Annotated in this window: 93 protein-coding genes, 4 tRNA genes, 2 pseudogenes and 1 riboswitch; of the genes and pseudogenes, 44 read left to right on the forward strand and 55 right to left on the reverse strand. The window is 54.2% G+C overall.

Annotated elements, in window-relative coordinates; all coding sequences use genetic code 11:
- The first annotated feature begins 106 nt into the window (after nt 1-106).
- Both QQ91_RS00155 and QQ91_RS00160 read left to right on the forward strand, forming a co-directional pair.
- Nucleotides 107-310 carry a hypothetical protein gene (locus QQ91_RS00155; RefSeq protein ID WP_166278432.1) on the forward strand — a complete coding sequence of 68 codons (204 nt, stop codon included), beginning with the start codon at nt 107-109 and terminating at the stop codon, nt 308-310.
- A 135-nt stretch (nt 311-445) separates the two neighbouring features.
- The gene (locus tag QQ91_RS00160; protein WP_166278435.1) at nt 446-772 is read left to right on the forward strand and encodes a hypothetical protein; all 327 of its coding nucleotides are present in this window, start codon (nt 446-448) and stop codon (nt 770-772) included.
- Between the two features lie 75 nt (nt 773-847).
- On the opposite strand, the gene QQ91_RS00165 is transcribed toward QQ91_RS00160, so the two are convergent.
- On the reverse strand, nt 848-1,039 hold the full coding sequence (locus QQ91_RS00165) for a hypothetical protein (RefSeq protein ID WP_166278438.1): 192 nt from the start codon (nt 1,037-1,039) through the stop codon (nt 848-850).
- A gap of 199 nt (nt 1,040-1,238) precedes the next feature.
- Between QQ91_RS00165 and QQ91_RS00170 the strand changes: the two genes are divergently transcribed.
- Nucleotides 1,239-1,724 (forward strand): hypothetical protein, encoded by a 486-nt coding sequence (locus QQ91_RS00170; protein WP_201277243.1) that lies wholly within the window; start codon nt 1,239-1,241, stop codon nt 1,722-1,724.
- Nucleotides 1,725-1,950: 226 nt separating this feature from the next.
- Here the strand turns inward: QQ91_RS00170 and QQ91_RS00175 are convergent, their stop codons facing one another.
- Nucleotides 1,951-3,060, reverse strand: a complete 1,110-nt coding sequence (locus QQ91_RS00175) for an RRXRR domain-containing protein (RefSeq protein WP_166278444.1) — start codon at nt 3,058-3,060, stop codon at nt 1,951-1,953.
- 350 nt (nt 3,061-3,410) lie between these two features.
- On the opposite strand from QQ91_RS00175, the gene QQ91_RS00180 reads away from it, so the two are divergent.
- A complete protein-coding gene (locus QQ91_RS00180) occupies nt 3,411-6,050 on the forward strand; it encodes a TIGR03960 family B12-binding radical SAM protein (protein WP_166278447.1) in 2,640 nt (879 codons plus the stop codon).
- 118 nt (nt 6,051-6,168) lie between these two features.
- On the forward strand, nt 6,169-6,576 hold the full coding sequence (locus QQ91_RS00185) for a hypothetical protein (protein ID WP_166278450.1): 408 nt from the start codon (nt 6,169-6,171) through the stop codon (nt 6,574-6,576).
- Between the two features lie 117 nt (nt 6,577-6,693).
- Here QQ91_RS00185 and QQ91_RS00190 read toward each other — a convergent pair whose 3' ends face one another.
- From QQ91_RS00190 to QQ91_RS00205, 4 genes are all read right to left on the reverse strand, one after another.
- On the reverse strand, nt 6,694-7,638 hold the full coding sequence (locus QQ91_RS00190; RefSeq protein WP_166278453.1) for a serine hydrolase: 945 nt from the start codon (nt 7,636-7,638) through the stop codon (nt 6,694-6,696).
- Nucleotides 7,639-7,713: 75 nt separating this feature from the next.
- The gene (locus QQ91_RS00195) at nt 7,714-8,964 is read right to left on the reverse strand and encodes an RNA-guided endonuclease InsQ/TnpB family protein (protein ID WP_166278456.1); all 1,251 of its coding nucleotides are present in this window, start codon (nt 8,962-8,964) and stop codon (nt 7,714-7,716) included.
- 193 nt (nt 8,965-9,157) lie between these two features.
- Nucleotides 9,158-10,429 carry a phosphoribosylamine--glycine ligase gene (gene purD, locus QQ91_RS00200; protein WP_166278459.1) on the reverse strand — a complete coding sequence of 424 codons (1,272 nt, stop codon included), beginning with the start codon at nt 10,427-10,429 and terminating at the stop codon, nt 9,158-9,160.
- A gap of 40 nt (nt 10,430-10,469) precedes the next feature.
- Complete coding sequence (locus QQ91_RS00205; protein ID WP_166278462.1) at nt 10,470-10,856, reverse strand: hypothetical protein; 387 nt, start codon at nt 10,854-10,856, stop codon at nt 10,470-10,472.
- 139 nt (nt 10,857-10,995) lie between these two features.
- Between QQ91_RS00205 and queA the strand changes: the two genes are divergently transcribed.
- Nucleotides 10,996-12,162 carry a tRNA preQ1(34) S-adenosylmethionine ribosyltransferase-isomerase QueA gene (gene queA, locus QQ91_RS00210; protein WP_166278465.1) on the forward strand — a complete coding sequence of 389 codons (1,167 nt, stop codon included), beginning with the start codon at nt 10,996-10,998 and terminating at the stop codon, nt 12,160-12,162.
- Here queA and QQ91_RS00215 read toward each other — a convergent pair.
- From QQ91_RS00215 to QQ91_RS00225, 3 genes are all read right to left on the reverse strand, one after another.
- A complete protein-coding gene (locus tag QQ91_RS00215; protein ID WP_166278468.1) occupies nt 12,131-12,673 on the reverse strand; it encodes an NYN domain-containing protein in 543 nt (180 codons plus the stop codon). The genes queA and QQ91_RS00215 overlap by 32 nt on opposite strands.
- A 125-nt stretch (nt 12,674-12,798) precedes the next feature.
- Nucleotides 12,799-13,425 (reverse strand): M23 family metallopeptidase, encoded by a 627-nt coding sequence (locus QQ91_RS00220; protein WP_166278471.1) that lies wholly within the window; start codon nt 13,423-13,425, stop codon nt 12,799-12,801.
- 366 nt (nt 13,426-13,791) lie between these two features.
- A tRNA-Val gene (locus QQ91_RS00225) sits at nt 13,792-13,865 on the reverse strand.
- A 468-nt stretch (nt 13,866-14,333) separates the two neighbouring features.
- Between QQ91_RS00225 and QQ91_RS00230 the strand changes: the two genes are divergently transcribed.
- The 6 genes from QQ91_RS00230 (at nt 14,334) to polA (ending at nt 21,249) form a co-directional block, all read left to right on the forward strand.
- Nucleotides 14,334-15,791, forward strand: a complete 1,458-nt coding sequence (locus tag QQ91_RS00230; protein ID WP_166278474.1) for a WecB/TagA/CpsF family glycosyltransferase — start codon at nt 14,334-14,336, stop codon at nt 15,789-15,791.
- Nucleotides 15,792-16,622, forward strand: coding sequence for a cyanoexosortase A (gene crtA, locus QQ91_RS00235; protein WP_166278477.1), 831 nt, complete (start codon nt 15,792-15,794; stop codon nt 16,620-16,622).
- A 39-nt stretch (nt 16,623-16,661) separates the two neighbouring features.
- Nucleotides 16,662-17,402, forward strand: coding sequence for an HpsJ-like protein, cyanoexosortase A-associated (gene hpsJ-A, locus QQ91_RS00240; protein ID WP_166278480.1), 741 nt, complete (start codon nt 16,662-16,664; stop codon nt 17,400-17,402).
- Nucleotides 17,403-17,555: 153 nt separating this feature from the next.
- Nucleotides 17,556-17,861: a PqqD family protein gene (locus tag QQ91_RS00245; protein WP_166278483.1), complete on the forward strand. Its 306-nt coding sequence runs from the start codon at nt 17,556-17,558 to the stop codon at nt 17,859-17,861.
- Between the two features lie 13 nt (nt 17,862-17,874).
- Nucleotides 17,875-18,303, forward strand: coding sequence for a lasso peptide biosynthesis B2 protein (locus QQ91_RS00250; protein ID WP_166278486.1), 429 nt, complete (start codon nt 17,875-17,877; stop codon nt 18,301-18,303).
- Between the two features lie 51 nt (nt 18,304-18,354).
- Nucleotides 18,355-21,249 carry a DNA polymerase I gene (polA, locus tag QQ91_RS00255; RefSeq protein WP_166278489.1) on the forward strand — a complete coding sequence of 965 codons (2,895 nt, stop codon included), beginning with the start codon at nt 18,355-18,357 and terminating at the stop codon, nt 21,247-21,249.
- A 35-nt stretch (nt 21,250-21,284) separates the two neighbouring features.
- Here polA and QQ91_RS00260 read toward each other — a convergent pair whose 3' ends face one another.
- Entirely contained in the window at nt 21,285-21,797 is a 513-nt protein-coding gene (locus tag QQ91_RS00260; RefSeq protein WP_166278492.1) for a hypothetical protein, read from the reverse strand.
- 393 nt (nt 21,798-22,190) lie between these two features.
- Nucleotides 22,191-22,379 (reverse strand): hypothetical protein, encoded by a 189-nt coding sequence (locus tag QQ91_RS00265; RefSeq protein WP_166278495.1) that lies wholly within the window; start codon nt 22,377-22,379, stop codon nt 22,191-22,193.
- A gap of 278 nt (nt 22,380-22,657) precedes the next feature.
- On the opposite strand from QQ91_RS00265, the gene thrC reads away from it, so the two are divergent.
- Nucleotides 22,658-23,737: a threonine synthase gene (thrC, locus tag QQ91_RS00270; protein ID WP_166278686.1), complete on the forward strand. Its 1,080-nt coding sequence runs from the start codon at nt 22,658-22,660 to the stop codon at nt 23,735-23,737.
- 107 nt (nt 23,738-23,844) lie between these two features.
- A riboswitch (cyclic di-GMP riboswitch) is annotated at nt 23,845-23,942 on the forward strand.
- 176 nt (nt 23,943-24,118) lie between these two features.
- Here the strand turns inward: thrC and mutS are convergent.
- On the reverse strand, nt 24,119-26,749 hold the full coding sequence (mutS, locus tag QQ91_RS00275) for a DNA mismatch repair protein MutS (protein ID WP_166278498.1): 2,631 nt from the start codon (nt 26,747-26,749) through the stop codon (nt 24,119-24,121).
- A 491-nt stretch (nt 26,750-27,240) separates the two neighbouring features.
- Here mutS and QQ91_RS00280 point away from each other — a divergent pair, with 491 nt between their 5' ends.
- A complete protein-coding gene (locus tag QQ91_RS00280; protein ID WP_166278501.1) occupies nt 27,241-27,540 on the forward strand; it encodes a ferredoxin in 300 nt (99 codons plus the stop codon).
- Nucleotides 27,541-27,713: 173 nt separating this feature from the next.
- Nucleotides 27,714-28,700, forward strand: a complete 987-nt coding sequence (gene moaA / locus QQ91_RS00285) for a GTP 3',8-cyclase MoaA (protein WP_166278504.1) — start codon at nt 27,714-27,716, stop codon at nt 28,698-28,700.
- Between the two features lie 47 nt (nt 28,701-28,747).
- On the opposite strand, the gene QQ91_RS00290 is transcribed toward moaA, so the two are convergent.
- The 11 genes from QQ91_RS00290 to pilM form a co-directional block, all read right to left on the reverse strand.
- Nucleotides 28,748-29,287 carry a hypothetical protein gene (locus QQ91_RS00290; RefSeq protein ID WP_166278507.1) on the reverse strand — a complete coding sequence of 180 codons (540 nt, stop codon included), beginning with the start codon at nt 29,285-29,287 and terminating at the stop codon, nt 28,748-28,750.
- 77 nt (nt 29,288-29,364) lie between these two features.
- Nucleotides 29,365-30,426 carry a hypothetical protein gene (locus QQ91_RS00295; protein WP_166278510.1) on the reverse strand — a complete coding sequence of 354 codons (1,062 nt, stop codon included), beginning with the start codon at nt 30,424-30,426 and terminating at the stop codon, nt 29,365-29,367.
- Nucleotides 30,427-30,438: 12 nt separating this feature from the next.
- Complete coding sequence (locus QQ91_RS00300; RefSeq protein ID WP_166278513.1) at nt 30,439-31,035, reverse strand: DUF8166 family protein; 597 nt, start codon at nt 31,033-31,035, stop codon at nt 30,439-30,441.
- Between the two features lie 215 nt (nt 31,036-31,250).
- Nucleotides 31,251-31,736 carry an allophycocyanin subunit alpha-B gene (apcD, locus tag QQ91_RS00305; protein ID WP_166278516.1) on the reverse strand — a complete coding sequence of 162 codons (486 nt, stop codon included), beginning with the start codon at nt 31,734-31,736 and terminating at the stop codon, nt 31,251-31,253.
- Between the two features lie 364 nt (nt 31,737-32,100).
- On the reverse strand, nt 32,101-32,217 hold the full coding sequence (locus QQ91_RS00310) for a photosystem II protein Y (RefSeq protein ID WP_166278519.1): 117 nt from the start codon (nt 32,215-32,217) through the stop codon (nt 32,101-32,103).
- Nucleotides 32,218-32,454: 237 nt separating this feature from the next.
- The gene (locus QQ91_RS00315) at nt 32,455-33,993 is read right to left on the reverse strand and encodes a phytoene desaturase family protein (protein WP_166278522.1); all 1,539 of its coding nucleotides are present in this window, start codon (nt 33,991-33,993) and stop codon (nt 32,455-32,457) included.
- 176 nt (nt 33,994-34,169) lie between these two features.
- Nucleotides 34,170-34,505, reverse strand: coding sequence for a septal ring lytic transglycosylase RlpA family protein (locus QQ91_RS00320; RefSeq protein WP_166278525.1), 336 nt, complete (start codon nt 34,503-34,505; stop codon nt 34,170-34,172).
- Nucleotides 34,506-35,071: 566 nt separating this feature from the next.
- A complete protein-coding gene (locus QQ91_RS00325) occupies nt 35,072-37,093 on the reverse strand; it encodes a secretin GspD/PilQ domain-containing protein (protein WP_166278528.1) in 2,022 nt (673 codons plus the stop codon).
- Between the two features lie 151 nt (nt 37,094-37,244).
- Nucleotides 37,245-37,964, reverse strand: coding sequence for a pilus assembly protein PilO (locus QQ91_RS00330; protein ID WP_166278531.1), 720 nt, complete (start codon nt 37,962-37,964; stop codon nt 37,245-37,247).
- Nucleotides 37,961-38,701, reverse strand: a complete 741-nt coding sequence (locus QQ91_RS00335) for a PilN domain-containing protein (protein ID WP_166278534.1) — start codon at nt 38,699-38,701, stop codon at nt 37,961-37,963. Before QQ91_RS00335 ends, QQ91_RS00330 begins: the two co-directional genes overlap by 4 nt.
- Before the next feature lie 3 nt (nt 38,702-38,704).
- On the reverse strand, nt 38,705-39,799 hold the full coding sequence (pilM, locus tag QQ91_RS00340; RefSeq protein WP_250833211.1) for a type IV pilus assembly protein PilM: 1,095 nt from the start codon (nt 39,797-39,799) through the stop codon (nt 38,705-38,707).
- Between the two features lie 483 nt (nt 39,800-40,282).
- Here pilM and QQ91_RS00345 point away from each other — a divergent pair, with 483 nt between their 5' ends.
- The 4 genes from QQ91_RS00345 to QQ91_RS00360 all read left to right on the forward strand — a co-directional run bounded on the left by QQ91_RS00345 (nt 40,283) and on the right by QQ91_RS00360 (nt 45,227).
- Entirely contained in the window at nt 40,283-41,743 is a 1,461-nt protein-coding gene (locus QQ91_RS00345) for a hypothetical protein (RefSeq protein ID WP_166278539.1), read from the forward strand.
- Between the two features lie 169 nt (nt 41,744-41,912).
- Nucleotides 41,913-42,503, forward strand: a complete 591-nt coding sequence (locus QQ91_RS00350) for a hypothetical protein (protein WP_166278542.1) — start codon at nt 41,913-41,915, stop codon at nt 42,501-42,503.
- Nucleotides 42,504-42,596: 93 nt separating this feature from the next.
- Nucleotides 42,597-43,151 (forward strand): pilus assembly FimT family protein, encoded by a 555-nt coding sequence (locus QQ91_RS00355; RefSeq protein ID WP_166278545.1) that lies wholly within the window; start codon nt 42,597-42,599, stop codon nt 43,149-43,151.
- A gap of 408 nt (nt 43,152-43,559) precedes the next feature.
- Entirely contained in the window at nt 43,560-45,227 is a 1,668-nt protein-coding gene (locus QQ91_RS00360) for a PulJ/GspJ family protein (RefSeq protein WP_166278548.1), read from the forward strand.
- Between the two features lie 687 nt (nt 45,228-45,914).
- On the opposite strand, the gene QQ91_RS00365 is transcribed toward QQ91_RS00360, so the two are convergent.
- The 5 genes from QQ91_RS00365 to QQ91_RS00385 all read right to left on the reverse strand — a co-directional run bounded on the left by QQ91_RS00365 (nt 45,915) and on the right by QQ91_RS00385 (nt 50,904).
- Nucleotides 45,915-48,323, reverse strand: coding sequence for a hypothetical protein (locus QQ91_RS00365; protein ID WP_166278551.1), 2,409 nt, complete (start codon nt 48,321-48,323; stop codon nt 45,915-45,917).
- Between the two features lie 17 nt (nt 48,324-48,340).
- Nucleotides 48,341-49,300, reverse strand: a complete 960-nt coding sequence (locus QQ91_RS00370) for a hypothetical protein (protein WP_250833212.1) — start codon at nt 49,298-49,300, stop codon at nt 48,341-48,343.
- A 64-nt stretch (nt 49,301-49,364) separates the two neighbouring features.
- On the reverse strand, nt 49,365-49,829 hold the full coding sequence (locus QQ91_RS00375) for a type IV pilus modification PilV family protein (RefSeq protein WP_166278557.1): 465 nt from the start codon (nt 49,827-49,829) through the stop codon (nt 49,365-49,367).
- Nucleotides 49,830-49,931: 102 nt separating this feature from the next.
- Nucleotides 49,932-50,522: a pilus assembly FimT family protein gene (locus QQ91_RS00380; protein WP_349306847.1), complete on the reverse strand. Its 591-nt coding sequence runs from the start codon at nt 50,520-50,522 to the stop codon at nt 49,932-49,934.
- 172 nt (nt 50,523-50,694) lie between these two features.
- Nucleotides 50,695-50,904: a hypothetical protein gene (locus QQ91_RS00385; protein ID WP_166278563.1), complete on the reverse strand. Its 210-nt coding sequence runs from the start codon at nt 50,902-50,904 to the stop codon at nt 50,695-50,697.
- 112 nt (nt 50,905-51,016) lie between these two features.
- Between QQ91_RS00385 and QQ91_RS00390 the strand changes: the two genes are divergently transcribed.
- From QQ91_RS00390 to QQ91_RS00410, 5 genes and pseudogenes are all read left to right on the forward strand, one after another.
- A complete protein-coding gene (locus QQ91_RS00390) occupies nt 51,017-51,487 on the forward strand; it encodes a hypothetical protein (RefSeq protein WP_166278566.1) in 471 nt (156 codons plus the stop codon).
- Nucleotides 51,488-51,567: 80 nt separating this feature from the next.
- Complete coding sequence (locus QQ91_RS00395) at nt 51,568-52,272, forward strand: hypothetical protein (RefSeq protein ID WP_201277245.1); 705 nt, start codon at nt 51,568-51,570, stop codon at nt 52,270-52,272.
- A pseudogene (locus QQ91_RS00400) lies at nt 52,268-53,014 on the forward strand (Uma2 family endonuclease). The gene QQ91_RS00395 and the pseudogene QQ91_RS00400 overlap by 5 nt, the downstream one beginning before the upstream one ends.
- Nucleotides 53,015-53,225: 211 nt before the next feature.
- The gene (fumC, locus tag QQ91_RS00405) at nt 53,226-54,632 is read left to right on the forward strand and encodes a class II fumarate hydratase (protein ID WP_166278572.1); all 1,407 of its coding nucleotides are present in this window, start codon (nt 53,226-53,228) and stop codon (nt 54,630-54,632) included.
- 24 nt (nt 54,633-54,656) lie between these two features.
- Nucleotides 54,657-55,265 (forward strand): hypothetical protein, encoded by a 609-nt coding sequence (locus tag QQ91_RS00410; protein ID WP_166278575.1) that lies wholly within the window; start codon nt 54,657-54,659, stop codon nt 55,263-55,265.
- Here QQ91_RS00410 and QQ91_RS00415 read toward each other — a convergent pair.
- Nucleotides 55,262-56,179, reverse strand: coding sequence for an NAD(P)-dependent oxidoreductase (locus QQ91_RS00415; protein ID WP_166278578.1), 918 nt, complete (start codon nt 56,177-56,179; stop codon nt 55,262-55,264). The genes QQ91_RS00410 and QQ91_RS00415 overlap by 4 nt on opposite strands.
- A 103-nt stretch (nt 56,180-56,282) precedes the next feature.
- Here QQ91_RS00415 and QQ91_RS00420 point away from each other — a divergent pair, with 103 nt between their 5' ends.
- Nucleotides 56,283-56,774 carry an ureidoglycolate lyase gene (locus tag QQ91_RS00420; RefSeq protein WP_166278581.1) on the forward strand — a complete coding sequence of 164 codons (492 nt, stop codon included), beginning with the start codon at nt 56,283-56,285 and terminating at the stop codon, nt 56,772-56,774.
- 12 nt (nt 56,775-56,786) lie between these two features.
- Here QQ91_RS00420 and QQ91_RS00425 read toward each other — a convergent pair whose 3' ends face one another.
- Complete coding sequence (locus QQ91_RS00425) at nt 56,787-57,656, reverse strand: sigma-70 family RNA polymerase sigma factor (protein ID WP_166278689.1); 870 nt, start codon at nt 57,654-57,656, stop codon at nt 56,787-56,789.
- A 188-nt stretch (nt 57,657-57,844) separates the two neighbouring features.
- Here QQ91_RS00425 and QQ91_RS00430 point away from each other — a divergent pair, with 188 nt between their 5' ends.
- Nucleotides 57,845-58,384, forward strand: coding sequence for a flavin reductase family protein (locus QQ91_RS00430; protein ID WP_166278584.1), 540 nt, complete (start codon nt 57,845-57,847; stop codon nt 58,382-58,384).
- Here QQ91_RS00430 and QQ91_RS00435 read toward each other — a convergent pair.
- Nucleotides 58,373-59,071 (reverse strand): RibD family protein, encoded by a 699-nt coding sequence (locus QQ91_RS00435; protein ID WP_166278587.1) that lies wholly within the window; start codon nt 59,069-59,071, stop codon nt 58,373-58,375. The genes QQ91_RS00430 and QQ91_RS00435 overlap by 12 nt on opposite strands.
- Before the next feature lie 159 nt (nt 59,072-59,230).
- Here QQ91_RS00435 and QQ91_RS00440 point away from each other — a divergent pair, with 159 nt between their 5' ends.
- The gene (locus tag QQ91_RS00440) at nt 59,231-60,673 is read left to right on the forward strand and encodes a 1-acyl-sn-glycerol-3-phosphate acyltransferase (protein ID WP_236096011.1); all 1,443 of its coding nucleotides are present in this window, start codon (nt 59,231-59,233) and stop codon (nt 60,671-60,673) included.
- A 4-nt stretch (nt 60,674-60,677) separates the two neighbouring features.
- Complete coding sequence (locus QQ91_RS00445; RefSeq protein WP_250833214.1) at nt 60,678-61,319, forward strand: class I SAM-dependent methyltransferase; 642 nt, start codon at nt 60,678-60,680, stop codon at nt 61,317-61,319.
- A 33-nt stretch (nt 61,320-61,352) separates the two neighbouring features.
- Here QQ91_RS00445 and accB read toward each other — a convergent pair whose 3' ends face one another.
- The 4 genes from accB to QQ91_RS00465 all read right to left on the reverse strand — a co-directional run bounded on the left by accB (nt 61,353) and on the right by QQ91_RS00465 (nt 63,911).
- Entirely contained in the window at nt 61,353-61,823 is a 471-nt protein-coding gene (accB, locus tag QQ91_RS00450; protein WP_166278593.1) for an acetyl-CoA carboxylase biotin carboxyl carrier protein, read from the reverse strand.
- A gap of 75 nt (nt 61,824-61,898) precedes the next feature.
- Nucleotides 61,899-62,456, reverse strand: a complete 558-nt coding sequence (gene efp, locus QQ91_RS00455) for an elongation factor P (RefSeq protein WP_166278596.1) — start codon at nt 62,454-62,456, stop codon at nt 61,899-61,901.
- A gap of 114 nt (nt 62,457-62,570) precedes the next feature.
- Nucleotides 62,571-63,218: an ExbD/TolR family protein gene (locus QQ91_RS00460; protein WP_166278599.1), complete on the reverse strand. Its 648-nt coding sequence runs from the start codon at nt 63,216-63,218 to the stop codon at nt 62,571-62,573.
- A gap of 6 nt (nt 63,219-63,224) precedes the next feature.
- Nucleotides 63,225-63,911, reverse strand: coding sequence for a MotA/TolQ/ExbB proton channel family protein (locus QQ91_RS00465; protein WP_166278602.1), 687 nt, complete (start codon nt 63,909-63,911; stop codon nt 63,225-63,227).
- A gap of 345 nt (nt 63,912-64,256) precedes the next feature.
- On the opposite strand from QQ91_RS00465, the gene QQ91_RS00470 reads away from it, so the two are divergent.
- Together QQ91_RS00470 and psb34 are read left to right on the forward strand one after the other, a co-directional pair.
- A complete protein-coding gene (locus QQ91_RS00470; RefSeq protein ID WP_166278605.1) occupies nt 64,257-64,541 on the forward strand; it encodes a YkvA family protein in 285 nt (94 codons plus the stop codon).
- A 345-nt stretch (nt 64,542-64,886) separates the two neighbouring features.
- The gene (gene psb34 / locus QQ91_RS00475) at nt 64,887-65,057 is read left to right on the forward strand and encodes a photosystem II assembly protein Psb34 (RefSeq protein WP_166278608.1); all 171 of its coding nucleotides are present in this window, start codon (nt 64,887-64,889) and stop codon (nt 65,055-65,057) included.
- Between the two features lie 491 nt (nt 65,058-65,548).
- On the opposite strand, the gene QQ91_RS00480 is transcribed toward psb34, so the two are convergent.
- The gene (locus tag QQ91_RS00480) at nt 65,549-66,835 is read right to left on the reverse strand and encodes a DUF4912 domain-containing protein (RefSeq protein ID WP_166278611.1); all 1,287 of its coding nucleotides are present in this window, start codon (nt 66,833-66,835) and stop codon (nt 65,549-65,551) included.
- 443 nt (nt 66,836-67,278) lie between these two features.
- Between QQ91_RS00480 and QQ91_RS00485 the strand changes: the two genes are divergently transcribed.
- Both QQ91_RS00485 and QQ91_RS00490 read left to right on the forward strand, forming a co-directional pair.
- Complete coding sequence (locus tag QQ91_RS00485; protein ID WP_166278613.1) at nt 67,279-68,268, forward strand: phosphotransferase; 990 nt, start codon at nt 67,279-67,281, stop codon at nt 68,266-68,268.
- Between the two features lie 120 nt (nt 68,269-68,388).
- Nucleotides 68,389-69,441: a glycosyltransferase family 4 protein gene (locus QQ91_RS00490; RefSeq protein WP_236096012.1), complete on the forward strand. Its 1,053-nt coding sequence runs from the start codon at nt 68,389-68,391 to the stop codon at nt 69,439-69,441.
- Nucleotides 69,442-69,452: 11 nt separating this feature from the next.
- Here the strand turns inward: QQ91_RS00490 and QQ91_RS00495 are convergent, their stop codons facing one another.
- The 3 genes from QQ91_RS00495 to QQ91_RS00505 all read right to left on the reverse strand — a co-directional run bounded on the left by QQ91_RS00495 (nt 69,453) and on the right by QQ91_RS00505 (nt 74,307).
- On the reverse strand, nt 69,453-69,830 hold the full coding sequence (locus tag QQ91_RS00495) for a hypothetical protein (RefSeq protein ID WP_236096013.1): 378 nt from the start codon (nt 69,828-69,830) through the stop codon (nt 69,453-69,455).
- Between the two features lie 157 nt (nt 69,831-69,987).
- Nucleotides 69,988-70,575: a Crp/Fnr family transcriptional regulator gene (locus QQ91_RS00500; protein WP_166278616.1), complete on the reverse strand. Its 588-nt coding sequence runs from the start codon at nt 70,573-70,575 to the stop codon at nt 69,988-69,990.
- 93 nt (nt 70,576-70,668) lie between these two features.
- Nucleotides 70,669-74,307, reverse strand: a complete 3,639-nt coding sequence (locus QQ91_RS00505) for a helix-turn-helix domain-containing protein (RefSeq protein ID WP_166278619.1) — start codon at nt 74,305-74,307, stop codon at nt 70,669-70,671.
- Between the two features lie 292 nt (nt 74,308-74,599).
- Between QQ91_RS00505 and typA the strand changes: the two genes are divergently transcribed.
- Nucleotides 74,600-76,393, forward strand: coding sequence for a translational GTPase TypA (typA, locus tag QQ91_RS00510; RefSeq protein WP_166278622.1), 1,794 nt, complete (start codon nt 74,600-74,602; stop codon nt 76,391-76,393).
- A 293-nt stretch (nt 76,394-76,686) separates the two neighbouring features.
- Nucleotides 76,687-77,880 carry a sensor histidine kinase gene (locus QQ91_RS00515; protein WP_166278625.1) on the forward strand — a complete coding sequence of 398 codons (1,194 nt, stop codon included), beginning with the start codon at nt 76,687-76,689 and terminating at the stop codon, nt 77,878-77,880.
- A gap of 435 nt (nt 77,881-78,315) precedes the next feature.
- Here the strand turns inward: QQ91_RS00515 and QQ91_RS00520 are convergent, their stop codons facing one another.
- Entirely contained in the window at nt 78,316-79,782 is a 1,467-nt protein-coding gene (locus QQ91_RS00520; protein ID WP_375340930.1) for a GTP-binding protein, read from the reverse strand.
- A 260-nt stretch (nt 79,783-80,042) separates the two neighbouring features.
- Between QQ91_RS00520 and QQ91_RS00525 the strand changes: the two genes are divergently transcribed.
- Nucleotides 80,043-80,999: a 3'(2'),5'-bisphosphate nucleotidase gene (locus QQ91_RS00525; protein WP_166278628.1), complete on the forward strand. Its 957-nt coding sequence runs from the start codon at nt 80,043-80,045 to the stop codon at nt 80,997-80,999.
- 15 nt (nt 81,000-81,014) lie between these two features.
- Here the strand turns inward: QQ91_RS00525 and QQ91_RS00530 are convergent, their stop codons facing one another.
- Together QQ91_RS00530 and hisF are read right to left on the reverse strand one after the other, a co-directional pair.
- On the reverse strand, nt 81,015-81,323 hold the full coding sequence (locus tag QQ91_RS00530) for a hypothetical protein (protein WP_166278631.1): 309 nt from the start codon (nt 81,321-81,323) through the stop codon (nt 81,015-81,017).
- Nucleotides 81,324-81,409: 86 nt separating this feature from the next.
- On the reverse strand, nt 81,410-82,180 hold the full coding sequence (hisF, locus tag QQ91_RS00535) for an imidazole glycerol phosphate synthase subunit HisF (RefSeq protein WP_166278634.1): 771 nt from the start codon (nt 82,178-82,180) through the stop codon (nt 81,410-81,412).
- A 78-nt stretch (nt 82,181-82,258) separates the two neighbouring features.
- Here hisF and QQ91_RS00540 point away from each other — a divergent pair, with 78 nt between their 5' ends.
- On the forward strand, nt 82,259-83,476 hold the full coding sequence (locus QQ91_RS00540) for a BaiN/RdsA family NAD(P)/FAD-dependent oxidoreductase (RefSeq protein WP_166278637.1): 1,218 nt from the start codon (nt 82,259-82,261) through the stop codon (nt 83,474-83,476).
- A gap of 28 nt (nt 83,477-83,504) precedes the next feature.
- Here QQ91_RS00540 and QQ91_RS00545 read toward each other — a convergent pair whose 3' ends face one another.
- Complete coding sequence (locus tag QQ91_RS00545) at nt 83,505-83,951, reverse strand: SRPBCC family protein (protein ID WP_166278640.1); 447 nt, start codon at nt 83,949-83,951, stop codon at nt 83,505-83,507.
- A gap of 56 nt (nt 83,952-84,007) precedes the next feature.
- Here QQ91_RS00545 and QQ91_RS00550 point away from each other — a divergent pair.
- Nucleotides 84,008-84,080 (forward strand) — tRNA-Arg (locus QQ91_RS00550).
- A 196-nt stretch (nt 84,081-84,276) separates the two neighbouring features.
- Here QQ91_RS00550 and pgsA read toward each other — a convergent pair.
- The 4 genes from pgsA to QQ91_RS00570 form a co-directional block, all read right to left on the reverse strand.
- Entirely contained in the window at nt 84,277-84,792 is a 516-nt protein-coding gene (pgsA, locus tag QQ91_RS00555; RefSeq protein WP_166278643.1) for a CDP-diacylglycerol--glycerol-3-phosphate 3-phosphatidyltransferase, read from the reverse strand.
- A 3-nt stretch (nt 84,793-84,795) separates the two neighbouring features.
- Nucleotides 84,796-85,803: a methionyl-tRNA formyltransferase gene (gene fmt / locus QQ91_RS00560; RefSeq protein WP_166278646.1), complete on the reverse strand. Its 1,008-nt coding sequence runs from the start codon at nt 85,801-85,803 to the stop codon at nt 84,796-84,798.
- A 57-nt stretch (nt 85,804-85,860) separates the two neighbouring features.
- Nucleotides 85,861-86,667, reverse strand: coding sequence for an RNA polymerase sigma factor SigF (locus tag QQ91_RS00565; RefSeq protein WP_166278649.1), 807 nt, complete (start codon nt 86,665-86,667; stop codon nt 85,861-85,863).
- A gap of 305 nt (nt 86,668-86,972) precedes the next feature.
- Nucleotides 86,973-87,803 (reverse strand): photosystem II manganese-stabilizing polypeptide, encoded by an 831-nt coding sequence (locus tag QQ91_RS00570; protein ID WP_166278652.1) that lies wholly within the window; start codon nt 87,801-87,803, stop codon nt 86,973-86,975.
- Nucleotides 87,804-88,040: 237 nt separating this feature from the next.
- Here QQ91_RS00570 and yidD point away from each other — a divergent pair, with 237 nt between their 5' ends.
- The 3 genes and pseudogenes from yidD to QQ91_RS00585 all read left to right on the forward strand — a co-directional run bounded on the left by yidD (nt 88,041) and on the right by QQ91_RS00585 (nt 91,042).
- Nucleotides 88,041-88,292: a membrane protein insertion efficiency factor YidD gene (gene yidD, locus QQ91_RS00575; protein ID WP_166278655.1), complete on the forward strand. Its 252-nt coding sequence runs from the start codon at nt 88,041-88,043 to the stop codon at nt 88,290-88,292.
- Nucleotides 88,293-88,309: 17 nt separating this feature from the next.
- Nucleotides 88,310-88,732, forward strand: a pseudogene (locus QQ91_RS00580) (RNA-guided endonuclease InsQ/TnpB family protein); the annotation flags it as partial.
- A 27-nt stretch (nt 88,733-88,759) separates the two neighbouring features.
- A complete protein-coding gene (locus tag QQ91_RS00585; RefSeq protein WP_166278658.1) occupies nt 88,760-91,042 on the forward strand; it encodes a slr1591 family oxidoreductase in 2,283 nt (760 codons plus the stop codon).
- Nucleotides 91,043-91,109: 67 nt separating this feature from the next.
- Here QQ91_RS00585 and ald read toward each other — a convergent pair whose 3' ends face one another.
- The 6 genes from ald to QQ91_RS00615 all read right to left on the reverse strand — a co-directional run bounded on the left by ald (nt 91,110) and on the right by QQ91_RS00615 (nt 95,210).
- Nucleotides 91,110-92,204 (reverse strand): alanine dehydrogenase, encoded by a 1,095-nt coding sequence (gene ald / locus QQ91_RS00590; protein ID WP_166278661.1) that lies wholly within the window; start codon nt 92,202-92,204, stop codon nt 91,110-91,112.
- 108 nt (nt 92,205-92,312) lie between these two features.
- Complete coding sequence (locus tag QQ91_RS00595) at nt 92,313-92,714, reverse strand: C6orf136 family protein (protein ID WP_166278664.1); 402 nt, start codon at nt 92,712-92,714, stop codon at nt 92,313-92,315.
- Nucleotides 92,715-92,810: 96 nt separating this feature from the next.
- Nucleotides 92,811-93,746 (reverse strand): peptide chain release factor N(5)-glutamine methyltransferase, encoded by a 936-nt coding sequence (gene prmC, locus QQ91_RS00600; protein ID WP_166278667.1) that lies wholly within the window; start codon nt 93,744-93,746, stop codon nt 92,811-92,813.
- A 101-nt stretch (nt 93,747-93,847) separates the two neighbouring features.
- Complete coding sequence (locus tag QQ91_RS00605; protein WP_166278670.1) at nt 93,848-94,681, reverse strand: Tic22 family protein; 834 nt, start codon at nt 94,679-94,681, stop codon at nt 93,848-93,850.
- Between the two features lie 233 nt (nt 94,682-94,914).
- A tRNA-Pro gene (locus QQ91_RS00610) sits at nt 94,915-94,988 on the reverse strand.
- A gap of 72 nt (nt 94,989-95,060) precedes the next feature.
- A complete protein-coding gene (locus QQ91_RS00615) occupies nt 95,061-95,210 on the reverse strand; it encodes a hypothetical protein (protein ID WP_166278673.1) in 150 nt (49 codons plus the stop codon).
- Between the two features lie 194 nt (nt 95,211-95,404).
- Between QQ91_RS00615 and QQ91_RS00620 the strand changes: the two genes are divergently transcribed.
- The 4 genes from QQ91_RS00620 (at nt 95,405) to QQ91_RS00635 (ending at nt 97,716) form a co-directional block, all read left to right on the forward strand.
- On the forward strand, nt 95,405-96,163 hold the full coding sequence (locus tag QQ91_RS00620) for a 4'-phosphopantetheinyl transferase family protein (protein ID WP_166278676.1): 759 nt from the start codon (nt 95,405-95,407) through the stop codon (nt 96,161-96,163).
- A gap of 62 nt (nt 96,164-96,225) precedes the next feature.
- Nucleotides 96,226-96,309 (forward strand) — tRNA-Leu (locus QQ91_RS00625).
- 103 nt (nt 96,310-96,412) lie between these two features.
- Nucleotides 96,413-97,231 carry a TrmH family RNA methyltransferase gene (locus tag QQ91_RS00630; protein WP_166278678.1) on the forward strand — a complete coding sequence of 273 codons (819 nt, stop codon included), beginning with the start codon at nt 96,413-96,415 and terminating at the stop codon, nt 97,229-97,231.
- Nucleotides 97,228-97,716, forward strand: a complete 489-nt coding sequence (locus tag QQ91_RS00635) for a Tab2 family RNA-binding protein (RefSeq protein ID WP_166278681.1) — start codon at nt 97,228-97,230, stop codon at nt 97,714-97,716. Before QQ91_RS00630 ends, QQ91_RS00635 begins: the two co-directional genes overlap by 4 nt.
- Here QQ91_RS00635 and QQ91_RS00640 read toward each other — a convergent pair.
- The gene (locus tag QQ91_RS00640; protein ID WP_166278683.1) at nt 97,627-99,111 is read right to left on the reverse strand and encodes a TIGR03032 family protein; all 1,485 of its coding nucleotides are present in this window, start codon (nt 99,109-99,111) and stop codon (nt 97,627-97,629) included. The two genes, QQ91_RS00635 and QQ91_RS00640, sit on opposite strands and share 90 nt — an antisense overlap.
- A gap of 87 nt (nt 99,112-99,198) precedes the next feature.
- Nucleotides 99,199-99,348 (reverse strand): M48 metallopeptidase family protein, encoded by a 150-nt coding sequence (locus tag QQ91_RS21770; RefSeq protein ID WP_166278704.1) that lies wholly within the window; start codon nt 99,346-99,348, stop codon nt 99,199-99,201.
- Nucleotides 99,349-99,650 lie beyond the last annotated feature (302 nt).

Below are 99,650 nucleotides of genomic sequence, written 5' to 3' on the forward strand. Positions count from 1 at the left end.
ATATCTCCTTGACAAGTTATACAATTAACCGCTGATACAGACTATTCAGGTCAGAAAGCCAATTTTTCGAGGTGCCCTGGAGTATTTACCAATTACAACAACAGCTATGCGCCAAGCCGCAAAATTCTGGGCGCAAGCACGCCAACAAGGACAACCAACAGCAGGTGACAAAACGATTGACGGTGATATGATTTTGGTTGCTCAAGCAGTGACTCTAGCAGTTCCAAATCTAGTGATTGCAACGACCAACGTAGGGCACTTGGCAAAGTTTGTAGCAGCCGAGTTGTGGCAAAATATCACTCCAAGGTGATCGCCATCTAACACTTCATTGCTGCGGACGGTACAGAGGTTAACGGTGAGAGTTCAAGCTTGTCTGTCGCCGCACAACTTCACCGTTAGGCGGCATAGCTTGCCCCGTTCAAACTTCCATCACGATGAGATAGGTATGACGTTCGTTCTTTCTCTCGATGACCGGGGTCTTGAAGTATTCGAATCGGACTCAGCCGCTATTGCTGCCTGCGAAGGTATCGACGTCGAAGACGGGAACTTTCTCTTCTGGGATTCTGCTGGGCAGCCGCTTGCGGCAGAATTCATCCGCCCGAACACGCGGGGATCGTTTACTGTCGGCTCAAGCCAATATCGACTGGTTCCTACGGCAGAAGCGCCTGTGCTCCTAGACTGCCTTGACCAAGCCGCGTACTTCGAGGGCGGCTTGGGATTAAGTTCACTGCAAGACGTTGAGCATTACCTGCGCAACCAAGTGCCACAGTAGAGGACCTCTACGTGCACGTTCGAAAACAGAGTTCGTCAGGGCTTCACCAGAGATGCCGCTGATCGCCGGCGTTAGTTATTCTCCACCGTCGCAGATGCTCCACTCCCCCAAAAACCAATTCAGCTCGGCCCGCTCCATTTTCTCGATCCACTCGTCATCCATTTCCAGAAATGCCCGAGGGATGGTCTTCGACCGGCCTTCAGCCATCGCCCCTTGAGCCTTCTGCGCCTCAACTTTTCCCTCCAGGTCTTTAAACTTGAGCAGCAAATCCCGTTTATCCTGCAGGTGCGTCTGAGCCCTGATTGACTGACAAAAGGTGTAGCGTCTAAGGCTGGAATGTTTGTTAGCCCAGGACTGTAGCGATTGGAGAAAGATGCGGGAGTCAGCATTCTAGAATTAGATACCACTCAAAAAACTGGAGTGCTGTGAAAAAAACTCCCGATTCTACAATGCCTTGAAAGCCTGGATGGGTCAGGGCGAAAACTGGACCCACCTGACCCATCTGACCACTTGCCTTTGGATGGTTGCTGCCCTGATTCAGACTGGTGAAGTGAGCCTGACGAAGTGGGCCAAGTATATGCCCAGCCGAGGCCAGTATGCTCAAAGTCGACAACGCCGCATCCGTCGTTGGCTGGGGAATCCCCGCGTTAACGTCCATCGACTCTACAAGCCCATCATCCAAGCCGCCTTAGCGAACTGGGAAGACGAGTGTTTGTATGTAAGCTTGGACACCATGCAAGTTTGGGATGAGTTCTGCCTGATTCGTCTGGCCATCGTCCATCGCGGTCGGGCGCTACCGCTGGCTTGGCGGGTACTTCAGCATTCGAGTGTGACGGTTGCCTTTAGCGAGTATCACCAGATGCTCCGTCAGATAACCGAGCCTCTTTTTTCCGCTTCTTCGGGGCGATTTCCGCAGGAAGGTCTTCGACCAGCGCTTGAGGAGCCGGGGTAATTCCTGCTGAGCTGACCACCGATCCCGCGATCGCCCTGGGTGTTTCCGCCATCGTGGGAGCCTCGCGGTGCTCCACACAGGAAGCGTGAACCTTCCCAAATGGGTCAACTATATTCCCTGCTGCGGGAAATTTGCCCAAAGCATCCAACGACGTATTCAACAAAAGCGGCAGGATTCCCCGTTTCTAATCTGTGATTGAAGCGTGGTAGGAATGCCGCATAGGGGCTTACGCTACACACAAACCATTTGACCTCTTGATTAACGACACTTTTGAAACCCTGAACTGTCCGACTCGCCGCCAGTTGTGGTTGTAGATGGAAAGCACTCGGTTCTTCTCGCTGTAGCCACCAATCCAGCCTCGGTAGAGCTGACCGGACTTCTCGGACTGAACATAATCGCCAGAGCGAAATCCCCAGGGTGTGACTGTGCCGCCTTTTCGCTTTCTGCTTCCACCCTTACAGGGGTTCTCAAAATGGAGCTGTCGTCGATAAAGCTGGGGACGACTCACTACTCGGAACGGGGCAGAAGTCAGGCGGATCTCGCCAACCCAGTCACGGCCTGTGCCTGTCGGCACGTACCGCACGAAATATGCCGCTGCTAAAGCCAGTCCATCATTGGCATGGCTCTCCGGCGTCTGAGCTTTCTTGTCAGGAGACTTTGCCAGTCCCAGATACTCTCTAGTGGATTTGGTTTGCCATCCCTGCATTTCGTAGACGGTCGTGAACGAACGTAGCCAAGTTAGCATCTGCCGCTGCCCCACCATGACCGGAGAGAACCCCTTCCCGGAGCGGGCACCCTTACGCCCACTGGTCAGGTCTACATCTGCTCTGACGAGTTCCCAAACCACACAGGTGACCGGAAACAAGCGGAAGATTTCGACAATCAGCCGCTTTTCGAGTTCTTTATTGGCTCGAATGCTAGGAGGCAATTTTTTGCCTCTGCGGTTGCTGAACCGCTTTTGCCGATGGGCTCGCTCCGAGAAGGGTAGGTTTCGGTTGATACGCCGTCCGCGTCGTGCCCGACGTAGTATCTTCTGGGTTTCTTTGCGTGCCTTGACTCGTTCAAAGGGCAGGGCGATGTGTCGCTTCAGCAAGGTGGCCTTGCTGCTGACCAGCCCGATGCCGGTGAATCGCTTGCCGGGATCTACACCCAGTGAGATTCGCTGGGTCTTGCGACCAGAGGGCTCTCCCATCAGTTGAACAGCATAGACGTTCAGATCCGTGCTCATCCAGGTGGCCTTGCCATGCTGCACCCACTGAGATGCACGACGATACTTCGTCGGCATGAGTGGTCTGCCGTCTGGCGCTAATACTGGAACTCGGGTATTAGGGTTCATCGGAGATAATCCGTAAACAACGTGTCCCTTCGCTCACCGATAGGCAGGAGTCCTAACCAAATAGGTCTGTAGAGAATCCGAGCTAGGGAGACACCCGGAAGTACATGCCGCCTATCGGCTCGTGAGCTAGTGCAACCCTTCGTTAGGGATTTGGTTCCCCAAGCCCCGATTGATTGCTTCGCAATTCAATCGCGGGTGGTTGACGGGTGGCTGTGTAATCCACGCATCAATATCCATTGGCTCTACCGCAAGCAAGTCCCAGAACGGGCGATCGCCGGGCATCGTTACCGATCGATATCCTCGAAGCTCGATATAGTAGATCTGCATGTTCATACGCTGAGAGAATTGCCGTGGCCGTTGCCGTTGACTCCCTCATTACTCCCGAGATTAACAAACCCGCCCGTTACCTGGGCAACGAACTGGGGGCAGTCCATAAGCCCTGGGAGTCCGCCACGATCCGCTGGTCCCTGACCTACCCCGAGATTTACGAAGTCGGGGCTTCCAACCTGGGCCATATCATTCTGTACAACATCCTCAATGCCCAGCCGCGTCAGCTGTGCGATCGCGCCTACCTTCCGGCCCCAGATCTAGCCGCCAAGCTCCGGGAAACCGAAACCCCCCTGTTTGCGGTGGAATCGCGGCGATCGCTCCTGGAGTTCGACATTCTGGGCTTTAGCCTCAGCTACGAGCTAGGGGCGACCAATATTCTAGAAATGCTGGATCTGGCAGGAATTCCCCTCACTTGGCAGGAGCGAAATTCTGCAGAACAAAACTATCCCCTTATTTTTGCGGGCGGCCAAACCGCCACCTCCAACCCCGAACCCTATGCTGACTTTTTTGACTTCTTTGCCCTCGGGGATGGCGAAGAGCTGCTGCCTGAAATTGGGCTGGTGCTGGAAGAAGGCAAAAACAATGGCCTCAGCCGCGAGGCGCTACTGCTGGATTTAGCCCAGATACCCGGCGTTTACGTGCCGCAGTTTTATACGATGGCCGCAGCGGGATCGGTGCATCCCAACCGCCCCGACGTGCCAGCGCGGATTCTGCGCCGGGTAGCCGATCCAATGCCAGAATATTCCATTGGCCTGGTGCCCTACGTGCAAACAGTTCACGATCGCCTCACCCTGGAAGTGCGACGGGGCTGCACAAGGGGCTGTCGCTTCTGTCAGCCAGGGATGCTGACCCGACCGGCGCGGGATGTAGACCCGGAGCAGGTGGTCTCTACCATTGAAAAGGGGATGCGGGAAACAGGCTACAATGAATTTTCGCTGCTTTCCCTCAGTTGCTCCGACTACCTGGCGTTGCCCGCCGTAGGCATGGAAATCAAAAACCGCCTTAAGGATGAAAATATCACCCTCTCCCTGCCCAGCCAGCGGGTGGATCGCTTTGACGAGAACATTGCCAATATTGTGGGCGGCACCCGCAAATCTGGCTTAACCTTTGCCCCGGAAGCGGGAACCCAGCGAATGCGGGACATTATCAATAAGGGACTGACCAACGCCGAATTGCTGAAAGGGGTGAAGACCGCCTTTGAGCAGGGTTGGAACAAGGTGAAGCTGTATTTCATGATTGGTCTGCCGGGAGAAACCGACGCTGACGTGCTGGGGATCGCCGAAACCATCTGCTGGCTTCGCCAGGAGTGTCGTCTCCAAGGACGGCGGCGCTTAGACTTCAATCTAACCATTTCGAACTTTACCCCCAAGCCCCATACGCCCTTTCAGTGGCATTCGGTTTCCACCGCTGAATTTAAGCGCAAACAGGATCTGCTGCGGGCTGAGTTCCGTCAGATGCGCGGGGTGAAGGTGAACTTTACCGATGTCCGCATCTCGGCCATGGAGGATTTTGTTGGCCGAGGCGATCGCCGCTTAGCCCCAGTGGTCAAACGGGCCTGGGAATTGGGAGCCGGAATGGACTCCTGGTGGGAGAGCCTGGACCAAGCCTTTACTGCTTGGACCGATGCCATCGCCGAGGCGGGCCTCACCTGGAAATATCGGCAGGTTGAAGCCGGGGAGTGGAACCTCTTCCAAGACGAGATCCAGCCTTCTCTGGCCGCCAGCGCCCTGGATGCGCCGCTGCCCTGGGACCATCTAGACACCGGAATTACCAAGGATTGGCTCAAGCAGGATCTAAACCGAGCCTTGGAGGCCGCAACCGTACCGGATTGCTCCTTTGAGGGCTGCTCCCACTGCGGCGTTTGTGGGATTGACTTTGGCCACAATGTGGTGGTCCCACCGCCCGAAATCCCGGACTTCCGCGGCCACTTTGTGCCCAACAGCGATCGGGTTCAACGCTATCGGGTCTGGTTTGGTAAGCAGGGGAGCCTGGCGCTCCTGAGTCATCTAGACCTGCTGCGGCTGTGGGATCGGGTGGTGCGTCGCGCCAATCTGCCCATCTCCTTCAGCGGGGGATTTCATCCTGGCCCGCGGATCTCCCCCGCCAGTGCCTTAGCGCTCGGCGCCACTAGCTCTGGAGAAATTCTCGATCTTGAGCTGACCCAACCCATTCCCCCAGAAACCTTTCAATCCACCTTGGCGCAGTATTTACCCCAGGAGATTCCCCTTTATCGCCTAGAGGAAGTCCCCCTGAAGGCCCCTTCGGCCACCCAATCCCTTCGGGCTGCGGAATATCAGGTCAGCTGTAGCGTCGCAGATCCCGATGCAGCCCCCTGCTCGCAAGGGCAGTGGCAGTCCTGGGTGGATGCGGTGTTAGCTGCAGAGGCGATCGCCTTTGAAAAAACAACCAAATCCGGAAAAATTCGCCAAATTAATCTTCGAGAGCAGTTGATTGAGCTTAAGCTTCATTTCGGGGCGGACGGCATTGTTTTGCACTATATTGGCACCTGGAATAACGATGGCACTCAGCTCCGTCCCGAGCAAGTTGTCTGGATGATCGAGCAGCAAGGCTGCCCGGAATTGCAGGTTCATCACATTCACCGGCAGCGGCTCATCCTGGAGGAGTCGCTGCAAGAGTCCCTAGAGGAGTCTTTAGTCTAGAATCTCGTCCATTCAAAATGCGGGGCCATGGCTGAACAAGCCTGCGCCCCCATCCAAGTCCCTACGATCAGAAGCAAATTATTTGGCAAGATGGATAGGCAGTCGCCCGATGCAGTCTATGAGTCTTAACCTATCTTCCCTAGATCAATCGTTTCAACTTCTGCGCCAGGTGCGCGCCCGTCTCCTCAAGCTGCATAAGGCACTCTTAGATTCAGAGACCGCCCGTTATGAAGAAAAATTCGGAGCCATTGGCAGCAAGGGCAAGCTGCTGGAACTGGTTATGGGCGATCCCTGGTTCCACTGGCTACGCGATATTTCCCAATTCATTGTGCAGATTGATGAAGCCTTCAGCCCGCGAGTGCCCTTTACCCTGGAGCAGTCCCAGCAACTCCTTCAGGAAACTGAGCGGTTGCTCACAGTTTCCGAAACGGGTACCCAACGCCAACAAAAATTCTATGCCGCCATTCAGCGCGACCCGGATGTTGCGACCCTCTACGGGGAATTGCTGCATCTACTCAATCAGTAATTTGAATCAGTAATCCTGGGGGGCGGCGTCAGGGCCAGGGGGTAAATCAGCGCTGGTCCGTGTCGTTCTGATCAGGTCCTGTCCGGGCTTCGATCAAAAGGCCCTTGGGACCGCTCATTACTGAAATTGCTGCTCTGGCAACATCTGAACTACCTGGGTCGTAAGAAACGGAATCAGATCTTCGTTTTGACTGGCCGTTTTCCCCTCCGTAAACACCACCAGTAGAAACGGCGCTTTTCCGGGGACCTCGGCATAGGCACAATCGTGGCGCACCTGACTGGTCCAGCCCGCCTTGGACCATACTTGGGACTCTAGTGCCAGCCCTTCCCCAATAAATCCCATAACCTGATTTTCCGGATCAGCCCTGAGCTGATCGCGATCTAGGGATCGCTTCATTAAGTTCATCATTGCCTGCGATCGCTCAGCCGTCACAGCCACGCCACCAACAATGCTATGCATGAGACGAGCCGTCGCTTCCGTGGTGAGCTTATTGCGGTTCTCCCGCTGCACTCCCACAAAGTCATTTTCGCGGCCATAGGGACCCTCCCCCCAGGTTTTTTGATTCACATTAATCGACTCCATCTCCACCCACCCAAGGGACTGGAAATAGCGGTTGACGATATTGCGCTGGTGCTTCCAGGTGGCAAAGGGATCTGGCGGCAGGGAAGGACCGCTGGTGGTGCCCGTGAGCACATCCAGCACATAGCCGGTGGCATCATTGCTAGAGTCCATAATCATATCCCTCAGGGCGCGATCGGTTTCCGCGCAGGCCGGGAGCATCCCCCGCTCTAGCCATTCATGACAGGCCACTAGATAAAAAAGCTTCACCACGCTGGCAGGATAAAGGGGCTCAACCCCTCGATAGGAGAAGCCCTGGATTGGCAGCCGCCAAAAATCATCCTGGGCCAGGGCTCCCCCAGTATTGACCGGGTAGGGCGGATCGTAAATCAGCCCGGTCACGGCAAGCTGATTACGGGCTAGCCAGGGGAACTCGGCCCAGACCGATGCGAGGATCACGGGCAAATGCTGGCTATAGGCATTATCAGTGGAAAAAAAAGTCATAGCGCAGAAAACTCGGTCATCCCTGAGAAGTAAAGCGTCTAGAATTGAGCATTGACATCCTCTCCCTCTGACCTTTCAGGGACAGAGAGAGCTTCCTGGGGTCGCCCCAAAGATTTCCTGCTTCAGGGCCAGTTGACTAGAATTCATGACTGAACTCCCCGTCACCCCGACTCCACAGGCATTTTCTATTCCCCGTTGCCCACGGGTACAAACCACTTGAGCCGCAGCCATGTCGCTTGGCTTGATTGACCCACATTCAAGACAGTGAGAGATTCTGATACTCAAGTCTTTTTTGACTTCGGCACCACAATCAGGACAGTCTTGACTCGTCCCTCTTGGGTCAACCTTGCCGTAATACACCTCTCGCTTGAAGCACACCCAAGGCAGGATTTGATGGGTGAACTGTCCCCATCCTGCATCTAGCGGATGCTGACCCAGCATTCCTTTGGCCATAATCCGGAAGTCCAGGTCTTCCACGAAAATCATCCCTGCACCGTCGCAGAGATGATGCGCCAGCTTGAAATGCCAGTCTTTTCGAGTATCGGCAATGCGTTGATGGACTCTTGCAATCTTCTTGTGGAGCTTCAGCCAGTTCGCTGACCCCGTTTGCTTCGTCTTAAGCCTACGTTGCAGCAATTTCAGCTTGCGGTGTAAGTCGTTGAAAAAGCGAGGTCGCTTCACTGGTTCCCCATCGGAAGTCGAAAGAAAATATTCCAGCCCAACATCAATCCCGACTGGATGGCCATGAGGCATTGTGCTAGGAATATCGACCTCAGACTGAAGACTCAGCATGACGAAATACCCCGATGCCTTACGGACAATGCGGGCTTGTTTGACCTCAAACAAGTCGGGGATGCGCCGTGACCAGCGTACTTTTACCCAACCCAGTTGCGGCAGCTTCATCCCTTCCTCGCTGATGCAGTTCTTGAGCATCTGAGGGAACGCAAAGGAGCGCATCCGATTCGGCTTTTTGAACCGAGGGAATCCCGACCGCTTCAACCGCCAAGACTCCCAGGACGCTTCCAGCTTTCGGATAACCTGCTGAAGTACCTGGGCGTTAACGCTCTTGAGCCTGGGGAAATCGGCCTTTGCTGCGGTTAACGACTTGCACTGCTGAGCATAACTCGGGAAGGGGGCATCCGCTGGCAAGATCAATTCTTGCCGAATTGAACAAGCATTGACCGGAGACTTGCGGGAATCGAGCCAGTCTTTGCGCTCCCGCAGGGCAAAGTTCCAGACATTGCGACACACATCCAGAATGTGCTCAATCTCTGAAATCTGCTCAGCAGTCGGCTCTAGCTTAAATTCCCAGGTCATGTTTAGCATAGAACCATGATAACCTAAGAAATGCTCGACCTTTTCTTAGGTTTAACTGAATTGCTCCCTCCGGTCGCCCGCCGCGGCTCCGCACGTTCTGCGGCCTACCCCCCCCTCACCGCTTCGCGGGATAGGCAGAGCACTGCGGCGGATCTTGGTAGAGCATCTAGAGATAGGGCGTTGGGCTTGGCTTGCCGCGACCTTAGCGGACCCGATACCCAATATCGGTGCGATAGTAGGCCCCCTCAAACTGAATATGGGCGATCGCCTCGTAAACGGCCGCAAAGGCGCTGGCAAAGGAGTCTCCCTGGGCCGTCACGGCCAGCACCCGCCCCCCCGCGGTGCAGAGTTGTCCCTCCCGGAGGGCCGTCCCCGCGTGGAAGACCACCGCCCCCCGGTCCTGAGCCGCTTCCAGGCCAGTGATGGGGGTTCCCTTTGCATAATGCCCTGGATAGCCTCCGGCTGCCATCACCACGCTAGCGCTGACCCCAGAGGCCCAACGTATCGTATCCAGTTGATCTAGGCGCTGCTGCGTACAGGCCAGGATCAGATCAATCAGGGGAGTCTCCAGGGCCGGAAGAATGACCTGGGTTTCCGGGTCGCCAAAGCGACAGTTAAACTCAATCACGGCAGGCTCACCGGCAGGTGAAATCATCAGGCCTGCATAGAGGACGCCCCGATAGTCAATGCCCCGTTGCTGGAGTGCCTGCAGGGTCGGCTCTAGAATCTGCGCCCGCACCCGATCCATCAGCGTTGGAGTGACAATGGGAACCGGGGCATAGGCCCCCATCCCGCCGGTATTGGGGCCGGTATCCCCTTCGCCAATGCGCTTGTGATCTTGGGCCGGTAGCAGAGGCACCAGGGTTTTTCCATCGGTCAGCGCCAGCACCGACAGTTCCTGCCCGATCAAACAATCTTCAATAATGACGCGACTTCCAGCTTCACCAAACTGACCGGAAAACACCGCTTCAATGGCGGCCACGGCCTCCTCTGCGGTGGCCGCCACCGTCACGCCCTTCCCGGCTGCCAGTCCATCCGCCTTGACTACAATCGGTGCCGGATTGCTGCGCACGTAGGCGATCGCCGCATCTGCCCTTGCAAAGGTGGCGGCGCGCGCCGTGGGCACTCCTGCCTCCACCATTAACTGCTTCGCCCAGGACTTGCTGGCCTCAATCTGCGCGCCAGCCTGAGTGGGGCCAAACACCGGAATGCCTTCCCCTTGCAGCGCATCAGCAATCCCCAGGGCCAGGGGAATCTCGGGGCCCACCACCACAAGATCCACAGACTCATCGCGCGCAACCTGCACCACAGCCCCAAAATCATCAACCGCAACGGGGCGGTTCTGGCAACGAGGCAAAGTTGCGGTGCCACCATTTCCAGGCAGGCAGAATACCTGCTCTACCTTAGACGAGCGCAAGAGGGACCAAGCTAAGGCATGCTCACGCCCCCCACTGCCAACCACAATAACCTTCAAAACCCTGGCCCCAGTTCAAAGTGCATCCTGGATATTAACATCAAGCCAGAGTTTCCGGGCAGTATCCTAACCCTTCAATAAACTGATCTCGAAAGACTTCAATTTCATGGGAGTTGGGCGGCCCGTGGCTGACAATCGCAACCCGATGACGCTGCATAATATCGGTGGGGCGGTGCCCCTCCTCTAGCTCCCGCAGGACTAAAGCCACTCGGGAATTAGGCTGATGGGGAACCCCCAACTCGCCAAGAAAGGCCTGAAAATTATGCTGACACCCCACTGGCCAATCCAGGGCGTGCACCCGCACCACCCAACCATTAAACAGATGCAAGACCGTCATAAACCGAATAGACAGTGACTCACACACTTGCAGGTAATGGACGACGCGCAGAACTAAGCTCGCCTTACCCACGTAGTAAATGTAATCCATCCCTGCATCCTTATACCGCTGGAGCAAAGCTCCTCAGTATGCTAAACGCAACCGGGCTTGATCAGGTCACGATTGCTTGGCCCTAAAATTAATAATATTTTAATAATCTCTATTATCGCACACCGCTCTTTCAATTCCTATGGTGTTTAGATCCCGTCCCCCGCTCACGTCCCAGGAACCGATGATCGATCAATGCTTGAGCAGCTACGACTACGTTCTTCCAGACGATCTGATTGCCCAAAATCCGGTCACGCCCAGGGATATTTCCCGATTGTTAACCGTTTTACCCCAGGGGCACCTGCATCGTCGATTCACGGATCTTCCCAGTCTCTTACAGCCGGGGGACTTACTGGTGATGAACAACTCCAAAGTGATTCCAGCTCGACTGCGGGGCTACAAACGCAACGCCTCGACCCCAAACCCAGGATCCACTGTGGAAGTGCTGCTGCTTGAACCGGTCCAGGAGACCCAGTGGTTGGCGTTGGTCAAACCCGGACGACGCCTGAAGCCAGGCGCCATTATTGACTTTGGCCACCCCACCCATCCCGTTCTCAGCGCAGAGGTGGTGGCGATCGACCCTAGCACTCGCGGCCGCATCTTAGCGTTTCATGGCAGCTCGGCTTGCTCCCTGATGGATCAAATTCATCAACTTGGCACCCTCCCCTTGCCGCCCTACATTACCCAGTCCCAAGCGAGCCCCGAACAATATCAGACGGTTTATGCCCAAAACCCAGGATCTGTGGCAGCTCCCACCGCCGGACTGCACTTTACGCCCGACCTGTTGCACAGCCTTGAGCAGCAAGGGATTCATCATCGGTTTGTAACCCTGCATGTGGGGATTGGCACCTTTCGCCCAGTGGAGGTGGAAGACATTACCCAGCACGCCATGCACAGCGAATGGCTGCAGGTGCCCCAGGACACCGTGGAGGCGATGATACGCACCAGAGAGCAAGGGGGGCGGATTATTGCTGTGGGCACCACCACTGTCCGCGCCCTAGAGTCCCTGCCGCCCGAGCCCCAAGCCTACGAAGGTAGAAGTCATCTGTTTATCTATCCTGGCTATCGCTGGCGATGGGTCGATGGGTTAATTACTAACTTTCACTTGCCCCGATCTAGCCTCCTGATGCTGGTGAGCGCCCTCATTGGGCGTCAGCGACTGCTGGATCTTTACCAAGTCGCCATTCAAGAGCGCTATCGATTTTACTCCTTTGGCGATGCCATGTTGATTACCCCTGAGGCAAACGCAGCGCGATCCCAAGCCTCCTCAGGTTTCCCTAGGGAGGATATCCAAAGCGCAGCTGATTGAGCTTTTGCTGAACCACGGGGTCTATTGTTGCGGCTAGGGTGCGGCGCGATCGCCCCTTGGCCTGCTGGGCGCGATCGCGGATGCGGTGCGTGGACAACGCCACTCGCTGGATCAGCTGCTGGGCCGACATCCACTCTGCCCCGTAGCCTGTCACCGTCAACCGGTGGTCCCGGTCGGAAGTGGCCACAATAATGCGCTTATAGGGAGTGATGGTGTGGCGTGCCTGGGCGCAAACCCATTCGATGTGGCTATCGGCAGTTTGACCGGCGTCGGTAAAATACAGCTCTAGCTCAGCGGTGATCTGCTCACAGTGGGCTGCCTGCTGCTGATAATGAGCATCAAACACGATGCGGGTGCGGTAGCCCTGAAAGGCAACGTAGCTGGCGATCGCTTCCGTCAGACCCTGACGCGCCTCCGCTAACCCCAATTTGGCCTTCGTGGCCTCCAACTTTGGCCAAGCTCCAATGATGTTATATCCGTCAATGAGCAGCATCGTGTCGAGGGAAGCCATGGGACCAGAGATCTAACAATAAGCTTGTTTACTTATTGTGACATTTTCTTAAGTTCTTGGGAATAGGCGCTGTCCGCTCCCCCGAATCGGGCATCATTTCGGCCCTAGCGCCTGCAGGCTGTTCCTTATTGGGGACGGCTGGAAATTTGGCTGGCCTGTCCCTGAGCCGCGTACATAGTTCTTAGAACGGTCGCCGGATCCACAAACTTACCCTGGTACTTCAAGGTCCAATGCAGGTGGGGACCGGTGGTTCTACCCGTCATTCCAACCCGGCCAATGCGCTGTCCCGCCGTTACCTGCTGTCCTTCAGCGATGCGAACCCCACCGGCGCGATCCACCATCACAGGTCCCGAGGCACCGCTCTCCACATAGCCCTGCATGTGACAGTAAACATGAATCCAGGAACCTGATTGAACGCGCACGGAAGTTCCACAGGCTGTATTGTCAGAAACGGAGATGACGCGACCGTTCCACCAATTTCGAATATAGCTGCCCGAAGGCGCAGCAAAGTCCAGACCACTGTGAAACTCGGTGGAATATCCCCCCGTCGGCGAAATTCGGTAGCCAAAGGGCGAAGTATAACCTTGAAAATTTTCCACCGGGAAGGACCCATGAAGCCAGACATCTCCGCTGGGAGAGGCCGCCTGGGCTTGGGGCGCCACAACTTTGTTGGTCAAGGGTGAAGCCGCAAGGGCCAGGGCACCCAAACCCAGAACAGTCGAAACAATCCGCTTGCGATTCAGAATGGCCATAGGTCCTCACCCACAGATTTCATTTCAAATAAGGAACAGACTGGATGCTTATTGCTACCGCAGAAACAACAAGCATGGAGACTCTTATAAACATCTTCCGGTCTTCTGTCAAGCCGGAAACGCGAAGCTTTGTAACATCGGGGTTGCCCCGCTCCAGGACAGCAGCTCTGCCATGGACGAAGCTAGGATGCCCAGATTTTCCCAACACTCAACGTCTATTCGGAATCGAGTCTTCGGGGTCGGCGGCGTCAGCCTTTAGGGTAAAGCCTCGCAATCCCTAAGACCCAGACCACTCCTACAGCCATAAGTTCCCCCTTGTCATAGGGTTCCCCCTGTAAGATGGGTCTTGCATACTTGAACTCTCAATGGACACATCCCGACTCGAACGGGAGACCCCTACGATGTCAACGTAGTGCTCTAACCAACTGAGCTATGCGTCCTCACGTCGGTCAGTATGCCACAGGAAGCAGCAGACCCGCAAGATCTACCCCCTAGGCTGCGGGTGAGTAGAGGCCCCTGGGCCAAAGCATATTAAAGGCCTTTCGTTGACCCTTAACCGCCTCTCCTTGAGCGGGCTCAAAAACGATCAAACTCTTTGACCCCCATGCTTGATCCTGCCGATCCTTAAGTTAAGATAGGGAGCATTATTCTTTTGTCCAAAAAAATCCGTAGAATTACGTAGGCTATCTCCGGGCAATCTAACCTAGAATGCAGCGTATTAGGTGGACAGCAACTCCTAACTCAGCTGACAGTTCTCGGAATTTGAGCGCAGCATCGGGCTCGAATAATCAATCGGGGGGAGGATAGTCAGTGGCTTGTCCTAAGGAGTATTGTGCTGTACTTAGTAGAGACTGACACGTTCTGGTCAGGATGTTGCTCTCAAGCCGTCGCAGCAGTGATCCCCCCCCATGCAATTTGTTGACGCATCTATTGTTCCGAGAGACATCCGAGTTGAAGGATTCGAGCTGTGGTTTCAGCCTGTTTATAATTTTAGCGATGGCACCGTTCAGCATAATGAGGTGCTGCTGCGCTGGCGCGACTCCAAGGGAAAACTGTTCCGTCCCAGGGACTTCATGCCCTGGGTTACCCAGGCCAATCTCAGGCTCAGCCTCGATAAGCTGGTCATTCGCATGGCCTGTCGCCAGCTCGCTGCTATGCCCAGGGTTCGGCTTTCAATTAATCTGTCCGCAGAGTCAGTGGGGCACGCCGGGTTTAGTCAGTTTATTTTTGATGAGCTTCAGCAGGCTAACATCGATCCCGCGTCTGTTCAGTTTGAGATCGCAGAACCCCACGCGGCCCGAAATCTATCCCACACTATCCACTTTGTCCGGGATCTCCGGGAGATTGGCTGCGCCGTTGTTTTAGATAATTTCGCCAACGACTATCTCACCTACATGCAGTGGGAGCGCCTGGAGGTGGATCAAGTGAAGCTGAACGGTCGACTTTTATCTCAGCACCTGAGCCAGAAAGATCGGCTGCACCTGCTCCGCTCCATTGCAGATGCCAGCAACCAGATGGGACAAATCGCGGTGGCCAAGTCCCTGGATGAGGCCATTGGGGCGCGCTGGAGCCATCACCATCAATTTGATTCGGGGCAAGGCTATCAGTTTAAACGCCCCAGTCAGCAAATTAGTTTGGCCTCTAAGGTGGATGTTTTAGGACTGGCTCTAGATAACTGGTCAAAAACGGAGTTTATCGAGCAGCTGCATGAGGGGATTGTCTTTGCGCCCAACGTCAATCACTTAATGAACATTCGCCGAGACTCGGACTATCGCAAAGCTTACACAATTGCGGATTACAAGATTTGCAACAGTCAGGTTCTCTATTTTGCCTCCCAATTTCTCGGAGAGCCCCTACAGGAAAAAATCACGGCTGCCGAGCTGCTGCCTTTATTTTGCACTTATCACCAAAACAATCCGGACTATTCCCTTTTTATCCTCAGCGAAGGAGAGTCTGCTCCTTTGATCCAGGCCAAAGTCAATCGCCAAGCCGGGCGGCCCTTCGTCATTGACACCTACCAACCCTCTAGCTACTTTGACTGCAACGAAGTTGAATGTCAGGCCATCGTGCATCATATCAATCGATCCCAAGCCAATGTCCTGGTGTTGGGAATTCGATCTCCCGTGCAGGAAAAATGGGTGTACCGCTATCGTGACCGACTCCCCCAAGTCAAACTGATTTTAGCCCTGGGCGAAGCGGTCTTGGTGGAAGCGGGCCTAGAGGCCCGCCCCCCTGAGGTCGTGAGCGACATGGGAGTCGAATGGCTGTTTCGGCTGCTTCAGCATCCGCAGCAGCTTTGGCGGCGTTATCTGATTAATGATGCCCCCTTCCTGCTGCTGCTGATCAAGCACAAGCTATTCCAGTAAATGATGACGGTCCAAGATCAGTCCATCCGCATTCCCTGGGTTTGGCTTGTTGGCCTAGCGGGGGGATTACTGTTTATCCACCTGGCTCTGGATTTACAACGCAAAAGCTATGGCCACCTTTCCATTAGCCTTCTGTTCTGGATTGCGGTGTTCACCTTACTCAGTGAGCGCCAGGCAGGGCTCAAGTTTGGATCGAACTGGCTTTCCTTGGGGTGCGGGGCAGGACTGCTTGTGGCCCTAGTCGCTCGATCCATCGCTGTGCCGGGCGGCCGCATTTTAGGATTTTATCCCTTTGTGGCCCTGCTGGGGCTGGGGCTGATGGCCTCTGGCTTTCGTTACCTTGGTCAGTATCGACAGGAACTAATTGGTCTGTTTTTCCTTGGGTTTCCCCAGCTGATTTCCCTTAAAAGCTGGGACATTTCGCCCCTGACGGCCCGCCTATCGAGCTGGATGCTCTGGTACTCAGGATTTCCCGTTCTGCGCCAGGGAACATACATTAGCCTATTCCCCAGCGGGGGCGTCAAGGTGGTGCCGGAATGCTCGGGATTGAATTTGATGCTCTATATGTTTGGGGTTTCCGTGGTCTTCCTCATGCTGTTTCCCAGACGGGGGAAACAGCGACTGATCCTGCCGCTGCTGGCAGTCAGCCTGGGATTTTTAATCAATGGTGTGCGGGTGGCTCTGCTGGCGTTTCTCAGCGCGGCCAATAACCCCCAGGCCTTTGACTACTGGCACAGTCAGGAGGGAGCCTTTGTCTTTGTGTTGCTCGCCGTCGGGGTGTTCAGTGGTCTGTGCTGGCTATCCTTCCGGGTGAATTCTCCCAAAAAGTAGTATCTTAGTCTGAGATTTTTATGGCGCCCCAGCAACCTGATGAGTTCTCCCGATCCCTCGCGAACGAATCGTAATCCCATTGATGAGCAGATTCGGCAGTTTAGCCTGGGCCAATTTCGTTCGATGGGGCTGCTGCACACCATTGGGTATGGAATTCTGCTGCTGGTTCTCATGGACGTGTTCGTGCTGCTGATCCCGCCGCGGCTGATGAATCCCACCTGGGAATTTCAAACCTTTGGTCAATGTGTGGAGCGCCTCCCCGTGTTGTTTCTGGGGTTGGTTCTAATTTTTATTGGCGAAAATAACCCGCGTGCGCCCCTCGAAAGGATGGTGGTGCGATCGCTATCCTGGGCAACGCTATTTCTGTCCATTATCTTTTTCCTCTTGGTTCCCCCCGGCATTTTTAACACCATTCGCATTGATCAGGCCAATGAGCAGACTGCCAATTTGGAACTCAGTCAGCGGCTGTCGCAGATTCAGCAGGTGCAAAATCAGGTGGAGCAGGCCGATAGCGCCACAGAACTCCAGCGACTCTCAAGGATCCTGCGCAATAGTCCGGAACCTCCGACTACCGCTTCCCCAGAGGATCTATCCAACACGCGACAGGAGTTGTTAGCGGTGCTGCAAAATCAAGAACAGCTGCTCATTGCGGACAGCGATCGCGACCTAAGAAATCAGCATCGCACCCTGGTAAAGCAGTCCTTCAAGTGGAACGTGGGTGCAGTCATTGCCGGAACCCTGTTGGCGCTCACCTGGGTCAACACCCGCTGGGCCAGATAGGGGGACAAGGTTAGCCGCAGCCATCTCCCCTGGGAAGGGATGGAAAACCTGGATTTCCTATCCACACCCAGACCAAGATCAAAACCAAGGCCAAGACCAAGGCTAAATTCGGTCAGATCAATCTCTACTTCATTTACTGCCCCAAAAAATATCATGACCGTTCTGACTCCAGAGAGTAAAGTCGTTGCAGCCCCTAATCAGGTTTCCTCCGAATTAGCGGGGGAGTCGGTTATTTTAAACTTACAGACGGGGCTTTACTACGGACTCAATGAGGTGGGAGCTTATATCTGGCAAGCAATCCAGTCTCCCAAAACCATTGCTGAAATTTGCCAGGCGGTGATGCAAGAGTACGACATTTCCACTGCAGATTGCGAGGCGGACGTGCAAGATCTCCTCAAGGATCTACTGGCCGCCAAACTGGTAGAAGTCCGTCCTCCCGGCCCAGAAGACGCTCCCTAAGGTCCCTGTCGTCATGCTCGATCGACTCCAGCGCGCTGTTTTGCTCCTTCAGACGTTCCTGCTCCTGCTGATCACACGCCTGGGGTTAGCCCTGTTATCCTTTCAAACCCTGCGGGCGCTGCTGGAAAAACTCAGTGGCCTGTGGCTCCTGAGGCGATCGACTCCCCCTAATCCGGCCGCGACTCCGGTAACCATTCGTCGCATTATCTGGGCTGTGGAAAAAAGCGCCAGGCTAATGCCGGGGGGAGCAAAATGTTTGGCGAAGGCGCTCGTCACGCAAACCTTACTGGAGCGGCAAGGCTGCGCCTGCGAATTTAAAATTGGCGTGGCAAAATCAGCCGAGGGCGCGCTGGAGGCCCACGCCTGGATTGAACACCAGGGATTTATCCTGATGGGGAACCTTCCCGACCTCAGTCGCTATAAATCCTTTCCCCCCTTGTAAACCCTCTGCTGGATTCCAGGACAGAGGTTTGTAGACTCTAAACGCCGTTGCATGCACTCTGTCAAATCTGTTCCCTCTGCCAAACTTGATCCCTCTGGGGCCAGCCCCACCTTGCTGTTAGTGGATGGCCACTCCCTGGCATTCCGGTCCTACTATGCCTTTGCCAAGGGGCAAGAGGGCGGGCTGCGTACCTCCACTGGCATTCCCACCAGCGTTAGCTACGGATTTCTTAAGAGCTTCCTAGAGGCGGTGGAGCAAACCCAGCCGGACTACTTAGCGATCGCCTTCGATCTAGGAGGCCCCACCTATCGCCATGAGGCCGATCCCGATTACAAAGCGGGCCGGGCCGAGACGCCCGAGGACTTCATTCCAGATCTGGAGAACCTGCAGGATATCTTAGCGGCCCTCAATTTAAAAACCGTCATTGTCCCAGGGTACGAGGCCGATGACGTGATTGGAACCCTGACCCGTCGTGCCCAACAGCAGCACTGGCAGGTCAAAATCCTCAGCGGCGATCGCGATTTGTTTCAGCTGGTGGATCAAGAGGGGCTCGTCACGGTTCTCTACCTAAGCAGTGCTTACGGACGCCCCAGTCGCAAGGCTGTGGCCCATGAGATGGGACCGGTGGAAGTGGAGGCAAAGATCGGGGTGCGGCCAGACCAGATAGTAGACTACAAAGCCCTTTGCGGAGATAGCTCTGACAATATCCCCGGTATTAAGGGCGTGGGGCATAAAACCGCCGTTCAGCTGCTGGCGCAGTTCGATACCCTGGCGGGCATTTATCAATCCCTCGATCACATCAAGGGATCCCTACAAAAAAAGCTGATCGCCGGCCAGGAGGCCGCCCTGCATTCACAGTTTCTCGCCCAGATTCACCTCGATGTTCCCATCCCAGCCGCCCTGGAGGATTTTGCCCTCTGCGGCATCAATCGGGAGACCTTAGTGCCCCTGCTCCACAAGCTTGAATTCCAGTCCTTGCTAGATCAGATCCATACTCTAGATCAGTCCCTCGCTAGCCCAGACAATAGCGATCCGGAGGAGGACTGGTTTTTCACTGCCGCCGACACGGAGGCAGCGCAGCAGGACACGCTTCAGCCTCTGCTTGTGCAAACTGAAGACCAATTGACGCATCTGGTGAAGATCCTCCAGGAGCAGCGCGATCCGACTCGCCCCGTGGCCTGGGATACCGAAACCACCTCCCTCTCGCCGCGAGATGCCGCCCTGGTGGGGATTGGCTGCTGCTGGGACGCATCTCCCGAGGCCGTTGCCTACATCCCCGTGGGCCATCAGTCAGGATCGCAGCTGGCCCTGGATACGGTTCTGAGCGCCCTGGATCCAATTTTGAGCGACGCCCAATATCCCAAGGTGTTTCAAAATGCCAAATACGACCGTCAAGTTCTGAAATTCCAGGGAATTCAGCTTCGAGGCATCGTATTCGACACTCTGTTGGCCAGCTATGTGATCAATCCTGAGCAGCCTCATAATCTCTCGGATTTGTCCTCCCGCTATTTGGGGCTAAGGGCGCAAAAATATGCCGAAACGGTGCCCAAGGGCCAAACCCTTGCGGATTTATCCATTGCCGCTGGAGCACAATATTGCGCCCTGGATGCCTATGCCACCTACGGTTTGGTTCCAGCCCTTAGGGCTGAACTGGATCAAATCCCGGCCTTGCGATCGCTGTTTGCAGAAGTCGAACTTCCCCTGGAGCCTGTTCTGGCAGACATGGAAACCTGGGGAATCCGCATTGACCGGGACTATCTGGTTCACCTGTCGCAACAGATCGAAGCGGACCTGGAACGCATTGAAACCCAAGCCCACACCGCCGCTGGAGTCTCCTTCAATCTGGGATCGCCTAAACAGCTGAGCACCCTGCTGTTTGACACCCTCGGCCTGGATTCCAAAAAATCCCGCAAAACCAAGCTGGGCTATTCCACCGATGCGGCCACCCTTGAAAAATTGCGGGGCGATCATCCAATGATTGATCTACTGCTGGAATACCGCACCCTGGCTAAACTTAAATCCACCTACGTGGATGCCCTGCCCGCGCTGATTCGTCCCGATACCCAGCGAGTTCACACCGACTTTAATCAGGCCGTCACCGCCACCGGACGGCTGTCCTCCTCGAACCCAAACCTGCAAAATATTCCCATTCGCACCGAGTTTAGCCGCCAAATTCGGGCTGCCTTCATTCCCCAAGATGGCTGGATCCTGGCCTCCGCTGACTATTCTCAGATTGAACTGCGGCTGCTGGCCCATCTGAGCCAGGAGCCGCGACTGATTGAAGCCTTTCAAACGGGGAAGGATATTCACCAACTGACCGCCCAACTGCTGCTAGACACCGAAGCGATCACCCCCGACCAGCGGCGGATCGGGAAGATTATCAACTTTGGAGTGATTTACGGCATGGGCGCACGGCGGTTTGCTCGCGAAGCCGATGTGAGCTATCGCGAAGCCCAGGGATTTATTGAGCGATTTTACGCCAGATATCCGGGCATTTTTCAATATCTCAAGCGCATGGAAGCCCAGGCCGTGAGCCAGGGCTACGTGGAAACCTTGCTGGGTCGCCGTCGCTACTTTGAGTTTGACAGCCGCGCCCTGAAAGATCTTAGACACTTGCCCCTGGAAGATCTGCTCAGCCTAGATCTCAGCAGCCTGAAGATGAGTAATTATGACCGCGCCCAGCTTCGAGCCGCCGCCAATGCGCCTATTCAGGGATCGAGTGCTGATTTAATTAAAAAGGCCATGGTGACCCTGCACCCGCAGATCAATCCAGACCTTGCGCATTTGCTTATCCAGGTCCACGACGAACTAATTTTTGAGCTTGACCCTGATCACCAGGACACCCTTCTCCCGCTCATCCGCTCCACCCTGGAGCAGGCAATGCCCCTGCAGGTTCCCCTGGTGGTTGAGATGCATACGGGCCAAAACTGGATGGAGGCGAAGTAGGATTGCGCTGACCTGCGCTGGGGGTGTCCCCAGTTTCACCGCAGTAAACCGTGGCGCTGCCAGAAAATTTGCAGGCGCGTATACCAGGGCCATTGGTAATGCTCCGCCAACAGCCACAGCCCAATCCAGCCGTGGCCAATGAGGGTGGCCACCATCCAAAAGGGGGGAATCCAGGCCCCGCGGCTGTAAGCAGCCACGGGAACAATGGCCATCGCCAAGCCCAGAAGCGTAGGCGGCAAGATCATAATGGCCAAGGCCACAGCCCACAGCCAAAGGGTGAGTGGCATCTCCACCTGCGGCAGCGATCGCCAGTTGTCCCCCGTCCACTGCCAGCGAAGTGATTGGGGAAAATCCTCGATACTGAGGGTGGGACGCTGCACGGGCGGCGGCGGGACTTCCAGGGAAAAAATATGATGGCAGAAGCTACAGCTTACGGTTTCCATCAAGGCCATCGCGTTTAAATGGCCGTGGCGACAGACCGGACAGACCTCATAGAGCGTCCGAGGACGAGAACGGTTTCGCTTGCCCAGTTTGGATAATCCAAGCATGTGTTTTCTTAGAACCCCATCAAAACGAACGCCTACCTTGCAGCCGCAGCCGGTACTCCGTAACTCAATCCTAAATCATTGCTCCTCGACCCTAAAATCCTCGACCCTCGATACAAAAAAGAGGCCCCGCTCCACAGGAGAGCCAGGGCACACGAGTCTTCCGGAAGGATTAATGGGGAAGGACCGCAAGGCGAGCCTGCCAGAGTCCAAGCTGCGCCGCATCAATCAGAAGACCTCATCAATCCAGGGATGATCTTAAGGGGTGATCTCAATAGAGTGATCTTAAGGAACCTTCGACCCTGACCGCCCTCCAGGCGTCATGGAGGCCGTCGTCAAAGCCTTGGGAAATTTTTAAATCGCGTTGAGAAAAGGACGGAAAACCCAGGTTGATTCCTAAAGAGACTGGGTCTCTGTGCGGATTTGCGCGAGCAGGTGATCAATTTGGGACTCCAAAGAGAGGTAGGCTGCCCTTTGATGGCTGGAATAGGGCAGCTTTGCTGCGGTAACCTGGCGATCATCGGGCTGATCCTGGGGATGGGTCACCGCCGCTTGCGCTCTAGAAGACTCAACTTGGATACTCATTACACAATTGATAAACAACAGGTTCTATGAAGTTCAGTATAGTAGCGCCAGTCTCTTAATCAGATTATGGTTCCTGTGTCAATTTTTAGATTGGATAGGGAATTCTGATGGGTCTGCCCCGCCGATCTAGAACCGCCGCAGGGACAGAGCGCGGTCAGGGTAAACTATAGAGACTGGAGCATCCACTTAGAACCTGAGGCCTTTGGGTTCTGGCAAGGTCCCCCAATATTTTTCATCGAGTTTGCAGAGCCGTTTCCATCGTGATTGACAGTTTATCAATGCCCACCCAGCGGGCCAACGGTTGGCCTGGGTTGATTGAGGCCTACCGCGCCTACCTGCCGGTCTCGGACCAAACCCCTGTGGTGACGCTCCACGAGGGGAATACCCCCTTGATTTCTGTTCCCGCCATCGCCTCGGAAATCGGCAAAAATGTCAAGGTCTTTGTGAAGTACGATGGCTTAAATCCCACGGGCAGCTTTAAGGATCGCGGCATGACCATGGCTATTTCCAAGGCCAAGGAGGCCGGATCAGCAGCTGTCATTTGCGCCAGCACCGGCAATACTTCGGCGGCAGCCGCAGCCTATGCCCAGCGGGGCGGACTGAAGCCCGTCGTCTTAATCCCAGATGGCTACGTGGCCATGGGCAAGCTGGCTCAGGCGCTGCTGTACGGGGCCAAAGTTGTGGCGATTCAGGGCAACTTCGATCAGGCCCTGGAAATTGTGCGGGCGATGTCCGAAACCTACCCAATTACCCTGGTTAATTCTCTCAATCCCTATCGCCTCGAAGGCCAAAAAACAGCGGCCTTCGAGGTCGTGGATGTTTTAGGAGATGCCCCAGACTGGCTTTGCATTCCCGTGGGCAATGCGGGCAATATCACGGCCTATTGGCGCGGCTTTAAGGCCTATTTTCAGGAAAACCGGGCCAGCCATTTACCCAAAATGATGGGATTTCAAGCTGCAGGGGCAGCACCGCTGGTGCTGGGGACCAGGGTCTATGAACCGGAGACCCTGGCCACGGCCATTCGCATCGGCAACCCTGCGAACGAAGCCCTAGCCCTGCAGGTGCGTGAGGAAAGCCAGGGGGAGTTTAATGCCGTCACCGACGCCGAGATTTTGGCTGCATACCGCATGCTGGCGGCTCAGGAGGGCATTTTCTGTGAGCCTGCGAGCGCGGCCTCCGTGGCCGGGTTACTCAAGGTGAAGGACCGCGTGCCAGCCAATGCCACGGTGGTCTGCGTCTTGACGGGAAATGGGCTCAAGGATCCAGGCACGGCCATGGAGCAAGACGGTCAATCCTTCCACCAAGGCGTTCCAGCTCAAATGGATGCAATCGCTGAGATCATCGGTATAGGCTCTTAATCAGGACTCAGCAGAAACTTATTTCGGAAAGACCTTTATTTTTTGCGAAATTTAGCTATACTTTTACCTCGTATGAGCTATCGATCCCCCCGTATAGCTCATACAGGTCCTCGAAATGGCAACTTATCCCGAAAGGTTAAGGCGCAAATTCGTAAGTCTACGTCCTAATCTGCTGTTTTTAGGGTAGGACTGTACGGATGCCGAAGGGACTCTTACTCTTTTAGGCCGATCAGCACGCAGCGCGGCTACCTCTGATACCGTTGCATTGGTGGAGGCGGCAGCTTCTCCCAGGAGGTCTTCCCCGGATGCATGGAGAGCTTGAAGAGCACCCTTAAAAGCCTGCCCTCACAGTGGCCGGATTGAACCTGATTTAAACCTGATTTAAAACGGTAGTTCGAACTGTTCAGCCTCGCCTGATACGGGAGGGGGCTCCTGGCTATGTCCTTTACGCAACCCTACGGCAATTTTGCTGTGTTTCTCGATTTGGCGCAGCACCTGCCTGGCACGTTGAATCACCTGGGGGGGCAATCCGGCTAGGCGTCCTGCTTCAATGCCGTAGGATCGACTGGCTCCTCCGGGGGCAACTTGATGCAGAAAAATAATTTGATCGGGCATGGCTTTCACCGTGACCTGATAGTTGGCCACGTTGGGCAGCAGGGCTGCTAACTCATTGAGTTCGTGGTAATGGGTGGCAAAAATGGTTCGCGCCTTAACCTGATGGGCCAGGTATTCCGCCACGGACCAGGCAATCGAAAGCCCGTCAAAGGTGGCCGTGCCTCGACCAATCTCGTCAAGGAGCACCAGCGATCGCGCGGTGGCGTGGTTCAAGATATTGGCGGTCTCGTTCATCTCCACCATAAAGGTTGACTGACCGGTGGCCAGATCATCCACGGCTCCCACACGTGTAAAAATGCGATCGCAGAGGCCCAGATGGGCAGCCGCCGCAGGGACAAAGCTGCCCATCTGCGCCATGAGCTGAATCAGGCCCACCTGGCGCAGATAGCAGCTTTTTCCGCTGGCATTGGGACCGGTCAAAATCATCAGGTCCGCCCCGCCCTCAACGCTATGGCCCAGGGCTGTCCCATTGGGCACAAAAAAGCCGGAGGGAAGCGATTGCTCCACCACGGGATGTCGGCCTGCCTCAATGGCCAGGTGCCGATGGTCCTCCAGGACGGGACGACAGTAATTTTGGTAAAGCGCCACTTCGGTCAACCCCGCCAGCACGTCCACAGCCGCAATCCGCTGCGCCACGCAGCGAATCAGCTGGGCGTATTCCCCTACCTCGGCGCGCAAATCCACAAAAATCTGATACTCCAGCTCAAACAGCTCGGCCTGGGCATTAAAAATGCGGGCCTCTCGCTCCTTCAGCTCTGGCGTAATGTAGCGCTCTTCATTGGTTAGGGTCTGCTTGCGAATATAGGCGGCGGGAACCTGGTCCGCCTTGGCCCGCGACACCGCCAGGAAATAGCCGAAGGCCTTGTTAAATCCCACCTTTAGCGTGGAAATTCCGGTGCGATCGCGCTCTTCTCGCTCCAGGTTTGCAATCCACTGTTGATCGGCGTCCACTTGTGCCCGCAGCTGATCCAGACCAGTATGGACACCCGACTGAATTAAATTCCCCTCCGTCAGGCTCAAGGGGGGATTCTCCACCAAATGATCCAGCAGTCGCTGCGCCAGGGCTTCTAGAGTGGGGGGCACTTGCTGGATCTCGGTTAAGAAAGCGGTACTGCAATCTGCCACCCGGTGGGCCAAATCCTGCAGGCGCTCCAGGGAATCTGCCAGGGCCACCAGATCGCGGGCATTGGCCGTCCCAGATCCGGCCCGCCCAGCCAGCCGCTCCAGGTCATAGATATTCTGCAGCAGGGTTTGCAAATCTTGCCGCAGCAGCGGCCCTGCCATCAGTTCGGCAATGGTATCCTGTCGAGCTGAAATCTCCTCTAGATTTAATAACGGCTGCATGAGCCACTGGCGCAGGAGTCGGCCGCCCATGGCGGTGCGGGTGCGGTCTAAGGCCCACAGCAGGGACCCGTGATAGGTGCCGTCGCGCGTCGTTTGGGTCAGCTCAAGATTGCGGCGGGTTTGGTGATCCACAATCAGAAACTCGCTCAGGCTATAGGATCGCAGCAGTTGCAGCGGCACCTGAATTTCTTTTTGGGTGGACTCCAGATAGGCCAAGAGCCCTCCTGCTGCTCGTACTGCCAGGGGCAAACTTTCACAGCCCAATCCCTCCAGGGATCGCACCCTGAAGGTTTGCAGGAGACGCTGGCGGGCCTCAGCCAGCACAAAGGATCCCTGGGATCGCAGGGTATAGCAGAACTGCGGCGGTGCCCCTGGCGGAAGGCGATCGCATTGCTCTCCGGGCCGGAGCATCTGCTGTAAATCCGGAGCATCGGTCGGGAAAATCACCTCGGAGGGCTGTAGCCGCAGCAGCTCCTGAAACAGCCCCTCGCAATCGCTGCCCTGGGTCGCTAAAAACTCTCCTGTCGAAATATCCGCATAGGCCAGTCCCCAATGCTTACCCACGATCACAAAGGCCGCCAGGAAATTATTTTGGCGAGCCTGCAGGAGTCCTTCCTCCAGCACTGTACCGGGCGTAATCACCCGGGTCACCTCTCGCCTTACCAGTCCCTTGGCCAGGGCTGGATCCTCCACCTGGTCGCAGATGGCCACGGAATAGCCCTTTTCCACGAGCTGACGACAGTAACGCTCTAGGGCATGGTGCGGAATGCCCGCCATGGTGGCTCGCCCCACGCTTTTGCCACACTCTTTGCTGGTGAGTACCAGCTCTAGGGCCTTCGCAATCGTGCAGGCATCCTCAAAAAATGTTTCATAGAAATCGCCAACCCGATAAAGCAGAAGGTTTTGGGGATATTCGTCCTTAATGTCCACATAGTGACGCATCATCGGCGTCAGCGCCTCTCGATCCACCGCCTTACGATGCTGAACATGCGCTGGATTTTTCCCCAGTCTTGGCGATGGGGGAGTTGACCCTGCAACAGGAACTTGGGACATGGTGAGTACTCAAACAATGAAGCCAACATGAAGGCGCGATCGCCTCGATCTTGATTAACAACCTACCAAGAATCTGGACTTGAGCGCCCCCTAGCCCCGCCGTCTAAGCCAGGGGGGCACCATAATGACGAGGGCGCCAAAAAATCAGAAAAACTTATCCGTAAAACGCAGGTTTATTGCCTGTTAAGAAGCATGGACCGAAATTCTAGCTAGATTGAGTCCTGAAAATCTGGAACAATCTTGACCTAGGAGAAATTAATGCGCATTTATACTTATTAAGCTTGGTTTTAGTCTTTTTTATCCAGTTTTAATGGGACATGCCACCCTCTAGAATCCCTGCGTGCGGTTGTGATAAGTAATCTCAGGGGAAATCGCAAAAACTTATTACAAATCCCGTACAGTAAATCAACCCAAAGAACGCACAAATCTGAGTTTTTCCCGTAGTATCAAAAATGTGCATAGCCGTTTCCATTAATTGAGAGGAATATCGAATGGCAACTTACAAGGTCACACTCATCAACGAAGCAGAGGGTTTAAACACGACTATTGAGTGTCCTGAGGACGAGTACATTCTTGACGTCGCAGAGGATCAAGGGATTGATCTGCCGTTCTCTTGTCGTGCGGGTGCTTGTTCCACCTGTGCAGGAAAGGTTACATCCGGTACTGTTGACCAATCCGATCAGTCCTTCCTGGATGATGATCAAATCGAAGCCGGGTTTGTTTTAACTTGCGTTGCTTATCCCACCTCCGACTGCACCATTGAAACTCACCAAGAGGAAGCGCTTTACTAGACGTGATCGCTTATGGCAGATGCGGTGGAAATCGCCAGCGCAGGACCGTTTTCCCCTGCAGCCAGGCGCAGATCCCCTGATCAAGCATTGTAATTTGAATAGACTGTAGGTGGATCTTTGAGACGATCCTGTCCTACGGTCTATTTTTTTGCCCCCTCTATCGGTCCGTCGCCATGCAGCCTGTTGACTACCTTCGCATCAGCTTGATTGATCGCTGCAACTTCCGCTGTCAATACTGCATGCCTGACGGAGAATGGCTCCAGAGCTTGAGTCAGGGCGAGTGGCTCACGGCCCAGGAGATTCAAAGCTTACTGGAGCAGGTGCTCATTCCCGTGGGCTTTAGACGATTCCGGCTGACTGGGGGTGAACCGCTCCTGCGGCCCGATGTGGTGGAGATCGTGGATCGGATTGCTCACCTGCCCCAGGTGCAGGATCTGGCGATGACCACCAATGGCTTTTTGCTGTCTCAATACTGCCAGGCACTCCACCAGGCTGGCCTCAAGCGCCTCAATATTAGCCTGGACACCTTAAATCCCCAAACCTTTCAAGCCATTGTCCAGCTGCAACCGGAACAGCTTTGGGCCAGGGTTTGGGAGGGCATTCAGCAGGCCTACGCCACGGGATTCAATCCGCTCAAGCTCAACGTTGTGGTTATTCCAGGACTCAATGATCACGAGGTCCTGGATCTTGCCGCGTTAACGCTGGATCGGAACTGGCATGTGCGGTTCATTGAATTTATGCCCATTGGTAACGCCACCCTCTTCACCGCGCGCCAGTGGATTCCCTCCCAGGAACTGCGGCAGCGCATCCGCGATCGCTGGGGCCTAGAGTCGGGACAGGTGCTGGGCAATGGGCCCGCGGATGTGTTCCAAATTCCGGGTGCCCAAGGTACCCTGGGGTTCATCAGTCAGATGTCCGAGTGCTTCTGCGATCGCTGCAATCGCATGCGGCTCTCCGCCGATGGCTGGCTACGCCCCTGTCTTCTCAATGAAACAGGACAGCTGGATTTAAAAACGCCCCTGCGGGCCGGGGTGTCTTGGGGCGAACTGCAGCAGCAGGTGCGGGATCTGCTGGCCCTTAAACCCGAAATTAACTACAAAGATCGCGGGTCTGGTACCGTGGGGGCCTACACCAGAACCATGTCCCACATTGGCGGCTAAGGCTCAAGGGTTAGGCAAGCAGCAGATCATCGCATTCTCGGCGTCCCTTACAGCAGGGAAACGGGCTGCGATCGCTGGAAGGACTGCCACAGCTCAGACAGATAGAGCACCACGCAGGCAATCTTCAGGAGATCTAAGCCCCAGTAGAGCAGATGCATGGCATTCATCGCCGTTGGTTGACCCTCCGACGCAAGATCCACGGCAAGTCCCAGGCCGGCCATTTCTGGCACCAGATAGTAAAAGTAAACCAGGGGAATGGTGAAAAGCAGAGCACAATAGAGACTAAAGCGTCCTTGATGCAGGATTTGTCCCTGGCGAATCAGCACCAGGCCCCCCGATAGCATCAAGGCCCCGACCACCAGTTCAACGCTGTTGAACTGATGAAAAATATTAAACCCGGCGGAAATAAAGTCCGCGGAGGTCATCATGCCGGCCTTGGATAAGGTGGGCATGATAATCACATCCAACAGCAGGCTGGCCCCGAACCACAGGGATAACAGCAAGCTCAGTCCATAGATCCAGCGCAAGCTGCGACGATAGGCTGTGCTGTCAAAGGCTTCAATACTGAAAGAAAAAAGGCTTCGCATGGGTCCGTTCTCCGCGCACGATCACTGACCTCAGCCTAAATCGGGACGTTACGGTTGTCTGGATTTTGCAATAAATATCAATTTTTGGTTTCCAGAACAATGCGGGAAAAGCAAAGGCTCCGAAACATCGCGTTGCTCCAGGGCTGGGTTAACCATTGTTGCAAGAGTTGGGCAGATTGCTGGCTGGACGCCTCTGGGGTTAAGCCCAGATAGTGACTCGCGCTGTGGTGAGAATCGCGGCGAATAATTTGGGCCAGCTTGTCAGCATTCTCTAACAGCTTTTGCAGCTGGGTTTGGACGTTATTAAGGAGGTCCGTGTTGCGGAAGTTGCTGAGGGATTCGGCCACTAAGTCCTCGCGGTGCTGTAGCAAAATTGCGCGCGATCGCATCGGCACCGGTAAATCTTCAAATACAATAACCGGTCCATAGCCGATGAAATGGAGAGCGCTAACCCACTTGGCATAGCCACCGAAAAACTGCTCCACAATGTGAAAGGCCAGAGCGGAAATGATTGTCCCCTGACTATGGGCCATGACCATCACCTCAGTGCCCTGACGAATGGCCTGAATGATTTCGTAGGCCAGGCGCAGGATGGCGCGGGGCGCACCCGCCGGAAAATTTCCGTAGAGATAGAGAGATAAATCCTCAAGATTCATCGAGTTGAGTAGCGGTAGTCGCTTCAACAGGCTAAAGTCAAACCCCAGTTGATTGGCAATAGCCTGGGGCAGGCTTAGGGCCGAAGACTGGGACTGGATTTGCTGAAGAATATCGCAATCGAGGGGCAGCGGCTGCATCTCCAAAAGCTGTTCAACCAGAGCGGCATAGGCCCGCAGGCGCTTTTGGACGGCCTCCGTGCGTCGACTTTCCCAGGTTCCAAACAACTCTGCTTTCCCCAGCAGGCATTCCAGCATGTCGTTTTGAAACCCCTGGGTGCTATTGTGCACACCGATGATATCCAGGGGCGCCTCCACGGTCATCCAGGCCAGGGCCTCTAGGTCGCGATGCTGCTTGTCTGGTGTACTCATCACGCCATTGACGTGGATCAACTTTTTGGCTCGTCCCTGGGGAAGGACACCGGGATAGGTCAAAATATGGCCATCTTGGGATCCACTGGCTGCAGAAGGACTTGATGAGGTCATGATTTAGGACACTTAGCGCATCATTCCCATCGTATGTTTCCAGAGCAGCTCCTTACGCAGAATTTCCAGGGCACGGCGATCGCTTCCCTCAAATAAATCGCTCACCTGCTCCAGCACCTGCTCCACCAGTTGAGACGCAAACAACCCGCCAGAGCGCAGCAGATGGCTATAGTAGGACAATTGCGGCTGCTGATCCTCATTACGATGAAAGGCGTACACCTCATTGGCCGCCATTGTCCAAACCGGGGTATTTACAGGAACCACCGTGGCTGGAATTCCCTGATTGCCATAGGACTGCTTGCCCGCCGTATTCAAGGTTCCAATCAGCACCGTCCACAGCAGCACATGGGTTTCTTGAATCAGGTCCGGTGTAAAAAACGGGTCAGGGTTGCTCACCAGCCTCGGCCCCGTATTCAAAAACGCCGGATTAAACAGCTGCGAATTATAAATGAGGCCCACGGCCCAGTGGCGATCTTCGGTCTCCAGCTTCACGAAGGATCCAAAGCCATAGTCATCGGCTTGGGGCGGATCCACCACGTCCATTTCATCATCCAGCTGAATGATGTAGTCGCAGTGAGAGTTAGATCTAACAACTTTTCCCAGCCGCATGGCGCCCCTCGTGACTTCGCCTCCTTCCTAAACACCGCGTTAGTTATAACCTCCTTCGGGGTGCCGCGCCACGACCCATAGGTAAGGCCGTCGCTAGCGCCGATTAAACTTGTCATATCCTCTGAATCCAAGTTTCAGAGGATATGACAGTAGCCAGACTCCCCACCCTGCGCAGCGAGGGGGCACCGCTAGCCTTCACCGTAGACGCCGAGTCCCTAGGACATGCCCTGAATTAGAAAGTCAAAGTAGGGAGCAATTTCAGCGGCTTCCTCATCGCTTAGCAAAGACAGAGAGACATCCTTCAAACACCGCATGGCTTCCGCCATGCCAGGCATGGGAACGCCCAGGGAATTGTACATTTCCCGAGCGCCAATCAGACCAATAGATTCAATGGGTTCCTTGTCTCCGGCCAGCAATCCATAGGTGACCAAGCGCAGATACCAACCATAGTCTCGCAAACACTGAGCGCGTTCTCGACTGCCGTAAGCGTTTCCGCCAGGAGAAATAAAGTCGGGTCTTTTCTTCCAGAGTTGGTTACTGGCCTGGTCGACAATTTTTTTCTCATTTTCGCTCAGGGTGGTGGCAATTTCCATCCGCATTGCCCCGGTTTTAAAGAATTCAGAGAGGTTACTCAATTCCCCAGCGCTGGGATAACGCAGCTCGTCATCTGCCTGAAGCAAAACTTGACTGACAACACTCATGATATTTGGGTCACCTTTTAATATGCATGTGTAGTGCAATGGGCTTTACCTTGGCTGAATGGGAATGGCCCAGTTCAACCCCACAACCAAATTCACCACGCACTCTAGTTTAACTACGGGTTGGAAGCTCAATAAAGGTAAAACACCCGTGAGCGATACAAAGCTTAACGATATGGGCCACTAAGCTAATTCCAACCCGACAGACAATGATTGTTTTAAAAACGCAAGGGTTTAAATCCTGCGAGCAACCGTTTCCAGAACAGATCTTCAACAGATCTTCCGGCAAGCGGCTTCCCACCGTCGTCTGGCCTAGCGCAAGCCGCCCTGCCGGACGAAAGGGGCGCTCAGCTCGGCTCTGGTCTTTTTAGTCTTTATTTAAATACTTGCTGAACTGCTGCAGCGCGGCGGGCAGGATATTTTTCAGGGCCCAGGCGGCTGCAATGAGAAGGGGAGCTAAAACAATTAGTACGCGCAGATCCATAGCAACTCTCTCTTGTTGTAAAGCGTTTTAAGATTATGACATGCGATCAACCCCACAATTCATCCCATTGTGAGTGAACTGCGGGTGATGGCCCCGGCAGGACGTCCCTGCGGAACGGGGGGACCCGCCTGGGGAGTTTCAAACCGGTGAAACACTATCCCATAGGCATTATATTTCTTTTCAGGGTCCTTAGAAGGGTCAAATTCTCTAAAAAATCAACCCTGATGCAGGCGCCGACTAGGCGACCCTGTTCAGCTGCCGGAGCAAATGCAGGTGCTTGTGCAGGGGGGTCAGGGTATGGGCGGCAATCATGCCGCTGGCGGCCACTGCAGGCACCCCAATCCCTGGGAAGTTGGAGTCGCCACAGCAGTAGAGCCCCGGCAGGGGCATGGCGGGTCCGGGAAAGGTGCCTTGCCCAGCAGCGATGGCGGGTCCATAGCTGCCGCGGTGGCGGCGTAAAAATCGGGCGTGGGTGAGGGGAGTGCCCACTAGGGTCACCTCGCAGCGCTGACGGATATCGGGAATAATGCGTTCCAGAGCTTGCCACATCACCTGCGATCGCTGCTCCTTAAGACGGTCATAAACTGGGCGCTCTAATCCTTGCCAAGGCTCGTAGGGCTCGGTGGCGGGGGTGTAAACATGAATGTTGTGCTTGCCAGGCGGTGCCAGGGTTGGGTCCAGCAGCGATGGAATGGAAATGGCCACCACATTTTGCTCTGCGCTCACGCCCCTGTCCCAGTCATTGACCACAATGTAATGACAGTCCAGGTGAGGGGGCAAGTTAGCCGCATCAATCCCCAGGTGCAGGTGCATAAAGCTAGGAGAGACAGGGGTGGCCTGGCGCCGTTGGCGAAACCTTGGGGAAATTGCCTCGGGGGGAATCAGGCGCAGGGTATCCCAGATGGAGGCGTTGGAAATGACGGCCCGCCGGGCTCTAAGTTGCTCTCCGCCGCGCAACTGCACGCCCACGGCGCGTTGCCCTTCCACCAGCAGGGTTTCTACATGGCTGTTGTAGCGAATCGATCCGCCCTGTTTGGTGATTCCTCGGCATAGGGCCGCCACAATTGCTCCGCTGCCGCCCTTGGGGTAATCAAGCTGCACCTGGGGACGATACCATTCGGCGAACATGAAGGCCATTTCTGCACCGATGGTGCCGCTGGCTGGCAGCCCCGAAAGCAGAAAACTCAGCAGATCGAGCCAGTTCAAAATAAACCGATCGCGCACCAGGGGTTGCACAATTTCACTGAAGGGTCCAGTGAGCTGCTTGGCGTAGCGCGCATACTGCAAAAAGGCCGGAGCATAGCGTCCCAGGGAAAAGACAACGCCAGGGTTCGCACGAAAGGCTGCGGTGGGAATGGCGATGGCTGCTTCACCCAGGGGCTGCATCACCCGCTGCAGCGATCGCCACTGTTGCACCGCCTCCTTGCCGCGCAGGTTTGCCAGAATCTCGCAGAAGGCATCAGCTCCAATCTTGGCTGAAAAGTTGCCCTCAGGTAAGCAGCAGCCCCAGGCATCGTAGTTTACCCAGTCCAAATCTTCCCCGATGGCATCGAGGACTTGCCGCAGCGGATTGCTGGAGGGACTGTAGGAGAGACCGGAATAAAGGGAGGGACCGGAGTCAAAGCAGTAGCCCTGACGCTGGAAGGCATGGGCGGCCCCTCCAGGCAGCGCATGACTTTCACACACGAGCACGTCGAAGCCGTAGTGTGCCAGCAGGGCGGCGCAGCACAGTCCTCCAATCCCGCTCCCGATCACGATAATTTCAGCGGTTGACACCCTCTTTCATCCTCCTGGCTCCGAGAAGATTGCGTCCTGTTGGATGACGGGATCACAACAGAAATGGGGTCCATTCTGTATGCACCCCATCTCATTACGGTATAGCGTTTAATTCAAGGTCTTTGCAGGATTAGGTGGGCAGATCCCTAGGATCTGGAAAGCCCATCATCCTCCCCCTAGCGCACCACATCAATGGCGACCGGTGCCCGTCCAGCGGAGATCAGGCCAATTTGACCAGCCGCAGCCTTGCTCAGGTCAATTGAGCAGTTGCAGCGATCGTTGACGCGCACTGTGACAGCCCGACCATTGTTGAGGTTGGTCACCCGCAGCACGGTCCCGAAGGCGTAGTAGGGATGAGCGGCTGTGTAGTCCCAGGTGTTAAAAACTTCGCCGGACGCGGTGAGCCGACCCTGATAGTAATCGCTGTAATAGGTTGCAGTTTGTGCGAAGGCTGCCGTCGGCATGAAGGTTAGGGCAGCGATCGCGGTGGAGGAGAGTAGCTTTTTAAGCATTTTTACTTATCTAAACGACTAAGCTCGACTTACCCTAGCAAGCCCCGATCCCCCTGTCAAAGCGCACCCGCTTCGCCTGTTTTGCCGCTAGGGGAACAAAGTCGAAAATTATGCAACATCCCAGACGAACTTGTGTTCAGAGGTTTAAACCACCTAGCAAACGTAATAAAAATTGATATTTATGTTACGAATCCATGACCTTCATGCTGTCTTCCGGCGCTTGACCCTCCTCTCTATGGATCTGGTATGAGCTAGCCCATTCCATCTGACTACCCGGAAATCAGCGCCCAGGGCTCCGAAATTGCAGGGTACTTTAATCAGCCTTCGTTATGATTGGCTGTGATTTTATTAAAAAACTTGATTCGTGCTCCCGGCTCAGCGCGCTTCTAGCAGGCTCACGGGGGGACAACCATTCAATTGAGGGCCGTTTGCTGTCAAAAAAATCAGCTGAGAAGGATTCAGCTGAACCCTTTCCTGGACTTTTTGTGCGATCGCCAAAAAATGGGCACCGGCTTTCTAGAAGCCGCTGTGCCCATCTGAGATCCTCAGGGTAGGAAGGGGTTGCCTTAGGGGCGTCGTAGGGTCGGAGCGACGCCGGGGCTGGGTCGATACTGATAGCCAAAGGTGGACTGGTCAGAGTCATCTAGAATCTGGGGCGTCACGAGGACCACCAGTTCAGAGCGCTCACGGGTTTTATTTTCATCCCTAAACAAGCGACCTAACAGCGGGATATCGCCAAGAATGGGGACTTTAGAGATATCCACTCGGTCTTGATCGCGAATAATGCCCGTTAAGACCATGGTTTGGCCATCGCGTAGGCGCACCATTCCTGTTTCCAAGCGTCGCTGCTGGAGCAGAAGGGCCTCTGATCCGCCGTCTTCAAAACTTCGGCCAGAGGGCGAACTCACCTCGGGAGAAAGGCTCAAGGAAACAAAGCCATTGTCATCAATGCGATCCACGGTGACATTGAGGATGACCCCAGCATTTTGGATGATTGGCTTGCGAGTTTGGGAGCGGGTTTCCGCGCCGCTGGCTGAAGCATCCGAGGTGTCAGTCACTTCAAACCCTGAGAAAATTTGCTCCGTGAGATTCACCTGGGCAGAGCTGCCTTCTTGCACCATCAACGTGGGGTTGGTGAGAATTTTGGCGTTATTGTTAGTCACCTCTGCAAAGATGGTGCCGATGAAGGTGTCGGTGAGGGTGGTGACCACATTCGCGGGGGAGAGTACCGCAGCGCCACTTCCAAAAATGGCTCCAAAGGCGCGGCCCGCACCATTATTGAGCACGCCAATGCCTAAGTTATCATTGGCCCTAAATTGCAGGTCTGCGTTAGAGAGTTTTCCATTGAGCAGGTTCACATCCACAAACTTGACATTGACCGCTACCTGCCGCTTGCGGACGTCAAGCTGAGTCAGGAGCTGGCTGGCAATTTCAACCTTGCGCGGTGTCCCAATGAGGGTAATGGAGTTGGTGCGAGAATCGGCGACCGCTTCCAGACCCGTTAGCAGAGTCGATCCCCCCTGCCCTCCGTTGGCCCCGTAGGACTCCAGAATTTCCTTCGCGCCGGTGCCCTCAATTTGATCTTCCGTGACTGTGGATCGGTTAATGGCGGTTTCGGCGGTTGCGCCACTATCGCTATCTGAAGAAACGTTACCGCCGGTCTGCGCCTCAGTTTGGATGGAGGTGGAATAGGTGGTTTTGGCCGTAGCGCGCATTTGATTCAGGCGCAGGGTCCGGACCACGCGATTTTGGGCATCGCCGGGAAGCTCTTTGCCCACGAATACGGTTTGGCCGACGCGATTGGCCTGCAGACCGGTGAGACGAATCACGTAGTTAAAGACATCATCCACGGATTCATTTTCAATATCGAGGGAAATGGTGGGTCCCCCTTCTGCTTCACCCGACTCTGCAAAGGCCACGTTCAGTCCAGAGGCTCGACCGAGCAGCGTTAACACCTCGCGAGCGGGAGCGTCGCGCAGCAGCAGCTTGGGAATAATTTGAGCGCTCCCCAGTTCAATGCGCTCGGGGTCAGCGTTGATGGCACCCACGCTAATATCGCCAACGGGGGGGGCGGAGGCTCTCGGGCGGTTAGGGGGGACCGGGTTTGCAGACTGGCCCGAGGGAGCTTCTTGAGCCCCCAGGGAGGGGCGATCGCCTGCGGCGGTCAGTTCAGCGCCGCGCTCAAAGCTCATCACCAAAATGCCGTTGGTGGCTTCCCGGCGGGTAATGTCTAGAATCGGCGCTGTTCCTTCCCCTTCGACCACAATGCGAACGGTGTTCGCATCGAGCTGGGAAACCTGCAAGCGTCGCAGGCCTGCAGTGGGCTCCGATTCTGAGAAGCTATTCCCCGACACAAGGCGCAGCTGACTGTTGCTAATGTCAACGATGGTGCTATTGCCGCGGTTCACGCTAAAAATAGGCGGACGGCTATTCCCACGCACTTGAAGATCGAGCTGCACCCCATTGGCGGTTGGCGACAGCCGAAGATCGGTAATTTCTGTCTGCGCCGCATGGGCCGGCTGAATGACCGCAGTGGAGGCGGCTAGGCCTGCGATCGCAAACGCTGCTGTTCCTTTAAACCCGTTCACCCGAAAAACCTCATTTAACACTGTATTTACCCTATAGTTACCGTTTTACAACTCACGATTGTCGGCCACTCCAACGGGATTGCGGTATCGCACCAGCAGAGACTGGAGAAGACCGAAAGACTGGATCGAAGCAATTCAATCGCAGGAAAGGCTAGTTTGGCTGATCCTGATTTTGCTTGGCTTGCTCAGCTTGCTGCTGGGCAGCGGCGGCCTCCTCAGGCGTCAAGGGAACATAGGCGTATAGCTGGAAGCTAGAACTCACCTCCGGTTCCACTTGAAAGCTTTGGTCGTCGTTTTTGCCCACTTCCATCTTGAGTTCCTGGACCACCAGAACCGTTTGCAGACGATCGATGGCCTGCATAATTCTGAGCGTTTGGTCAAAGGTGCCCTGAAAGGAAACATCGGTGACCTGACGCTTGAGCTTATAGTTCAGCTCTGGACCCAGGCTTCCGTCTGCGACCACCCCAGAGGCCTCATAGTTGGGCGTAAACTTCATCAGTTGAGCATTGCTGGTGGAAATTACCCGATTGAGGTCCAGCAACAGCGTATCAAGGGCCTTTTGGCTTGAAAATAACTCCCGAACCTCTTCCCGCTTGTCCTTCACCTGGTTCAAGGACGCCACCAGCTCATCCAGCCTGCGCACCGAGGCTTCTTTTTGGGAGAGGTCTAGTTCCTTCTGAGCAATGGCCTCCCGCGCCTGCTGATTCTGCTCTAGCTGCGGTCCCACTAGCTGCACGCCAATGTATCCCGCCAGGGCCACTCCCCCAATCGCGGCCAGAACGCCCAGCACCTGAGGAGTCAGGGTCACCCCAAAGGCAACGGGATAAGAGGGGGTGTCAAAACCATCTTCCATAAACGCTCCTGTGGTCATGGCTTGATCACTCCTTGTCTTTTTAGGGTTTCAATGCGAGCGACTAGACCCGCTGCACCATGCTGACGCAGGGCCGTAAGCAGCGATTCGGCCGGGGCATCGTTAATCTGGGTATCAATGTCATATTCAACCAGTCCGCCACTGTTTTGTTGATCTTGGCGGGTGGCATTCTTGAGCCGAGTATTGGCCGCGCTCTGGCTGAGATAATTGGACTGGCGCAGGGTGAGAACAAAATCGTTCACATCTCCAAAGGAGATGGCGGTCCCCTTCAAGCTCAAACTGCTGGTTGCACCGGCAGGGGCTGAGGGGGCACCCTCTGCGGCTTGCACGGGTGCGGGCTTAGACTGAGTGATGGCGCTAATTTGCAGGGTAGAGGGGACGCGATCGCGCAGGTCGGCGAGCATCGCGGACCAGGGCTTAATTTGATTAAAAACCTTAGCCAGGGCATCGGTTTCAGCCTGCACCTGATCCAGCTCTTGCTGCAGCTGTTCCACTTCCTGCAGTTGGGGGCCCAGCCGGGCAATGTCCTGATTGAGCTCCTGCTCCTTATCCGCCAATTGCTGGTTCAAAAATCCAACGACTCCAAAGGCGCCAAAGGCGATCGCAATGGCAGCAATTCCAATCCCCAGACCCAAAAACATCGGCGTCTTGTCGTCTTGAATCCGGGTGGGAGCGGTGGGCAGATCGGGAGCAAACTCATCCCGATCGTTCAATAAATTAATGTCTATCCAATACATGGTTTAAGCCTCCCGTAACCCTAGGCCCATGACAATTCCAAATCCTGATCGCTGATCCTCAGGAATCATATCCACATTTTGCAATCCCAGGGATTCTACCGGATCAATGAGCGAAGCCGAAATTCCCAGGCGTTGTGCCATGAAGGCATCGATTTGCCCGAGGACTGCGCCCGGACCAGAGAGGAAAACCTGCACCACTTCCAGGGATTCTCCCTGGTTCAGGTAAAAGTCGATGGATCGACGCAGCTCATCGGAAAGCCCCCCCAGCACCCGCAGCAGGGCAGCTGAGCTAGGGTTTTCGTCAATGCCGGTGATGGTATCTTTGATGTCGCTCACCGGAACGGTCATGCTTTGCAGCAGGTCATTCCCCATGGACAAGGGCAGGTTCATGGCCCGACTCAAGGCGCTCTTCATCTGCTGGGTGCCCACCGGAATCTTGCGATTAAACTGGGGCACACCGTCCATCACGATGCTAATTTCTGTGCCGTCAGCATCGATATTCACCAGGGCGATCGCTTCACCGGACACAAACTGCAAGAGCTGGCTGCGAATGGCGCGAATCATGGCAAAGCTGCTCACTTCCAGCACCTGCAGATCCAGGCCCGCCAGCTGGAAAATTTCCAGGTAGGCATTGGTAATCTCCTTGGGCGTGGCGACGAGCAGCACTTCCACTCGTTCAATCCCGTCCTCGTCAATTTCCGTGCCCAGTTGCTGAAAGTCAACATCGGCCTCTTCGCGGGGAAAGGGCAGATAGAGGGCTGCTTCCTGGTTGAGAACCATATCCCGCAGCTCGTAGTCATCCAGTTCGGCGGGCAGCCGAATTAAACGAATGACGGCCTCGCCCACGGGAATGGCGCTGGCGACCGCTGTTCCCTTGATGCCGTTTTCATCCAGAAGGGCACGCAGGGCCTCGGCGATGGTCTGGTAGTCCAGAAATTGCCCGTCCTGCATGGCCCCTTCGGGCATGGGACCGCAAGCAAACTGGGTAACTTTGTACCCTTGCTTCTGGGATTGAAGCTGCACGACATTAATCTGATCCGCCGTGAGTTCAATACCAAGTCTTGGTTGTTTTTTAGAAAAGAAGTTAAGTAATGGCACAGCAGTGGTGTCCGTTGATAAGCACGACCATCTGATTGAATGAATTGATTGTAGAGTCAATCCTGTACGGATAGTACCCAAATCCTGAAGGGGGATGATCATACTCCAGAAGGAGAAAAATAGATTTGTAGATCTGGAGATTTTTTGCAGTCGCTCACGAACGGTTATAAAAGCTCTTCTCATCTCAAAAACAGCTTAGGGATCTTTATGAGGGCAAGGTTGGCATCAGGGCTAGCAATGAGAGGCCAGGAGAGGCAAACATTTTCAAGAAGGCTAAAAAAACATTTTTCGCTGATCGAAGAATTAGACAGACTGGGCACACTAGAGGTGTGATTGAAGTTCTCCATCAACTCAGTGAGGGTCACTCCTTCTGTGGACTGAACGAGAGGAGTTGGTAAAGACATGAGCAAGATCGGATGAAGCTAAATCAAAAACCCTTTGTCAGATCTTGAGTTACTTGCAGAGAAGGCATTGGATTGATTCATGCTTCACTCAACCTACATTTATGAACTCTTGAGAATTAAGACCCTCAACCCCATCGAGATGAGTAAACCTGGCATGCGCAAGAGTCTCTCTTCCCTTATTCCTCAAAAAACATCAGATAGTGGTTTTGCCTTACCGACTGTAATTGGAATGGGATTGATTGTTTTGTTGGTTGCTCTGACGGCAGTACTGCGGGCTCAAGATGATCGCACTGTATCCCAAAGCAAACAAGAGACCTCAAGAAGTCAGCTCGCAGCTGAAGCGGGAGTAACCAAAATCCAAGCTTTCATGAATCGGTATCGGTCCATGGCCAAATACAATGCTTGTAATGGCGATGATTGGGCCAGTGACGGCAGTTGCAATAATACTGGAACCACTGCCGCAGACGCGAGTTGGGGGAATCCAAACCTCATTCCTCATCTAAATGCTTCTTGTGGCACTGGAACCCTTGCCGACAGTAGAACGGCTCTCAGTAATTGGACGACGACAAGCTGGCAACTTGTAGATTCAGCGGATCCTGCAAAGGGAGAATATCGTCTTCTGCGCTATGAGAGCAACGGGACTTTAACGGTAGAGGGTGCAGTGATGCGCGGCGAACCGGGAGAAAGTTTCTCCACCGTTACAGTTCGAATTCCCGTGTTCGATATTTTAAATGAACAAGTTGCAGGTTTGTGGGTCCAAAATACGATTTCTGGAAATCCTCGCATGGATTCTGATGTGGTGGGTCCTTGCACAGGAAGTTTAACAGCTTCACCGCTGAATGGAAAAGCCATTATTCGCTCTCAGCTGACAATGCCACCTGCGCCATCAATACCAGCTAAAGTCGACCATGACAGTAACCCTAGCACGCCTGACGTGTATCCAACCGGTGTATACGAATTCAGTAGCATTAACAGCGGCGTTCCGGGAACAAATTCGGGATCCGCGATTGGTAAGAAGTTACCTCGGCTAATTTCCAATAATAATGGGGCAACAGCTGACGATCAGCCTGACTCTCTAGGAATATATAATTACATCATCAATAGTATTGATGACTCGTTTGAAATTGTCCCTGGCAAAGCGGTGAATATCTGGGTAACCGGAGATATCAACCTAGAGAATAAAATTTTAGTAAATCCATGTAATGACCCTGGCGCTGCATTAACCTGTGGCCCCTTCGATATCAGAATATATGGCACGGGTTCAGCCTTAACTCTGAATGAAGCAACCGTTGTCTGCGATGTTTTTTTCCATCTGCCCGGCTACGCTGCCAGCTTCACATCAGGAGGCACAGCCGAACGAGATTGTGGCAGTGGACAGAAGAGTACGGGGGTATATTGGCTTAATTCTTGGTCTGGAGCTGATGGAACTAACAGTGTTACAAGTCCACGCGCAACCTGGAAAGGGGCCTTAGATGCTACCAGCATCAGTGTTCCACCACCTCGAATAGGGCCGGTTCAGCGTTGGGAGCCGGAGTCTTGATATCTGTAGAAACCGTTGATAATGCTGATTTACTAAGAGTAGGCAAGAGAAATCAGGATTTCTAGTACATTATTAGTCGATACAACGGGTTGATTTTTCGAGTCCTACTTCTACTTCGTCAGTCTACTGACAAGTTTGTTATCAGCCATATGAGATAAGGATCAAGTAAATGTTTATGCGATTTATCAAGTTTTTAGCTCAATCACCAAGAAACTCTCAATCACCCAACCAAGGCTTTACAACAGTCGAGATTTTAGTAGGGGTATTGCTCTCTGCAATATTTATGGCTGTGGCAATGCAGGCGATCGCAGTGGCAGCAGCGCTCCGGGTAAAATCACAAGAGGCTAGCCAGGCCGCAAACTGGATTCAAGAGGATCTAAATGTTGTCTCTGCGCAAGCAAAGGCACTAGGTGGATACGACCCTGTCACTCAAAGTTATGCATCCGTTTCAACCAATCGTTGTGCTGCCACCACTGCAACTGATGGATACGCAGCACTTTTGCAAAATGAAGCCGATAATCATCCTGAAATTGCTGCACAAGACACAGTGATTGGTACAGATGATACGGATCCGAAGTTTAGCTCCATTGGCAATCGCCCTTATACCCTGAGAAGGCGAACTAGTATAGTGGCTTCAAATCCTCATGTTTTGCGAGTTCAGTACGACATTTACTCGGGCACTGATACCACAGTAGAACCCCTCCAAAGCTATTATGCAGAAATAATACCAGGGGTCGCCTTTGCCTGCAAACAAGTTTAACCCATGTCAAGGGAAGTTACTTGCCGCAGAGCAGCAATAGGCATCTATTAGGTTTTTAAGTTCAGACGCCCTCGATGGGTTGAGAGATAAACAATGACAGGTAAACGAGATAATAGAGGCATATCTGCCGGATTTACACTGATCGAGATGCTGGTGACTTTGCTCATTACGGCAATTCTAGCCGCCATTGTTTCACCGAGCATGCTGACTTGGTACAACAATAAAAAAATCGATGATGTATTATCCCAAGTAGAAGGGGCCCTGAAGATTGCTCAAGCCTCTGCCATTAAGCTAAATACAACTTGTACGGTCACTGTCGATACTCAATCTATAAGCGCGTCTCCCTCCAAGTGCTTAGCGACTGGAACACGATTTATCCAGGGAGTCAATGCCAATATAGCGACAGAAGATGTTGGGGGTAGCCAGGTTGTATTTTCTTCTAAGGGGACAGCAACTATTGTTTCTGGAACGTCGGTAATTGTAATTTACGATAAAGATGCTCCTACAAGTCGTTCCATGAAATGTGTTGTCGTGTCAGATGGAATTGGAATGATTCGAACTGGAAACTATACAGCCAGCGCTCCCCCAACTTCTAGCGATAATGCGTCGTCGGTTGAGAGCAATTGTGTAACTCCGTCTCCTTCTTAAAGTTAATCCTCGCAATTGCTGGAAGGACTTTAATTGACCAAGCGCAAAAATCATTAAATATAACTCCAAGAGGCATGGATTTTCATTCCATGCCTCTTTTTGTGCCGCTCAAAACCTGCTGCCCCGGCCAATATCCTCCTACAGATCACCCTGGCGAATGTCTTTTTTATCCTCGAGAATAAAATAAGTGATCCTACTGACGAAGAATTATCTTAGATTGGCGAGAATTAAATCGTTCAGGAAGAAAAAAACAGTGCGGGGGCTGGGTCATTGATGATTGAAAACTGGATGTCTAGCATTCTGACTTAGTTAGGTAGGATAGCTCACTTAAAACAGCATAAACCTATAGTCATTAAATTCTTTAATTCTTCCAACACAATTTTGACGTATATGGAGTTGTCGGGGATTATGTACAAGGCATTGCTACAGAAGAAGAAGTGGAAAAACCTTGGGTTTTCCCAAGAAGGTGGTTTTTCAATGGTCGACCTGATGGTTGGAGCAGGTCTAACTATGGTGCTGGTCGCTGGAAGCGGAGGGGCGATCGCTTCTATGCTAGATTCCAGCACCACAGCCAATGCCAAAAGTGAACGGCGGGTGGAGATGAACCGTGCCTTAGATTTCATCACTACCGAGGTGAATCGTTCTTCTAATTTGGTACAAACGCCGACCTTGCCGACGGGGCTGGTCAATAAGCTGGCAGAGGTATCGAGCGAAATTGATGTTTCTTCTGTGACACCGGTCCTACAATTAAATCTACCGGGTGGAAGTGATCCGGTTACGTACTTTACCGCCACACCCAAGAGTGGAACCTGGAAAGGTCCCAAGGTCCTGTTTCGGTGGGGAGCAAACTTCGATCAAGCTGGAACTTACATTGATCCGGCTAATTCGGCCAACTGGAAACCGCTAGCTTTGCTGGACCGTTTAGATACTTTTTCTGCCAGTGTTTCGGGTGACTCAGTTCAGCTGAAGCCCGTAGGCCAAATTCAGAAGCTTTTAGGACGCACGGAAAGCTACCAGATAACCTCAAACGCGAGTACTAAGAACAAGCGGGTCGCTCCACCCTCATTTCAAGCCGTTGGAGGAGCAGGTGCTAGCATTGCAAAGCTTTTCACTATTACAAATGGCAACGTTATTGTGGATCAAGCATCGACCCTGAAAGTGGAGTTTCTAGGGGGAGATATCACCTGTGGAGCAGGGGGGCCTACTATCCCCACCTTAGCAAAAGTCAATGTGAGTGGTGAGTCTAATAGTGGCTGGATTAGCCCTACTGGAACCCTGAGCTATGATGTTTCTCCTAGCACAACCCTCAATATTGAAGGATGGGCTAAGGGAAATAACAGTAGCGGTGGCTGCAAAAATCACAATATGAAGTTTAATTCTGAAGGTGATCAAGGCAGTCAAGTCTTAACTCTAGTGGATGGGGATACAGTCCCAGAGTTTAGGCCGCTCCCAGGACAAAGGACAATTGATACTTTTCTGGAGCCCTACATCGATTCAACTACAGGAAAAGTCAGTATAGCTCCTAACGAAGTGATTTTCCTGTTTGAAATGGGAACAACAAACTCTGGATCCCAAGCTTACGATATGCAGGATATGGTAGTACTGGCAACGATTTCACCAACCAACACCAGTACAAGTTCCTCGAGTAGTCCTTCAACCACCTCAAGTTCAACCACCTCAGGTTCAACCACCTCAAGTTCAACCACCTCAGGTTCAACCACCTCAAGTTCAACCACCTCAGGTTCAACCACCTCAGGTTCAACCACCTCAGGTTCAACCACCTCAGGTTCAATCACCTCAGGTTCAAGTAATTCATCAGAAACCTCTTCTAATCCAGGCCCTACACCTAATTCAAACTCTACAACCAGTTCTAGCAAAACTCAAAATAGCAGTTCAAATCAGAAATGCAACAATGGTCTAGGGAACGGCTCCGAAAACTGTACTCCAGGAAATGCACGCCCTAATGATGAGATAGTTAGAGATGCTCTTGGTAACGTTATCTGCACTCCTGCCCCTGGAAATCCATGTACCCAGGCTAGCAAGTCTGTAGGAGGCAATAATAATAAAAAGAAGTAGTATCTACATCCTGAACTATTTTCTCGACATTGACTAATCAGGTAGATTAATTAACGCTAAGAGGTGAAGATTTATCCACAAATCTTCACCTCTTTCCCCATTGTTTGTCTGGTAGCCTCTAAACTTCCCTGTTCTCGCTGCGATTCTGCAAGATCGTTAAGAATGGCTTAATCCATTGTTTCAGAGGTATGAAGACTACGTGAATGAGAAATGCACTCAGATGTCCCGAAATGGGAGAAGGGACTGGCGGATGAGGACAAACCTGCAAAACTAGGGTGCACTGGTGTACTCTACTGTCGGTCTATCGACGGTGCACTGTCTGTTATACTGACTTTCGGGAGCTTACGAAACCGCACTCCCCTCTAAGCGATATTGACGGGTTGGCAAGGACCCTGGACAGATCAATCAGATTTAACGGTTCAACTGGCCCCTGTGACAGCGAGTATCATGCTGAGCGAGAAAGACGTTGTCGTTTCCTAAAAAGTTAGAGAATAAAATTGGGGAAATCTGGGACTTCATCCACTATTACAATGTATCCTTACCCCTTTAAGATCATACTCAGCACTTATACTCATTACGGAACTAGGATGCCACTCGTTGACTCGGGACTGTCGCTTCTGCAGGTGGTCTGCTGATCAGCCCTGCTGCGATCTTGTCTCCAAGCAATTATACCTGAATGATAACACCCTAGAACCGATAGCTTGGCATCATGGAAGGGGCAGCGGCAAACAAAGCCCCAACAAGTTGTTTTCCACTCAAACCCACTAGGCCAGAACTACCCTCAAAGCTGGTATAGCTATAATTTCGCTCAAATAGTTCCTGGGTCAGAAACACAGCTCTTGGCGTCATCGGCGGTAAATTTGCTGCATTATTAAATCTGGAATCATAATCCCAATTTCTAACCGGCGGACTGTAGATATTACAATCGCTGCTATCATAACTGCCGCAAAAGTCCGAATTCACTCGTCGCGGCTCACCCAAACTCACAAACGATCCACGATAGTTAAAGCAAACTCGGTCGGGCTTCGTAGAATATATGGCATCACAAATTTGCGTAGTGCCCGACCCGACGCTAGCACCCCAATGCTCGTGGAATCTTGGATAGTTGTTCACTCCGCCACTTCCTGAGGAGGTGGTAACCGGAGAAGATCCTGAAATTCCGTTACTGCCTCCTGAAATTTCCGTTCCTGCCAAAAAGGCTACATTCATGGTGGTTTCAGTCGGAATTCGAATGTTATAGTTTCGTATGGTCACTGGTAAATTTCCGACATATGATCGGCTATTGGAATCATCTAGTGACCAGGCATTAGACAGCACATTAATGGTGTCTGCAAGAACAGCTGCGGGCTTCCAGGCTTCTGTTATGCCTGAGGTCGATGCGTCATCACTATCAACGTTATAGTCTCCACGAATATATACGGCTTGGTCAGACACTACCGTTAAACCCTTAATTTCTGGGGCGCCACTCACAGTCGAAAATAAATGGCGGCCATTATAAAGCCGTACACCATAATGATTGCCTACCCTGGAGGTGGATCCCGTTAAATTCAGGCCAGAGTTGGGACCTTCCACCGTAAAAAACCAGACTAAGCCCCCTTCCGAAGTATCATCTAAGGCTTTACCCATTAAATTTTGGCTGTGGGCACAGTTTAAGAGAGCCTGAATATCGACGTTCAGCATGCGAATGGTCTGCCCAACGATTCCATCACCCGAGCCGGGAATTTTATGCTTTTCACGATAGTTAAAGAAGGTGTCGGAGGTGGAAACCACAGCCTTACGCACTTTGGCTCCGGCCACCCAAGGGGCCGTTGTTTGATAGCTGTGCCCTAGCAACCGTCTCAATTCAATACTATTGCTACCAACGCCGCTTGGTCGGATCACGTTGCTATCGAGATCTGTCCCCACGGTCACCGCATCCCCTGGGTTAAAGCCGCTGGCAGAATCTAAGGGAAGCACAGTGCTGTTAGCCCCAAGATTGCTTTGGAGCGATCGCTCTGTGACAGGACATTGATTCAATAGCTTGCTAGTGGCGCTACTGTTCACACTGCCATTTGCATTGCGAACTTCAATCCCTAGCGGATTCTCGCTGCTGTCTAACTTCAGCACAATTCTGAGGTCTGCTGCATCCCAGTACTTTGCACCCGCGACCGGATCAAATTCATTGATGGTAGGAATCGTCAGCGGATTAATACCAATATTTAGCTTATTCCCCCAGTCAGCAATCGTCGATGGAGAAGTTGTGGTCGCCACATAGGACGTAATGTTATTGCCACTGCAATTCAGCGTGCGATCAGTTCCCCCTGCATCGGGAATTTTGACAGTTCCGCTACATTGTTGCCAACCGGCATCGGCCTTATTGCCACGGTACAGTTTTCCTCCCATCGAAAGAATGCTATTCAACTTTAGGGTCGATCCACTACTAGAATTCACAAAAATATTGTTATTGCTGTGAATTCGCCCATTCATCGTCATATCTGGAGGAATGGAAAAATCGATATCATTTTCATAGAAAACTGCAAACTGAAATAGGGGAACTAAACGGCTTTTAAAGCGCAGCCCTAAAATGGCGCTAGGTAGCTGCTGCGACCCTTCATTTTGCAGCGCAGTAGAGACCACATCGTATCGATATTCCTGAGCATTTAAACCTGCATAAATACCATTGGGAACCGTAATAGATACAGGTGTTGCCGGTGTTCGATCAATCACGTAAGAAGCTATTCTTTGTCCGTTGATTGTCAAACTTGTGTCGCAGGCAAAGTCACCAGATCCATTATTACTGTCTACTGTATCAGTGCAGAACTCCCAGGATAATGGTGAAATACCACTGGGGCGGTTGAAGCCCTCAAACTTAGCCCGCACAGCTTGAGCCCTCAAGTTTAAGCCTGCCTCAGCTGCATAAAATCCTGAATTACGATTGGTAGAAGCTCGGGTACTGGAAGAATCAAGCTGACCCATTAACGCAGAGGCCAATAAAAGCGCCCCCAGAAGCAGAACCGAAACCAGGACAATCACCAAACTATAGCCGTCTTGATCACCCGCTTTTTCCTTTAAATGCAATATTAAAGCGAAGGTTGTGCGATTAAAGGAATTTTTCATGACTTTCAGAGATAATCCTAAAATTCAGATTGGGCATTACGGGGAAAAAACTCAGTCGAAAGCAACAACGTTTTCGAAGCCGTATTAATCCGATCAGAGGGCTGGGTTTCCAGAGAAACCTCTATGCTTTTGATAGTTGTAAAGTCTGTCAGTGTTGTCAAATTCTCGTTAAATGATGATTGCCAACCGCTAGTAGTCTGGACTCGAAACTGTAAATTTTTAAGATTATTGACCAATCGTGCAGGTTGCGAACCACTACTGGAATAGGAACAATTAAAACTATTCTCAGGTTGACGATTACTGGTTTTTTCTAAAACGCCATTACAGAGACTATACTGCTGTTCCTCTAAGATATAAATTTGGGGATTCGCCGATAGTGGATAGGAGCGCTGCCACTGATTTCCAGGGCCTAGCGGAATGACTTTTAGATAGTTTTGCGTCCCTGAACTCTCTTGATAGACTTCATCCGTATACAGAAAGAACTCTCCTTCTTTAGTATCCGGATTATGAATATAGCCAAAGACACATTCATTATCACAACTGGACTCGATTAAAATTTCTGCACTTGTCGCATCATCCTGTCCACGATTACAAGACGTTTTCCCAGAATCCAGGCTACAGCGATAGGCTTTGAATTGCCCTAAACTATCTGTTAACTTATCTGTATTACCGTCGGAGAAATGACAGCCAGTTGCACTATCAGCCACCTTCAGCTGCTTATCCGTCGCCGTAACATTGTCACAGAGGCTGAGTTCATCAGAAATCAGCTTTCGTTGAAGTACAAGAGTATCTGGATCTGTGGATGAACTCCCTGCCCGCACCTGCACAATTGGCAGCGTTGCTCCTAATTCAATTCGTTCTCCTGCTTGCTGAATATCTGCACCAATCAAGTCAGCTGCGGCCCGCAAATTTTGATTATTATCTATTTGACTTTGATCCCCTAAAAACAGTCGCCGCTGTTCTACAACTAGTCCCAACGTAACTGATAGTACAATGAGCGAGACAAGTCCCCCAACGATTAACTCAATTAGAGTTAGCCCTTTATTCGAATTTGGTGAATACAGTTTCGATAATGTAGATGGGTTTAGCATTGTGACTTACTTCGAGCTTAACGTGGCGGGTTCTAGCATTGCAGTATCCGGCTGTAGCGCAGTAGGTGATTGAGGCGTTATATGTTTTGCTGTTGTAGCTAATGGGCGCAATCGACTTCCCGGATGGCATTACGGTAACGGTTCCTGAGCTAGCCCAGGCATCTACATTTGGATCCTGGCGAAGTTCATCTAAAATTTGTTGGGAAATAGCAATTGCTCCCGTTTTTATCGTGTTGTTTACAGTATTGATCCGCCAGGTCATAAATACTGGAATTAGCCCCCCCATCACCGCAAATAACACCAGCAATGAAACCATCGCTTCAACCAGGCTAAAGCCCTGGCGAAACGATCTGGCTAACCCTTTTATCCTTGCCGGGAGTAGTTGCGATCGCGTTGTTTGGATTGGCTCTTTCATGCCAAGTCGTCTGCCTCAATGATGAAGGAAGCGTTTTCTTTTACCTATAGTTCCCTGCGAGAGATGGAAAATTCATCCACCTTGAACATCACGAAACAAACGCTAGTTGGTCTCAATCGCCCCCCCCATGAATACTTCGAGGCTGCGCTGCCTTCCACTTTGGGTATCGGTTAGCTCAAGGACTATGCTTTTGTCAGCCATTCCACGGCTATCGAAGCAAAGTTGCCATGTCGTTACAGGTACAGAAGTACTATTTACGGACACATCCGTTAACTCAACCCCGTCCTCAAACTGAAAATCCTCTGCGCTAAAACCCGTAACGGTCTTCCAAACAGACTTTCCGTTGCTATCGATTTCAATGGCTGCATCTTGACACCCCGATAGGGAAGTTCCGGCAGTGAGCTGGTGCTGTTGAATCTCAATCCGCCGAGCGGAAACAGGCTTCAGGCGAAAGGCTGTTGTTGTAGAGAGTGCCTTTACTCGCGCCAGTTTAATTTGATTTTTAACTCGTTCGGTCGTGTCAACTAAAGCATTCGCACCAATGCTAAAGGAAGGAACCGCGATCGCAGACAATATCCCAATCACTGCCAAGGTGACAATCATCTGCGGCATGGTAAATCCTCGCGCTGTTTGGCAGCATTGCCTTTTCAATCCAAGGGGGAAACGAGGGCGGACTGCGGAAGGAAATATCATAGTTGTTTTGACTCACATCACTGGGAAAAAACCAAAAGCACTCGTCTACCCCCCGAAAGGACCGCATGGCGGTCGCGCTCCTTTGAGGTTTCATCTAGTCCAGATGAACCCGCACAAACCCAGCGCCGCTGCCATCTTATTCTGAACAGCACGCAGTCTGAGTTTTATGGTGCTAAAGAATGAATGCCCCGATTTTAACTTCGCAAAATAAAAATCGCCAACCCCGCAAGCAAACTTCCGTAAATCTACGGATGGATCGGCTAGGCGCGGGGATTAAGAGCGGCAGATTGCCATCTCGCCCCAGCGATCGCCCCTGGGGCGAAAGTGATAGACTTTCCTCAACCTTGCTGCGTCGGTTCAAGAGGCGATCGCATGACTTCATCTCCTTCTACAGCTCATTCCCAAAAGCTTAGTTCTGATTCCAAGTAATTTTGTGTCAACGTCGTAGAATAGAACTAGCGTCAACACTTTAGCGTTGTTTGGAGGTCAGACCCATGGCCAACCGTAAGCCCCGTGGCACTCCAGGAGACAAAAGTATTTGCCTACCCATCGTTGGGGAAATTGACTACGCAACCCTCGTTGAAGACCGAGATCGCTTTCGCGCCTATCTGGATGAGCAAATCGCTCAACATCCAGAACTGTTTCCCGTTGAAATTGCGGGCGGCTATCGCTTCCACGGCTTTGTCACCTCTGTGCGTCAAGGAATCAAAACCCGTCGGATTCGTTTACACCAGAGCAATGAAGCCTACCAAATTCGTCCTGACTTTGTGACACCGTACATGAGTGAAACCGCAGAGCAAGCAGGAAAAGCCCTCTATCTGCGTCAACACGGAGTCTCTTATGAGGGAATTGCCTACGTTTTGGGTAAAGATGAAACCCATTGGTACCGGGTAACCCAATCGGTTGGGCGCTCATCGATCGTTGGGAGCACGGTTAAAACCCCGGCGGCGCTCCCCCCCATCTAGTGGCCGACGAGAAGCACAGTCGTTGGAAGGGCCAAAAGATATTTTTAGCTACAGTCGCAGCTTGGGGCTGCATTTTGGGTTTGAGCGCCACTCAAGGCACGGATCAGGAGAGTCTTCAGGATGCCTATGGAGTGTTCAAAGCAGAGGTTACCCACCATGCTCCACACTATGCACCTAAAAGTGTCACGACCGACGGCTGGGAGGCAACCCATCGTGCCTGGCTCGCGCTGTTTCCTGGGATTCGGTGGATCCTATGTTTTCTCCACGAAGTCCTCAAGGTCAAAGATCGATGTCGTTCCAATTCAACATTGTCTCGCCAACTTCAGGACAAGCTGTGGCAGGTCTATCAAGGGGCTACGAAGCGCGAATTTGCCCAGCGTCTGCGTCGCTTGATTGAATGGGCTGCGGGGGCATCTTTACCCGTATCTATCGCCAAGAGCATCAAACGGTTGAAAGCTAAATCCAAGGATTTCCAAGTCGCCTACGAGTTCGAGGGAGCTTATCGCACCAGCAATCAAGTGGATCGTCCCATGAATTATCTCGACCGAGTGCTCTATGCGATGCAATATTTTCATGGCAACGTTGAATCGGTTGAGCAATCGGTGCGTTCCATCGCCTTGTTATGGAACTTCCATCCCTATTGTCGCAAGACTCAAGTTGCTAAGCGTGGGTGTATTTCTCCGTTTGAGGAGTTTAACGGCTTTCGATATCATGACGATTGGTTCCGCAATTTCTTGATTGCTTCGTCCCTCAATGGGCGACGACCGCTAGATCAAAAGCATTGACACAAACTTACTTGGAACCAGGCTTAGTTTTGATGACTATCTAGACTACACCGGAGAACCTGATGTCCGCTATGAACTTTGGCACGGGCGTTTAATTGTCATGCCCACCGCCACCCTGCTGCACAGCCGCATCTGTCAGTTTTTAGTCCATGTTTTTCAGCAAATGATCGCCGCCCAAGATCTTGATTTGGTCTGCATGACGGGCGTCGCTGTTCGCACCGACGAAGATACAGTGCGGATTCCCGATGTGCTGGTGTATCCCCGACCGCTCTGGCTGTCAATTCAGGATCGGCCGTGAGCAGGGGTGTTGAACTTTGAAGAAACACCGACCCTTGTCGTTGAAGTCACGAGCGAAAATTGGCGGGATGACTATGTCTTGAAAATGGCGGAATATGCCTACAACAACATTCCTGAATATTGGTTGGTAGACCCAAAAAAGCAGCATTTTTGGATCATGTCTGATCCAGAGGGCGAATTTGGCTACAGCAAAACTGAATGTTCTGGCTCCCAACCCATTCAATCAGCGATATTTCCAGATCTACTTCTGACCGCAGACCCGGTCCTCAATCCGCCTATCGTAGAGCGGTTGCTCACTCAGCAACAAGCACTGAACCGTCAACAGCTTTCCGAAGCCCATCAACGAGCCGAGCAAGAACGTCAACGGGCTGAGCAGGAGCATCAACGCGCACAGGTCATGGCGGAAAAACTCAGAGACTTAGGGATTGACCCTGAGAGTCTATAGTTCCCCTCACCCCAAACCTCTCTCCCAAGCTATGGCCCAAGGGGCATTCAAGAAAGGGAGAGGGGCTTTGAATCTTTCCGGCTCTCCTTCTCCCATTTTTGGGAGAAGGGGCTGGGGGATGAGGGACAGCAGGGTCTTTGTGATCTACTGAGCATGGCTGATACACTCAGAGGGGTGCATATTCCTAGTCTCTGCTGGATTTGAACCTCCTATGTCCACCCGTATTGAAACCGATAGCCTTGGCCCCATTGAGGTGCCCAGCGATCGCTACTGGGGTGCCCAAACCCAGCGATCGCTCAAATACTTTGCCATTGGCGAAGAGGTCATGCCCTTTGAGGTCATTCAGGGGCTCGCCATAGCTAAAAAAGCTGCCGCCCTTGTGAATCAATCCCTGGGCATGCTGGAGGCAGACAAAGCTGCGCTGCTCATCCAGGCCGCCGATGAGGTAATTGACGGTACCTTGCGCGATCACTTTCCCCTGCGGGTCTGGCAAACCGGAAGTGGTACCCAGTCTAATATGAACGTGAATGAGGTCATCGCGAACCGCGCCAATGAGCTGGCCGGATCCCCCCTGGGCCAGAAATCGCCGCTGCATCCCAATGACCATGTCAATCTTTCCCAATCCTCCAATGATGTGTTTCCCACCGCCATGCATATTGCCGCGGCCATCGCTCTGCACGATCGCCTGCTGCCCGCCGTCACTCAGCTGCGCCAGGCTCTCGATCAAAAAGCTCAAACCTTTGCCCCCATCGTCAAAATTGGTCGAACTCACCTGATGGATGCGGTGCCGCTCACCCTAGGACAGGAATTTTCAGGCTATGTAGCCCAGATCGACCAAAACCTGGAGCGCCTGCAGATCTCCATGCCCCACCTCTATCAGTTGGCCCTGGGCGGAACCGCCGTGGGGACCGGCCTGAATGCCCACCCGGACTTTGGCCCACAGGTGGCGGCGCAAATTAGCCAGATCACCCAGCTGCCGTTTACCACAGCGCCCAATAAGTTTGCCGCCCTCGCCGCCCACGATGCCCTGGTCATGACCAGCGGCGTACTCAAAACCCTGGCCGCGTCCTTGATGAAAATTGCCAATGATCTGCGCTGGTTAGGCTCAGGACCGCGCTGTGGACTGGGCGAGTTACAGCTTCCCGCCAACGAGCCAGGATCGTCCATCATGCCCGGTAAGGTGAATCCCACCCAGTGCGAAGCCATGACCATGGTCTGTACCCAGGTTATGGGAAATGACCTGACGATTGGTTTGGCTGGGAGTCAGGGTAACCTAGAGCTGAACGTGTTTAAGCCCGTGATCATTTATAATCTCCTGCGCTCCATTCGCCTCCTCAGCGATGCCTGCTGTGGGTTTACCGATTATCTGGTGGTAGGGCTCCAGGCCAACATCGGCCGGATTGAATTTCTGGTGAATCAGTCCCTGATGCTGGTCACGGCCCTCACCCCAATCCTGGGCTACGACCGATCCGCGGAGGTGGCAAAAAAAGCCCACCGTGAGCAGATCACCCTACGCGATGCCTGCCTTGCGCTGGGATACCTGTCTGGTGAAGCCTTTGATCAAGCCATCGATCCTGCCGCAATGACAACCCCTTTGGCTGAACACCCGTCCCCCTGACACCCGTTAAGGAATTGCGAACCCATGTCCCGTTGGTTTCATCCCACCGCTGCAATCGCGGCCTCTGCCCTCGTCGCGAGTCTCTCCTTGCCCATGCTCGTGCGCGCAGAGCCCACCGTGACCCACGAAGCCCTTGGGGTTACCTTTGAATCTCCCAGCGGTTTTTCAGAGGTGCAGGCCCTCGCCCGAGACACCGTTGGCATTGTCTATCCCAGTGACCTAGATCCACAGATGGTGATTCGCTTTGCTGAAATTGAGCGAGATCCCGAAAGCTGGGTGCAGATGTCGCCCCAAGAGATGATGGGGTATGCCAAATACTTATTTACCGGGAATAATGCCCCCGCCCAAGAATACAGCCAGCGGGAGTTCTTTGGCGCTCCGCTCACCGGCGAAGCCCAAACCCAGCGGACGCGCAATGGCTACCGCTACACCGAGCTGTACCTGGTGCCCTTGGCCCAAAGCGATCGCACCCTGGCCATTGCCTTTGAATCAGACACCCGTCTGCCCCTGCAAACGGTGGAAACCGCTATCAAAACGGTGACCCAAAGCCTGCGGGAACAGCAAAAACCCCGCCAAAAGAAGCAGAAGCCCGCTGCTAAACAGTCCTACATTGAACGGGCCAAGGGATTCTAGCGGGCGGGATCTGCCCCAGGATTCACGGCCCCAGGATTCACGGTCCCAGGATTCACGGCCCCAGGATTCACGGCCGTAGAGAGGGCACAATAGTCCTGGTCTGCATAGGAAACCATGGCCTGTTCCAGGATCTGACAAAGGGCTTGGACGGGCGCTAGTTCAAGTTGAACCTCTTGGGCTGCTTCGCAGAACAGGCGCAGATCCTTAAGCAGGTGCTTCGTGGGAAAGTTAGGATTCTGGAAGTTCTGCGCTTGAATGCGTGGCAGCTTTTTGTCAAAGGTGGGAGCATAGAGGGCACTTTCTCGCAAAATCGCCATAAACAAATCCACGGGAACCTCGTAGCCCTGGACAAAGGCTAAACTAGTTGAAAATGCCGCCGTCAACGCACCAATGAGCTGATTGAGGCCCAGCTTCAGGGCCGCCGCGGTGCCGACTGCCCCAATATGACGCGGTGCCGTCCCCAAGGCTTCAAACAGGGGCAGCCACCGCTCAAACTGTGATTCTTCACCGCCCACCATCACCAGCAGCGTTCCGGCTTGGGCCTCGGGAATACTGCCCAGCACTGGCGCTTCTAGATATTCACCCCCCCGCTGGGCCACCTGCTGCGCCAGGGTTTGGCTTTCGGCAGGGCTAATCGTGCCCATTTGAATGACGGTCTTCTGGTCCAGATCAAGGGGATGCGCCGGATCAAACAGCAGCGCGGCGATCGCCGGGGCATCGGTGAGGGTTAGCAGAATTACATCGCAGAGCCGAATCAATGCCGAAACCGGTTCCACAACCCTGATGCCGGCCACCTGCAGCGGTTGGGTTTTGGCAATCGTGCGATTATACACCACCACCGGATAGCCGCAGGCCTGCAAGCGCAGAGCAATGGGGCTACCCATTAATCCAGTACCAATTATCCCGACTTGCATGGTTTTCTTTAATTCCCAGTTGTCTTCAAGGGGTCGGTGACTATTGTAGGGATCTTTCTGGAACAGGCTAGGTTAGATAAAGACCCTGCGATTGGTTTTTTGAATGTCCTGTCCCGTACCCTTGCGATCGCTCCCAGCCCAAACCATTACCGTGGAAAACTTTCGGCCCTACGGCCAGTTCATCCTTCCCCAGGAGGATGGCACCCCCTTTGGTGAAGGCGATGCCCAGATCTACCTGGGCCAAGGCCCCCCCCGTTTTTACCTGATGCACCTAGAGTATCGAGGCCGACAGTTTCACACCATTACCCACCATCGGCACTGCACCCAATGCCTGGGATCGCTGGAGGGCCGAGACTGGTTCATTGCGGTTGCCCCCGCAGCCCCTACCCCCAGCCTAGCGCAGCTCCAGGCCTTTCACATTCCTGGGATTGGATTTATCAAACTCGATCGGGGTACCTGGCATGCGGGTCCCTATTTTGATCATCCCGCGGTGAATTTTTACAATCTGGAGATGATCGATACCAATGTAGTCGATCACTCCACCTATGACTTCCTGGCGGAGCAGGGGCTGTGCTTTGAAATCCATCCGGGCTAAGACTCAACTTCCTCAGGCTACCCCCTTCAACAGGCGAATTTGCGACTGCTGCCGGAGTTTAGTCAGCGCCCGCCCCTCGATCTTCCGAATCTGCTCCCGAGACACCCCCAGATGCTCTCCAATGGCCCGCAAGCTCAGGGGCTGCCCGTTGGCCAACCCAAATCGCAGCCGCAGCACCTGGGCCTCTCCCACCGAAAGCACCTTCAGAGCCTCTTCCACCAGGGATCGCTGCATCTGCTGGGCAATGCGATCCATCTGGCTGATCTCCTCTGTGGCAATGAGGTCCAGCAGCGCCGTGTTCTCGTCTTTCCCAACGCCTCGATCTAGGGAGGCACAGTGGGTCTGGATAAACTGATCCAGCAGCGGCTCCAGGGTTTGCAGGGGAATCGCACTCTGCGCGGCAAGTTCTGCCATCGTCGGAGTCCGCCCCTGCTGCTGCATAAACTTGCGCCGGGCTACTTTTAACCGATTCAGCTTTTCCCAGGCATGCTCTGGCAGACGAATCAGCCGTGACTTATCTGCGATCGCCCGCGTCAGGGACTGACGAATCCACCAGTACGCATAGGTGGAGAACTTATAGCCCCTGGAGGGATCAAACTTTTCCACCGCCCGGTGTAACCCCAGGGTTCCCTCCTGTATCAAATCCTCCAGATCCAGGCCTCGCCTTTGATACTTTTTAGCCATGAACACCACGAGCCGCAGGTTCGCCACGATGAGTTTTTCCTTTGCCCATCGCCCCCTTGCCGCTTGATCCCTCGCGGGGTGGGGATCGCTCAACCAGGCCTGAACCGCTCGCCCCAATTCAATTTCTTGGTCTGCGGTGAGCAACGGAACTCGACCAATTTGATCCAGATAGTGCTCCATCCCGCCTGTCTTTGCCATGGATCCCTCCTGAACTGCGACACCATCCCGGTTCCCAACGGGAACAGTGGGGATTGATCCCAACCATAGCGAAGCTAATCCATTTATGGAAGTAAATCTATTTAATTTGAATAATAGATTTTGTTCTATTTTGTTGCGACCTTCTCACCTCTGGCGGTTAAATGACGGTGGCTTGATAACAGGCAGGTATGACTAGCGGATCCATTTTTCAGCTCACCAATCCCGAGATCTACGTGGTGACCACCGCCCAAGGAGATCAGCTGGCTGGCCAGGTGGCTACCTGGGTCAGTTTGGCCTCCTTGGTCCCTGATCAGCCCCGCGTGGCGCTGGTCCTCTCCCCTTGCACCCACACCAGTTCACTCCTCCGGGGGCGAGGATCCTTTGTGCTCCAGATGCTGGCCGCCGATCAGGCCCCACTGCTGGAGCGCTTTGGGCTCTACTCCGGCTATCATCGGCCCAAGTTTGCCGATCTGGAGATCACCCATAGCGATCAAGGTCTACCCATTTTGCCCGGAACCTGTGGATGGGCCGTCTGCGAGGTTGTCGAGCACGTTGATCTCGGCGATCGCGTGGTCTGGATTGCCAACGTTAGCCAGCAGGTGTGCTACCCCGATCGTTTGCCTCTGCGCCGGGCTGAAGCGCTGGCCCAGCTGCCAGATTCCGTGCGCCAGCAGCTCCTGGCCCAGCGGCAGGCCGATATTGAGCGCGATCGCCAACTACGCCGCTGACCGGCCCACGCGATAGTGCAAAATCAGCTCATCCCCCATTCGATCCACCTCAATCAGGTCGAGCAGAGGCGCTTCCTCTTGGGAAAATCCGGCGCCATCAACGGGCGTCGGGGCGTCCTTGCCACCAATCAACACCGGACAGAGGGTCAGCCAAAACTCATCTAGAAATCCCTCGGCCAGCAGTGCTGCCACGAGTGCCCCGCCCCCCAGAACGGCAAGGGTTTCCAGGCCCTGATCCAGACAGTGGGCAAAAAAGCGGGGCCAGTCAATTTCAGAGTCTGCGGCCTCGCGCTCAAAGGCCAGGACCTGATCAAAATCAGCCCCTTGCTGCCATTGGGCCGCGCCTTGGCAGGTACTCAAGAGCCAGCGGGGAATGGGTTGGGAAAAAAAGCGTAACTCTCGGTCCAGGTTTCCCGACCGAGTGCAAACAATTTGGACCGGCTGGGCGGGTTTTCCCTGGGCAACGCGCTGAGCAATGAGCGTTTTATCCATCACGCGCATGGCCGTCCCCCCAGAACGCAGTGTTCCTGCCCCAAAGATTACTCCGTCCGCTGCGGCCACTCGCCGCTCTAGGTGACGATAGTCTGCCTTTGAACCAAATGTGGGGGGATTGCGGTAGGCATCGGCAACCTTGCCATCGGCACTGGTGGCAAACACCACAAAGGTGTGAGGACGTTGAAGGACCATGACATCATCTCAATCGGAACGGGGACAGAGAGCTGGGGGGCCACCACAAGGGGCGCAGTGGAGTTTAATTAAGCTGACAAAGAGAAGGAAAGGGAGTCGCTACACTATTCTAAGCAGTCTCTGTGGATTGCGGTTGTGACGTTGTGAGGAGTGATCCGCTTGCCCCCCATCACCGAACGCGCCCATCCGGCCATGCATTTTATGCCCCAGGCCTTCAATCCCATCGTTTGGCGTGGGGTCAAGTTTCTGTTGCCCCTTTGGCTGCGATTTAAGCTGGCGATCGCGTCCGTGCAGGCGGAAAATCTAGACCTGTTTGTCCAACAATACCAGGAATTTCAGCAGGGCAAATCCCGGTTGCTCATTGCCTTCCGTCATCCCAGCACCGCCGATCCCTTTTCCATGGCCTACCTGGTCTGGTACTTAGTGCCCCAGGCCGCCCGCGAGTCCGGAGTCCGGCTCAAGCCCCCTATCCACAGTCATTTTCTCTACGACCGCGGTATCGCGCTGTGGGCCGGCAACATCGTGAACTGGCTCTTTCCCAAAATCGGCGGTAGCTCTATTTTTCGGGGCAAGGCAGACCGCGAGGGTTTAAAGGCCGCACGGGAACTGCTGTGCGAGGGTCGGTTTCCCCTCTCCATTGCCCCAGAAGGATCCACCAATGACCACAGCGAACTGGTCTCCCCCCTGGAGCCTGGGGTCGCTCAGCTAGGATTTTGGTGCAAAGAAGATCTTATGAAGGCTAATCGCCCTGAATCTGTGCATATTTTGCCCATTAGCCTCCGTTATGAATATATAAGGCCGCCCTGGGATCAGCTGGACCATCTCCTCGATCAGCTAGAAACCGACTTGGGCCTGCCTCCAGACTCCGTTGCCCCGACGGGCCAAATTGCTAACCTAGAATTGGATCGGCGCTACGCTCGTCTCCTGCGCATCGGCAGCGGCTTTCTAGATCGGCTGGAAATTTTCTATGCCCAAAACTATGGTCGCACCGCCCTCACCCATGACCTAGAGGGGAATGATTCCCTCGCGCCCAACGCCAAAATTGTGGCCCGTCTGCACCGTGGGCTCGATGAAGTTTTGCAGGTGGCCGAAGAGTTCTTTGGCCTCTCAGCTCGCGGCAGCTTTAGCGATCGCTGTCGACGTCTGGAACAGGCAGCCTGGGACCGCATGTTTCTCGATCACCTGGATCAACTCAGCCCCTTAGACCGCGGATTAGCCGACTGGAATGCCGCCGAAGCCAGTTTGCGCCTGGGACATATGCGCCTCGCAGAGCGGCTAGTCTGCATGACGAGCGACTATATTCTGGCTAGACCCTCCGCCGATCGATTTGCAGAGGTGGTGCTGATTCTCTGGCGCATCAGCGTTTGGATTAAGGGCGAAAGCCCCCACGCCCCTCCTAACCTCGGTCAACAGCGAGTTAAAGCAGTGGTTTGTCCACCCATCATCATTGATGACTATTGGGATCAATACCAAACCAATCGACGCAGCGCCCGTCAGTCCGTTCAAGAGGTGACCCACGCTCTGCAGGGGGCCTTTGAAGGCATCATTCAAGCTAACCTCCGCTCCCAGGAGATCTCCCCGAACGCGCCAACCCATGGTTAATCAAATGCGATCCTCCTATAACGCCTCCCCCCGCTGGTACCAGCGCTGCTTTGCCTGGATGATGGCCCACGCGGCTGGAGAGTACGAAGCCGCCATGACTGCCCGCAAACAGGCGCTTTTTGATGGACTTGAGGGGACTGTTCTCGAACTTGGCCCCGGCGCCGGGCCAAATTTATGCTACTACTCCCCCTCTATCCAATGGATCGGCCTTGAACCTAACCCATTCATGCTGCCTTATCTGCAAACCAGCGCCGCACAAGCAGACCTAAACATTCAAGTCCGTCAGCAAACCCTGGAACAAGCCAGTCTCCCCCCACATTCTGTGGATGTGGTCGTCAGCACCCTGGTCCTGTGCTCTGTCCCCAACCTCTCAGCCACCCTTGAGATCATTCACCGCATCCTCAAGCCTGGGGGGCGTTTTTTGTTTATTGAGCATGTTGCAGCCCCTTCAGGCAGCCTCCTGCGCACTCTACAATCGGGGATTCGTCCGATCTGGCAAATCATTGGGGATGGGTGTCAACTCAACCGGGACACCGGACCAGCCATCAAGGCCGCTGGCTTTGATCAGGTCGAGTATGAAACCTTTGATGGCCCAGTGCCCATTCCCCTGGTTGGCCCCCACATCTGCGGCACGGCGATAAAGTGACTATCCCAAAAAGATTGGCCCAAGCTGGAGGCCCTAGGCACTGGGCTTAATCCGCAGGAGAGGATCGCCAAAGGCCACCGGCTGGGCGTTTTCCACCAGGATTTCCACAATTTCTCCGCTGATTTCGGCTTCAATCTCATTCATGAGCTTCATGGCTTCGATGATGCAAAGGGTCTGACCGTTTCGCACCTTATCACCTATCTCCACAAAGGGAGGCTCCTCAGGCGCTGGCGATCGATAAAAGGTGCCCACCATGGGTGAGGTCACCTCTACCCAGTTTTTCTCTGTGGCAGGAGCAGGGGTCACTGGAACAGGAGCGGGGACTGCTGGCGTAGCGGCGGGCAGATCGGTCAGTTGCTCTGGAGAAAGGGGGGGCACCCCTGCTGAGGCAACCCCTTTGCGAACATTGAGTTCAAAATCATCACTTTTTAGATTCAGCTCCTCAATATCCGTCTCGTTGAGAATCTTCAGCAGTTCTCGTAGCTGGCCTAAATCAAATTCCACAGTCTCTCTTGCTCCTGTCCCACGTATTGCCTCCCAACTCCCTCAGCGCAGCCGTTAGCTGCGGATATGAGGCGCCTATTCTCGACCTAAATAACTATCGTTGCGGGTATCAATCTTAATCCGCTCACCCACTGAAATAAACAAAGGCACCATCACCTGGGCGCCGGTTTCCACAATTGCGGGCTTCGTGCCACCCGTCGCCGTATCTCCCTTGACGCCGGGATCGGTTTCAGTGACCTCCAAAATCACGGAATTTGGGAGTTCCACTTCAAGGACTGTGTCATTCCAGCGTACGACATTCACGTCCATGCCTTCTTTTAAATATTTCACACCCGCGCCAATCTGGTCCTCACTGAGCCGGGATTCTTCGTAGGTTTCCATATCCATAAAGACAAACTGCTCAGCTTCTTTATAGGTATGCTGCATATTCCGCTTTTCTAAGTTAGCCTGGGGCACCGTTTCCCCGGCCCGAAACGTTCGTTCCACCACGCTGCCCGTCTGCGCATTTTTGAGTTTTGTTCGTACGAAGGCAGCTCCTTTCCCAGGCTTTACATGCAGGAACTCCACCACCCGCCATACTGAACCATCGAGTTCAATGGTGACACCGGTGCGAAAGTCATTACTTGAGATCATGAACGTTTTGTAGTGGCAAGAACAATCGGCACCCTATTTTACCGTTCAGCGGTCGCGCCGAATACCGTGGGTCAGGTGCGAGAAATATTTCAGTAATAAAAGAAAGTCCCAAGGTTAAGGGGAGGTATTTAGGGGGGGAGTGCCAGGCGCCACCGGTAGATTGGTGCCATTGGGATTGGCGCCACTGGGATTGGTGCCATTGCCTCCAGGACTGGTGGGCAGGTTCGGATCAGCGGAAGGAACCGGTGGGAGCGAAGGCTGACCCGCGGGTGGAACCCCCAGGGGATTGACATTCGGTTGGGCTGGCGCTGGCTGCGGCACCGGCTGCAGGTTTAAGGGATCAACCGGTGCGAGCGGATCTTGATCCACCGATCCCAGGGCAACCCGATTGACCCCCAGAGCCTGGAGCAGATCCAACACCTGAACGACCTTCTCGTAGCTGGCCTGGCGATCGGCATCAATCACCACCAGACCCGTGGGATTGCCGCGACGGTAGTCGGTGAGTCGATTCACTAAATCGGCCTGGGTGACGGGGTCATTGTTGACAAAAATCTGCCCCACAGCGTTCACCTGCAGCGAGAGCTTGTCCCCAAACTGAGACTGGGATGACTCGGTGCGCGGCAAGTTAATGCCAATGCCCTGAACTCGGGTCAGGCCAACAGCGGCCAAAATGAAAAAGGTCAGCACGCAAAACACCACGTCAACCAGCGGAATAATTTCGATGCTGACGTTCGCGGGTTCGTTATCGACGAAGGTTTTCATAGTTCCTTAAATGCGGCCCTTGGGCGGCTCAAGCTGGGGACGGAGCAAAGGGTCTGGATCTTGCTGCTGCGTTTGCAGCCAAAATTGACGGTAGGTCAGCTCTAATTCGTTGCCAGTGCGGCGGAAGATCCGCGCTTGATGAAATAACAGGCCCTGAAATAGACGGTAAAAGGCCAGGGTGATAATGGCCACAATCAACCCCGTCGCGGTACTGATCAGGGCTTCGCTAATCCCAGCGCCTACGGTTGACAGCGCGGAGGCTTCTATCTCATCAATTTTCACCGAAGCGAGGGAGTTAATCAGTCCCAGGACGGTTCCCAACAGGCCCAACATCGGGGCGATCGCAATCACACCCTCTAGCAACTTATCTCCCCGACGCATGGCGTTGAGCTCTTCATCGGCAGAGGCCTCCAGGGCCAGGCGAAACACTTCCGGCTCTTTATTGGCCAAACGCAGAGGGGTATAGAGAAATCGACCAATGGGCTGATTGCTGAACTGGCGCGCCAGATGCGTCGCCTCATCCCAGTCCCGTCGAGCCGACTCTAAAATTTGGTCGGCAAACCGTCGTTCTCCGCGCAGCAGGTTGAGCCAAAACCACAGGCGCTCAAAAATCGTGCCCAGGGTCAAAATTGATAGAAACAACAGGGGCCACATAGCCGGGCCGCCCTTTTGAAAGATTTCGGCAATATTCACGACGGAAACTTAATCCAGATTGCAGTTGAGGTCATGGCCTGTCGCCCGTTGATGCACCGGGAAACCCAGCGCACTGGCCTGAATATTCGGAAATTATAGGGTTAAATTGTCCTTCGGGAAAATTGAACAGCCCTATTCAGTTGCAGTCTAGTGGATCTTGTTCTAGAAACCCAACGAATTATCCAGCCCCACCATAGCAGTGGGATTTACCGCCTTACGTCCGCTGCTTCAACGTCCCAGACCTTGAGTCTGAGGGACCGCAGCCCTCACCTGCCATGGTGAGACTTCAACACTAGGCGAAGGTTCCCCTTGCCCAGACAATGGGAATGTTATTGAGGAATTGCCATGAAATCCTACATCACTGCCCTCTACGGTTGGTATCGCCAAACACTTCGCAATCCCAGATATCGCTGGTGGGTCATTTTAGGAACGGCCGCCTACCTGTTTAGCCCCTTCGATCTCTCTCCTGATTTGTTCCCAGTCCTTGGGCAGATCGATGATGTTGCAATTGTCTCCCTCCTGGTTGCAGAACTCTCGCAGATTGCCATGGATTACATGAAGTCCCGACAGAAGGGAATGGGTGACGCCGAGGCCGTTGAGGTGGAAGCGGTGCCGGTTCAGGAATCCTAGTTCCAAGATAGTGCTGCGATGGGGCCGTTATTCCGAAGCCCTAGCGCCTATGCAGTTTAAGATCAGGGGCCGAGTGAGGACCTGACTCTACTTTGTTCGCTCTTTCATAGATCCCACGCTCAATCTGCTTCAGGTTGGGCGTTTTTCTATCGTGATCTTCCCTGCTGGGGTCAGGGGGGGCGATCGATTCCTTTAGATTGAGTCCCCTTGTCGGCGTTGCCCTTCACGGGACTGACTCTTGACAGCGCCTTATCTCTAGCGCTTTATAAAATAAATATGAAGACTCTTTACATTTCTAAACATTTCTGTTAACTTAAGTTCATAAAGAAAGTCTCAAAGATTACTATGCGATACACCACTGATGACCAAGGGCTACTGAACAACTTTGCCGCCGAGCCGGAGGTCTATTTCGCAGAGCCCCCCACCAAATCTGAAAAGGTTCGCTACACCATCCAAGCTGCGATCGCTACCGTCTTCCTGGGCGTGGTTGGTTACGTTGCTTACCTAGCCAGCTAGTGTCCCAAAGCCTTGATCCGGGACGACAGGTTTAGGAAGAGATCGATCATGGGAAATCCTGCCGAATGGATGCTTTTGATATTTTCGGTCATGGTTCAGGTGGGTTTCCTGATGATGGCCATCAATCTAGCCACGTAAGGGCCGATTGCGTTAAGTCTGTTTGTTTTTAAACCTGTTAATGCCTAACCCCCCAGCTTGTCCTGCACGAGCTGGGGGTTAGGCTATGGGGGGATTAAAATTGACTGCAGTTTTCCACCACTGCGGTTTTCTACCACTGAAGCCCCTGGGTTCTTGGAGGGGGTTCCCCGCCGCTGCACACCAAAAAGAGCTTTGAAGCTTGATGATCTCTGGGAAATGTCTAGACCAACGGCGTTTGGGTCAAGTGCCCATAAAAAAACCGCCGCAGCGGTTTTAGCAGAAACTGTTTTAGATGAACTGTTAGATGAACCGTGCCAGGGTAAATCCCAGATGAGGCTCTCAATCCGCTATCTCTAGATTAGCCACTCTTCCACAGCTTCTTCCTTGGTGTTGGTTCGTCGAGCCAGGGTTTGACGCGTAAAGGTCATGTGAATTTCACGGTTTTGCTCGCCGTCGGCAGCCACTGCCTTGATCGGGTAATCAATGTTGCCATCCTGGAAAGACATTTGAAAGCGGAAGGTGCCGTCAGGACTGAGATCGATCTTGCGATCGCCAATGGTCACGGTGGCATCCGGCTCGGTGGCGCCATAGACAATGAGCTCCGCGTCGGCAATGAGCCAGAATTTACGCGGACGGCTGTGGGGCACTGAGGCCGAAAAGCCAAGGCCAGACGCCGTGGGAATCGCCCATTGACCAATTCCGGAGGGGAAGACAAAGGAACTGAGGGTTTCTTGGGGCACCTGCTGCATGGAACCAAAGAGCGACCCCGCAACCCGCTGAGCTTCTACATCGCCTGCCAGCCCAAAGATCTGATCGTGAATGAGATAGCCTTCTTTGGACACCCCGGCTTCCCCACCCGTGCGCAAGGCCGGCGGCACAAGCTTTGCCAGGGTCTTGCCGCGCAGATCCATGTTCCAATCCACCGTCATGAAGATATCCTCCACCCAATCGGAGGGATAGGTGGGGGGAATATGAACCACTGCCGATCGCGTTAGCAGCAGCCAGCGACCATCGGCGCAGCGGTAGCCGATTTCAATGACATAGTCGCGATCGCTCACGGGAATCGGCAGATACCATTCCCGAGCGAGTTCATCGCAGGGATATTCCTGGACGCTGTGGGGCGCCTGCAACGTGATATCAATATCCGTCGCATCACAGAGGCGCAGGGCAATCTGCTGACCGCCCTGGCGACGCAGATCCTCTTTGTGCTCATTGGGCACATCCCAATAGACAAAGGCCCACTGGGGATCGCGCGGCAGCAAGACAATGCGGCTTTCTCCATACCCCTCCGGCAGGTCGGGCAGTCCTTCATCCACAGAGGCTAGCTCTGCCACCGCCTCCTCCGATCCCAGCTCAAATTTGGCTGCTTCCACCCGCTCTTGACTCGGCAGACCCGATCGCTGATTGGCCCCAGGACCTGGAGAGGACGGAGTGGAACCAGAGATAAAGGGAGTAGAGGCTGGAGAGTCAGTCATAGTTTCCTCGTAGGGTTGGGATGGTGCTTCAGGAGATAGGGATTGGATAGCGGAAAGCAGCTCTTCTTTACGCATGCGGCTATAGCGGGATACCCCCAGGCGACTGGCAACCTTTCGCAGTTGTCTCAAGGTCATCTCTATCAATGGAATGGGATTTTGATCCATGGAGTCTACTCTCTCCTACAACGCGGGGGTGGGCAGTGGACGCAAGGTCGATCCTGGGGATCAACAATTCTTCAATCAATTTAACAATTTGCCTTTCTTTGTCAAGCAGTAGAAGCCATGACTGGCAGCATTTTGACGAATTCCTGTTGTTTCAGGGATCGTTTTGTTATGAAATTATAACATTAAGCTCCTGTTGGGGATCGCATCAGGTCAAGAAATCTTGATATCTACGCCATCCCTCATTTCTGGTTCCGCCGCGGTATTCCGTGGGATCCTGGTAAATTCAAGGGCAGCGATTTGGTGATTTCAATCCGTTTTGTTAGGGATGAACAGTTCCAGGGGGCCAGTTTCGCTATAGTGCATTTCTATAGATTCATACAGTGATGGTCCGTCGCTTTTTCCGCTTGTAGACGATCCCCTTGCCATTGCTGTCACTCTGCGCCATGAACGAGTCTCATTTTCCCGTCGTCTACTCCACCCTTGATTCCGAGGCCTTAGTCTCTCTGGTTCTCAGTCAGTACGGGCTTGGAGATCAGCTCTGCTGTCAGTTCTGGCATCGGGGCCTCAGCGATATTTATTTGGTCACCACGCCCCAAAGTCAGTATGTGCTGCGAGTTTCCCATACCCACTGGCGATCGCGGCCTGAAATTGAGTTTGAGCTGGACTACCTGCGCTACATTCATCACCAGAGCATCCCCGTAGCTATCCCTTTGCCCAATCAGCAGGGGCGCTTTCTGGTGGATATCCACGCCCCGGAGGGAAGTCGATTCGCGACACTCTTCCCCTACGCACCGGGAAAAATTCCCCTAGGTGATCTCAGTCCCCTTCAGGGTAAGGTGTTGGGTCGAGTTGTGGCCCAAATGCACAATGCCGGGCAGCTGTTTCAAAGTGCAGGACAGCGTCCCAGCCTGGAGTTCGACTATCTTTACCGTCGATCCTGTCAAGACATTTTGCCGTTTTTGCGCCATCGCCCGGAAGATTCCGACTATTTAATATCCCTGGGCCAGGAAATTCAAAATAAGTTGCGATCGCTTCCCCAAGTGGCCCCCTTCTGGACGGTATGCTGGGGCGACCCCCATAGTGGAAACATGCATTTTACCGATGATGACACCCTGACGCTGTTTGACTTTGACCAGTGCGGCTATGGCTGGCGAGCCTTTGATATCGGCAAGTTTCTGCAAATTTCCATCCGCTCTGGATTAAATCGAGCCGTACGGGACGCCTTTTTGACCGGCTATGAGGAAGTGTCTCCCCTCACCGAGATGGAAATGGACGCGCTGCAAGCCTTCACCCAAATTGCCCACCTCTGGAGCTGGAGTATTAGTCTCCATTCCGCTAAATTACACAACAGCTGTCAGCTCGATGACAGTTTCTTCACCCAGCGGCTGCATCAGCTGAAGCGATTGAAGTCCCCAGAGTGGCAGCTGTTTTAGGTTCCTTTCTCCTCTGGGCCAGTCTCTTCTAGGATAGAGATCGAGGCGTTTGCTGATCGTCCGTCTCCTGCTCCCTAGGCCTAGCGTTCCTTGTCCTCTTTCTTGTCTTCTTTAAAGTTATTGTTTGTTTCGACCCCCGTGGGTGCCATTGGCTCCGGTATCGGTGGGGGAGTTGAGTTAACCCTGCGCAACATGACCCAGATTCTGTGTCAGCGCGGACATCAGGTGACGGTGCTGGCGCCCCAAGGTTCGACGCTCCCCGGCATTTCCCTAATTGAGGTGGCGGGTCAGCCCCAGCCTTCCATTCAGGTGCAAGACCGCCAGACTCCGGTCGTTCTGCCCGGCCAGTCGCTTCTGGCCAACCTTTGGGAAACGGCGCGCTGCGCTCAAGCGGACTACGATTTAATCATTAATGTGGCCTACGACTGGCTCCCGTTTTACCTGACGGAGTTTTTTACCACGCCCGTTGCCCATTTAGTCAGCATGGGGTCACTCAATGACGCCATGGACCAGATCATTGCTCAGGTGGCCCATCGCCATGCCCATCGGATTTGCGTCTATACCCAAACCCAAGCAAACACCTTTCCTGGCAATCCCGCTTTTTTCCCCATTGGGTTTGGGCTTGATCTGTCCCGCTATGACTTTTGTGCCACGCCGGATCCTCAACTGTGCTGGATGGGTCGCATTTCACCCGAAAAGGCTTTGGAAGATGCGGTGGCCACGGCTCACCGCTGCGGTCTACCCCTGCAGGTGATGGGCAAAATTCAGGATCAATCTTATTTTGAGAAGGTGCTAGCCGCCTATCCCCAAGCCCAGGTTCACTATCGGGGGTTTAAATCAACCCAGGCCATGCAGCAGATCCTGCGTCGTGCTCAGGCACTGCTGGTCACTCCTCGCTGGATTGAAGCCTTTGGCATTGTGCTGATTGAAGCCCTTGCCTGCGGTGTTCCGGTGATTGCCTATCGGCGTGGCGGACCGGCAGAGATTGTGCAGTCAGGAACCACGGGCTGGCTGGTGGATCCAGATAATGTGAATCAACTGGTGGAGGCCGTGGGCAAAATCCCCCAGATTCAACGGCAGGCCTGCCGTCGTCAGGCAGAGGAACAGTTCTCCCTTGAGGCCCTGGGCGATCGCCTAGAGGCCTGGTTTCAAGCCATCTTGACATCCCGGTGACCTGTCCAGGCTTAAAAGCGAACCACTTGGCGCTGCGAGGCCTTGAGATAGCTACGACATTCGGGACAGCGTTTCCCCAAGGCCGGAACGGTTTGAACCAAACCACATTTGGGGCAAGCCCCCCTGGCCACGCTCCACTGCAAGGCAATCCCCAGCCCTGAGAGAAGGACCCAAAGCCCGAAAATTCCCCAGAGCCAGGATCGGGGAAACTGGGGCACAGCCCAGCAGCCCATCGCGATGAGCAAGCTCAGCAGCGTTCCCCAGGCAATACCGCCAAAGATTCGCATCGGTGTGGTGTAGGCCCCCTCAGGGCTTACATCGCGGTTTAAGTTTTGATCCTGATTCCCCTCAGGCGGAGAGGAGGGGGGGGTCTGAAGAGGTTGAGCCATTGCGAGGGTCCAAATAAAGCCTTTCCTGACATTATCTGCGATGGCCAACCCCGCTTCCAGGGATGGACGCTTGAAAGGGGAAGGACTAGAGGGAATGATTGGAGGGACCTGCGTCCTGTCCTCTCCCTTCCTCTCAACCTCCTGCAGCGCCCTGCCTCTAAATTTGTAGGCCCTCGTCCTTGAGTTCCATCAGCAGCCGAGTCACGGTAACGCGGGTGGTGCCAATCATGCTGGCAAGCTGTTGGTGGGTGAGCTTGATGCTCAACTTGATGCCCTCAGGCGTCACATGGCCCAACTCCTGCTGAAGCAGCAAAATGAGCTGACGGAGACGATCCTTGACGCGACGACAGCCGGCCATGGCCAGCAGTGCTTCGGTTTGCTGAATCCGTCGCCCCATTTCTCGCATTAGGCTTTGGGCCAGGCGAGGTGACTGCTCCAGCTCCATGTGATGGAGCCGCATTAAAACCACATCCGATAGGGCTACCGCCTCGTAGGGATTCACCTGGGTAAAGGGACGACCAAAGGGCATAGAGGCGCAGGCCAGCCCAAGGATCCCCTCATCTCCAGAGGGATAAAGGGTGCTTAACTGCACAACCCCACGGCAAACCACCCAGACATCTTCCTCCTTGAGGGGAATGGCCTCACCGCGCTTGAAGGTCCACAGTTTGCGATCATGATACAGCTCGTCCAAGAGCTGACGCCACTCGGCCAGGGAGGGAGAGGCCGCTGATTGCGTAATTTGCATAGGATTGTATTCGTTGAACTTGACATCACCTTAATCAACCAACTCAAAATTTAGGTAATTTCATGGTTATGATTGGGTTAAGGTGTGGCGAAGTTAGCCCTCCACCGCGCCCAGAATTCGCAAGGAGCTGCGCTGGGCCGCGGTGAGTCCTGTGGCATCGCGAATATTGAGCTGTTCGTAGGGGCGGCGATCGCACAGGGTATGCTGCCGCTTGCCGGTCATAACATCCCAAATCGTGAGCGTCCCGTCCTGCGCCGCAGAAATCAGCGATTGTCCATCGGGGGTAAACCGCACGGCCCACACCTCTCCCTCGACACCCACCAGCGTTTGCAGACAATCGCCGCTGCGCCAGTCCCAAATTCGAACGCTCTGATCAAAACTGCCGCTGGCTAATCGATCTCCCGATGGGCTGAGAGCCACGCTCCACACGGTGGCCTGGTGTCCGGTCAGGATGCGATCGCAGCGCAGCGTCCTCAGGTTCCAAACGCGCACCGTTCGATCATCACTGGCGCTCATTAAGTAGTGGCCATCTGCCGTAAAGGCCAACCCTGCCACTAGGTTTCCATGGCCCAGCAACACCTGCTCACAGGTGAGGGAGGTGAGACGCCACAGCCGAATTGAAGCATCATCGCAGCCCGTGGCCAACCATTGCTGGTCCGGGCTGAACTGTACAGACCAGACCCGCGCCTCGTGGGGAAGCACCTGCGGTGGCTCCAGGGTCTGAACATCCCACAGGCGCACCGTCTGATCATCACTGCCGCTGGCCAATAAGCTGCCGTCTGGACTGAAGGCAACGGTATAGACCATGTTGGTATGGCCCCGTAAAACCTTGATCACTTTGCCCTGCTCGCAGTCCCACACCCGCACCGTCCCATCATTTCCACAGCTTGCCAGCTTCTGGCCGTGGGCTGCCAGTCCCCTCACCCAGCGCGAGTGGCCGGTCAAGCGCTGATCGCAGCGTCTCTGCTCTAAATTCCAAAGCTTTACCTGTTCATCATCTCCCCCCGTCGCTACCCACCACTGGTCAAGGGATATCGGCCCCACAATGGCCATGGCCTTAATTCCCGCGCTAAATCCCCGCAACGTTCGGAGGGATTGCCCCGTTTTTACATCCCACAGCTTAACCATGCCGTCATTACTACAGCTAGCAATCACCTCCCCTTGGGGATGAAAAGCCACCGCCCAAACCCCGCTCGGATGCCCCTGCAGGGTTTTGAGGCATTGTCCGGTCTGGTAATTCCACAAGCGCACCGTAAAGTCTTGACTGGAACTAGCTAACAGCGGTGTCTCCTCTGAGGCCAAGTCCGGATCTAGAGAGGGAGCCATCGCCAAGGAAAGGACCGTGTGCCCATGCCCCAGCAGGGTCTGGGTACAGGATAAGCTCTGGCGTTCCCAGATGCGGATCGTTTGATCAAAACTGGCACTGGCAATGAACTGCCCCTCTGGACTGTAGGCCACGGTACTGACTCGACTGCTGTGCCCCGATAGCTCATGGAGACAGATCCCCTGGGTGATATCCCAAATGCGCACCAGACTATCATCCCCACCGCTGACCAGTTGACGACCATCCGGGGAAAAGGCCACGGACCAGATCCAGCCGCCCTCCACCTCCCATACCTGGAGGCACTCTCCCGTGGCCACCGACCAGAGGCGAATGGTGCAGTCACTTCCTGCACTGGCGAGTAGCTGTCCGTCGGGGCTAAAGGCCACGGTCCAGATCCAGCCGCTGTGCCCCTCCAGTATTCGCAGGCAGGCGCCGCTATCAACGTCCCAAAATCTTAAGGTTTGATCCAGGCTCCCGCTCACCACCGTCTGAGCGTCAGGGCTAAAGGTTAGGGAGGAGACCCAGTTGCTGTGTCCGGTGCAAATATGCCATTCCCGAAACTGATCCACCTCTCGAATGCGCAACCGATTGTCTCCATGGCCCATGGCCAGGTAGCGACCATCGGGGCTGAAGGCCAGCGCCACTGTTGCATTCAGCACTGAGGTGAACACGGATTTGGACAGATCCGTTGCCTGCAGGTTGACCTGGTTTAGCTCCGCTTCCACTAGATCGGCCTGCCACACGGTGAGATAGGACAGATCCAGCCCGCTTAAATCCAGGTGCAGCGATCGCATCAAGTTCATCAAGTTCCCCGCTCCGTAGCCCGCCTGCCCCTGAGCCGTTTCCCGCAGGCGCTGAAATAAACTGCGCAGTTTGGCTTCCACCTGACGGTTGGTTTCCAGGTGAGTCAGGATCATGTCAATGACAGGCCGTAAAATAAAGCGATGCTGAGCTTGCTTGACGTAGTCCTTGCTGGTGGCCTTTACCAGGGCGTAAGTTTGTAGTCGACCCAGCTGACCCTGCAAAATATCTTCGCTCATTCCCTGCACCAGGCGGTTGGTGATATATTCCATCACCACGGGTTGCAGAGACAGGCGATGGCGATGGTGCTCCAGCAGCGATCGCCGCGTCAGGGACTGAATCACCTCCGTAATTTGCCGGATAACGGCATCAGCAATTAAGTCCTGCATCAAATCGGGAAGGGAGAGGGGTTCGCGATTGATGGCTAACCAGTAAAGCACCTGCTGCTCGGCCACCGACAGGCGATTAAACTGTCGCGTCAGCACGTCATCAATGTCTTCAAATTGAAGAAATCCCTGGCGCAGAAAGGGCATCAGCTCGGCGGCATCCCCGCCCGCCAGATCTTGAATGGCCGCCGCCACAATTTTCAGCGCTAGGGGATTGCCGCCATAGTGTTCTGTAATGGCCTCAAGGGCCTCGGCTTCCACGCCATAGCATCCTTTACTGCGGAAAATTGAGCGAGTTGAGGCTAAATCCAGACCCGGCATGACCCAGGTCCGCACAGGACCTGCCACAGACTCCAATATCCCGACCTCCCGTGTTTTTTCTCGACTGGTGACCAACAGCGTGCTCTGATGGGGCTGCTCTCCCACCGCTTGGAATAGCCGACGATAGTCTTGATAGGAGGGAAGGTAGCGACCCACGGTGGTTTCACTGGCTAAAATGGATTCCAGGTTATCCAGCACAATTAAACAGCGGCTCTGACGTAAATAGTGGAGCAATCGGCCGATCTGCTGATCGGGATCCTCAGGAAGCTGAATTTCCGTTTGCCGAGACAGAAACTTAACCGCATCCGTCATCAGCTCCGCTAGGGGCGGGGCATTGCGGAGCGATCGCCACAGGACAAATTCGTACTCCGCCTGCACCGCCTGGGCCAGGCGCACAGCTAGCGCCGTTTTACCAATTCCCCCCATGCCCAGGAGCATCACCAATCGGCAATTCTCTTGCAATACCCAGCTTTGTAACTGCTGCAGGTCCGCTTCCCGGCCGAAAAAAGATTCAGACTCTGTGGCATCGCCCCAATCGCGCAGGGAACTGTAGGCCAGCTGATAGGTTTGTTCCGGCTGCGTCCCCCAGTCTTCGCAGCCGAGCGAAGACTGGGGGAAATCGCGTAAATACTGATGGCCAATCCGTTCAAGCGCGCTGCGAAAATTCTTCTTGCTCACCTTTTCTTCCAGCACCTGGGACAGCAGCCGCCACAGCTTTGGCCCCACATCTTTTTTGAGGTACTGACAGGTGTAATTGTAATCTTCCGCAATTTCTTCGTATTTTTGCCCCGCCCAAGCCCCCCGCAGCACTGCCACATCAATATCGCGCAGATGCTTGTGGGTTTTGCGGGAAACCAAGGTGTCAACAACACCAATCAGCTCATCAAGATGCACAGCCATGGATCATTCAGGCGGAAGGGTTCACTTCTTTTGAGTGTGACGGATCAAGCCAGAACTCTACAATGCTTTTGACCTCCAAATTGTGTTCACAGCGGAGACTCGTTTTGGGCCGCAGACCCTGGTTTGCTGACAAACGGATGACTTTTCCCCCTTCATCCTCCCCAATCCAGCCCCCTAGTCGGACCCGGGACTCTCTGCACAAGACTTCAGGTATCGCCTTGGAGGCGGAGGCATTGTGAGCTAGAATTGTTAAGCATTTTTTACAATTTGACGCATTAATGTAGGTACCCCTATGAGTCTTCCCATTCGCAATGTGGCGATTATTGCCCACGTTGACCACGGCAAAACCACGCTGGTTGATGCGCTGCTCAAGCAAGCCGGAACCTTTCGCGAGGGGGAAGACATTCCAGACTGCGTCATGGATTCCAACGATCTAGAGCGCGAACGGGGCATCACCATTTTGTCGAAGAACACCGCCGTTCGCTACCAAGACACCCTGATTAACATCGTCGACACTCCTGGTCACGCGGATTTTGGGGGTGAGGTGGAACGCGTCCTCGGCATGGTCGATGGCTGTCTGCTGATTGTGGATGCCAATGAAGGCCCCATGCCCCAAACACGGTTCGTCCTCAAGAAAGCCCTGGAAAAGGGCCTGCGCCCCATTGTTTTTGTGAACAAAATTGATCGTCCCCAGGCTACGCCCCATATTGCCATCGACAAAGTTCTAGATCTCTTTCTGGAACTCGGGGCTGATGACGATCAGTGTGACTTCCCCTATCTCTTCGGCTCCGGACTTTCGGGCTTTGCCAAAGCCACCTTAGAAGAGGACAGCGAAGACATGCGGCCGCTGTTCGAAGCGCTGCTCAAGCTGGTTCCGCCACCGGCGGGCGATCCTGACAAGCCCCTGCAAATTCAGGTCACGACCCTGGATTATTCAGACTATCTAGGCCGGATCGTGATTGGGAAAATCCATAACGGCACCATCCAGGCAGGTCAGCAAGCCGCGCTAATGCGCGAAGACGGATCTATTGTTAAGGCTAAGGTGTCAAAACTCCTCGGGTTTGAGGGGCTGCGCCGAATCGAGCTGGAAACGGCTGCAGCTGGCAATCTTGTGGCGATCGCAGGGTTTGCCGATGCCAATATTGGCGAAACCATCACCGACCCCAATGATCCCCAAGCCCTGCCGCTGATCAAGGTGGATGAGCCCACGCTGTCGATGAATTTCTGCGTTAATGATTCGCCCTTTGCTGGCAAGGAAGGCCAGTACGTTACCTCCCGTCAGGTCCGCGATCGCCTCCTGCGCGAGCTAGAGACCAACGTCGCCCTGCGAGTGGTAGAAACCGACTCACCCGACAAGTTTGCGGTTTCGGGGCGAGGAGAGCTACACCTGGGCATCTTAATTGAAACCATGCGTCGTGAAGGCTACGAGTTTCAGGTCTCCCAGCCCCAGGTCATTTTCCGAGAGGTGAACGGCCAACCCTGCGAGCCCTTTGAATACCTGGTTCTGGATGTACCCGAAGATGCCGTGGGTAGCTGTATTGAGCGACTCGGCCAGCGAAAAGGGGAAATGCAGGACATGCAGTTAGGGGGGAACGGGCGCGCCCAGCTGGAGTTTGTCATTCCAGCCCGGGGGCTGATTGGCTTCCGCGGCGATTTCATGCGCATTACCCGAGGGGATGGCATTATGAACCACAGCTTTTTGGAATACCGACCCCTGGTGGGAGAAATTAGCGCTCGTCGTAATGGCGTTCTCATCGCCTTTGAAGAGGGTGTTGCCACCTTCTATGCGCTGAAGAATGCAGAGGACCGAGGCGTCTTTTTTATTGAACCCGGCACCAAGGTTTACAAGGGCATGATCATTGGCGAGAACAACCGTCCCCAAGATCTAGAACTCAACGTGTGTAAAACCAAGCAGCTCACCAACCATCGCAGCGCCACCGGAGACGAGCTAGTCCAGCTCCAAACTCCCGTTGAGATGAGTCTAGAGCGGGCCCTGGAGTACATCGGCCCGGATGAACTAGTGGAGGTTACACCAGAATCCATTCGGCTGCGAAAAATGCCCAACCGAAAACTAGCTAAACGTTAAGCTGGATCACTTTTCCGCTCAGCGTTGCCTTAAAACGGATCGGATTCGAACTGCTCGTTCAAGAGCAGTTCTTTTTTTTTTAGGGAAACCTCTGGGTCCTTCGCTGACCTCTCGGCATTGGTTTCCGGAGGCAAGGGACCGCCAGTTCGCCCGGAGTCAAGCCACTAGAGGGACTTAATACTTCGTTTCTTTTTGTTACAAAATGTAATATAGTGGACATGCCCCGTTTTTCCATGGGCCGACCTCAGAATCTTCCCCGCTGAGGCATGGACCTCAGCCAGGAACGTGCATTGTTGAACTCTTTTTCCCTTGTGACGACTCCCTCTCCCATGGCCAGCATCACTGCTGCACCCCTGCGGATGGACTTGAGTCAAAAGCTGGCTCAACTGCAAGCCACTCAGGAAAAAATGCTGGCCCTAGTGGGCTATGATCTCTGGGCGCCCCTTTCCACCTTGCAGATCTGTCTTGAAAGCTTGGCTGACTCGGATCTGTACGGCGAGGACAACCGGGGTCAACTCACGGAACTGGGGTTCGATAGTATTCAGCATCTGCAGGCTTTATTTCAGCGATTTTTGAGCCTAGCCCATCACAGGGACGACGCCCTGTATCGCCATTCCCAGTCTCTCCAGAACAGCCTCCAGCAGATTATTCAAACCTTTGAACGGCGCAAGATTGCCCCCCCGTCTTTGCCGCCCGGCCCGGAGCCTCCAGTACCGGCTGATCAGGAAGAAGAGTTTTTAAAGCATCAGGTCAATGTCTACGAACATACCCACCGCAATCTAATTGCCATTGTCGGCCATGAACTTCGGACCCCGCTCACCTCAGTAGAGGTGTGTTTGGAAACCTTAGACAGTTTTCCAGATATGGCGCCGGCAATTCGCCAAACCATGCTAGATACAGCTTTGCAAGATATCGATCGGCTTCACCGACTACTTCGTGATTGTTTCAGTCTCACCCGTTTAAAGCAATCACAGATCTGTCCGCTTGACGACGTGGTCCATTTACCAGAACTTCTGGATCTGGTCATTGTTGGGGTGAAAGGACGATATCCCGCACCCCCCCAGATTTGCCTGGGGTTGCGTGAAGTCTTCCCTCCTCTTCGCTTTGATGGCGATCGCCTCATGGAAGCCCTCAATCGCCTGTTGGATAACGCCTGTAAGTTTACTGACCCGTCGGGACACATTACCGTGGAGGCGCACCTGAGATCTAGCGCAGGTTCCGGGGATCTGTCCTCCCCGACTTCCCCGCAGTTGGAGATTATCGTGGCTGACACCGGGCGGGGAATCTCGCCTCAAAATCTGCGCGCCGTATTCAATTCCTTTTACCAAGAAGAGGATGCGCTGCAGCGCACCGCCGGGGGCACCGGAATTGGCCTGGCAATTTGCCGCAAGCTTGCCGAACAGTTAGGGGGTAAGATCTGGGCCAACTCCCCTGGACGCTGGCAAGGAACCGGGGTGCATCTGCTCATTCCCGTCCGGCTGGCCTGAGACTCATCCGCCAAATTGTTGCCAACTGTTGACAACCTCCCGGTCCTGTTTCGCCAGTTGTGTTATAGTCTCTAGTGTCCCACGAACAAAATCCCGTTCAGGAATTTAGGAGGTGATGCCCATGCAAGATAGTAGTAAACGTATGGGTCTCCAAGTTGAAGTGAGCCGACTGTGTGCCGGGGCTATTCTCTAAGAATCAATTCCTGTAGACCCTCTTCAGTCTAGGAATTGGCTGGGCTTCTCCCGGCAGTCAGGTTTCAACTTGAAGATCCGCTAGACCGCTCCCAACGAGTCCTCAAGGACTTCTGTTGGGAGCGGATAGTTTTTGGGGAGCATGATTGAGAAGGAGCGTTGGTGAAGAGATATTGTGCGTTCCCATTGTTTAAGATCCCAAACTTTGCCCAAGAGGAAGCTTGTTGATCAACGGGTAAAGGGCTACAGTCTCGCGCGCGGCGTGATCTTTTGACGCAGCTCCGTCTTAATGCGATTCAAGATAGAGGTCTGATCCAGGGTGCTGAGGATCTCGGATACCACAGCTTTCGGGCTGTGCTCGCCCCAGCATGCCCCCCGCACTAAATATTCCTTGGCAATTTGACCAATGGCATAGGAAGAGACGCCAGCCACGGCAGCTTGGGTCATGGCAACCGAGGCGTAGGGCACCAAAGAGACTCCTCCCGTTGCCGGTGCAGCCAACCCCAGCACGCCTTTCAAAGAACCCAGCCCCAAGGTTGCCAGTAACTCTGTTAAGCTCACGCCTCCCATGGCAATGGCAATGTTGCGCAGAAGCAACAGCGCGCCTTGACGGGTCATGGGTAATCCATAAAGTTTGGAGAGGGTTAAAATCATGGCCACGTCAATAACCAGGCTGCTCATGACGTCGACAATGGCCACAGGGTTGATTGCCGTTGCAATGGCCTTACTCATTGCACTGCGCCAGATGACTTGGCCAGCATTGCGATCGCGGATTTGGAGCTTTCTAGTGATAACGCGCTCTTGCACATCATCGGCAAAGAGCATCGTGTTCAATGCCACCAGCGCCTTGCCCTCCCGGTCCAGCACCTCTAAAATCTTGAGCTTTAAGTCTTCAATTTGCGGGGGGCCTGGCACCAGTTCTGCGCTCACACTTCCATCCCTATGCTGCACGGCCTGAGCCACCAAGGGGGCTGCTGCAGCCATGACAATTTCATCGGGAGAGAGTAATTCCTTGACGCGATCGTCGCGGATTTTCTTGTAAATCGCCTGCCGATCCACCTCTGGATATTGATCAATTTTGTTGAAGACCAGCAGAATGGGTTTGCTGTGACCTCGCAGGGCCGAGAGTGCTTCATACTCAACCCGCGTCATATCCCCGGCCACAATAAACAGAATCAAATCCGCCTGCTGCGCCACCTGGGTCGCCAACTGCTCGCGCGCCTCTCCATCCACTTCATCAATCCCTGGCGTATCAATCAGCTCAATTTGAGACTGCCCTTGACCCGGAAGACAGTATCGCCATAGGGGCATCTCTCCAGGAGCCTCGACTTGATGGGCCGGTTCCCAGGACGCGCGCTGGGTTTGGCGCGTCACGCCATGGGTGGGTCCGGTGGCAAAAATAGTCTGTCCCAGCAGGGCATTCAGCAAGGAAGACTTACCCCGACTGACCATGCCAAACACAGCAATATGGACCCGGTCCGTCTCTAGCTTATGGAGCATGTGTTCCAGGGACTGGATATGGTCTTCCAACCCCGTGCGTTCGCGGGCCGTCAGGTCCAGTTTCCCTAACAGTCGCGCGAGGGAAGATTGGGCATGTTGATAACTCAAATCTGCCTGAGCTTGATCCAGTGCTTGAATTACCTCATCCCACTCATGATCTAGCCCCTCAAGGCCATCGGCAGCTGAGCCGAAGTTGTTGGAAGTTGTCACAGCGATTTCTATGGGTTAGGCCATCCTAGGTTTAGGGATTCTTTGTGCCCGGATGGCGGGGTGATGGATGCTTTAATTTTAATAGTTTAGATTCAACCACTTAGGTCCACCCAGTCTCTTGCCCAGATCCCTGTGGTGAGGGCCGGTTCCTATTCAGGTTTCCTAATTTCAGGTTCTCCATGAGTTTGAACCCCCAATACAGGTTTTTATCCCCAATAGGGTAAGGTGGACGTTACCTAACCTTAGATCATCCCTGCACAATGTCCTACGAGCGCGAGAAAATCATCGCCATTGAAGCCGTTCTGGCTGCGACCCAACTGTGTGAGCAAGTGCGTCAGCAAATTTCCCCAGCCGCAATTGAAAAAAAAGATAAAAGCCCTGTGACCATTGCAGACTATGGGTCGCAGGCACTCATCTGTCGGGCTCTGGCCGAAGCGTTTCCCCAGGATCCGGTGATTGCGGAGGAAGAGGCCGCCGCCCTCGGTAGTGCCGAGATGAAACTGCAGCTCCAGCAGGTTACAGACTCTATCCGCCAGGTTATTCCAACGGTGGTTCCAGCGGAAGTGCTGAACTGGATTGGTCACGGCAGCGCCCAGAGCGGGGACCGATATTGGACCTTAGACCCCATTGACGGGACCAAAGGATTCTTGCGCCAGGATCAGTATGCCGTAGCCTTAGCGCTCGTAGAAGCGGGCGAGATTAAAGTGGGGGTACTCAGCTGTCCGGCCTTAAGTCTAAACGGACTGGGCCCAGGACTGCTCTTTACCGCCGTACGAGGGGAAGGGGCCACCATGCGGTCTCTGGAAAACGAGGCCTCCCAACCCATTCAAGTGGCCCAGGGAACCCAAAATCTGCGCTTTGTCGAAAGCGTAGAATCCGGTCATGGGAATCAGTCGCAGCAAAGTGCCATTGCCCAAACCGTTGGCATTACTGCGCCCTCACTACGCATGGACTCCCAGGCCAAATACGCAGCGGTGGCCACGGGAGAAGCCGCCCTTTACTTACGTCTGCCCTCCCCCAAAACGCCGGACTACCGCGAAAAAATTTGGGACCATGCCGCCGGAGTCATTGTCGTAGAAGAAGCTGGTGGCAAAGTGACGGATATGTATGGTCAAAAACTAGACTTTACGCAGGGCGCCAAACTGGTTCATAACCAGGGCGTCATTGTGAGTAACGGTAGGCTTCATGACCAGGTCATTGCCGCCCTAGCCACCTAACCTGACAGCCCTGCCCTATCCTCGGTCCGGTACTTCATCCACCCAAATGGACGCACCTTGGAAAGGCACCAAATCGGCGGGGACTCCTGCAGTCACCACGGGAAAATCTCCGCCGGCGGGCGTGGCTACCCAACCACTATCTGGGGTTGCCAGGTAGCCCATGCATCCATGCATTAGGGAGTACACGACCACAATCCCGGCGGCCGAAATGCTCACGAGTGTTCCCGCAAACAATAGCGAAAAGTCTCGCCGCAAGAACGCCATAATCATCAGGCGCAGCGACCAGAGAGATAACCCAAGAACAGTAGAGAGGAGTATGAGCATAATTTTAATTATTGTAACAAAACTCCTCAGTGTCACCCAGTCTCTTTGGGAAGCTTTTGTTTTATTTAAGATTTGTAAACTTCAGGTTAGGCGCCACGAATCGGTACGTGACGGTCTGCAAGGTGGGCTTTGATTTCAGCAATGGAAAGCTGCCCATAATGCAGGAGCGATGCTAGTAGGGCCGCTTCCGCATGCCCTTCCGTTAGCGCCGCATGGATATGCTGGCAGGTTCCTGCTCCCCCTGAGGCAATCACGGGAATCTGCACCTGCTGGGCAATGGCCCGGGTCAGGGCCAGATCATATCCAGCCTGGGTCCCATCTGCATCCATGCTGGTCACCAGCAGTTCCCCGGCGCCTCGCTGCTCCACTTCCTGAGCCCAGGCAATGGCGTCGAGGCCCGTATTTTCCCGACCGCCCCGCACATAGACATCCCAGCCCGGACGGTCCGGATCCTGGCGCCGCCTGGCATCGATAGCCACCACGATGCACTGCACGCCAAACCGTTCGCTGGCCTGATTCAGTAATTCAGGATTGCGCACCGCTGCCGAATTAATGCTCACCTTATCGGCTCCGGCCCTTAATAATTGTTTGATGGTTTCTAAGGATTGGATCCCACCACCAACGGTCAGGGGAATGAAGACTTCCTCTGCGGTTCGATAGACCACATCAAAAATAATGTTTCGATCTTCGTGGGTGGCGGTAATGTCTAAAAACACCAGCTCGTCGGCCCCAGCCTCGTTGTAGACCTTAGCCAGCTCAACGGGATCGCCTGCATCCCGAAGATTCACAAAGTTGATCCCCTTCACTACTCGTCCAGCCTTCACGTCTAAGCAGGGGAGAATTCGTTTCGCAAGCATGGAGCGTCGTGGGAAAGGTACATTAGACATCTGTACAACCATATCAAAGTCCTAGCGCTGCGGATCACGGGAAAAAACTTGCGCATTATCGTTATTGGCGGCGGAGCCGCTGGCTTTTTCGGGGCAATTACCTGTGCCGAAGCCAACCCTGATTATCGAGTCCAGATTGTCGAGGCCACTCAGTCGCTGCTCAGTAAGGTCAAAATTTCTGGGGGCGGGCGCTGTAATGTCACCCATGCCTGCTTTGATCCGGTGGATCTGACCCAGCGATATCCCCGCGGCAGTCGCGCCCTTCGCGGTCCCTTTAGCCGTTTTCAGCCCCAGGACACCATCGCCTGGTTTAAGCGACGGGGGGTGGCGCTGAAAACGGAAGCGGACGGGCGCATCTTTCCTGCGACCGACTGCTCCCAAACGATTGTTGACTGTCTTTGCCAAGCGGCTCACCATGCAGGAGTTCACATCCGGGTGGCCCATCCGGTGGTGGCCATGCAGAGGTCCCCGGCCGGATTCCAGATTCATCTCAAGTCTGGGGATCGGCTCGTCGCCGATCGCGTTTTGCTGGCGACCGGTAGTCATCCCATCGGTTACCGTCTCGCGCGATCGCTGGGCCACACCCTCATCGATCCGGTGCCGTCCCTGTTTACCTTTCAGATAAAAGACCCGCGGCTAGTCGGACTGGCGGGAATTTCTGTGCCAGTGGTGGCGCTTCGGCTGGAGGTGGGCAACGACCGGTTTCAGCAAAAAGGACCGCTGCTTGTGACCCACTGGGGCCTGAGCGGTCCGGCCATTCTGAAACTGTCTGCCTGGGCGGCGCGATCGCTCCATGGCAACCGCTACCGGGCAACCCTGGTGATGAATTGGCTCCCGGATTGGTCAGAAGCGCAGCTGCGGGCTCATCTGCTGAGGGCCAAACAGAATTGGCCTCGGCGCCGCATCCTCAAAGTCTGTCCGTTCCCCCTGCCCCTGCGACTCTGGACAAGACTGTGTGAACCAGTTGAGATTACGCCCACCCATCGCTGGGCCGATCTATCTAAACAAGCCTTGCGCTTACTGGGCGATCAGCTGCAACGGGGCTGCTTTGCGGTGCAAGGCAAAGGGGTCTTTAAGGACGAATTTGTCACCTGCGGTGGTGTTCAGCTCAAGCAGGTCAACTTTAAAACCATGGAGAGTCGCGTGTGTCCCCATCTCTATCTGGGAGGCGAACTGTTGGATATCGACGGGATAACCGGCGGCTTTAATTTCCAAAATGCCTGGACGACGGGCTGGATTGCTGGACAAGCGATGGCCAACTCGTAAGGGGACGGTGCTTCAGCGAGGTTGGGCTTCAGCGAGGTTGGGCTTCTGCCACTCGCTTGAGGCGCTGGAGCTGCTGTTCCATATCGCGCTTGGTTAGCTGGGCCGCAAAGAGACAAAATCCCCAGGCCACCCAGGGGTTGGCAGGCTGAAAGGTAAATTGATTGACCAGAAGCGTGCCGCCTGATTCCGCTTGACAGGCCCAACGATCGCGGCCTTTAAAAAAGCCGTCAAACTCCCACACCACTAATCCTGGCGATCGCTCCACCACCGTACTGGCCAGGGTTGGCTGCCACAGAGGCAGTTGAATCTTAAAGCAGCTTTGTGCACCCACCGCCGAACTCCAGGGTCCCACGGGTTCGCAAACCAAAAGGGGATTGAGCCATTCGTGCATCAGTCGCTGGTCGGTGATCACTCGATCCACCGTTTCCATCGAAGCCTGAATCCAGATGGACTGCTCAAAGGTCTGAGAATTCACAAACCGTCAGGGGTAAGTTAACATCGACAAAGACAATTGTAAGATAACTGTATTGTGCGCTCGTAGCTCAGGGGATAGAGCAACCGCCTTCTAAGCGGTCGGTCATTGGTTCGAATCCAATCGGGCGTGTTCTCTGGCTCAACTTCACACCTTAACCCGCACAATAAAAAGCACCCCTGCAGGAGAGTCTGAGGGTGCTTGAACAAAATTTTCACTCATCTATAGGGTTCCCAGGTTTGAGCAAAAGTGATCATGGCCAAAAGTGATCATGGCCAGTCCATGGGGAGGTGACTAGCGAGCGTCGGGTTCTGACAACGCCCGCTCCCTAAGCATCCTTGAGGTAAATCACGCCAGAGATGATCGTCAACGCAATGGCCAGCCCATAGACTCCTAGCCCAACTGCAGTCCAGAGGCCTGACAAGGGAGCAATCAGCAGCGCCAGGGCGACAATCTGCACCACAGTTTTGATTTTCCCCCACCAGTTCGCCCCCGAAATCTTCGGCTGGTTCACCCGCCACCCTGCGATCGCCAGCTCCCGCACCAGGATAACGGCCACGGACCAGGCGGGCACGACTCGCAGCTCAATTAAAGCCAGCAGGGGAACCAGAATCAAGAGTTTGTCCACCAGGGGATCGAGAAACTTGCCCAGATCGCTCACCTGGTTAAACCGCCGAGCAACGTACCCGTCGAGCCAATCCGTACCGGCAGCGATCACAAATACAGCCACAGCTATCCAACGAGCCGACACAGCCGTGGGTTCAGTCGCGTCCCAGCGCAGCAGGTATAGCAAGATGGGTACAGCCAGCAGCCGCGAAAGGGTAATCCAGGTGGCCAGGGTCATGGGCTAACCTCCATTGGTCAATATGTCCTCCGGCCCCACCCGAGAACCATTGGCAAAATCCCAGCCGGACTGGGGACGCTTTCCAGCAAGCTGAACCCCTCGGATCAGTAGATAGCCATCGGCCGTTCCCACAATGGGTCCTTGACCTTTTACCACCTGCACCACCTCCCCTGGCTTCCCTTGGGCGGAGGGCAACGCCGCTAACAGCGATCGCCCTTCCTCCGGCAGCTGATCCGCCCAGTCCTCGGCCAGCGGCCAGGTTTCTAGCACCTTGATAGTCTGATGGCGAAAGGTGGCCAGAGCGTTGGGAAAAAAGGCTCTGACTTGATTGTGCAGGGCCAGGGCGGGCCGGTGCCAATCCAGGCAAAAATCCGGTTTGTGTAGTAGGGGCGCGTAGGTAGCCAGGGATTCTGACTGGGGCTGAGGCTCTAAAATTCCCTGATCAAGCTGCTGCAAGGTGTCAGCCAAGAGCGGGCCTGACTGAACCGCGAGGGCCTGAGCCAGATCCTGGGCATTATCAAGCAGGCCAATGGGCCAGGTGGACCGCAGAAGCATCGCTCCGGTGTCCATCCCCGCATCCATCAGCATTGTGGTCACGCCCGTTTGGGACTCACCGTGATAAATTGCCCACTGAATAGGGGCTGCTCCGCGATATTTTGGCAACAACGAGGCGTGACTGTTAATACAGCCTAACCGTGGCATGGACAAGATTTCAGGGGAGAGAATCTGGCCATAGGCCACCACCACAAAGGCATCGGCCTGCAAATTTTGCAGAGCCCTCAAGGTCTGTGGATCCTTCTTAACGCGCTCAGGCTGCCAAAGGGGCACCTCAGCTGCCTGGGCAATTACCTTCACCGGCGAAGGACTGATCTGCTGGCCTCGGCCTCTGCGGCGATCCGGTTGGGTGACGACTCCCACCACCTCAACCGCGTCAGCGTTTAACAGGTACCGCAGACTGGGAACCGCAAACTGCGGGGTTCCCCAAAAAACTAGTTTGCATGGACGAGCCATAGGGCGATCGCAGAGCAAGCAGTGAACAATGCTTCCCAATTATCGCCCACAACTGCCTTAATGAATGGTCTCGGCCTCCAAAGCCGCCTCTTCCTCCGCATTCACCATCAGCTGCTGCATCGTCGTAATACCCTTCTTCACCTGACGCGACACCGTCACGGCACTAATTCCCAACACCTCCGCTGCCTCTTTCTGGGTCAGATCGTAGAGGAAGACAAATTCCAATACCTGCCGAGTCCGCTGCTCCAGCTTAGAAAGACATTGCTGAATACGAATCTTATCTTCTTGGGCAAGATGGAAGCTCCGATAATGCCGATCGGGCAGTAGATCTCCCAAGGACCCACAGTCCTCTTCCCCTTGCTTCACCGGAGCATCCAGACTGATCAAAGATCGGTTGTAGACCGAAAGCTTCACCTCTTGCCATTCATCCATAGAGATATCAAGCGATTGGGAGAACTCGGCATCCGTGGGATAGCGATTTTGCTGTTCATGAACCTCTCGCGTCAGACGAACCGCTTGCGTTTGCAATGTTTGCCAGCGGCGAGGAATTTTCACCTGTGGGCTTTTATCGCGCAGGTAGTGCTGAATCTCACCCCGAATATAGGGAATGGCAAAGGAGCTGAAGGCATATCCCTTTTTGGTATCAAAACGCTCAATTGCCCGAATGAGACCAATACTGCCAACTTGGACTAGATCCTCAAAACTTTCATGGGTCTGGCGATCAAAGCGGTGAGCTTCCCGACGCACCAGCCCCAAATTCAAACGGACGAGGCGATTTCTAAGCTCGGTCGAAGCATTTTCGGCATACTGCTGCAGGAGGTCTAAACTTTTGCACCGAACATCTGGAGCGGGGGAGACGACCATGGGGAAAGCTCGATTAGGTTCTAAACAAAGCTGGGGATGGAATCTTTGCTAGAGATTTTGGACCCTTCCTCAAGGTATTCATTTCCCGAAAATCCTACATCAGAGAAACCACCGAACTTCTAAGCATTCGACCGATCCATTCCGTAGGATCACGGAGAGAACTACTCCCCCATTCGCCCATCAAAAAGGGAGGGGTCATTGATGATCCCTCCCTTCTTTAAACTGCTCTTTAACTGCCGTTCATCCGCAAGTCTTCGGCGATGGCTGCAGTCCTTGGTTTAGCTAACCCCCGTAGGCCCTCAAGCTTAGGCTTGCGGAGAAATATGGCCATAGAATAGGCCCTGGATTTTAATTTCTAGTGGCTCTTTAACACCCATATCGGTGTCAGAGGGCTGGATACTTTCAAAGGTCCCGGCAATCTCTCCAGTTTCACCATCTACTTTGGCAACCTGGAGGGCCAGGGCTCCCTCACCCACGCTGAAACGCTTCGTATTGGCGCGACTAAGTTCGTCAGCATCCGCTGCAGCGGGGCGGGCAACGGCGTTATCGTATCCAGAGGTCAACCCTCGTCCCTTAGGATCTAAGAAATTAGAGGTTCGGTAGGAGGGCACTTCGTAGGTCCCCTGGAAGTCCGTTGAGGTTGTAATGCTGGAGATATTGGGCTGGGTTTGGAGAGTGAGTTCCTTCACGGTAAACAGGAACGGAACCAGTTCACCATCGGTCAGCTTCACCGTCACCGGCTGAAAGTCCATGCCATCCTTCTCAATAAACTTCAAGCTACCATCGGCCTGAATTTCAATGGGACCTTCAATACTCTCCAGGGACGTGGTCTCGCGAGTGACGAGTTTCGCTTCCACAAACTCAGCCTTTTGACGAGGATTTTTCGGCTCTTCTTTCACAAAGAAATTAAGGGGCTGGAGACACAAAGCCGTCATCTCGTAGGACTCATCTGGGTCGATGGCAAACGCACCCCGAGCCGACTCTCCTAAGGTAGGACAAACGTTTGCCAACCCGGTGTTTCGAATTTCGTTGTAGGTTAAGGTGCTGCGGGGAACCACGGCTGATGCAGGACCACTGAGTGCGACGAACCCCAGGCAAACAGCAAGAAATGTAACAATGAACGCGCGGAATCTCATGTCTCATCCTCGAATCAAACGTATATCAATGACTACCTTCTCAGAGCCGCTTGGAGAAACTCGCAGAGGATCTCGAGGGGGTAGACCTTTTCTTCTTAAGCGCCAGCTTCATATACCAGTGGAAAGAGTGACTCTTTCCTAGAGCATTGTACACGGGGATGTCCCCTTTCTGACTGGTGTCTGGCTGGATCGATGCCGGGAAAAAGCACCCCATCTCACTCGCTATAATCTAGGGATATGGATTTTACAAAGCCGCTGCTGTTACTGCTGATTCGAGCCTACCAGGTTGGTCTTTCCAGGTGGCTGGCCCCGACTTGCCGCTTTCAACCGACTTGCTCAGCCTATGCGCAGGAAGCAATTGCTCGCTATGGTTCCCTGCGCGGGAGCTGGCTAGCCTGCCGCCGGCTCATCCGATGTCATCCCTTCAATCCTGGGGGCTTCGATCCGGTTCCAGACTTGGAGGACCCTCGGTCCGACCCGCAGCCTTAGGAGCCCGGTGCCATTTCGCAGCCTATTTTGTCATGCTTAGCCTGCAAGCCGATGTTGATATTCCCACCACAATGCCCCACGGTCATCCAAGAGGGATTGATGTTGGTTGGGCGTATTTTCGCTCAACTTCCCATGGAGACCCGGTCAAGCGACCTGGCTTTTTCAACGACTTACACCGCAAGCTGAAATCGCGGCAAGGTAGGTTGCAGAAGAAGCAAAAGGGGGCGGCGAACTGGCTAAAGCTCCAGAAGAAGATTGCGAGAGTCCATCAGCGCATTGCCGATACTCGAAAAGACTGGCATTTCAAGCTGGCCCACCCCCTCTGCGACGGTGCAGGGAGGATATTTGTGGAAGGCATGGACTTCCGGATCATGGCCAAGGGAATGCTGGGCAAACATATCCTGGATGCTGGCCTCGGTCAACTTGTGAACCAGATTGTCAATTAAAATACCAACGGAATTGAATCTGTGCAGTCTTCTACTCCCTTCACCACCGACTTGCTTTTGCTGGGAGGCGGACACAGCCATGCCATTGCGCTGCGCGAGTTTGCTATGCGGCCGCTGCCGGGAGTGCGGATTACCCTGGTGAATGAGCGATCGCTAACGCCCTATTCCGGCATGTTTCCAGGACACCTGGCCGGATTTTACAGCTATGAAGCCTGTCACATTGACCTCAGACGCCTGATGACGGCGGTTCAAGGCCAGTTTATTGTCGATCGAGCGGTTCAGGTGGATCCTCAGCGGCAGCAAGTCCACTGTGAGCACCATCCTCCGCTCCGCTACGATTGGCTTTCCATTGATACTGGCAGCATTCCAAAATTACCGAACATCCCTGGTGCCGACCAGTTTGGCATTCCCATTAAACCCTGGCATCAGTTCTTAGAACGCTGGCAGCGCTGGATCTCAGATCTATCTGAGCAGTGCCCGGACCGCTTATCCATTGCTATTGTGGGCGGTGGCGCGGGTGGCGTGGAAACGGCCCTGAATATTCAAACTCAGCTGCAGCAGATCCTTCACGCCAGCCCGAATCTCTTACCGAGGGTGGAGATCCATATTCTTCATCGAGGCATGCAAGTTCTGAGCCACCACAATGCTTGGGTTCGGCACCATTGTGAAGATCTCTTGCGCCGTCGAGGTATTCAGGTGCACCCGAATGAATCGGTGCAAGCGCTTCACCGGCAAGAGCTTACCTGTGCCTCGGGGCTAAGGCTAAACTTTGATCAGCTCCTGTGGGTTACCGGGGCTGCTCCTCCAGATTGGCTGCAAGCCTCCGGCCTGACAACCCCGGGGTACGACTTTATCCCTGTGGATAACAGGCTGCGATCGCTTCACTATTCGAACATCTTTGCTGCCGGGGATGTGGCAACCCTCGTCCAGCACCCACGCCCGAAGGCTGGTGTCTTCGCCGTGCGCCAAGGCAAGCCGCTGGCCGAAAATCTGCGACGTGCCCTTGCCGGACAGCGGCTGCGTCCCTATCGCCCCCAGCGAAATTTCCTAAGCTTAATTGGCACCGGTCAACGACGTGCGATCGCCTCCTGGGGGAATTGGCCCCTTGGTCTTGAGGCGGGCTGGCTGTGGCGCTGGAAAGACTATATTGATCGCAAATTTATGGATCAGTTTTGCGATCTCTCCCCTCAAATGGCAACGGGAGCAGATCCCCTGCGACCTAGGGATCCATCCGCCACCTTGCCCTGCGCCGGATGCGGCTCGAAAGTTGCCAGCTCGGTTCTAGAGCAGGTCTTGACCACCCTTCAGCCCGATAGGCATCCCGATATTTTGATTGGGCTAGAGGGAGAAGATGCAGCGGTGGTGAAACTTCCCCCGGAGCAGGCCATGGTACAAACGGTAGATTACTTTCGTCAGATTGTTTCTGACCCATATCTGTTTGGTCAAATCAGCACCCAGCATGCCCTGAGCGATCTCTATGCCATGGGCGCGACGCCCCACAGCGTCCTGGCCATTGCCACGCTGCCCTATAGTTCACTGCCCCTGCAGGAACAGACCCTGTTTCAGATCCTCTCTGGCTGTCTAGCCGTCCTGTCCGAGGCTGGCGCAGCGCTGGTGGGCGGTCATACGAGCGAGGGCGAAACCCTGGCCTTTGGCCTATCCTGTACGGGCTATCTCCAGCCGGGGCAATGGATGCTCAAACGCCGCTTAGCGCCGCAGCAGGCCCTAATTCTGACCCAGCCGCTGGGGGTCGGCGCTTTATTTGCTGCCCAAATGCAAGGTTTGGCCAAAGGTATCTGGATTGATGCCGCCCTAGCTCCCATGCTGCAATCCAACCAAACAGCAGCCCGAATTGCCCAGTGTTGCGGTGCCACCGCCTGTACCGACGTGACTGGATTTGGCCTGGCAGGGCACCTGTGGGAAATGGTCCAGGCTGCCCGCGTGAATGCAGCCCTTGATCTATCTCAACTCCCTCTGCTGCCCGGTGCCCTGGCAGTTAGCCAGGCGGGGGTCCGCAGCTCACTCTACCCCCATAACCTTCAGGTTCAGGCCCAAATACAGGCGGATCTCCGGACCAAAAGTCATCCCCATTGGCCCCTCCTGTTTGATCCTCAAACCTCCGGTGGCCTGTTGTTTTCCGTCCCCCTCGCTGCCGCCGCAGACTGCCTCCAGCAGCTGCACGTCCAGGGTTATCCAGCGGCGACCGTGATTGGCAAAACCCTTGATCGCGCCCTAGATCTTCCTAAAATTGAGATTCGGTCCTTACCCTCAGACCTTTTAAACCTTTCAGCCCTGAAGCGATGACCGTCCGCAAGACCACGCAGGTCAATGCTGAACAGGTTAATGCTGCATCTAGCCAGGGGCACGCCCTCTAAGCAAGATCTGGAAACACGGCCTGAACCTCAGGATGCACTAATTTCCCCGCCTGCACCATGAGACCCCGCGCTAGGGCCTGATTGTGCTGACAGGCCCCTAGTCCCTCCTGGGCCAATTGCAGCACGTAGGGAGCCGTACTGTTATTGAGTGCCTGAGTTGCTGTCCAGGGAACCGCACCCGGCATGTTAGGAACCCCGTAATGAATCACACCACTGTCAAGATAGGTGGGCTGGGAATGGGAGGTCGGACGCAGGGTTTCAACGCATCCCCCCTGATCCACGGCAACATCCACAATGACAGACCCCGGTCCCATGGCCTCCACCATCTCTCGGGACACCAGGATGGGAGGCCGCCGACCCGGCACCAGCACCGCCCCAATCACCAGATCTGCGGTGGGAATACAGGCCGCAATGGAGTCACGGGTGCTGTAGAGAAGCTGGACCCTGGCACCAAACAGCGCCTCCAACTCTCCCAAACGCTCCACGTTGATATCCAACACCGTCACCTGCGCTCCAAGCCCAATGGCAATTCTGGCGGCTTCTGTGCCCACTACTCCTCCCCCTAAGATGACGACTTGCCCCGGACGAACCCCAGGAACGCCACTGAGCAACACCCCGCTGCCGCCCTGAGATCGCAGCAGCAACTGAGCGCCAATTTGCACAGACAGTCGACCCGCAATCACGCTCATCGGTGTCAGCAGCGGGAACCGATGGGTTGAGTTCTGGGGCAGTTCCACAGACTCATAGGCGATCGCCTGGCCGCCAGCCCTTAATAGGGCTTCCGTGAGTGGACGACAGGCTGCAAGATGCAGATAGGTGAAGAGAATCTGATCAGCTTTCAAAAACGAGTATTCCTGGGGCAGGGGTTCCTTGACCTTCACCACCAGTTCAGCCTCCCAGGCGGCTTCCGGAGATAAAACTATTGTGGCCCCTGCCTGTTCATAGGCTTCATCGGTGAACCTCGATCCGGTCCCGGCCAGGGTTTCAACTTGCACGCGATGGCCTGCCGCGACCAGGGTGCGCACCGTGCTGGGGCTGAGGCCAACTCGGTACTCCTTGTCCTTAATTTCTCTGGGAACGCCAATATCCATCCATCACCGCCTATTCATCCTAGGGTGGGATATCTCTAGGGTACCTAAGAAAACCAGGCGACGGGGCCTCTCTCTCCTAACATGGGCCGGGGCCGGTCTCGGTCAACCTCAGAGTGGGTTTCCTGCCTGCGTCGATCCACCAAACAGCTGCCTAAGCACGGCCCAGCGGGAGCAGTCCCACGCATCAATATGGGTGCAAATCAGCCCCTGGTCATTGAGCTGGAGCTGGCTCGTCCCCGAAATAGCCATCTGGGGCCGCCAGGGCAGCGGGGCTTGCCATCGCAAGGTCCAACGGGTGTGAATGGTTTGATGGACTTGTTCCATCTGGTGTAGTTCCATGGACACCTCTAAAAAGTAGGTTTCCATGAAGCCAATCATCTCCCGATAGCGCTGAACCCCCCGAAATTGGTTGAGCGGATCTTTAAAGAACACATCCTCGGCATAGAGGTCATAGGACTGATTTTTGGGAAACTGAGCATAGTCGGCTCGCAGTTGATCCAGAATTGACATGACTTCCATCCTGCTCCACAGATTCCCCATTTTCAATCATCCGTTAGATCCTAAGATCCCTTAAGACCCGCAACGGACTGGCGGTAGCCCCAAGGATCAGACCCTGACGGCCTGTACAAAGCGATCTAACCCGGCCCAGTCTCGCACCAGTTCAATGTCCCGGTAGAGCATTTCTGCCTGGAGAAGCGCTGCAATTTGCGGTCCCTGCCCTGCCATAAACTCCACCAGCAAGAGGCCTCCGGGGCGCAAATATGCATGGGCCTGCTGGACCAGGTGCCGCACTGCATCCAACCCATCAGCGCCTCCATTAAGCGCAAGATGCGGCTCATGCTCCACCACCTCGGGCTGGAGCCGCGGAAGGAGGGGAGAGGGGATGTAGGGGGGATTGCTCACTACGCCCTGTAGCTGCCCTTTATGGGCTGTCAGGGGGGTAAACCAACTGCCCTGAGACAGAATAATGCGCCGCTGTAACTCGTAGCGGTGAATGTTCCTTTGGGCGATGGCCAACGCCTCCGCACTAACCTCCACTGCCTGAACCGTAATCTCGGGCAGTTCACGGGCCAGGCCCAGGGCGATCGCGCCGCTGCCCGTTCCCAGATCTGCCCACATGCCCCGTGCCGCTTCGGGATGCTGCCGCACCCAATCAACGGCTCGATCAATCAGGAGCTCGGTTTCAGGACGAGGAATGAGAACCGCTGGCGAAACCACTAAGGAAAACTGCCGCCAGGTCATCTGTCCCAACAGGTACTGAACCGGTACACAGTCGCACAGACGCTGCCGCCAGAGGTCACTGATCTCCTGCAGCGATCGCGCCAGTGGCACCTGAGGCCGCGACCGAAACGTACCCAGGCGCAGTCCGAGACGATCGAGTCCGGAAACCTCCCGCAGCATCCAGTCTAATTCCGCCGCAAGCTGATCTGGGGAATGAGCCTGGCGCGCCCGGTAAGCTTCAGACTCTAGAGCCTGCAATTGCTGCTGGCGCCACTGCCATAGATCTTGGCCCGAAACATTATAGGTTGGCGAAACCGTCACAGGTTCCCTCCCATACCATCCCTCTTGCTAGGACAAGACATTCAATCCATTACCCTAGATGCAGGATATCGAATCAAGCCAACCCCTAACTCAGAGGAGGGTTACTTTTGAGCAGGCTTTTGATTTTTCTGAGCTTCTTGCAGCAGCTGATTGGCAAACTGAGCTGCCTCATCAGAAGGGACCAGCTGAAAGGGCACCTCTGCTTCAGACTTGGCATTGTAAAGATAGGCCAGGAAATTATTAAACATCGTTACCTTCACCTCTACCTTAGCCTGCGGCTGCGCCTTGGTGACTGCGGCTAAATCCCGCTCTAAATCTGCCTTACTAAAGTAAACCGGCACATAGTTTTCCGTTTGTTTCTTTCCATTCACGGTTACCTCTCGGGTTCCGGTGACAAATCCTGATTTGCCATCGGGGCCGGTTGCCATGGCATAAAACAAGGGCACCCCGCTCACAAAGGGCTTGCCATCCTTTGTCATGAGCTGGTCTCCTTGAGAAACCACCTCACCATTGGATTTCAGCAAGCTGATGGCCGTCTGAAGTTGAGTCAAATTAGGCTCGATGGAGTATTTAATGTCATTCTCTCCCCGAATTTTCTTAAAGCTTTCCAGGGCATCTTTCATGGATAGCAGCAGCACCTGCGCCGACTTCCCCTTCTCCGGCTGGGCCTTGCGATAGCTGGCAAGCGCGTCCTGCGCCTCCTTTTGATGGGTAAAAAACAGCACAATGGGCTTGGGAGGCTTTTGATTGGGATCGGCACCAAACACAGGGGTTCCCTTATCGTCCACCAGCGTAAAGATAGGAACTGAGGTAAGCCGCGACAAAACCTGTGCTTCGCTGAGTGCCTGAGCTGAACGCGGCTGAAGACCATTCACGCCTAAAAACAAACTTCCGGTAAAGCCTAAGGCTAAGGCCAAATGTTGTAAACGTTTCATCCTAATTTTTCTCTTATTGACAACTCTCAAATTTGGATCGGGGCGACCAGCAACCAGCACCCTAGCTAGAAACCGAAATTTTGTTCTCTCCTGAGCCGACCCGACGGTTCGGTTGATCTGATGGTTCCAAGTTCTACCCCTCAGAGTCGTCCCATCCTAACCCATCCCCTTTCACTTTGCAGGTCCTGTCTGTCAATAAAAAAAGCGCCACAGTAAAGGGCGCTTTCAATCAATCGGGATGACAGGATTTGAACCTGCGACATCCTGCTCCCAAAGCAGGCGCGCTACCAAGCTGCGCTACATCCCGAGGTAAGCTTCAGTATCGTACCACAGGTTCAAGGGGAAGTGCGAGAGGCGGTTGTGCTTCAAGTAGAGCGGATCAAGCAGAGCGAGGCGATTGATCTTCCATCTCAGCAATCACCGTATCAATCTGCTGCGGCGTAAAGTCTGTCAACTCTTGCAACCACTTTCGCAAGACATTTTTATCGTCTGTTTTCGGTAGATGGGAGGTGTTAATAACAGATTCCATGATTTTCAAAAGGAGGATTTATGTTGAAGGTCTCGCCTAATGCAGCGCATCCTTCGGTTTAGAAGTACTTCTGTAGAGGAGTTGATTATAACGACCTATAGTCGTTCATGGACGCGAAAATGTATAGGCTAATATAACTGAAGTCTTGAAAGCAACGCCAGTTTCTCTGAGAAAAATTGAATCTCCTCCTGAGGATGCTCCCGCTTCACCCTATTGTGCCCCCCTTAACCCCAAAAAGTATCCATCTGTGGTGGATGCATCCGCAGTCCCTAACGCTACCGCTGGGAATTCGTGTGTTGGCTGAGGATGAGCAAAAACGATGCCAGACGCTGAGAATCCAGCGCGATCGCCAGACCTTCGCCTATATCAGAACGGTTCTACGGTTTTTTTTAGCTCGCTACACGGGCCTATCTCCCCAAGAAATTCAATTTCACTACGGACCCAAGGGAAAACCGGCTCTTGTGGCTGCGCAAAATCCCCAAGCCATTCAGTTTAATATTTCGCACTCCCACGGACGGGTTTTACTAGGGTTCGCCGCCCAAGCCCCTCTGGGCCTTGATATCGAATGGTTCAGCCCGAAGGTTAGCAGTCGATCCATTGCCCAACGCTTTTTTACCCCTGGTGAATATAAGGCCCTTGAGTTCCTCAATCCGGACCAATGCCAGGCCCTGTTTTTTCAGATCTGGACTCGTAAAGAAGCCTGTATTAAGGCCAAAGGTGGAAGCCTGTTCGAAGAAATTGGCCAACTCGAGGTTCCCTCCACCCTCGAGCCGTTGGGCCAATGGACTCAGGTTTGGTCAACACCCAGGCTATTTGTCCGCGATTTGCCAGTGGGGCCTGACTACGCAGCAGCCGTGGCCACCACCCTTCCAGTCCCTAGCTACCATCTTGAGGAAATTAAAGATCCCACAGTTTTGATGACCTCGCTGGGAAATGGCACAAATCTTCTTTAAAAGATCCTTGACGGCGATCCTCTCCTTAGGGAATGATAGGGATTGCTGAATTTCCAGCATCTGCGGAACTGGCGGAATTGGTAGACGCGCTAGATTCAGGTTCTAGTGTCTGCAAAGACTTCCGGGTTCAAGTCCCGGGTTCCGCACTTCAAGGAGGGGTTCACCTCAGACTCAGTTGGCCGGGGCAGGTTCGCCTCGCTACGGCGGACTATCTCCCAGTTTGTCGACATTCTCCACCCGCCCGGTTTGATGCTAACTAGCCGTCAAAACCCCCTGGTTAAGACCTATCGAAAGCTCCACCAGGTCAAATATCGACGCCAAATGCAGGCCTGTTTGATCGAGGGAACTCACCTGATGGAAGCGGCGATCCAGCATTCGGCCGAGATTATCTGCTGCTGCATGACGGAGAGCTGGCAAGCTCGTCATGCTCCCCTTGTGCATCAGATTCTAGAGCGATCGCGGCGCACCGAACGGGTCAGTCCTGAGGTGCTGGCGGCCATGACAACGACCCACACCCCTGACGGCATCGCAGCGATTGTGGCAAAGCCCGACTGGCCGGTAGCCCGACCGCCCATTCTCCATCTGGGCTTGGGGCTGGTCTCGATTCAAGATCCGGGGAACCTGGGCACCTTGCTGCGCTCCGCTTGCGCTGTGGCCGTGGACTGCTTGCTCCTCAGCGCTGACTGCGTGGATTTAAGTCATCCCAAGGTGATGAGAGCTTCCGCAGGAGCCTGGTTTCAGGCACCTATCCATCAGCCCCAGAATTTCGAGCAAGCACTACGGGCCTACCAAGCTGATGGGGTCCAGATTATTGCAACCTCCGCTCAGGCCAACCAAGCTTACTGGAGTCTAGATCTACGGCGACCTTCCCTGATTTTGATTGGCAATGAGGGCGCGGGGCTTTCACCCGTCCTCCAGACTATGGCGGATCAACAAGTCCATATTCCGGTCGCTGCGGGGACCGAGTCCTTGAACGCAGCCGTTGCGGCTGCCCTTGTGCTCTACGAAGCGCAGCGCCAAAGGCACTACCCTGCTGCCGCCTCTACACCCCCGGTCCCCGTGCCATGAGCCTTATCCCACCACCGCCGCAGCCGTTACCTGAGTCTCTTTGGGGCGATATCTGGCGGTTTGTGGCAGTGTCAGCCGACGAGCTGGAAGCAGGATTGCTGACCAAGCCTATTCCAGTCTGCGGAGCTGATCCAGCTCTTTTTCCCAGCAGCTTGGCCCTTCCCCAGCGCACCCCGATTCCTGGCGTCCTGATCGAGGCCGGGCGGCGATCGCTGAAGTTGTCCCGGTGGATTGAAGCTCAAGTCCCCACCCACCTGGCATCGGTCCTCGCGGATCTCCAGGGTCTGCTGCTACACACCCACAGTCAGCAGCGCTGGATTCTGATGACCTATCAAGACGCCGAGATGAGCGCCGCGGCCCGCCAGTTTGAGCAGCGTAAGGTGCAAAGCCGCGGGCTACATTTTCTCCTGATTCAGCCCGATGATTCCGGGGTGACCTATTCCGGGCTGTGGCTCCTGCGCGATCAGCGCCTGAACCGCCGCTAAATTCTGGATGGCCTGATCATAGTCGGGACGAATCATCATTGCCTGTCGATAATGATGACGTGCCTGCTCTAAATTTCCCAGCTGAACGTGAATATAGCCCAAACTGTTATGGGCACAGGCATGGGCAGCTTCTGCTTGAATCACCTGTTCCAGGGCCGCCTGAGCTTCACTGTAGCGCTGATCATCGCCCAGGGCGACCCCCAGGTTATAGCGAGCGGGCAGAAAATCAGGTTGGAGGTCCAGGCAAATTCGATAGGCGGCAATTGCCCCCTCCAGGTCGCCTTGGACGTAGCAACGATTGCCGTTTTGATATTGCTCGTGAACCTGAGCCGCAAGCGCTGGCACTGTTCGGTCCACCTCCCTCAACACGGCATTCGGCAACACGTAAACCCTGAGAGGACTGTCCCAATCCATAAAGTCAGGGTATTGCGTCTGGGGCAGCAGTTCCACAGCAAAAATTTCTGCCACCGCTCCGTGAAACTTTAAGTAGCCCACGATGGTGCCAGTCGTAATTTGCACAATCCAGATGCCGCAAATTCGCTCCGTCCGGTGCTGGGTCATTGGAATACCGCTAAAGCTTGCGGTTTCACGGACCTTAGACAGTCCTACAAAGGCTAAATCCTCAAAAAAGCAAAGCCCCCGCGTGAATCCCGGCAATTGAGCCATGACTTCTTGCTGGCCAGTGACGGGATTGATCCGTGCTAGGCTCCCATACCCCGACTCTAAAAACCAGAGGTGTCCTTGATACCAGCGCGGAGAATGGGGCATGGAAAGGCCCTCGCTTACTGGATCTGGGGTTTGCACATCCAGAATGACGCCGCCTTGAGCTTTGAGGGGGCGCCACCCCTGGGGGTGGTCGGATTCCCCTAGGGCCGTCACGTAACGCACCTGACCATCCCGTATCCCCAGGCCGTTGAGATGACAGCGATCGCCTAGGGCATAGGCAGAGATAAAACTCGGCTTCCAGCGGGGAACAAAACTATGGTCGGCATCCAGGGTACAAAGGCAGGAGAACTGGGTATTCACAAACCACAGTTCCTGATTCACATAGGCCATTTCATGGATATCAATATCCCCGGTAACCTGGCTGCGATCGGGAATATAGACGGCATCCGGCGTTGGAGATGACGCGGAGGATTGGGCCGCTGCTGTCACCTTCTTTAACTGCCAAATTTGATGACTGCCGCCAATGGCAATTCTGTGCTGTCCCACGGCAATTCCCATCGGGCGGGCATAGGATTGGAAATGAGTATTGACCCCGCCATTGTGATAGCGCAGCGTAATCAATTTTCCAGCCTGATAGGTCGAGACTAGAAGCGAAAGCCGATACCGCTTGAGAATTTCTGCGAAGGAAGCGGTGTGCTGACTGCCAAAATCCAACTGGGAAGCGGTCATTAGGGGACATCTCCCATAACACAACGCCACCGACTAGTGTTCGGCGATCGGTGTGCATGGGCGTTGATATACATTTTCCAAGTTTACCTACACCGTCAAACTGGCACCATGCTTTCTCAGCCATTCTTTTCTCTCGTGGTAGTCCGGCATCACCTTATCGACTTCATTCCAGAAGGTATTGCCATGGTTGCGGTGATGGAAGTAGCAGAGTTCATGAATAACCTGAGCAATGTCTATTTTTTATTGCAGGGAAAGGATTTGTGTAACCATGAGTATTTTTTATGCAGATAACCGAGTCCTCACAAACCATAGCTCCTGATTCTTGCAACACAAATTCGATCCAAAACTGAAAACTTTGCAGCGACTGATACAATCTCGCAAAAAAAAGAAGGGCCGAAACCCTTCCTTTTTGTTAATCAAACCTGAACCCAACTTTAGAGAGCATTACCGCGAGGCAGAACTTCCTCAGGGAATACAAACTTCTCGTGGGGCTGGTCTTGCACCGCCATCCAGGCGCGCAGACCCTCATTCAACAGCAA

Source organism: Lyngbya confervoides BDU141951 (assembly GCF_000817775.3).
Classification (GTDB): Bacteria; Cyanobacteriota; Cyanobacteriia; order Thermosynechococcales; family Thermosynechococcaceae; genus Lyngbya; species Lyngbya confervoides.

Excerpts from the sequence above, each read along its gene's own strand:
- QQ91_RS00595 (WP_166278664.1), bottom strand. The coding sequence starts at position 92,714 with ATGTCAATTCTGGATCAACTGCGAGCCGACTATGCTCAGTTTCCCAAA.
- QQ91_RS00220 (WP_166278471.1), bottom strand. The coding sequence starts at position 13,425 with ATGGCCATTCTGAATCGCAAGCGGATTGTTTCGACTGTTCTGGGTTTG.
- pgsA (WP_166278643.1), bottom strand. The coding sequence starts at position 84,792 with ATGACCCTGGCCACCTGGATTACCCTTTCGCGGCTGCTGGCTGTACCC.
- fmt (WP_166278646.1), bottom strand. The coding sequence starts at position 85,803 with ATGGCTCGTCCATGCAAACTAGTTTTTTGGGGAACCCCGCAGTTTGCG.
- QQ91_RS00350 (WP_166278542.1), top strand. The coding sequence starts at position 41,913 with ATGTTTATGCGATTTATCAAGTTTTTAGCTCAATCACCAAGAAACTCT.
- ald (WP_166278661.1), bottom strand. The coding sequence starts at position 92,204 with ATGGATATTGGCGTTCCCAGAGAAATTAAGGACAAGGAGTACCGAGTT.
- QQ91_RS00410 (WP_166278575.1), top strand. The coding sequence starts at position 54,657 with ATGTCCCGTTGGTTTCATCCCACCGCTGCAATCGCGGCCTCTGCCCTC.
- QQ91_RS00380 (WP_349306847.1), bottom strand. The coding sequence starts at position 50,522 with ATGATATTTCCTTCCGCAGTCCGCCCTCGTTTCCCCCTTGGATTGAAA.
- QQ91_RS00175 (WP_166278444.1), bottom strand. The coding sequence starts at position 3,060 with ATGAACCCTAATACCCGAGTTCCAGTATTAGCGCCAGACGGCAGACCA.
- QQ91_RS00435 (WP_166278587.1), bottom strand. The coding sequence starts at position 59,071 with ATGGTCCTTCAACGTCCTCACACCTTTGTGGTGTTTGCCACCAGTGCC.
- QQ91_RS00265 (WP_166278495.1), bottom strand. The coding sequence starts at position 22,379 with ATGAGTATCCAAGTTGAGTCTTCTAGAGCGCAAGCGGCGGTGACCCAT.
- QQ91_RS00495 (WP_236096013.1), bottom strand. The coding sequence starts at position 69,830 with ATGGCTCAACCTCTTCAGACCCCCCCCTCCTCTCCGCCTGAGGGGAAT.
- crtA (WP_166278477.1), top strand. The coding sequence starts at position 15,792 with ATGATGACGGTCCAAGATCAGTCCATCCGCATTCCCTGGGTTTGGCTT.
- QQ91_RS00505 (WP_166278619.1), bottom strand. The coding sequence starts at position 74,307 with ATGGCTGTGCATCTTGATGAGCTGATTGGTGTTGTTGACACCTTGGTT.
- hpsJ-A (WP_166278480.1), top strand. The coding sequence starts at position 16,662 with ATGAGTTCTCCCGATCCCTCGCGAACGAATCGTAATCCCATTGATGAG.
- QQ91_RS00160 (WP_166278435.1), top strand. The coding sequence starts at position 446 with ATGACGTTCGTTCTTTCTCTCGATGACCGGGGTCTTGAAGTATTCGAA.
- QQ91_RS00215 (WP_166278468.1), bottom strand. The coding sequence starts at position 12,673 with ATGGCTTCCCTCGACACGATGCTGCTCATTGACGGATATAACATCATT.
- QQ91_RS00615 (WP_166278673.1), bottom strand. The coding sequence starts at position 95,210 with ATGGAATCTGTTATTAACACCTCCCATCTACCGAAAACAGACGATAAA.
- apcD (WP_166278516.1), bottom strand. The coding sequence starts at position 31,736 with ATGAGTGTTGTCAGTCAAGTTTTGCTTCAGGCAGATGACGAGCTGCGT.
- QQ91_RS00170 (WP_201277243.1), top strand. The coding sequence starts at position 1,239 with ATGGGTCAGGGCGAAAACTGGACCCACCTGACCCATCTGACCACTTGC.
- QQ91_RS00360 (WP_166278548.1), top strand. The coding sequence starts at position 43,560 with ATGTACAAGGCATTGCTACAGAAGAAGAAGTGGAAAAACCTTGGGTTT.
- QQ91_RS00390 (WP_166278566.1), top strand. The coding sequence starts at position 51,017 with ATGGCCAACCGTAAGCCCCGTGGCACTCCAGGAGACAAAAGTATTTGC.
- QQ91_RS00620 (WP_166278676.1), top strand. The coding sequence starts at position 95,405 with ATGCTCCCGCTTCACCCTATTGTGCCCCCCTTAACCCCAAAAAGTATC.
- QQ91_RS00335 (WP_166278534.1), bottom strand. The coding sequence starts at position 38,701 with ATGTATTGGATAGACATTAATTTATTGAACGATCGGGATGAGTTTGCT.
- QQ91_RS00190 (WP_166278453.1), bottom strand. The coding sequence starts at position 7,638 with ATGACTTTTTTTTCCACTGATAATGCCTATAGCCAGCATTTGCCCGTG.
- QQ91_RS00525 (WP_166278628.1), top strand. The coding sequence starts at position 80,043 with ATGTCCTACGAGCGCGAGAAAATCATCGCCATTGAAGCCGTTCTGGCT.
- hisF (WP_166278634.1), bottom strand. The coding sequence starts at position 82,180 with ATGCTTGCGAAACGAATTCTCCCCTGCTTAGACGTGAAGGCTGGACGA.
- QQ91_RS00565 (WP_166278649.1), bottom strand. The coding sequence starts at position 86,667 with ATGGTCGTCTCCCCCGCTCCAGATGTTCGGTGCAAAAGTTTAGACCTC.
- QQ91_RS00430 (WP_166278584.1), top strand. The coding sequence starts at position 57,845 with ATGACTAGCGGATCCATTTTTCAGCTCACCAATCCCGAGATCTACGTG.
- QQ91_RS00295 (WP_166278510.1), bottom strand. The coding sequence starts at position 30,426 with ATGACCTCATCAAGTCCTTCTGCAGCCAGTGGATCCCAAGATGGCCAT.
- QQ91_RS00375 (WP_166278557.1), bottom strand. The coding sequence starts at position 49,829 with ATGAAAGAGCCAATCCAAACAACGCGATCGCAACTACTCCCGGCAAGG.
- QQ91_RS00570 (WP_166278652.1), bottom strand. The coding sequence starts at position 87,803 with ATGAGATTCCGCGCGTTCATTGTTACATTTCTTGCTGTTTGCCTGGGG.
- polA (WP_166278489.1), top strand. The coding sequence starts at position 18,355 with ATGCACTCTGTCAAATCTGTTCCCTCTGCCAAACTTGATCCCTCTGGG.
- QQ91_RS00260 (WP_166278492.1), bottom strand. The coding sequence starts at position 21,797 with ATGCTTGGATTATCCAAACTGGGCAAGCGAAACCGTTCTCGTCCTCGG.
- QQ91_RS00420 (WP_166278581.1), top strand. The coding sequence starts at position 56,283 with ATGTCCTGTCCCGTACCCTTGCGATCGCTCCCAGCCCAAACCATTACC.
- moaA (WP_166278504.1), top strand. The coding sequence starts at position 27,714 with ATGCAGCCTGTTGACTACCTTCGCATCAGCTTGATTGATCGCTGCAAC.
- QQ91_RS00185 (WP_166278450.1), top strand. The coding sequence starts at position 6,169 with ATGAGTCTTAACCTATCTTCCCTAGATCAATCGTTTCAACTTCTGCGC.
- QQ91_RS00320 (WP_166278525.1), bottom strand. The coding sequence starts at position 34,505 with ATGCTTAAAAAGCTACTCTCCTCCACCGCGATCGCTGCCCTAACCTTC.
- QQ91_RS00195 (WP_166278456.1), bottom strand. The coding sequence starts at position 8,964 with ATGCTAAACATGACCTGGGAATTTAAGCTAGAGCCGACTGCTGAGCAG.
- QQ91_RS00300 (WP_166278513.1), bottom strand. The coding sequence starts at position 31,035 with ATGCGGCTGGGAAAAGTTGTTAGATCTAACTCTCACTGCGACTACATC.
- psb34 (WP_166278608.1), top strand. The coding sequence starts at position 64,887 with ATGCGATACACCACTGATGACCAAGGGCTACTGAACAACTTTGCCGCC.
- QQ91_RS00460 (WP_166278599.1), bottom strand. The coding sequence starts at position 63,218 with ATGAAAACCTTCGTCGATAACGAACCCGCGAACGTCAGCATCGAAATT.
- QQ91_RS00290 (WP_166278507.1), bottom strand. The coding sequence starts at position 29,287 with ATGCGAAGCCTTTTTTCTTTCAGTATTGAAGCCTTTGACAGCACAGCC.
- QQ91_RS00355 (WP_166278545.1), top strand. The coding sequence starts at position 42,597 with ATGACAGGTAAACGAGATAATAGAGGCATATCTGCCGGATTTACACTG.
- QQ91_RS00445 (WP_250833214.1), top strand. The coding sequence starts at position 60,678 with ATGCGATCCTCCTATAACGCCTCCCCCCGCTGGTACCAGCGCTGCTTT.
- queA (WP_166278465.1), top strand. The coding sequence starts at position 10,996 with ATGGTGTTTAGATCCCGTCCCCCGCTCACGTCCCAGGAACCGATGATC.
- QQ91_RS00280 (WP_166278501.1), top strand. The coding sequence starts at position 27,241 with ATGGCAACTTACAAGGTCACACTCATCAACGAAGCAGAGGGTTTAAAC.
- thrC (WP_166278686.1), top strand. The coding sequence starts at position 22,658 with ATGCCCACCCAGCGGGCCAACGGTTGGCCTGGGTTGATTGAGGCCTAC.
- QQ91_RS00310 (WP_166278519.1), bottom strand. The coding sequence starts at position 32,217 with ATGGATCTGCGCGTACTAATTGTTTTAGCTCCCCTTCTCATTGCAGCC.
- QQ91_RS00480 (WP_166278611.1), bottom strand. The coding sequence starts at position 66,835 with ATGGATCAAAATCCCATTCCATTGATAGAGATGACCTTGAGACAACTG.
- QQ91_RS00345 (WP_166278539.1), top strand. The coding sequence starts at position 40,283 with ATGCTTCACTCAACCTACATTTATGAACTCTTGAGAATTAAGACCCTC.
- QQ91_RS00635 (WP_166278681.1), top strand. The coding sequence starts at position 97,228 with ATGAGCCTTATCCCACCACCGCCGCAGCCGTTACCTGAGTCTCTTTGG.
- QQ91_RS00365 (WP_166278551.1), bottom strand. The coding sequence starts at position 48,323 with ATGAAAAATTCCTTTAATCGCACAACCTTCGCTTTAATATTGCATTTA.
- typA (WP_166278622.1), top strand. The coding sequence starts at position 74,600 with ATGAGTCTTCCCATTCGCAATGTGGCGATTATTGCCCACGTTGACCAC.
- QQ91_RS00630 (WP_166278678.1), top strand. The coding sequence starts at position 96,413 with ATGCTAACTAGCCGTCAAAACCCCCTGGTTAAGACCTATCGAAAGCTC.
- efp (WP_166278596.1), bottom strand. The coding sequence starts at position 62,456 with ATGATCTCAAGTAATGACTTTCGCACCGGTGTCACCATTGAACTCGAT.
- QQ91_RS00605 (WP_166278670.1), bottom strand. The coding sequence starts at position 94,681 with ATGAAACGTTTACAACATTTGGCCTTAGCCTTAGGCTTTACCGGAAGT.
- QQ91_RS00205 (WP_166278462.1), bottom strand. The coding sequence starts at position 10,856 with ATGGATTACATTTACTACGTGGGTAAGGCGAGCTTAGTTCTGCGCGTC.
- QQ91_RS00230 (WP_166278474.1), top strand. The coding sequence starts at position 14,334 with ATGCAATTTGTTGACGCATCTATTGTTCCGAGAGACATCCGAGTTGAA.
- QQ91_RS00155 (WP_166278432.1), top strand. The coding sequence starts at position 107 with ATGCGCCAAGCCGCAAAATTCTGGGCGCAAGCACGCCAACAAGGACAA.
- QQ91_RS00530 (WP_166278631.1), bottom strand. The coding sequence starts at position 81,323 with ATGCTCATACTCCTCTCTACTGTTCTTGGGTTATCTCTCTGGTCGCTG.
- QQ91_RS00245 (WP_166278483.1), top strand. The coding sequence starts at position 17,556 with ATGACCGTTCTGACTCCAGAGAGTAAAGTCGTTGCAGCCCCTAATCAG.
- mutS (WP_166278498.1), bottom strand. The coding sequence starts at position 26,749 with ATGTCCCAAGTTCCTGTTGCAGGGTCAACTCCCCCATCGCCAAGACTG.
- QQ91_RS00250 (WP_166278486.1), top strand. The coding sequence starts at position 17,875 with ATGCTCGATCGACTCCAGCGCGCTGTTTTGCTCCTTCAGACGTTCCTG.
- QQ91_RS00640 (WP_166278683.1), bottom strand. The coding sequence starts at position 99,111 with ATGACCGCTTCCCAGTTGGATTTTGGCAGTCAGCACACCGCTTCCTTC.
- fumC (WP_166278572.1), top strand. The coding sequence starts at position 53,226 with ATGTCCACCCGTATTGAAACCGATAGCCTTGGCCCCATTGAGGTGCCC.
- QQ91_RS00385 (WP_166278563.1), bottom strand. The coding sequence starts at position 50,904 with ATGAAGTCATGCGATCGCCTCTTGAACCGACGCAGCAAGGTTGAGGAA.
- QQ91_RS00425 (WP_166278689.1), bottom strand. The coding sequence starts at position 57,656 with ATGGCAAAGACAGGCGGGATGGAGCACTATCTGGATCAAATTGGTCGA.
- QQ91_RS00330 (WP_166278531.1), bottom strand. The coding sequence starts at position 37,964 with ATGACCACAGGAGCGTTTATGGAAGATGGTTTTGACACCCCCTCTTAT.
- QQ91_RS00500 (WP_166278616.1), bottom strand. The coding sequence starts at position 70,575 with ATGCAAATTACGCAATCAGCGGCCTCTCCCTCCCTGGCCGAGTGGCGT.
- yidD (WP_166278655.1), top strand. The coding sequence starts at position 88,041 with ATGGATTTTACAAAGCCGCTGCTGTTACTGCTGATTCGAGCCTACCAG.
- QQ91_RS00485 (WP_166278613.1), top strand. The coding sequence starts at position 67,279 with ATGAACGAGTCTCATTTTCCCGTCGTCTACTCCACCCTTGATTCCGAG.
- QQ91_RS00470 (WP_166278605.1), top strand. The coding sequence starts at position 64,257 with ATGAAATCCTACATCACTGCCCTCTACGGTTGGTATCGCCAAACACTT.
- QQ91_RS00415 (WP_166278578.1), bottom strand. The coding sequence starts at position 56,179 with ATGCAAGTCGGGATAATTGGTACTGGATTAATGGGTAGCCCCATTGCT.